91 protein-coding genes and 2 pseudogenes (2 of these 93 only partly in view) are annotated in these 115,343 nt (G+C 71.0%); 44 read left to right on the forward strand and 49 right to left on the reverse strand.

Features of this window, described 5'->3' with window-relative positions:
• The 5 genes from ACFZAX_RS13035 to ACFZAX_RS13055 form a co-directional block, all read right to left on the reverse strand.
• On the reverse strand, positions 1–545 hold the 5' portion of the coding sequence (locus ACFZAX_RS13035; protein ID WP_390961277.1) for a glycosidase. The gene continues 532 nt to the left of window position 1, outside the view; 545 of the gene's 1,077 nt are visible here — the first part of the coding sequence; it begins with the start codon at positions 543–545; the stop codon falls past the left edge of the window.
• Between the two features lie 7 nt (positions 546–552).
• On the reverse strand, positions 553–1,473 hold the full coding sequence (locus ACFZAX_RS13040) for an ABC transporter permease subunit (protein WP_390961279.1): 921 nt from the start codon (positions 1,471–1,473) through the stop codon (positions 553–555).
• A 1-nt stretch (position 1,474) separates the two neighbouring features.
• Positions 1,475–2,473, reverse strand: coding sequence for an ABC transporter permease subunit (locus tag ACFZAX_RS13045; RefSeq protein ID WP_390961280.1), 999 nt, complete (start codon positions 2,471–2,473; stop codon positions 1,475–1,477).
• Complete coding sequence (locus ACFZAX_RS13050; protein WP_390961281.1) at positions 2,470–3,768, reverse strand: extracellular solute-binding protein; 1,299 nt, start codon at positions 3,766–3,768, stop codon at positions 2,470–2,472. The genes ACFZAX_RS13045 and ACFZAX_RS13050 overlap by 4 nt, the downstream gene beginning before the upstream one ends.
• 84 nt (positions 3,769–3,852) lie before the next feature.
• Positions 3,853–4,872: a substrate-binding domain-containing protein gene (locus ACFZAX_RS13055; RefSeq protein WP_390961283.1), complete on the reverse strand. Its 1,020-nt coding sequence runs from the start codon at positions 4,870–4,872 to the stop codon at positions 3,853–3,855.
• A 1,351-nt stretch (positions 4,873–6,223) separates the two neighbouring features.
• Here ACFZAX_RS13055 and ACFZAX_RS13060 point away from each other — a divergent pair.
• Together ACFZAX_RS13060 and ACFZAX_RS13065 are read left to right on the forward strand one after the other, a co-directional pair.
• Positions 6,224–7,249 carry an acetylxylan esterase gene (locus ACFZAX_RS13060; RefSeq protein ID WP_390961284.1) on the forward strand — a complete coding sequence of 342 codons (1,026 nt, stop codon included), beginning with the start codon at positions 6,224–6,226 and terminating at the stop codon, positions 7,247–7,249.
• A gap of 222 nt (positions 7,250–7,471) precedes the next feature.
• Positions 7,472–8,260 (forward strand): IclR family transcriptional regulator C-terminal domain-containing protein, encoded by a 789-nt coding sequence (locus ACFZAX_RS13065; protein ID WP_390961285.1) that lies wholly within the window; start codon positions 7,472–7,474, stop codon positions 8,258–8,260.
• Positions 8,261–8,322: 62 nt separating this feature from the next.
• Here the strand turns inward: ACFZAX_RS13065 and ACFZAX_RS13070 are convergent, their stop codons facing one another.
• Positions 8,323–10,611: an FAD-dependent oxidoreductase gene (locus ACFZAX_RS13070; protein WP_390961286.1), complete on the reverse strand. Its 2,289-nt coding sequence runs from the start codon at positions 10,609–10,611 to the stop codon at positions 8,323–8,325.
• Positions 10,612–10,953: 342 nt separating this feature from the next.
• On the opposite strand from ACFZAX_RS13070, the gene ACFZAX_RS13075 reads away from it, so the two are divergent.
• From ACFZAX_RS13075 to ACFZAX_RS13090, 4 genes are all read left to right on the forward strand, one after another.
• Positions 10,954–11,880 carry an ABC transporter permease subunit gene (locus tag ACFZAX_RS13075; RefSeq protein WP_390961288.1) on the forward strand — a complete coding sequence of 309 codons (927 nt, stop codon included), beginning with the start codon at positions 10,954–10,956 and terminating at the stop codon, positions 11,878–11,880.
• Positions 11,880–12,800 carry an ABC transporter permease subunit gene (locus tag ACFZAX_RS13080; protein WP_390961289.1) on the forward strand — a complete coding sequence of 307 codons (921 nt, stop codon included), beginning with the start codon at positions 11,880–11,882 and terminating at the stop codon, positions 12,798–12,800. Before ACFZAX_RS13075 ends, ACFZAX_RS13080 begins: the two co-directional genes overlap by 1 nt.
• 63 nt (positions 12,801–12,863) lie before the next feature.
• Positions 12,864–14,165: an extracellular solute-binding protein gene (locus ACFZAX_RS13085; RefSeq protein WP_390961290.1), complete on the forward strand. Its 1,302-nt coding sequence runs from the start codon at positions 12,864–12,866 to the stop codon at positions 14,163–14,165.
• A 176-nt stretch (positions 14,166–14,341) separates the two neighbouring features.
• Positions 14,342–15,649: a BNR-4 repeat-containing protein gene (locus tag ACFZAX_RS13090; RefSeq protein ID WP_390961291.1), complete on the forward strand. Its 1,308-nt coding sequence runs from the start codon at positions 14,342–14,344 to the stop codon at positions 15,647–15,649.
• A gap of 70 nt (positions 15,650–15,719) precedes the next feature.
• Here ACFZAX_RS13090 and ACFZAX_RS13095 read toward each other — a convergent pair whose 3' ends face one another.
• Positions 15,720–16,526: a ribonuclease activity regulator RraA gene (locus ACFZAX_RS13095; RefSeq protein ID WP_390961292.1), complete on the reverse strand. Its 807-nt coding sequence runs from the start codon at positions 16,524–16,526 to the stop codon at positions 15,720–15,722.
• A gap of 109 nt (positions 16,527–16,635) precedes the next feature.
• On the opposite strand from ACFZAX_RS13095, the gene ACFZAX_RS13100 reads away from it, so the two are divergent.
• The 5 genes from ACFZAX_RS13100 (at position 16,636) to ACFZAX_RS13120 (ending at position 23,275) form a co-directional block, all read left to right on the forward strand.
• Positions 16,636–17,895 carry an alpha-L-fucosidase gene (locus ACFZAX_RS13100; RefSeq protein WP_390961293.1) on the forward strand — a complete coding sequence of 420 codons (1,260 nt, stop codon included), beginning with the start codon at positions 16,636–16,638 and terminating at the stop codon, positions 17,893–17,895.
• A 243-nt stretch (positions 17,896–18,138) separates the two neighbouring features.
• Positions 18,139–19,386 carry an extracellular solute-binding protein gene (locus ACFZAX_RS13105; RefSeq protein WP_390961294.1) on the forward strand — a complete coding sequence of 416 codons (1,248 nt, stop codon included), beginning with the start codon at positions 18,139–18,141 and terminating at the stop codon, positions 19,384–19,386.
• The gene (locus ACFZAX_RS13110; protein ID WP_390961295.1) at positions 19,365–20,318 is read left to right on the forward strand and encodes an ABC transporter permease subunit; all 954 of its coding nucleotides are present in this window, start codon (positions 19,365–19,367) and stop codon (positions 20,316–20,318) included. The genes ACFZAX_RS13105 and ACFZAX_RS13110 overlap by 22 nt, the downstream gene beginning before the upstream one ends.
• Positions 20,319–20,324: 6 nt before the next feature.
• A complete protein-coding gene (locus ACFZAX_RS13115; RefSeq protein WP_390961297.1) occupies positions 20,325–21,239 on the forward strand; it encodes an ABC transporter permease subunit in 915 nt (304 codons plus the stop codon).
• A gap of 74 nt (positions 21,240–21,313) precedes the next feature.
• On the forward strand, positions 21,314–23,275 hold the full coding sequence (locus ACFZAX_RS13120; protein WP_390961298.1) for a right-handed parallel beta-helix repeat-containing protein: 1,962 nt from the start codon (positions 21,314–21,316) through the stop codon (positions 23,273–23,275).
• 84 nt (positions 23,276–23,359) lie between these two features.
• Here the strand turns inward: ACFZAX_RS13120 and ACFZAX_RS13125 are convergent, their stop codons facing one another.
• The 3 genes from ACFZAX_RS13125 to ACFZAX_RS13135 form a co-directional block, all read right to left on the reverse strand.
• On the reverse strand, positions 23,360–24,091 hold the full coding sequence (locus tag ACFZAX_RS13125) for an FCD domain-containing protein (protein ID WP_390961299.1): 732 nt from the start codon (positions 24,089–24,091) through the stop codon (positions 23,360–23,362).
• Between the two features lie 104 nt (positions 24,092–24,195).
• Positions 24,196–25,182: an acetylxylan esterase gene (locus tag ACFZAX_RS13130; RefSeq protein ID WP_390961300.1), complete on the reverse strand. Its 987-nt coding sequence runs from the start codon at positions 25,180–25,182 to the stop codon at positions 24,196–24,198.
• A 95-nt stretch (positions 25,183–25,277) separates the two neighbouring features.
• A complete protein-coding gene (locus ACFZAX_RS13135) occupies positions 25,278–26,105 on the reverse strand; it encodes an amidohydrolase family protein (RefSeq protein ID WP_390961302.1) in 828 nt (275 codons plus the stop codon).
• Positions 26,106–26,266: 161 nt separating this feature from the next.
• Here ACFZAX_RS13135 and ACFZAX_RS13140 point away from each other — a divergent pair, with 161 nt between their 5' ends.
• The 3 genes from ACFZAX_RS13140 (at position 26,267) to ACFZAX_RS13150 (ending at position 29,778) form a co-directional block, all read left to right on the forward strand.
• The gene (locus ACFZAX_RS13140) at positions 26,267–28,165 is read left to right on the forward strand and encodes a hypothetical protein (RefSeq protein ID WP_390961303.1); all 1,899 of its coding nucleotides are present in this window, start codon (positions 26,267–26,269) and stop codon (positions 28,163–28,165) included.
• Positions 28,162–29,100, forward strand: coding sequence for an aldo/keto reductase (locus ACFZAX_RS13145; RefSeq protein ID WP_390961305.1), 939 nt, complete (start codon positions 28,162–28,164; stop codon positions 29,098–29,100). Before ACFZAX_RS13140 ends, ACFZAX_RS13145 begins: the two co-directional genes overlap by 4 nt.
• A gap of 267 nt (positions 29,101–29,367) precedes the next feature.
• Positions 29,368–29,778, forward strand: coding sequence for an ATP-binding protein (locus ACFZAX_RS13150; RefSeq protein WP_390961307.1), 411 nt, complete (start codon positions 29,368–29,370; stop codon positions 29,776–29,778).
• Between the two features lie 118 nt (positions 29,779–29,896).
• Here ACFZAX_RS13150 and ACFZAX_RS13155 read toward each other — a convergent pair whose 3' ends face one another.
• Entirely contained in the window at positions 29,897–30,175 is a 279-nt protein-coding gene (locus tag ACFZAX_RS13155) for a hypothetical protein (RefSeq protein WP_390961308.1), read from the reverse strand.
• Positions 30,176–30,750: 575 nt separating this feature from the next.
• Here ACFZAX_RS13155 and ACFZAX_RS13160 point away from each other — a divergent pair.
• Positions 30,751–31,704, forward strand: a complete 954-nt coding sequence (locus tag ACFZAX_RS13160) for a helix-turn-helix domain-containing protein (RefSeq protein ID WP_390961310.1) — start codon at positions 30,751–30,753, stop codon at positions 31,702–31,704.
• A 56-nt stretch (positions 31,705–31,760) separates the two neighbouring features.
• Here the strand turns inward: ACFZAX_RS13160 and ACFZAX_RS13165 are convergent, their stop codons facing one another.
• The 5 genes and pseudogenes from ACFZAX_RS13165 to ACFZAX_RS13185 all read right to left on the reverse strand — a co-directional run.
• On the reverse strand, positions 31,761–32,171 hold the full coding sequence (locus tag ACFZAX_RS13165) for a hypothetical protein (RefSeq protein ID WP_390961311.1): 411 nt from the start codon (positions 32,169–32,171) through the stop codon (positions 31,761–31,763).
• 46 nt (positions 32,172–32,217) lie between these two features.
• Complete coding sequence (locus ACFZAX_RS13170; protein ID WP_390961312.1) at positions 32,218–32,610, reverse strand: protease inhibitor I42 family protein; 393 nt, start codon at positions 32,608–32,610, stop codon at positions 32,218–32,220.
• 100 nt (positions 32,611–32,710) lie between these two features.
• Positions 32,711–34,294 (reverse strand): peptidoglycan-binding protein, encoded by a 1,584-nt coding sequence (locus tag ACFZAX_RS13175; protein ID WP_390961313.1) that lies wholly within the window; start codon positions 34,292–34,294, stop codon positions 32,711–32,713.
• Between the two features lie 10 nt (positions 34,295–34,304).
• The gene (locus ACFZAX_RS13180) at positions 34,305–34,676 is read right to left on the reverse strand and encodes a hypothetical protein (protein WP_390961314.1); all 372 of its coding nucleotides are present in this window, start codon (positions 34,674–34,676) and stop codon (positions 34,305–34,307) included.
• A gap of 91 nt (positions 34,677–34,767) precedes the next feature.
• Positions 34,768–35,268, reverse strand: a pseudogene (locus tag ACFZAX_RS13185) (endo alpha-1,4 polygalactosaminidase); the annotation flags it as partial.
• A gap of 859 nt (positions 35,269–36,127) precedes the next feature.
• Here ACFZAX_RS13185 and ACFZAX_RS13190 point away from each other — a divergent pair.
• Entirely contained in the window at positions 36,128–39,409 is a 3,282-nt protein-coding gene (locus ACFZAX_RS13190) for a GH92 family glycosyl hydrolase (protein ID WP_390961534.1), read from the forward strand.
• A 151-nt stretch (positions 39,410–39,560) separates the two neighbouring features.
• Here ACFZAX_RS13190 and ACFZAX_RS13195 read toward each other — a convergent pair whose 3' ends face one another.
• Positions 39,561–40,064: a DUF2690 domain-containing protein gene (locus ACFZAX_RS13195; RefSeq protein ID WP_390961315.1), complete on the reverse strand. Its 504-nt coding sequence runs from the start codon at positions 40,062–40,064 to the stop codon at positions 39,561–39,563.
• An 802-nt stretch (positions 40,065–40,866) separates the two neighbouring features.
• Here ACFZAX_RS13195 and ACFZAX_RS13200 point away from each other — a divergent pair.
• A complete protein-coding gene (locus ACFZAX_RS13200) occupies positions 40,867–42,729 on the forward strand; it encodes an ATP-binding cassette domain-containing protein (RefSeq protein ID WP_390961316.1) in 1,863 nt (620 codons plus the stop codon).
• Positions 42,730–42,903: 174 nt separating this feature from the next.
• Here ACFZAX_RS13200 and ACFZAX_RS13205 read toward each other — a convergent pair whose 3' ends face one another.
• The gene (locus tag ACFZAX_RS13205; protein ID WP_390961317.1) at positions 42,904–44,124 is read right to left on the reverse strand and encodes an MFS transporter; all 1,221 of its coding nucleotides are present in this window, start codon (positions 44,122–44,124) and stop codon (positions 42,904–42,906) included.
• Between the two features lie 196 nt (positions 44,125–44,320).
• Here ACFZAX_RS13205 and ACFZAX_RS13210 point away from each other — a divergent pair, with 196 nt between their 5' ends.
• Positions 44,321–45,565: an ATP-grasp domain-containing protein gene (locus ACFZAX_RS13210; protein ID WP_390961318.1), complete on the forward strand. Its 1,245-nt coding sequence runs from the start codon at positions 44,321–44,323 to the stop codon at positions 45,563–45,565.
• Positions 45,566–45,603: 38 nt separating this feature from the next.
• On the opposite strand, the gene acnA is transcribed toward ACFZAX_RS13210, so the two are convergent.
• The 6 genes from acnA to ACFZAX_RS13240 form a co-directional block, all read right to left on the reverse strand.
• On the reverse strand, positions 45,604–48,309 hold the full coding sequence (gene acnA / locus ACFZAX_RS13215) for an aconitate hydratase AcnA (RefSeq protein ID WP_390961319.1): 2,706 nt from the start codon (positions 48,307–48,309) through the stop codon (positions 45,604–45,606).
• Between the two features lie 61 nt (positions 48,310–48,370).
• The gene (locus tag ACFZAX_RS13220; protein ID WP_390961321.1) at positions 48,371–50,098 is read right to left on the reverse strand and encodes an asparagine synthase-related protein; all 1,728 of its coding nucleotides are present in this window, start codon (positions 50,096–50,098) and stop codon (positions 48,371–48,373) included.
• A 21-nt stretch (positions 50,099–50,119) separates the two neighbouring features.
• The gene (locus tag ACFZAX_RS13225; RefSeq protein ID WP_390961322.1) at positions 50,120–50,914 is read right to left on the reverse strand and encodes a hypothetical protein; all 795 of its coding nucleotides are present in this window, start codon (positions 50,912–50,914) and stop codon (positions 50,120–50,122) included.
• Complete coding sequence (locus tag ACFZAX_RS13230; protein WP_390961324.1) at positions 50,911–52,335, reverse strand: hypothetical protein; 1,425 nt, start codon at positions 52,333–52,335, stop codon at positions 50,911–50,913. The genes ACFZAX_RS13225 and ACFZAX_RS13230 overlap by 4 nt, the downstream gene beginning before the upstream one ends.
• 1 nt (position 52,336) lies before the next feature.
• A complete protein-coding gene (locus ACFZAX_RS13235) occupies positions 52,337–53,068 on the reverse strand; it encodes a phytanoyl-CoA dioxygenase family protein (RefSeq protein ID WP_390961325.1) in 732 nt (243 codons plus the stop codon).
• A gap of 260 nt (positions 53,069–53,328) precedes the next feature.
• Complete coding sequence (locus ACFZAX_RS13240) at positions 53,329–54,363, reverse strand: TauD/TfdA family dioxygenase (protein WP_390961327.1); 1,035 nt, start codon at positions 54,361–54,363, stop codon at positions 53,329–53,331.
• A 622-nt stretch (positions 54,364–54,985) separates the two neighbouring features.
• Between ACFZAX_RS13240 and mtnA the strand changes: the two genes are divergently transcribed.
• From mtnA to ACFZAX_RS13275, 7 genes are read left to right on the forward strand one after another with little or no spacing between them, the layout of a single operon-like run.
• A complete protein-coding gene (gene mtnA / locus ACFZAX_RS13245; protein WP_390961329.1) occupies positions 54,986–56,758 on the forward strand; it encodes an S-methyl-5-thioribose-1-phosphate isomerase in 1,773 nt (590 codons plus the stop codon).
• The gene (locus tag ACFZAX_RS13250) at positions 56,755–57,333 is read left to right on the forward strand and encodes an acireductone dioxygenase (protein WP_390961330.1); all 579 of its coding nucleotides are present in this window, start codon (positions 56,755–56,757) and stop codon (positions 57,331–57,333) included. The genes mtnA and ACFZAX_RS13250 overlap by 4 nt, the downstream gene beginning before the upstream one ends.
• Entirely contained in the window at positions 57,330–58,058 is a 729-nt protein-coding gene (mtnC, locus tag ACFZAX_RS13255; RefSeq protein ID WP_390961332.1) for an acireductone synthase, read from the forward strand. Before ACFZAX_RS13250 ends, mtnC begins: the two co-directional genes overlap by 4 nt.
• On the forward strand, positions 58,055–58,858 hold the full coding sequence (locus ACFZAX_RS13260; RefSeq protein ID WP_390961334.1) for an S-methyl-5'-thioadenosine phosphorylase: 804 nt from the start codon (positions 58,055–58,057) through the stop codon (positions 58,856–58,858). Before mtnC ends, ACFZAX_RS13260 begins: the two co-directional genes overlap by 4 nt.
• A 27-nt stretch (positions 58,859–58,885) precedes the next feature.
• The gene (locus ACFZAX_RS13265) at positions 58,886–60,472 is read left to right on the forward strand and encodes an amino acid adenylation domain-containing protein (RefSeq protein ID WP_390961336.1); all 1,587 of its coding nucleotides are present in this window, start codon (positions 58,886–58,888) and stop codon (positions 60,470–60,472) included.
• Positions 60,465–61,193 carry an alpha/beta fold hydrolase gene (locus tag ACFZAX_RS13270; protein ID WP_390961339.1) on the forward strand — a complete coding sequence of 243 codons (729 nt, stop codon included), beginning with the start codon at positions 60,465–60,467 and terminating at the stop codon, positions 61,191–61,193. Before ACFZAX_RS13265 ends, ACFZAX_RS13270 begins: the two co-directional genes overlap by 8 nt.
• Positions 61,193–62,776 carry a condensation domain-containing protein gene (locus ACFZAX_RS13275; RefSeq protein WP_390961341.1) on the forward strand — a complete coding sequence of 528 codons (1,584 nt, stop codon included), beginning with the start codon at positions 61,193–61,195 and terminating at the stop codon, positions 62,774–62,776. The genes ACFZAX_RS13270 and ACFZAX_RS13275 overlap by 1 nt, the downstream gene beginning before the upstream one ends.
• On the opposite strand, the gene ACFZAX_RS13280 is transcribed toward ACFZAX_RS13275, so the two are convergent.
• Together ACFZAX_RS13280 and ACFZAX_RS13285 are read right to left on the reverse strand one after the other, a co-directional pair.
• Entirely contained in the window at positions 62,766–62,987 is a 222-nt protein-coding gene (locus tag ACFZAX_RS13280) for a hypothetical protein (protein WP_390961343.1), read from the reverse strand. The two genes, ACFZAX_RS13275 and ACFZAX_RS13280, sit on opposite strands and share 11 nt — an antisense overlap.
• Positions 62,988–63,229: 242 nt before the next feature.
• The gene (locus ACFZAX_RS13285) at positions 63,230–63,802 is read right to left on the reverse strand and encodes a hypothetical protein (protein WP_390961345.1); all 573 of its coding nucleotides are present in this window, start codon (positions 63,800–63,802) and stop codon (positions 63,230–63,232) included.
• A gap of 390 nt (positions 63,803–64,192) precedes the next feature.
• Here ACFZAX_RS13285 and ACFZAX_RS13290 point away from each other — a divergent pair, with 390 nt between their 5' ends.
• The 3 genes from ACFZAX_RS13290 to ACFZAX_RS13300 all read left to right on the forward strand — a co-directional run bounded on the left by ACFZAX_RS13290 (position 64,193) and on the right by ACFZAX_RS13300 (position 69,114).
• Positions 64,193–64,987, forward strand: coding sequence for a methyltransferase domain-containing protein (locus tag ACFZAX_RS13290; protein ID WP_390961347.1), 795 nt, complete (start codon positions 64,193–64,195; stop codon positions 64,985–64,987).
• A 1,402-nt stretch (positions 64,988–66,389) separates the two neighbouring features.
• Entirely contained in the window at positions 66,390–68,252 is a 1,863-nt protein-coding gene (locus ACFZAX_RS13295) for an ATP-binding cassette domain-containing protein (protein WP_390961349.1), read from the forward strand.
• 223 nt (positions 68,253–68,475) lie between these two features.
• Complete coding sequence (locus ACFZAX_RS13300; RefSeq protein ID WP_390961351.1) at positions 68,476–69,114, forward strand: DUF998 domain-containing protein; 639 nt, start codon at positions 68,476–68,478, stop codon at positions 69,112–69,114.
• A gap of 59 nt (positions 69,115–69,173) precedes the next feature.
• Here the strand turns inward: ACFZAX_RS13300 and ACFZAX_RS13305 are convergent, their stop codons facing one another.
• The 6 genes from ACFZAX_RS13305 to ACFZAX_RS13330 form a co-directional block, all read right to left on the reverse strand.
• The gene (locus ACFZAX_RS13305; protein WP_390961353.1) at positions 69,174–70,256 is read right to left on the reverse strand and encodes a substrate-binding domain-containing protein; all 1,083 of its coding nucleotides are present in this window, start codon (positions 70,254–70,256) and stop codon (positions 69,174–69,176) included.
• A 71-nt stretch (positions 70,257–70,327) separates the two neighbouring features.
• Positions 70,328–70,648 carry an L-rhamnose mutarotase gene (locus ACFZAX_RS13310; RefSeq protein WP_390961536.1) on the reverse strand — a complete coding sequence of 107 codons (321 nt, stop codon included), beginning with the start codon at positions 70,646–70,648 and terminating at the stop codon, positions 70,328–70,330.
• An 87-nt stretch (positions 70,649–70,735) separates the two neighbouring features.
• Positions 70,736–71,824 carry a rhamnose ABC transporter substrate-binding protein gene (rhaS, locus tag ACFZAX_RS13315; protein WP_390961355.1) on the reverse strand — a complete coding sequence of 363 codons (1,089 nt, stop codon included), beginning with the start codon at positions 71,822–71,824 and terminating at the stop codon, positions 70,736–70,738.
• Between the two features lie 128 nt (positions 71,825–71,952).
• The gene (locus ACFZAX_RS13320; protein WP_390961357.1) at positions 71,953–73,002 is read right to left on the reverse strand and encodes an ABC transporter permease; all 1,050 of its coding nucleotides are present in this window, start codon (positions 73,000–73,002) and stop codon (positions 71,953–71,955) included.
• Positions 72,995–74,044: an ABC transporter permease gene (locus tag ACFZAX_RS13325; protein WP_390961538.1), complete on the reverse strand. Its 1,050-nt coding sequence runs from the start codon at positions 74,042–74,044 to the stop codon at positions 72,995–72,997. Before ACFZAX_RS13325 ends, ACFZAX_RS13320 begins: the two co-directional genes overlap by 8 nt.
• A 2-nt stretch (positions 74,045–74,046) precedes the next feature.
• Entirely contained in the window at positions 74,047–75,576 is a 1,530-nt protein-coding gene (locus ACFZAX_RS13330; RefSeq protein ID WP_390961359.1) for an ATP-binding cassette domain-containing protein, read from the reverse strand.
• Positions 75,577–75,929: 353 nt separating this feature from the next.
• Here ACFZAX_RS13330 and rhaI point away from each other — a divergent pair, with 353 nt between their 5' ends.
• From rhaI to ACFZAX_RS13345, 3 genes are all read left to right on the forward strand, one after another.
• A complete protein-coding gene (gene rhaI / locus ACFZAX_RS13335) occupies positions 75,930–77,096 on the forward strand; it encodes an L-rhamnose isomerase (RefSeq protein ID WP_390961361.1) in 1,167 nt (388 codons plus the stop codon).
• Between the two features lie 73 nt (positions 77,097–77,169).
• Entirely contained in the window at positions 77,170–79,215 is a 2,046-nt protein-coding gene (locus ACFZAX_RS13340) for a bifunctional aldolase/short-chain dehydrogenase (RefSeq protein WP_390961363.1), read from the forward strand.
• Between the two features lie 136 nt (positions 79,216–79,351).
• Positions 79,352–80,848: an FGGY-family carbohydrate kinase gene (locus tag ACFZAX_RS13345; protein WP_390961365.1), complete on the forward strand. Its 1,497-nt coding sequence runs from the start codon at positions 79,352–79,354 to the stop codon at positions 80,846–80,848.
• A 196-nt stretch (positions 80,849–81,044) separates the two neighbouring features.
• On the opposite strand, the gene ACFZAX_RS13350 is transcribed toward ACFZAX_RS13345, so the two are convergent.
• Genes ACFZAX_RS13350 through ACFZAX_RS13375 form a run of 6 tightly spaced genes read right to left on the reverse strand, consistent with a single transcriptional unit; the run spans position 81,045 to position 87,360 of the window.
• Positions 81,045–82,706, reverse strand: a complete 1,662-nt coding sequence (locus ACFZAX_RS13350) for a SpoIIE family protein phosphatase (protein ID WP_390961367.1) — start codon at positions 82,704–82,706, stop codon at positions 81,045–81,047.
• Positions 82,703–84,514, reverse strand: a complete 1,812-nt coding sequence (locus ACFZAX_RS13355) for an ATP-binding protein (protein ID WP_390961369.1) — start codon at positions 84,512–84,514, stop codon at positions 82,703–82,705. Before ACFZAX_RS13355 ends, ACFZAX_RS13350 begins: the two co-directional genes overlap by 4 nt.
• Entirely contained in the window at positions 84,511–85,731 is a 1,221-nt protein-coding gene (locus tag ACFZAX_RS13360; protein WP_390961372.1) for an ATP-binding protein, read from the reverse strand. Before ACFZAX_RS13360 ends, ACFZAX_RS13355 begins: the two co-directional genes overlap by 4 nt.
• Entirely contained in the window at positions 85,719–86,144 is a 426-nt protein-coding gene (locus tag ACFZAX_RS13365) for an anti-sigma regulatory factor (protein ID WP_266714803.1), read from the reverse strand. The genes ACFZAX_RS13360 and ACFZAX_RS13365 overlap by 13 nt, the downstream gene beginning before the upstream one ends.
• The gene (locus ACFZAX_RS13370; protein WP_390961374.1) at positions 86,141–86,518 is read right to left on the reverse strand and encodes an STAS domain-containing protein; all 378 of its coding nucleotides are present in this window, start codon (positions 86,516–86,518) and stop codon (positions 86,141–86,143) included. The genes ACFZAX_RS13365 and ACFZAX_RS13370 overlap by 4 nt, the downstream gene beginning before the upstream one ends.
• On the reverse strand, positions 86,515–87,360 hold the full coding sequence (locus ACFZAX_RS13375) for an RsbRD N-terminal domain-containing protein (RefSeq protein ID WP_390961540.1): 846 nt from the start codon (positions 87,358–87,360) through the stop codon (positions 86,515–86,517). Before ACFZAX_RS13375 ends, ACFZAX_RS13370 begins: the two co-directional genes overlap by 4 nt.
• 473 nt (positions 87,361–87,833) lie before the next feature.
• Between ACFZAX_RS13375 and ACFZAX_RS13380 the strand changes: the two genes are divergently transcribed.
• From ACFZAX_RS13380 to ACFZAX_RS13390, 3 genes are all read left to right on the forward strand, one after another.
• Positions 87,834–88,541, forward strand: a complete 708-nt coding sequence (locus ACFZAX_RS13380) for a DUF2470 domain-containing protein (RefSeq protein WP_390961376.1) — start codon at positions 87,834–87,836, stop codon at positions 88,539–88,541.
• A 146-nt stretch (positions 88,542–88,687) separates the two neighbouring features.
• A complete protein-coding gene (locus ACFZAX_RS13385) occupies positions 88,688–88,885 on the forward strand; it encodes a DUF4236 domain-containing protein (RefSeq protein ID WP_327179324.1) in 198 nt (65 codons plus the stop codon).
• 485 nt (positions 88,886–89,370) lie between these two features.
• Positions 89,371–93,219: a GH92 family glycosyl hydrolase gene (locus tag ACFZAX_RS13390; RefSeq protein WP_390961379.1), complete on the forward strand. Its 3,849-nt coding sequence runs from the start codon at positions 89,371–89,373 to the stop codon at positions 93,217–93,219.
• 125 nt (positions 93,220–93,344) lie between these two features.
• Here ACFZAX_RS13390 and ACFZAX_RS13395 read toward each other — a convergent pair whose 3' ends face one another.
• Complete coding sequence (locus ACFZAX_RS13395) at positions 93,345–94,844, reverse strand: MFS transporter (protein WP_390961381.1); 1,500 nt, start codon at positions 94,842–94,844, stop codon at positions 93,345–93,347.
• A gap of 113 nt (positions 94,845–94,957) precedes the next feature.
• Between ACFZAX_RS13395 and ACFZAX_RS13400 the strand changes: the two genes are divergently transcribed.
• Complete coding sequence (locus ACFZAX_RS13400) at positions 94,958–95,479, forward strand: MarR family transcriptional regulator (RefSeq protein ID WP_390961383.1); 522 nt, start codon at positions 94,958–94,960, stop codon at positions 95,477–95,479.
• A gap of 181 nt (positions 95,480–95,660) precedes the next feature.
• Here the strand turns inward: ACFZAX_RS13400 and ACFZAX_RS13405 are convergent, their stop codons facing one another.
• On the reverse strand, positions 95,661–96,668 hold the full coding sequence (locus ACFZAX_RS13405) for an aminoglycoside phosphotransferase family protein (RefSeq protein WP_390961385.1): 1,008 nt from the start codon (positions 96,666–96,668) through the stop codon (positions 95,661–95,663).
• Between the two features lie 324 nt (positions 96,669–96,992).
• Between ACFZAX_RS13405 and ACFZAX_RS13410 the strand changes: the two genes are divergently transcribed.
• The gene (locus ACFZAX_RS13410) at positions 96,993–99,455 is read left to right on the forward strand and encodes an RICIN domain-containing protein (protein WP_390961387.1); all 2,463 of its coding nucleotides are present in this window, start codon (positions 96,993–96,995) and stop codon (positions 99,453–99,455) included.
• A gap of 95 nt (positions 99,456–99,550) precedes the next feature.
• Positions 99,551–101,902, forward strand: a complete 2,352-nt coding sequence (locus tag ACFZAX_RS13415) for an AbfB domain-containing protein (RefSeq protein WP_390961389.1) — start codon at positions 99,551–99,553, stop codon at positions 101,900–101,902.
• Positions 101,903–102,050: 148 nt separating this feature from the next.
• Here ACFZAX_RS13415 and ACFZAX_RS13420 read toward each other — a convergent pair whose 3' ends face one another.
• Both ACFZAX_RS13420 and ACFZAX_RS13425 read right to left on the reverse strand, forming a co-directional pair.
• Positions 102,051–102,563, reverse strand: a complete 513-nt coding sequence (locus ACFZAX_RS13420) for a recombinase family protein (RefSeq protein ID WP_390961391.1) — start codon at positions 102,561–102,563, stop codon at positions 102,051–102,053.
• Positions 102,487–103,065 carry a TetR family transcriptional regulator gene (locus ACFZAX_RS13425; RefSeq protein WP_390961393.1) on the reverse strand — a complete coding sequence of 193 codons (579 nt, stop codon included), beginning with the start codon at positions 103,063–103,065 and terminating at the stop codon, positions 102,487–102,489. The genes ACFZAX_RS13420 and ACFZAX_RS13425 overlap by 77 nt, the downstream gene beginning before the upstream one ends.
• 88 nt (positions 103,066–103,153) lie before the next feature.
• On the opposite strand from ACFZAX_RS13425, the gene ACFZAX_RS13430 reads away from it, so the two are divergent.
• Entirely contained in the window at positions 103,154–104,035 is an 882-nt protein-coding gene (locus ACFZAX_RS13430) for an NAD-dependent epimerase/dehydratase family protein (protein ID WP_390961395.1), read from the forward strand.
• 38 nt (positions 104,036–104,073) lie between these two features.
• Here ACFZAX_RS13430 and ACFZAX_RS13435 read toward each other — a convergent pair.
• Both ACFZAX_RS13435 and ACFZAX_RS13440 read right to left on the reverse strand, forming a co-directional pair.
• Positions 104,074–106,565 (reverse strand): annotated as a pseudogene (locus tag ACFZAX_RS13435) (Tn3 family transposase); the annotation flags it as partial.
• Positions 106,566–106,773: 208 nt separating this feature from the next.
• Entirely contained in the window at positions 106,774–107,364 is a 591-nt protein-coding gene (locus ACFZAX_RS13440) for a TetR/AcrR family transcriptional regulator C-terminal ligand-binding domain-containing protein (RefSeq protein WP_390961397.1), read from the reverse strand.
• Positions 107,365–107,503: 139 nt separating this feature from the next.
• Between ACFZAX_RS13440 and ACFZAX_RS13445 the strand changes: the two genes are divergently transcribed.
• Together ACFZAX_RS13445 and ACFZAX_RS13450 are read left to right on the forward strand one after the other, a co-directional pair.
• On the forward strand, positions 107,504–108,517 hold the full coding sequence (locus ACFZAX_RS13445) for a zinc-binding dehydrogenase (protein WP_390961399.1): 1,014 nt from the start codon (positions 107,504–107,506) through the stop codon (positions 108,515–108,517).
• A gap of 121 nt (positions 108,518–108,638) precedes the next feature.
• On the forward strand, positions 108,639–108,998 hold the full coding sequence (locus ACFZAX_RS13450) for an STAS domain-containing protein (RefSeq protein WP_390961401.1): 360 nt from the start codon (positions 108,639–108,641) through the stop codon (positions 108,996–108,998).
• A 39-nt stretch (positions 108,999–109,037) separates the two neighbouring features.
• Here the strand turns inward: ACFZAX_RS13450 and ACFZAX_RS13455 are convergent, their stop codons facing one another.
• Genes ACFZAX_RS13455 through ACFZAX_RS13470 form a run of 4 tightly spaced genes read right to left on the reverse strand, consistent with a single transcriptional unit; the run spans position 109,038 to position 112,791 of the window.
• A complete protein-coding gene (locus ACFZAX_RS13455) occupies positions 109,038–109,547 on the reverse strand; it encodes a MarR family transcriptional regulator (RefSeq protein WP_390961403.1) in 510 nt (169 codons plus the stop codon).
• A gap of 54 nt (positions 109,548–109,601) precedes the next feature.
• Positions 109,602–110,066 (reverse strand): anti-sigma factor antagonist, encoded by a 465-nt coding sequence (locus tag ACFZAX_RS13460; protein WP_390961405.1) that lies wholly within the window; start codon positions 110,064–110,066, stop codon positions 109,602–109,604.
• Positions 110,063–111,148: a cobalamin-dependent protein gene (locus tag ACFZAX_RS13465; protein WP_390961541.1), complete on the reverse strand. Its 1,086-nt coding sequence runs from the start codon at positions 111,146–111,148 to the stop codon at positions 110,063–110,065. Before ACFZAX_RS13465 ends, ACFZAX_RS13460 begins: the two co-directional genes overlap by 4 nt.
• Positions 111,149–111,150: 2 nt before the next feature.
• Positions 111,151–112,791, reverse strand: a complete 1,641-nt coding sequence (locus ACFZAX_RS13470) for a SpoIIE family protein phosphatase (protein ID WP_390961406.1) — start codon at positions 112,789–112,791, stop codon at positions 111,151–111,153.
• A 246-nt stretch (positions 112,792–113,037) separates the two neighbouring features.
• Between ACFZAX_RS13470 and ACFZAX_RS13475 the strand changes: the two genes are divergently transcribed.
• The 3 genes from ACFZAX_RS13475 to ACFZAX_RS13485 all read left to right on the forward strand — a co-directional run bounded on the left by ACFZAX_RS13475 (position 113,038) and on the right by ACFZAX_RS13485 (position 114,354).
• Positions 113,038–113,388, forward strand: coding sequence for a PRC-barrel domain containing protein (locus ACFZAX_RS13475; RefSeq protein ID WP_390961408.1), 351 nt, complete (start codon positions 113,038–113,040; stop codon positions 113,386–113,388).
• 107 nt (positions 113,389–113,495) lie between these two features.
• On the forward strand, positions 113,496–113,858 hold the full coding sequence (locus tag ACFZAX_RS13480; RefSeq protein ID WP_390961410.1) for an STAS domain-containing protein: 363 nt from the start codon (positions 113,496–113,498) through the stop codon (positions 113,856–113,858).
• A 64-nt stretch (positions 113,859–113,922) separates the two neighbouring features.
• A complete protein-coding gene (locus tag ACFZAX_RS13485) occupies positions 113,923–114,354 on the forward strand; it encodes an ATP-binding protein (protein ID WP_390961412.1) in 432 nt (143 codons plus the stop codon).
• A 69-nt stretch (positions 114,355–114,423) separates the two neighbouring features.
• Here ACFZAX_RS13485 and ACFZAX_RS13490 read toward each other — a convergent pair whose 3' ends face one another.
• Positions 114,424–115,065, reverse strand: coding sequence for a TetR family transcriptional regulator (locus ACFZAX_RS13490; protein ID WP_390961414.1), 642 nt, complete (start codon positions 115,063–115,065; stop codon positions 114,424–114,426).
• A 126-nt stretch (positions 115,066–115,191) separates the two neighbouring features.
• Here ACFZAX_RS13490 and ACFZAX_RS13495 point away from each other — a divergent pair, with 126 nt between their 5' ends.
• A protein-coding gene (locus ACFZAX_RS13495; RefSeq protein ID WP_390961416.1) for an NAD(P)H-dependent oxidoreductase crosses the window boundary here: on the forward strand, positions 115,192–115,343 show its 5' portion. It continues 415 nt past the right edge of the window; the window shows 152 of its 567 coding nt (coding positions 1–152); its start codon is at positions 115,192–115,194; the stop codon falls past the right edge of the window.

Raw genomic sequence — 115,343 nt, forward strand, 5'->3', positions numbered from 1 at the left:
ATGGCGTACGCCGGCTCGCCGTCGGGGCCGGGTACGGGCTCCGGGAAGTGGACGACGTCCTTGTTCGGGAAGAGGTTGAGGTCGGTGTCGAGGTCCGGCTGGTAGGCGAACTGGATCGGACCGAGGCGGGTCCACTCGGTCAGGTTCTCGGACACGGCGAGGGCCGGCTTGGGGCCGAGGGGGCCGAAGGCGACGTACGACATGACGTGCTTGCCGAGGGAGGGGACCCAGGTGACGCGGGGGTCCTCGACGCCGGCGTTGTTGGTGCCGCGCTCCCAGCCCTCGTCGGGTGCGAGGACGACGCCGCGCCGCTCGACGCCGCTGGGGACGCCGTCGGTGAAGGTGACCTCGGCGAGGCCGACGCGGGAGACGTTGCCCTCGGCGACCAGGCGCGGCAGCAGGTGCAGGCGGCCGTCGGGGGTGCGTCCCGACGCCGGGTTGAGGACTCCCTCCGCTTCGTCGGCCTCGCCGGGCAGCGGGGACATGACCAGGCCCTTGCGGACGAGGCGGTACGGGATGGGCGAGGTGGTGCTGGTGGTGCTCATGCGGGGATCAGCCCTTTACTCCGGAGTCGATGTCGGTCGAGGTGAAGTGGCGCTGGAACAGGAGGAACAGGGCCACTGCGGGGGCGGCCAGCACACAGGCGCCGGCCAGCAGGGCACCGGTCGGGTTGGCGACCGTGCCCTGAAGGTTGGACAGGAAGCTGGCGAGGGAGACCGCCAGCGGTTGCATGTCGGCGTTCTTGGTGACCAGGAACGGCCACAGGAACTCGTTCCAGGGTCCGATGAAGGTCAGCAGCATCGCCGACAGCACGGCGGGCCGCGCCATCGGCAGCGCGATCCTCCACAGGATGCGCAGTTCTCCCGCGCCGTCGAGGCGGGCGGCCTCGAAGAGGGACTGCGGCAGCTGGAGGAAGAACTGGCGGAAGAGGAAGACGGCCGTCGAGTTGATCGCGAACGGGAGGATCATCCCGAGGTAGTTGTCGCCCAGTCCGTAGTCGCGGACGACGAGGACGTAGAGCGGCAGCGTCAGGAGCTGGAAGGGCACCATCTGGACGAGCAGCAGCGAGGCGAAGACCGTGCCCCGGCCGCGGAAGTGCAGCTGGGCCAGTGCGTAGCCGGCGAGCACCCCGAAGACGAGGGTGCAGAGCAGGACACCGATGGTCATGATCCCGGAGTTGAGCAGCGAACGGCCCAGCGAGATCGCGCCGTCGACCGCCGTGTAGCTGCTGCCGGTGAGCCCGGACGGCACGGCGGAGGACAGGTCGCCGGTGGTCGTCTTCCGCAGGGAGCCGACCACCATGTAGTAGAAGGGGAAGAGGAAGGCGACCGCGCCGAGCGAGAGAACGGTGTACTTGGCGGCGGTCCCCCAGGGGCGGCGCCGGCCGGCCTGCCCGGCACGGTCCGGCAGGTCCGAGGAGGGCCGGCCCGTCACCGGGGTGACCGGGGCGGAGGCGGGGTGCGAGGCGCTCATGTCAGTTGCCCCTCTCGGAGAGTTTGCGTGCGACCAGCGAGATGACGAGGACGAAGGCGACCAGGACCACGCCCAGTGCGGCGGCGAAGTCGGGGTGCCCCTGTTCGATGCCCTTCTGGTACATGAGCAGGACGGGCGAGGTGGAGGCGTGGTCGGGGCCGCCGCCACCGGTCAGCAGGTAGGGCTCGCTGAACAGGTTGGCGCCGGTGATGATCGCGTAGATCAGCACGAGGGTCGTGGCGGGCCGTACTCCTGGCACGGTCACCGCGAAGAACTGCCGTACCCGGCCCGCTCCGTCGACGGAGGACGCCTCGTACAGCTCCTTGCCGACGTTCTGGAGGGCGGCGAGGTAGAGCATCACGAAGAAGCCGAGCTGCTTCCAGGTGACGAAGAAGGCGATCATCGGCATCGCGAGATGCGAGTTGACCAGCCATGAGGGATCCGGGGCGTGCGAGCCGAGGATGTGGTTGACGAAGCCGTCCGAGCCGAACAGGAACTGCCACACGGCGACCAGCGCCACGCTCGCGGTGATGTACGGCAGGTAGTAGGCGGCACGGAAGAAGGCGCGGAAGCGGATCTTCGCGTTGAGCGCGGAGGCCAGCACGAGCGACAGGATCACCGTGAGCGGCACGTTGATCACGAGGAAGACGGCGATGTTGAGGAAGGCGCGGCCCACGACCGGGTCGGTGAAGACGTCCCGGTAGTTGGAGAGCCCGACCCACGGTGAGTCGACGTGTGTTCCGGGGGCGGTGAAGTAGAAGCGGTGGACGGAGATCCACAGGGTGTAGACCATCGGGACCGCGAAGACGAACACCAGGAAGAGGACGTACGGGGTCACGAAGAGCGCGCCGGTCCTGGAGCGGGCCCGCCGGTGGCGGACTCCGGCCGCCTTGCCGGAGGCACCCCCACCGATGGAGACGGTGGGGGCCGGGCTGGGCCCGGAGGCCGTGCCGGGGCCGGCGGTAGCGGTCGCGGTCGCGGTGGGACGGAGCTTCGTCATGACGGGTCTCCGTACTCGTCGAGCAGCTTGGATATCTTGTCCGAGGCCTTGCGCAGTCCGGTTCCGGTGGGTTCCTCGCCGAAGACGACGGACTTCGTCCACTCGTCGCGGAACGCCTGCCAGATGTCGACGGAGCCCGGCACGTTGGGGACCTCGACGACGTGCTGGGCCTGCCGTGCGAACGCCGTGTACACGGGCTTCTTCGCGAAGAAGTCCGGATAGCGGGAGGTCAGGTCCTCGCGCATCGGCATCTGCCCGGTCGCGTCGAGGAACTTCCCGTCCTGCTGGGCGGAGGTGGCGAACTTCAGCAGGTCCCAGGCGGTGGCCCGGTTGCGGCAGGCGCTGAACATGGCGGCGGACTTCTCGTCGCTGAAGGAGTACGTGTCGTCCGGCGACGTCCCCGCGGCGGTCGGTACGGGGGCGACGCCGATGTCGACGCTGTCCTTGTACGCGGCCACCGCCCAGGGCCCGACGGTGGCCATGGCGGCCTTCCCGTCGTTCACGGCGTCACCGGGATACGCCTCCTGGGGCGCCAGTTTCTCGGCGTACATCGTGCGCCAGAAGGCCGCGGCCCGGCGGCCGGCCGGTGAGTCGAACTGCGGCTCGCCGTCCTCGATCAGCTGCTTGCCGCCGCTCTGCGCGGCGAAGGCCGGGTAGAAGTCGTTCCAGGACTGGAAGAACTCGCTGCTGGGCGCGGGCCAGATCGCGGCCTTGGCCGCGCCGCTGTGCACGAGGGTGCGGGAGGTCTTCAGGAACTGGCTGTAGGTGGCCAGTTGCGGGTGTTCCGGATCGAGACCGGCCTTTTTGAAGATCTTCTTGTTGTAGAGGATCATGATCGGGTTGCTCTTCCACGGCAGTTGGTAGAACTTGCCGTCCTGCGACGTGTACTGGTCGGTGAGCCCGCCGCCACGCTGCTGGATGTAGGCGTCGCCGTCGGGGAAGTCGCTGAGCGGTACGAGACCGTTCTGCTTCTGGAAGGTCGGCACCGAGGCCGGCGCGGTGTTGAAGACCAGGCAGGCACTGGTGCCCGCGATGATCGAGGCGCTGATCGCCTCCTCGGACGTCTTGCCCGCCGGGATCTGCTGGGCGGTGACGTGCTGGTCCGGATGGCTCTTGTTCCAGGCGGCGACCATGCTCTCGCCCCAGGCCACCTCCTGGGCGTTGTTGGACAGCCAGACCGTGATGGGGCCGCGCGCGTTCGCCGCGGTCACCCCGTCCGGGGCCGACCGGCCGCAGGCGGTCGCGGCACTCGCGAGGGCGAGTACGAGCAGCGAGTACGCCGTTCTCCTCAGCATGCAAACTCTCCGAACTGTTCACGCCCGGCCTCGTCGCCGGACGCACATTCCTTGCCGCGCCCCACCGGGCCGCCGGCCCGGCCGTCAGACGCGGGGCGCCGGGCCCACCGAGGCGCGGGGGACGAACTCGGCGGGCGGCAGCACGACGTGCGCCACCTCCTCGCCGGCCAGCACCCGGTCCAGGGCGCGGGCCGCCGCCTCGCCCCAGCCGCGCGCGTCGGCGCGGGCGGAGGAGAGCGGCGGGTGGGTGTAACGGGTGAGGCTGGTGTCGTCGTAGCCGACGACGGAGAGACGTTCCGGTACCGGAACGCCCAGCTCCTGGGCCACGGACAGCCCGGCCATGGCGGCCAGGTCGTTCCCGTAGACGATCGCGGTGGGCGGTTCGGGGAGCGACAGCAACTCGCGGGTGGCCCGCGCTCCGCCTTCCGCCGTGAAGCCGCCGGGCCGCACGGGCCCTTCGGGCAGGCCGAGGGAGTGCAGCGTCTCCTGCCACGCCGCCCGGCGCCGGTGCGCGTGGCGGAACTCCTGGGGCCCTTCGACGTGGGCGACGCGCCGGTGTCCCAGCTCCGCCAGGCGCCGTACGGCTTCCACGTAGGCGGGCCGGTCGTCGAGGCTCACCGAGCTGAGGCCGTCGCTCCACTCGCTCTGCCCGACCACGACGGCCGGCAGTCCGAGCCGGTGCACAAGGCCGGGGCGGGGGTCGTCGTGGCGCAGGTCGGTGAGGAGTACCCCGTCCACCCGGCGGTCGGCGGCCAGCCGTTCGTACACGGACTGCTCGCGCTCGGGGGTGGTGAGGTGCACCATGAGCCCGTCGCCGCGTTCCCCGAGGACCATCTCGACGCCCGCGATGAACGCGGGGAAGAACAGGTCGGCGCCGATGAGGTCGGGCTCCCGGGCGAGGACGAGGCCGAAGGCCCCGGCCTTGCCGAGCGAGAGGGCCCGCGCCGGGCGGCTCGGTGTCCAGCCGAGTTCGGCCGCGGCGGCGAGGATGCGCGCCTTGGTCTCCTCCGCGATCCCGGGTCGGTCGTTCAGGGCGAACGAGACGGAACTGCGCGAGACACCCGCACGCCGCGCGACGTCGTCGATGGTGGGCCTGCGGGCCATGGCGCGCCTTCCGCTCTCCGCCTTGCCGGCAAGCGGGCAAAGGGGGTTGAAGTGGTTCCGATCGACCATCCGGCCTCTAAACCGGTTTAGGTGATCAACTGGTCATCACTAAACCGGTTTGAATCGACAGCGTCAATGGGTTGAGGAATGTGATCTGGGCCCTACCGGAACGGCAGGGCTTTCCGGTATCGCACGCGCCACGCGCGCGGAAGCGTCGGCCCCGAAAGGGAGTCGTCCTTCGCTGGCCTGCCGGGCGAGGAAAGGGAACACATCACCGCGGTCGGGCGCTCGACAGCGCGAGGACGCGGCCCGGATCGCCACGATGACCAGGGCCGTCCGCCCGGCGCCCGGGGGGGAGAGCGAGGTGTCGGGGCGGATTCACCGGACGTCACCCATGGGACATCAGGCCTCCTGCCCTTCGCCCGTGCCCGCCCTGCCGCCGGTCGACACGAACCGAGGGCGCACCCCGCCCCCTGCCCGGTTCCTCCAACCTGCGGACGCACGGGGGGTGTTGACGTGCCCCTGAAGGGAGTGGTGCCGGGGGGACGGGACAACATCGCTACGGCGTGGCACCTCTTGTCGGCCTGTGCTCCGGGAGCTGCCGGGAGGTGGGAAAGCCGCTCTCAGTAGCCGGGGCTGCGCTCGATCATTGCCGTACCGCGGTTGACCGTCGAACCCGCTGCCTTCATGGTGTCGGCGGTGTGCTGTTCGTTGCTTCAGGAAGGCAACCGCAGCATCCGGTCGGCCTTGCGTCCCGGCCCCGGGGTCAGGGCTCGGCGTGGTCGGCGCGCGTCCGTCTGCTCAAGTCGGTTGCCCCTCGGAGCCCTTGCGTCTCCCCCGCAGGTCCGGCCGTTCTTCTCCTCGCGACCAGCTCCGACCCGTTGCGATGCGCGGGCGGATCGCCGTATGGTCGCGCGGGCGATGATGATCGCTACGGGGATGTGACCGGTGGGCATCGCGAGGTCCTCGGGCCGATGGCCGGCAACGGGCCGGGGCGGAGCCGGTGCGGACCGAGCACCCGACCGGTCTGCGGACCCTCCGCCCGGACGGCATCCCGCTGGTCGTCCGCGACTCGCCCGGGTGCCCGGCGACCTCGGTCGTCGGGCCCGAACCCGGAGACCGGGCGGCGGACCGACGTCGTCCTGGTCTCCTCCGGCACCGCCGTCCCGGGCCGGGCGGCCGTCGTCCTCGTCGGAACGACTGCGGCGGCCCCGCCTCCCGACGGACGTGGCCACCCGGTCGGCGGGCCGGACCGTGCCGACGGCTCGGCTTCCGCCGCCACGTCGCGTCCCGTCGACAGCTGTTCGCGGCCGACGCACCGGTCACCGCACACACCGAACAAGGAGAGATCGTGCCCACCCACCCGCTCACGTCGGACGACAGTGAACTCGGCCCGCTCCACCATGCTTTCCCCTTCGATCCCACCCACGGACACGACCTGCCGCGCCTCCTCGCGGTGGGGGCCCCACAAGGACCGGACGACTTCGCCGACTTCTGGCGGGAGCGCCACGCGCGTGCGCTGAGCGTCGCCCCGGAGCCCCGGATCGAGGGCCCCTGGACCACGGTGGACGGCGTGCGGGTCGCCGACGTCTCGTACACGTCGACCGACGGGGTCCGCATCGGGGGCTGGTTGACCGTCCCGGCCGAGGGCCGCGTGACGCAGGGCTGTGTGTCGACGCACGGTTACGGAGGCCGCGAGGCCCCGGATTCCTGGCAGACCCCGCCGGAGACCGCGACCATCTGGCCCTGCCTGCGCGGGCTCGGCACGCGGAGCCTGCTGCCCGGCGTGCCCTCGCATTCGGCCGGGCACGTGCTGCAGGGCATCGGCGCCCGGGAGTCGTACCTCATCGGCGGCTGCGTGGCGGACGTCTGGTGCGCGGCCACCGCACTGCAGCAACTCGTGCCCGAGGCTGCCGGCCGGCTGACCTACCTGGGCACGAGCTTCGGCGGTGGCATCGGGGCGTTGGCACTTCCCTGGGACGACCGTTTCCATGCCGCCGGCCTGACGGTACCGACCTTCGGGAACCATCCGCTGCGGGTGACACTGCCGTGCACGGGCAGCGGGGAGTCGGTGCGTACGCGGCTCGCGGAGGACCCCTCGGTGCTCGACGTCCTGGCGTACTTCGACGCCGCGACCGCCGCCCGTCACCTTCGCGTCCCGGTCCACGTGGCCGCCGCCCTCTTCGATCCGTCGGTACCTCCACCGGGGCAGTTCGCGATACACAACGCGCTGGCCGGGCCGCGGGAACTCCTCGTCCTGCGGGCGGGCCACTTCGACCACCCGGACGAACCGGCCGAGACGGCGGCCCTGGAAGAGGCCCAGCGACGCTTCCTGTCGGCGGCGGGCCGGGCGGAGGCGTCGCACCCCACCGCCTGACCGCCTGTCACACGACCGGGGCCCGCCAGGCTCTCCGGGTCCGGACGCCCGGACGTCCGCGTCCTGTGACCTGGCGGTTCCGCGGCGCCGTCGCCCGCTCCCCCGCGTGCTGTCGCCGGCCCGTCGCGGAACCGCCCCGGTCGTTGATTCCAGGTACGGGCGGCGATCATGCGCGATATGCTGATGCAGATAGTGCAAGCCGTTTGCAGAAAGAGGAGGGTCATGGCTACGCGGGGGACTGATGCCGGGACGAACCAGAGCGTCGAACGAGCGGTATCGGTGCTGCGCGCACTCGATTCCGGTCGCCCCGAACTCCGTGTCTCGGACGTCGCCGAGCTGACCGGACTGGGCTCGTCGACCACCTCTCGCCTGCTGTCCACGCTGGAACGCCTCGACATGGTCGAACGCGATCCGGTCAGCAACCTCTACCGGCTCAGCCTGGGCCTCCTCCCCCTCGCCGCCACCGCCACCAACCGCCACCCCGTGCACCGGGCGGCCCGTATGGTGCTCCAGGGCCTCGCCACCCGCACCGGGCTCGGCGCCAACGTGGCCGTACGCCGCGGTGGCGAGCTGATGTTCCTGTGCAATTTCGAGGGCCCCCGCGCCCCCAAGTCCTACACGCAGGCAGGGCACACCGCCCCGCTGCACGCCACGAGCATCGGCAAGTGCCTGCTCACCGGCCTCTCTCCCAGGGAGCGTCGCAGGCTGCTGGGCGATCCCCTGGACGCGCACACCGAGTACACGACCACCAGCCACGACCTCCTCGACACCGAGATCGAGACCGTCCGGCGCACCGGGTACGCCATCGAGGCCGAAGAGCGCGCTCTGGGCCGCGCGTCCCTGGCCGCGCCCGTCCGTGACGCTTCGGGGGACGTGGTCGCCGCCATCTCGCTGTGGGGTCCGGCCTCGCTGCTCGGGGAGCACTCCGACACCGAGGGGCAGCGTCTCGCCCTCGTCCGCGAGGTCATCGAGGCCGCCGACGCCATCAGTCAGGCACTCGGCGCGCTCTGACGCGCACGGCGAAGGGGGCCGGTGGAGGCCGATCGGCCTCCACCGGCCCCCTTCGCGTGCCGTTACGCGCCGTACGCCTTGAAGGCGATCACGTGCGTGTGCCGTGCCCCGTGCGTCGCGTCGACCACGAGCCGCAGGGCCCGGGTGCGTACGGGGCCGCCGTCCGCGGCTTTCAGCGCGTGCACGCGGTGGCGGCGCCGGTTGTCCGTCACCGTCAGGAGCGTGTGCCACGTACCGGCGGCGTCCCGGCTCTGGACGCGGTAGTCGCGTACGAGTTCCGGCATCACCTCGTAGGGGGTGCGGTGGCGGTGCAGGTTGTTGAGGTACTCGTCGACGTCGTCGTCGAACACCAGGCGCGTCTCGGTGAGTTCCTGCTCGTCGTGCCAGTCGAGACGGAGCCACTCCTCAGTGCCCTCCGGTGCGGAGGACCACATGTTCGGGCCGCCGTAGGGCCGCTGGTATCCGCCCACGGCCCGTTCGGGGAGGAACGCCGTGGTGCCGGGGGCCGCCCGGAAGGCGAAGGTCTGGCGCCGCAGACCGCGGGCCTGCCATTCCAGGACCAGCTGGCCGTCCTCCTCCGGGATGTCGTGGTCGACGGCCGCGTCTCCCTCGGCCTTCCTGCGCAGGGCGAGGACGCCGTCGGTGCGCCCGGGGAGCAGGACCAGGGCCGTGTCCGGGCAGGCCCGGACGATGAGGATCGCGTTCCGGGGGGTGTCGGGGCGGTGGCCGAGGTGGGCCGTGACCCAGTGGGGACCGCCGGACGGGACGGTGGTCGTGGTCGTGAGGAGACGGTCGGCGGGGACCGCGTTCTCGGGGGCGCCCGTGCCCCACAGTTCCACGGTGAGTTCGCGGGTGTGGCCGTCCGGGGCGCCGTGGACCAGGAGGTCCACGGTGTCGAGGGCGGGGTCCACCGGCAGGAGAAGGGCGAGGTCGCGGGTGAGGGGGTACGGGGTGCCGGGCTCGTCCCCGGTGGGCTCGGCGGCCAGCAGGGCGAGGTGGGAGGAGGCGCTGACGCGGGCCGTGCGTGCCAGGTTGCCGGGGTCGTCGTCGGCGACGCCGATCACGGAGGCGTCCTGGCGCAGCAGGGTGCGGCGCACCAGGTCCGGTCGCTCCGTGGCGAGTTCGCGCGGTGTGAGGCCCTCGGCGACGCACAGGGCCGCGGCGGTGCCCGCGGCCTCGCCGAGTGTCGCGCAGGTGGCCATGACGCGGGTGGCCCCGAAGGCGATGTGGGTGGCGGAGATGTTCCGCCCGGCGAAGTGCAGGTTCGTGACGTTCGCCGAATACAGGGAGCGCAGCGGGATGTGGAAGATGCCGTCCGCGTAGCGTTGGCGGGCCCCTGGTTCGTCGGCGTACATCCCCTGGACGGGATGGAGGTCCACGGACCAGCCGCCGAAGGCGATGCGGTCGGGGAACTGGCGCTGCTGGAGGATGTCCTGCTGGGTGAGGACGTGGTCGCCGAGGAAGCGGCGGTACTCGCGCTTGCCGGGGAGGCTGCCGACCCATTCCAGGGTGAGGTTCGCGGCGTCCGGGAACGCGCCGGAGTTCTTGATGTGGTCCCAGATGCCCATGATCACGGCCTGGAGCTCGTCGCGGATGCGTTCGTTGTCGTGGACGGTGTCGAGTTCGCCGCCCCACTCGACCCACCAGTAGTCGCAGCCGTTGTCCCCGGTGCGCAGGATGCGGTTGCGCAGGATGGGCGTGGTCGACAGGTCCTTGGCGTAGGCGGGCGGCACGAACTTCGCCGGCGCTCCCGTGTCCCTGCTGTGGAAGAGGATCGTCGAACCGAGCAGCGCCCGGTCGGCCTCGGGCGGCGCCCAGGGCTCGCCGAACTCGGCCTGTGCCTCGCGGCCTATGCGGTAGTGGGCGCCGGCCAGGTGGCCGAGCAGGCCGTCTCCGGTGCAGTCGAGGAACTGGCGCGCGTGGAAGGTGATGCGGCGCTCCGAGCCCATCATCCAGCCGGTGCAGGAGTGCACCTCGCGGCTGTCGTCGGGGCCGGTCGCCTCGACCTCACGCACGTCGGTGTTGAGGTAGAGGTCGATGTTGGGTTCCGCGCGGACCGCGTCGAGGACGACCTGGTCCCAGTAGTAGGGATTGCCCTCGGGGTTGCGGTACTGGTTCTCGGTGTAGAGCTCGCCCATGATTCCGGTCTCGCGGGCCCAGCGGTGCACGCCGTGTGCGGAGGCGCCGCAGACCCAGACGCGGATCTCGCTGCTGGCGTTGCCGCCCAGCACGGGCCGGTTGTTGACCAGGGCGACGCGTCGGCCGAGCCGGGCCGCGGCGATGGCCGCGCAGGTCCCCGCCAGTCCGCCGCCGATCACGGCGATGTCGTAATGGACCTCTTCTTCCCGCACGTGCGGCCTCCTCGGTGTGGTGCTCGGACACTCCCCGCAACAGCGGAGCGGGTCTGAACGTACATCACATCCATATTGTGCAACCACTGTTCAGCCAGTGGGATTCGTTGTAAGTTCCGTTGCGGCCACCGGTCCCGTTGCCGCGCATCGACGTGCGCATTCGGAGCAGGGGGCGCGAGTCCGCCGGTCCTCCACAGAACCGGCGATTCACCGACCAAAAGGGTTGACTCCATCGCACGATATGGAGAACGATCCCGCATGCTGCAACTTGTATTCACTGGAGCAGGGTTGGCGTTCACACAGGGCCCCGGCGCTCCCGCCACCGTTTGAGAGGACAGACCCATGAGTACGGCCGCACCTCCCCAGAAGGCGCCCCCGCCCCGTCAGCGGACCGGCGGGCGGCTCTCCAACGGTGCGTTCGCCCTGCTGCTGACCGCGCCGGGACTCGCCCTCTTCGCGGCGATCATCTTCTACCCGCTGCTGTCGGCGCTGTTCACCGGCTTCTTCAAGCAGGACCTGCGGCTGCCGGGCCGGGAGTTCGTCGGCCTGGACAACTTCACCTACTGGCTGGACGGCGACTTCCTCACCATCCTCAAGCAGACGCTGGTCTTCACCGTCGGCGCGACGCTCGTCCCCTTCGTGCTCGGCCTGGCGCTCGCGCTCGCGCTGAACACCGGGCTCAAGGGCAGCGGATTTCTGCGCGGGCTGTTCCTGTTCCCCTGGGTGATCCCGGGCGTGGTGGTCTCCTTCCTCTGGATGTGGATCTTCAACGCGAACTACGGGGTGCTCAACGGCGTCCTCATGAAGGCCGGAATCATCGAGGAGTCGGTGGCCTGGCTCGGGCAGCCCGGTACCGCGATGCTCGCGGTCATCGTCACCAAGACCTGGGCCAGCTTCCCCTGGATGATGGTGATGCTCCTGGCCGGTCTGCAGACCGTGCCCAGGGAGCTGCACGAGGCGGCCTCGATGGACGGGGCGGGCTCGATCCGGCGCTTCTTCGACGTCACCTGGCCGCAGATCCGCGGTGTCGCCTCGATCGTGCTCCTGCTGGAGTTCATCTGGAACTTCCAGCACTTCGACACCATCTACGTGCTCACCGGCGGCGGACCGGCCGGCACCACCGAGACCTTCGCGACCGCCGTCTACCAGACCGCGTTCAAGGGCTTCGACATCGGCCGGGCCACCGCACTGGGCGGACTGTGGATGCTGCTCCTGCTTCTCCTCGTCGTCGTCTACCTCAGGATCACCGAGCGGAAGGGCGACGCCTGATGACCTCCACCACCTCCACCCCGCTGTCCGCCGTGGACCGGTCCCGGTCGTCCGCCACCCGGGCCGGGGGCAGCACCCGTCGCCGCATGCGCAAGGACCTGCTGCGCTCGCGGATCGCCGCCTGGAGTGCGGTCGTCGTCATCGGCGCCTTCGGTCTGCTGCCGGTCTACTGGCTGCTCGCCACCGCGCTGAGTACCCCCGAGTCGACCTTCCAGTTCCCGCCGAAGCTGATACCCACCGACCTCACGCTCGACAACTTCACGGCCCTGGCCGACAACGACCAGTTGATCAAGTACATGGTCAACTCGCTCATCGTGGCCTCGATCACCGCCGTGCTGAGCGTGGTGGTCGCCACGTACATGGGGTACTCGTTCTCCAAGTTCCGCTACACGGGCCGGCGGTCGCTGATGCATCTGGTGCTGGCCTCCCAGATGTTCCCCCAGGCGCTTCTGCTGGTGACCCTGTACACGGTCTTCTCCAGCTTCGGCATGCTCAACACGTACACCGCCCTGGTGCTCTCCTTCACCACGTTCACCATGCCGCTGTGCGTCTGGATGCTGAAGGGCATCTTCGACACCATCCCGGACGCCCTGCTGGAGGCGGCGTCCATCGACGGCGCGTCCCGGTGGCGGACGCTGCACTCGATCGTGGCACCGCTGGCCGCGCCCGGGATGATCGCCGCCGGGCTCTTCGCCTTCGTCCGCGGCTGGAACGACTTCATCTTCGCGCTGACCCTGGCCGACAAGGAGAAGCAGACCCTGCCTCCCGGCCTCGTCTCCACCTACATCGGCGAGTTCCAGACCGCCTGGCCCCAGTTGATGGCTGCTTCCCTCGTGGTGTCCGTCCCGGTGGTCGTCGCCTTCATGTTCCTGCAGCGCTACCTCGTCGGCGGCATGACCGCCGGTTCGGTGAAGAGCTGAACCCGCGGGACCCACCCGCGCCCGCACGTACCTCCCCTCCCGCACACTCCCCATGGAGAGATCATGACCACCTCTGGCATCAGCCGCCGCGGCGCGCTGCGCATGTTCGGCATCGGCGCGCTCGGTGTGGCGGGCGCCGGTGTGCTCAGCGCCTGTGCGCCGTCCGGCGCGGGCTCCACCACCAACGGCGGCGACACCACGTCCAAGGACTTCGACTTCACCTCCTGGTCGCTCAACGAGGAGGCCGCCAAGCCCTCGATCGAGAAGATCATCGCGGCCTGGGAGAAGGCCCGGAACAGCAAGATCCGCGCGGTGTCGTACCCGTACAACGAGTACCTGAGCCAGCTCACCCTCAAGCTCGGCGGTGGCCAGACGACGGGCGCCGTGCACCTCGACATCGCCTGGCTCGCCGCGATGGCGCAGATGGGCAAGCTGGCCGACCTCGGCCCGGTGGCCGGCAAGGGCGGCTACACGGACGTGGCGCTGAGCAGCGGTACGTACGACGGAAAGCAGTACGGGCTGCCGTGGAACACCGGATCGATCGGGCTGATCGCCAACTCCAAGCTCCTGCAGAAGGCCGGGATCAAGAAGCTCCCCACCACCGTCGAGGAGTTCGAAGCCGCGCTGCGGGAGCTGAAGGGGCTCGGCGGCGGTGTGGTGCCGTATGCCGCCGCGACCAAGGTCGCGCAGCTCAAGGACATCTTCCCGTGGATGCAGACCTTCGGCTGCACGCTGCTCGACAACGGGAAGGTGACCATAGGTGACGACGCCTCGATCGACGCCGTCACCTGGTACAAGAAGCTGCACGACGAGAAGCTGATCGCCGCCGACGTGGACCGCTTCGACGCGCGGGCCCTGTTCGGCCAGGGCAAGGCCGCCTTCTACGACGACGCGATCATCGGCAAGGGCGTGACCTCCGCCCAGTCGAAGGACAAGACGCTGGCCGACGCCATGCGGCCGGTGGAACGACCGGTGCTCAAGGCCGGGGACACGCCGCAGGCGCTGCTCTGGGGCGGCGTGATCGCGATCGTCAAGGGCAAGGGGCAGGACGCGGCGACCGAGTTCGCGCTGCACACGACCACCGACCTGGCCACCACCTCCCAGTACTTCGCCGAGCGCGCCCTGCCGCCGTCCACCACCGCGGGCCTGGCCGCTCCCGAGGTCGCCAAGGACAGCTTCTCCACGGAGTGGACGAGCAAGATCACCAAGACGGCGACCGGCAGCCCGTTCTGGCAGTTCGCCCAGAACTCCCAGATCGAGGAGGCCGTCGCCAAGCAGGTGCAGGCCGTCCTCGTCGGCACGTCGAAGCCGAAGGACGCGATGAAGCAGGCCGGCGAGCAGGTCGCCGCGTTCATCAAGCGCTGAGGCCCGGGCGGACACGGCCTCCAGCACCGTATCCCGGGCCCGGCGGACGTGGCACGGCCCTCGCCGGGCCCCTCCCCGCGCTCCACCCCGCACGACGGCCGCGTCGGCCGGCCCCCGGGCCGCCACCGTCCGCGCCCTCTCCACGCCCGCACCCGCGAAGAGCAAAGGAGCTCCTCATGCGACGTCCCACGGTACGCACGTACACCGCCTCGGCCACGGCCCTGGCCGCCCTCCTCCTGCCCGTACCGGCCGCCGGAGCAGCCGACACCCCGCAGGGCACGGCAGCCGCGGCGACGGTGATCGAGAAGGTCCCGTACACGATGGACTCGTCGAACCAGGCGGCCTGGTGGACGCCGGTGGCCACGTACAAGGGCCGCGGCCAGTACACGTACTTCGCCTTCAACGAGCCGGGATCGACGGCCGCGACGCACCGGCCCGCCATCGCGCGGCGCGACCCGGACGGGGTCTGGAGCAAACTGCCGCTGCTGAACAGCGACGGTCAGCAGGCCGAGTTCGCCGACGACAACGGACACAACCAGCCGTCGGTCGCCCGCGACGGCAGCGGCCGGCTGCACGTCTTCACCTCCATGCACGCCAACGCCTGGCGCTACTTCCGCACCGAGGCCCCCGGCGGCGACGTCACCGACCACGCGTCCGAACTGCCCGACCAGGGCGTGGGCATCACCTACCCGGTCATCACGACCGCGCCCAACGGCGACCTGTACCTGGCCGCCCGCGTGGGTGCGGGCTCCGACCAGCGGCCCGGCAAGCTGTACCGCTGGGACAACGCCGCCTCAAGCTGGAGCACCGTCGCGACCTTCGCCGGCGCCTTGAACCGCTCCGTGTACCCCGACGACATCACGGTGGACGCCTCCGGCCGCGTCCACATCCTCTACGAGTGGGCGAAGGCGCCGGCGACCGCGTTCCGCCACCAGCTCTCGTACCTGACCTACGACCCGTCGACCGGCGCCTTCGCGGACAGTGCAGGCGCCACCGTCACCACCCCGGTCACCCCCGCCACCTCGGACGTGATCCAGGACCTCACCGCGGGCGAGGAGTGGAGCATCGACAACGCCTACACCGGTCCGGCGGTGCAGAGCGCCAAGCTCACCCTCGACGGCTCCACCCCGAAGGTCGCCTACCGCTACCGCTCGGCGGACAGCGACGGCGACTTCCGTGTGTACTACGCCTATCCGAGCGGAAGCGACTGGGTGGAGAAGCTCGTGTACGCCGGCGGTCAGACCGCGGCCGCCCTCGGTATCACCTGGGACGCGACGGACCTCAAGCGGATCTACTACGTGACCACCTCGGGCACCGACCGGGTCTACTCCGCGACGCAGTCGGCGGACGGGGCCTGGACCGCGCAGTCCGCCGCTCCCGGTGTGAGCGCGGACCGGCTCGCGGTGCGGCAGGACTCGGACGGTCACGACGTGCTCTACCTTCCGGACACCGCGCACAACTCCCTTTACTACGGTGTCCGTTGAGGCAGGGCCATGCAGTTCGCGCCGTCCGTACGGGGGCGCTCCGGCTCCCCCGTACGGACGGCGCGGGCGGTCAGTTCGCCGTCCTGCTCGCGAGGTACTCGTCCAGCCCCGCACCGGTGAGCGGGTAGTAGTCGGAGAGCAGGCCCCCCTCGTCGAGGCGGCGGCGTGCGAACGCCTCGCGGTCCTGGTGCAGGAGCGAGTCCTCGGCCAGCGGGACGGCCCGGTCCTGCGGTACGACCACGGCTCCGTCCTCGTCGGCCACGATCAGGTCCCCCGGTGTGACCAGTGTGCCGCCGACCCCCACCGGCACATTGAAGGCGGAGGGGAAGAGCTCGGTCTGCGAGGCGTAGTGCGGGGTGACGCCGGTGCACCAGACCGGCACGCCGAGGGCCCGGATCCGGGCCGCGTCCCGCACCCGCCCGTCCACGACGATGCCGGCGCCACCGCGCAGTTTGAAGTAGCGCACCAGCATGTCGCCGAGACAGCCGGTGAAGTGGCTCCCCTGCGCCGCGATCACCAGCACGTCACCGGGCCGGATCGACTCCAGCACCCCCCACAGCGGCGTCTTGCGCTCGATGTCCTCCTGTTCGGCACCGTTGAAGACGTCCTCACGCTGCGGAAGGAACTGCAGGGTCACCGCGCCTCCGGTGACCTTGACGTCCGGCTCCCGGTGCAACGGCACGGGCCCGTCGATGAAGGTCCGGGTGATGCCCATCTGGTGCAGCTTCGCGCAGGCGGTCGCCGCGCTCACGTCCGCGAGCGCGTCCACCATCCGCCGTGTCGGCCTGCGGAAGGACGAGGTGTGGACCGGCGACCGCATCGACTCGTAGATCGGGGTCTCCCCCGCGGCGGGCGTTCCTTGACTGCTCGGGTTCATGTCCGTGCCTCTCCGCGCGCTCTCCGCGCACCACACCAGTGACATCATCGCCTATCGATGGTAGATAACCTCCTATCGATTACTGCTGTCAATCCGTCAGGAGTCTTCCGTGCCCACTGCACCCGGCGGCTGGTTCGAGACCGCCCGCTTCGGACTGTTCGTCCACTACGGCCTGTACAGCCTCGCCGCGCGGCACGAATGGGTACGCAGCCGGGAGGCCATGTCCCAAGCGGAGTACGACCGTTACCTGGAGCGGTTCGACCCGGACCTCTTCGACGCGCGGCAACTCGCGCGTGCCGCGCGGGAAGCGGGGATGCGCTACGCCGTGCTCACCGCCAAGCACCACGACGGGTTCTGCCTCTTCGACTCGTCGCTGACCGACTACACCTCGGTGCGCGCGGCCGGCCGGGACCTGGTGGCCGAGTTCGCCGAGGCGATGCGTGCCGAGGGCCTGCGCGTCGGCCTCTACTACTCGCTCCTCGACTGGCACCACCCCGGCTTCCCGGTCGACGAGCACCATCCGCTGCGCGGCTCGGCGGGCGGACGGGAGACGGCGGACCTGGCGGGCTACCGCACGTACATGCGGGGGCAGATAGCCGAGTTGCTCACCGGCTACGGCGACGTCGACCTGCTCTTCTTCGACTTCACGTACCCGGGCATGGGGCCGGAGCAGTGGGGGGCCACGGAGCTCATGGAAACGGTCCGCGAGCTGCGGCCCGGCATCCTCGTGAACGACCGGCTGGGCATACCGGGCGACTACGTGACGCCCGAGCAGTACCAGCCCGACCGGCCGCTGGAGCGCGACGGCGTGCCGGTGCCGTGGGAGGCGTGCCACACGCTCAACGGGTCCTGGGGCTACGACCGCGACAACCACGACTACAAGGACCCGTCCCAGTTGGTCCGCATGCTGGTCCAGTCCGTCTCCTGCGGGGGCAATCTGATCCTCAACGTCGGCCCCGACGGCAGGGGTTCGCTCGACCATCGGGCGAGGGAGACCCTGCGGGCCATCGCGGGGTGGAGCGCCCGGCACGCCCGCTCCGTGCACGGAGCGGGACCTTCTTCCTTCCAGCCACCGGCGAACGCCCTGTACACACAGGCGGGCCACCGCCTCTATCTGCACCTGCTCGCCTGGCCCCTCAGGCACCTGCACCTCCCGGGTCTGGCCGGGCGGGTGCGCTATGCCCAACTGCTGCACGACGGTTCGGAGATCACCTTCCACGAGACCGACGGCGCCCGTCACGAGCACAACAACCTGGCCCCGCCGAGTCAGCCACCGGGCACCCTGACCCTGACCCTGCCCACCGCCCGGCCCGACGTGCTGCTCCCGGTGATCGAACTCTTCCTGGAGAGCGCGGAGTTGGATTCATGACCGGGGCCGACGTGCGCGACCGGGCAGCGGTACGACCGGAGCAAGCGGTTTCGGCAGCACTCTTGAACATGCGGGGAGCCGCCCCTAGCATCAGCAATCGATAGGCGATTATCACGACGCCTACGACGAGCCGCCCGCACCGTGTCGACGCGGCACCCCCTCCCTTTCCCGCCGAACCCGAACGAACGCCTGCGCTGCACATCGGCTATCGATTATTCATGACTACGCAATGGAGCGTGTCCGATGAGAACCATGTGGCACCGAGCCTCCGCACTCGCCGTTGCTCCGCTGGTGATGGCATCCGCCGTCGCCTGCGGAGGAAGCGGGTCCGACGAGGCCGCGGGGGGCACCACTCTCCGCATCATCGTCAACATCTCGCCGAACCTGACGGAGCAGTACTGGAAGGGGCTCTTCGCCACGTACGAGAAGAGCCATCCCGGCGTGCACGTGAAGCTGGAGCTGACGGGCACCGTCTCGGCCAACGCCAAGCTCACCCAGGACCTCGCGGCCGGTGACCCGCCCGACGTCGCCCAGCAGATCGTCCCGGCCCCCGACACGGCCAAGCTCTTCGCCGACCTGTCCGACCAGGCGTGGGCGAAGGACACTCCCCTGGTCGACCAGTACGCCGTCGACGGCAGGACGTACATGGTCGGCGTGGGCGAGCAGATCCAGTCGCTGGTCTTCTACAACAAGGCCGCCTTCGCGAAGGCGGGCGTGGACGCGACGAAGATCCGGACGCTGGACCAGTTCACCGCCGCCATGGGCCGTCTGAAGTCGGCGGGCTACGAGCCGCTGCAGACCGCCGGCCAGTGGGTGACGGGTGGTCAGTTCTCGATGATGGCCGACGCCGGTGTACTCACCGGGAACCCGCAGTGGATCAAACAGCGCAACGACGGCGAGGTCTCCTTCGCCGACAGCGGCTATGTGCCGTACCTGAAGCGCTACGAGGAGTGGATCGACAAGGGGTACCTCCGGAAGAGCGCGCTGGGGCTGACGTACACCGACGGGCAGACGTCCTTCCTCAACGGCACGTCGGCGATGTACATGATGGGGTCCTTCTTCGTGCCCGCCGCCGACGCGGCGAAGAAGAGCGACGAGATCGGTGTCTTCCCGATGCCGACCGACGGCACCTACCCGTCCGGCCAGTTCGGCAACGTCTCGAACCCCTACACGGTGGTCAACCGGTCGCGCCACAAGGCCGAGGCGGTCGAGTTCGTGAAGTGGCTGGTCACCGACAAGGAGGCGATCCGCAGCCAGCTCGCCGCCGACGGCAATCTGCGCACGGGCTTCGGCTATCCGATGTCCAGCCTCGGCACCGCGGTGCAGAAGATCCTCGACGCGACGCCGTCGGTGCTGGTGAAGTCCGGTGAGAACCAGCCGGTCGCCGGGTTCAGCGACGAGCTCAACACGCAGATCCAGTCCCTGTACACGGGCACCTCCGCGAAGGATGCCGCTCGCGGATTGGACAAGTGGTGGAACTCGCAGAACTGACGCCACGGACACGGCGCACTGTCGCCGCCTCCGCGCGTACGGACTCCGGTCGCGGACGGGCCCGCTTCCGCGAGGCCGCCGTCACGTTCGGCATGGTGGGCCCGGCCGTGCTTCTCTACACGGTGCTGACGATCGTGCCCGTGGGCGTGGCGGTCTACCTCAGCTTCACGGACTGGGACGGCTTCTCCACCGCGAAGCTCATCGGGTGGGAGAACTACAAGCACCTCTTCGACGACCCGAGTTCGACCCAGGCCTGGTACGTGACGGCGCTGATCACCTCGATCGGCACAGCCCTGATGGTGGGCGCGGGCCTGGTGTACGCGCTGATCCTCAAGGGCCGGTCCCGTACCAACTCGTTCTTCCGCGCGGTGGCCTATTTCCCGCACGTGATCAGTGCGTTGATCCTCGGCTATCTGTGGGCGGCGATCCTCGGCACGAACGGGGCGGTCAACAACACGCTCGCCAAGTTCGGCATGGAGCCGATCGGCTTCCTCTTCGACGAGAAGTTCGCGCTGTACACGCTGATCGGTGTCATCGTCTGGGCCGGATTCGGTTTCAACGTCGTCCTGTTCGTGGCCGCCCTGCAGACCGTTCCGGCCGAGCTCCTGGAGGCGGCGGCGATCGACGGCGCCAACAGGCGGCAGACCAATCTGCGCATCGTGATCCCGATGATCGCGCCCGTGGTCACCGTGGCGACCGTGCTGAACCTGGTCGGCCTGCTGAGGGCGTACGACATCGTGGTCAGCCTCACCGGCGGGGGTCCGGCAGGTTCGACGCAGACCTTCACCTACCTCATTCTCGCCCGGTCCTTCGAGGGCACCAAGGTCGGCTACGCGACGGCCCAGGCGGTCTTCCTGATGGTCGTCTCCGCCGCGCTCGCCCTCGTCGTGACCGCGCTGCGCAACCGCCAAGACCAAGCTGCGACCGGTTAGGAGCCGATGGTGGTCGTCACCGAACCGAGGGTCCACGACAAGCCGCGGACCGTACCGGCCCCCGCCCCCGAGGTCTCCGCGGAGGAACGGCGGGAGTCCCGCTCCCCGCTGCGCCGGGTGCTCCTCGGCCTGCTGTTCGTCGTCATGATCGTGCCGGTGTACCTGCTCGTCGTGAACGCCTTCAAGTCGCAGGCGGACATCCTCGACAGCCCGTTCTCGATCCCGCTGAGCGGTCTGACCTTCGAGCACATGTCCGCCGCCATCAGCAATCCGCAGTACAACGTCATCGGCGGCTACGGCTTCACGCTCTTCCTCGTCGTCGCCGTGGACGTGCTGTGCATCGCGCTGGCGGGACCGGCCGCGTACGCGATCGCCCGCAGCCTCAAGAAGCGGACGCAGCTGGTGCTGCTGTACTTCCTGGCCGGCACCTTCATCCCCGGGGCCGCCGTGATCATCCCGGTGATCTACGTTCTGCGCGAGGTCGGCCTCGCCAACACCGTGACCGGCCTGGTCGCGCACGACGTGGCCTCGACGCTGCCCGTCAGCATCTTCCTCTTCGTGGGCTTCATCCGCGCGATCCCGGTGGACATCGACCACGCGGCGACGATCGACGGCGCGGGCCGCTACCGGACGTTCTGGACCATCATCTTCCCGCTGATGCGTCCGGCGGTCGTCACCGTCCTGATCCTCAACTCCATCGGGATCTGGAACGACTTCATCTCACCGCAGATCCTGCTCAGCCCGTCGTCCGGTCACTACACGGTGACGACGGCGATCTACGCGGGCATCAGCCAGTACTCCACCGATCTGACGAAGGTGTTCCCCAACCTTCTGCTCGCCGTCGCACCCGTGATCATCTTCTTCGTCTACATGCAGCGCCACATCATCAGCGGTCTGACGGTGGGCGCGGTGAAGGGATGAGCGGGCGCATCGTTTCCCTCCGGAGAAAGGACCATTCAGTGTCGAGGAGAAGGTGGCCACGTCCCGGTACGGGCATGTGGTCCGCAGCCGCCCTGCTCGCTTCGCTCTCCGTGGTGACGGCCGCGGTTCCGGCCGCCGCGCACCCGCATCCGTACGGGGTCCGGGCGGGCACGGTCTACTACGTCGCTCCCTCGGGCCAGGACTCCCGCACGGGCACCACCACGGGTCAGGCGTTCCAGCACATCCAGCGGTGCGCCGACGTCATGCAGCCCGGGGACACCTGTCTGATCCAGTCCGGTACGTACGCCGAGACCGTCGTGCCGGCCCGGTCGGGTACCGCCGCGCTGCCGATCACCTACCGGGCGGCGCCGGGGGCGACGGTGACGCTGAGCGGAACCGCGCCGGTGCAGGGCTTCTCACCCGTCACCGGCGCGGACGTCGCGGAGATCGCCGAGAGCGATCCGTACGCCCAGAACTCCGCGTTCAGCGCCGCGGTGGCGGCCGGACACGTCTACAGCGCCTCCGCCGACCTGGGCTCCGACGTGACGACCGTGCAGGTCTTCACGGACGGGAAGGCGGGCGTCGAGGCACAGTGGCCCTACCCGGGGCTCGACCTGCTCGATCCCACGCTGCAGTACGCCGACACGGGGAGCGCGGACGCGACGATCACCGACCCGGCCCTGACCCGGCCCGCCGGGTACTGGGACGGTGCGCGCGCCCTGACCGGCTACTGGTACGTCTCGGCGACCGGCACGGTGCAGAGCTCGGCCGTCGGTTCGGTGACGCTCGACGTGGCGCCCCCATGCGTGCACAAGGTCGTGCCGAAGGAGACGCGGTACGCCCTCGCCGGGAAGATCGGTGAGCTCTCGCGCCCGGGCGAGTGGTTCTACGACCCCACCGCCGAGCGTCTGTATCTCTACAGCGAGGACGACCCGGGCGCGCACAGCGTCGAGGCGAAGAGCCGCACCCTGGCCTTCGACCTGACGGCCGCGAGTCACACGACGGTGGCGGGCGTCGGGCTGTTCGCCTCCACCATCAAAACGGGCCCGACCAGCACGGGCGTGACGCTGGACGCCATCAGCGGTACGTATCTGTCGCACTACACCGACATCACGCGCGGCGCGACGGACTGCGGCAGCACGGTGACGCGCGGCGTCGGCGACACGGGCATCGTCCTCGACGGGACGTACAACACGATCGCGAACAGTGATCTGTCGCTGAGTGCGGGCAACGGCATCGCCCTGCGCGGGCAGAACAACACCGCCACGAACAACGTGATCCACGACGTCGACTACATGGGGACGTACGCGGCGGGCATCGCCGTGCAGGGCAACAGCCAGACGGTCACCCACAACACGATCAGCCGGGTCGGCCGGAGCGGCATCAACCTCCAGTGGAACACGGTGGAGGGCCTCACCCCGGGCAAGGACCTGATCGCGTACAACGACATCTCGGGGTACGCCCGCCTCAGCCTGGACGTCGCCGCGGTCTACACGTGCTGCAGCGCCTCCATGATGGGCACGTCCATCGATCACAACGTGCTGCACGATCCGGAGCCGGCCACGACGCTCACCACGTTCGGGATCTCGGGCGTCTACGCCGACAACGGGCAGAGCGACCTGGTGATCGCGAACAACGTGGGCTGGGGCAACCGGGAGGGCACGGTGATGCTCAACGGTCTGGGCACCGGCTCGCACGACAACGGGGTGTACAACAACACCGGTGGGATGACCCTGTTCTACGTCAAGGAGCCGGGGCAGTCGACCGGAACGAAGATCTACAACAACGTCGGCGCCATTCGCGGGCTGACCGGTGCCACCGACGGCGGGCTCGTTCTCTCGAACAACCTCCCCGAGGGGACCGATCCGCTCTTCGTCGACGCGGCCGGGCACGACTTCCGGCTGACCGCCGGCTCCCCTGCCCGGGGCCAGGCGATCGCGCTGCCGGGCATCAACGACGGCTCGACGGATGCGGTGCCGAGCCTCGGTGCCTACCAGTACGGGGCGCCGAAGTGGGAGGCGGGGGCGGTCCGTTGAGTGTGCTTCCGTAGGTCCCACGCTCCCTGACGCAAGAGGGCCCGAGCCGGATGTCCGGCTCGGGCCCTCTTGCGGGGGTTTCGCTCACTTCTCGGCTGCGGCCCCGCGCGGTTTCGTCTTCGTCCCTCGCGCGTCCGGAACCGGTCCGCGGCCGGCCGCGTGGTCGGCGAACGCTTCGGCCGCCGACTCGGCGTCACGCGACCGCAGCAGTCCGACGAGCCGGCCGTGCTCTTCCGCCATCGCGCTCCAGTCACCCTCGAAGAGGGGGTCGGAGATGGCCCGCAGGGTCCGCAGGCTCGGCTCGATGACCTCCCACATCCGCGCCAGGAACGGGTTGCCCGCGATCCGGCTGACCAGGGTGTGGAACTCGATGTCGGCGTCGCGGAAGAGGCTCACGTCGTTCGCGGCGACGGCGTCCCGCATCCGGTCGACCAGCGCGTCGAGTTCGCGGAGGTGGTCGTCGGTGAGGTGTTCGGTGGCGAGCCGCGCGGCGAGCCGCTCCAGCGGTTCGCGCACCTGCCGGGCGTACTCGGCGTCCTGCGCGGAGATCTCGACGACGAAGTGGCCGCGGCGCGGGACGTGCATGAGCAGGCCCTCACGGGCCAGGCGCTTGACGGCCTCGCGCACCGGAGCCTGGCTCACCCCCAGGCGCCGGGCGATCTCCGACTCGACCACGCGCTCGTTCGGTCCGAGGTCGCCGTCGACGACGGCCTGGCGGAGCAGTTCGTAGACCTGATCCGAGATCAGGGTCTTGCGGAACCGGTCCTTGTTCGTGGCCAGCGTGGAGACGAATCCAGCCGACGCGGTCGATGCCATGAATTCCCAATCCTGCGACGGGTGAACCAGTGGTGTCATGGTACGTGCTCATCGTCTATCGATGGAATCTAGATGGAGGGTGCACGAGGAATGGCCCCAGCCCATCAGGCCGGGCCGTCCAGCTGCTTGGCCAGCCAGTCGAGTTTCACGACCTCGTGCGTGGGGCCTCCGCCCTCGTGGTCGTTGAACGGATAGGCGCGTATGTGCTTGTCCGTCTGGTCGACCCCGCCTTCTGCGCCGTAGTGGTTGAACGCCGCGTACCCCGTCGAGGGCGGGCAGATGTGGTCCATCAGCCCGACCGAGAACAGGGCCGGCGCGTTCGCCCTGCGGGCCAGGCTGACGCCGTCGAAGTACGCCAGCGTACGGGCGACCGTGCCCGCGTGCTCCCTGTGCAGCTTCACGAACTGGGTGACTTCGGCGAACGGCGGCTTGTCGGTGATCGTGGTGGCGCGCGGGAAGTGGCAGAGGAACGGCACGTCCGGCATGGCCGCCACGAGGTCCGGGACCAGGCCCGCCGCGGCCAGCGCGATGCCGCCGCCCTGGCTGGTTCCGGTGACCACGACTCGCGTGGGGTCGACCGAGGGGTGCGTGCGTACGGCGGCCACCGCGCGTACGGCGTCGGTGTACACCCGACGGTAGAAGTAGCGCCGCGGGTCGAGCACACCGCGGGTCAGGAAGCCGGGCGCGGCGATGTCGCCGGAGGCCGGATCGGGGTCGGGGGTCTCGGCGCCCTGCCCCCGGGTGTCCATCACGAAGTGCGCGTAACCCGCGCAGGCCCACAGCCGCTTCTCGTGCGGGGCGCCGCGCCCGCTGCCGTACCCCAGGTATTCCACGACGGCGGGCAGCGGTCCGGAGCGGGTGACGGGCAGGTGCAGCCAGCCGCGTACGGGGTGGCCGCCGTATCCGGCGAACGTCACGTCGTACGTGTCGATGGTGGCGAGGCCGTTGTGGACCGGCTCGAAGGTCGCGGTGGGGGCGAAGCCTCTCTGTTCGTCCAGGGTTTCCCGCCAGAACGCGTCGAAGTCGTCGGGCTCGTGCAGAGCCGGGCGGTACCGCTCCAGCTCGTCCAGGGGCAGGTCGAACAAGGCCATGTCGCATCTCCGCTGTGGTCGGGGCCGGTGGGCCCATGCAGTTGTCGTCGTCTGTCGGTCATCGAAGGAATCGGGTCGGGGGGGTTCGAGGGGTGTCAGTCACGAAGTCCGAGGCCGTACACCCGGACGGCGTTGGAGTGCAGGACGCGTCGGCGCTCGTCGCCCGGGAGGCGGCCGAGCCCGAGGCAGGAAAGCTCCAGGGAGTCGGCGCGGCTGCCGCGCGGCAGGCAGACCGGCCAGTCGGAGCCGACCAGGCACCGGCCGGGCCCGACCGCGTCCACCACGTGGCCGACCAGCTCCGCGATCCGCTCGGGCGGTACGCCGTGCTGCTGGGTGAGCAGACCGGAGATCTTGACGACCACGTTCGGCGCCGAGGCGGCCCGCTCCAGGTCCCGGTACCAGTCCCCGGGGTCCGAACGGAGGTTCGGCGGGTTGCCGAGATGGTCGACGACCACGGTGAGTTCCGGGTGCAGGGCGGCCACCCCGGCTGCGGCCCGGAGCGCCCCGGAGCCCAGATTGAGCTCCAGCACCACGCCTGCGGCGGCGAGTTCCGGTACCAGGGCGCGGGCGGACTCCGGGCAGTCCGCCCAGCTCGCCCCGCCCAGGCGCATGCCGTTCGGGCGGGTGTCGCCCAGCTCGGCCAGCAGGGCTCGGAAGCGCCGGGGGCCGTCGTCGCCGTGGACGTGCAGGTTTCCGACGTACCCCGCGACGAGGTCGGGGCGGATGGTCCGCCATGTGCGCAGGTCGAGCGTCTCGCCGGCGTCACCGCGGGACCCCTCGACCAGGATCGCGCCGGTCAGCGCGGCGTCCCGCGTCGAAGCTTCCAGGTCCTCGATGCGAAACGCCCGGTGATGGTCGCTTCCCGGGCGTATCCATGGGAATCCCCGCGCCGGGTCCCACAGGTGCACATGGCAGTCGATCACGGTCGGGATCCTCCTGAGGTGCCGTTCCCGAGTATTGACAGGCCGACTCGCGCCGGTGAGTCTAACCATCGGCTATCGATGGTCGATTGTGAAGGGCGGATGTTCTTGATGTCCAGGGACCGACGGACCAGTGGCTCGAACTCGTGTGAAGGGGTGGGGCGATGACGGCAGCCGCCGCGCCGGGCCCCCGTCTCAGGGCGACCCGCACCCTTGCCGAAGTACCCCGCTGGGCTTCGCTCCAGCGGGAGTTGTTCGCCCGTCAGGACGCGGCGTGGCGGCTCTTCTCCGATCGCTACACCGAGGACGACGGCCGCCTCGTCTTCCGGGACACGCTGGGCGTGGGCCCTGACGGCCGCGACGGCGTGGACGACTTCTACGAGCCGTTCTTCAACTGGCCCACGCTGTACCTGCTCGGCGGCAGCGCGGATCTCCTGACGGCGGCACGGCGGCACTGGAGCGGCGTGTCCGCGCAGCTCACCGAGATGGGCATGCTCCAAGACGGGTTGGAGCGCGGCTACGACTGGTTCCACCAGGGCGAGGGCCTGTTGCTCTTCTACGGCCTCTGCCTGGCCGACCCCGAAGACCACCAACTACGCGAACTGGCATACAGTTTCGCCGATCTCTACCTGCCCGGCGGACCGAACTACGACCCGGAGCACCGGGTCGTGCGCGCACCGCACAACGGATCGGCGGGGCCGCGCGAGGGATTCAGCGACGAGGAACCGTACTTCCCCTGGAGCCTCGCCCTGCGCCCGTACGGGCTGCCGCTCGACGCGATGGACGACGTGACGTCCTTCGACCGGCTCGCGGCCGACCCCGACCGCGCCCGCTCCTACGGACGCGCGATGTGGGACCGGATGGGCCGCGGTGACACGATCGTCAATCTGGCCGCGACGGGGCTGGCCACGAACGCCTTCCTCCTCGGCGGCGAGCAGCGCTACGCGGACTGGGTGGCCGAGTACGTCGGCGCCTGGCGGGAGCGGCTCGACGGACACGACGTCGTTCCCGACAACGCCGGCCTCAGCGGCAAGGTCGGCGAGTACCTGGGCGGCCGGTGGTACGGCGCGCACTACGGCTGGTCCTGGCCGCACGGCCTCTCCCCCGTAGGCAGCGCCACCCTCGTCGGTGCCTCCAACGCGGCCCTGGTGACCGGGGATTCGTCCTGTCTCGACCTGGCCCGCAACCCGCTCGACGCCGTACTGCGGCAGGGCGAGCAGCGCGGCGCCGACGGCCGGGGCACCCTCGGCGAACGCTGGGACCCGCATCTGCGTGGGATGGACGCCGACCGGACGCTGATGGTCCCGCAGCGGCACAACGACTCCGGCTGGTTCGACTTCACCGTCATGCCGGGCCAACTTCCGCTCTCTCTGTGGCATTTCAGCCGAGAGGATCAGGACCAGGAACGGATCGAGCGGCTGCGTGCGGGAGCCGGCTGGGACTGGGCGACGGTGCACACCCAGCGCATCAAGGACGAGGCCGGTCACGAGGAGCCGTGGTACGAGTTCCTCCAGGGCCGCAACCCCGGCTTCCCCGAGCGCATGCTGCGCAGTGCCCTCGACTCCTGCGCCGAGCGCGTCGAGGCCATCGAGAACGACACGGTGGACCCGGCGGTGGGCCCCGGCGTTCTCGACATCCACCACTGGCAGAACCTCAACCCCGTGGTCACGGAGGCGCTGCTGCAGCTGACCACCGGCTCCCCCCAGGTGCTCTACAACGGGGGCCTCACCCACATGCATCTGCGTTACTTCGACGCGGTTGGGCAGCGGCCGGGACTGCCTGCGGATGTCGCGGCGCTCGTCTCCGACATCCGCCCCGGGCACACCGTCGTGGAACTGGTCAACCTCGGTGGCACCGCGCGCTCGCTGGTGGTGCAGGCGGGCGCGTTCGCCGAGCACACCGTGCACACCGCGCAGGTCGACGACGGACCCGTCGAGGACGTGGGCAGCCCCTGCTGCCGCGTGGAACTGCCCGGAGGCACCCAGGTGCGGCTGACCTTGACGATGACCCTGCGCGGCACCCGGCCCACCTGCGGCACCCCGTTCCGGGAGGAGGCGCGATGACCGGCCGGCTGCCCTTCGACCTGCCCCGCCTGGGCATCGGAACCGCCCCGCTGGGAGGCCTGTTCGAGGAGGTGACCGAGGCGGACGCGGCGGCCACGCTGGAGGCCGCGGCCCGCGAGGGGATCACGTACTTCGACACGGCACCGCGCTACGGGCACGGCCAGGCCGAGGACAGGCTCGGCCGCTTGCTGGCTCCGGCGGGCGTCACGGCGCCGCTGATCTCCACGAAGACGGGCTGGCTGCTGCGGCCGAAGCCCGACGGCTCGCCGGGCGAGGTCGTCACGGACTGGACGGAGTCCGGCGTCCGCGCGTCCCTGGAGTCGAGCCTGGACCGCCTGGGCCGGTCGTCGGTCGACATCCTCTATCTGCACGACGCGGACGCCTTCCCGGAGGAGGTCCGGCGCACGGCCTACCCGGCGCTGCGCCGGCTGCGGGACGAAGGGCTGGTGCGGGCGATCGGGTTCGGCATGAACAACAGTGCGCCGCTCGCCGCGTACGTGGGGGAGTTCGACGTGGACGTCGTCCTCGTCGCGGGCCGGTTCTCGCTCCTGGACCACGACGCGCTGGAAACGCTGCTGCCGCTGTGCGCGAGGACCGGCACCTCGGTCGTCGTCGGTGGGGTCTTCAACACCGGTCTCCTCGCCGACCCCTCCCCCGGCGCGATGTTCAACTACCGTCCCGTTCCCGAGCAGGCCCTGGCCCGCGCGCGGCGGTGCCGTGACCTGTGCGCGGAGTACGGGGTGCCGCTCGCCGCGGCGGCGATCCAGTTCCCCTCCCTGCATCCGGCGGTCGCGTCGGTCGTCGTCGGCTGCCGGTCGGCCGCCGAGGTGACGGCGAACGCGGCGGCGTCACGGTTCCCCGTCCCGGACGCGTTGTGGCGGCGGCTGGGCGAGTCGGGTTTCGTACCGCCGGAGCTGGTGCCCGGCCACGCGTGACACCGCCGGGCGAGCGGCGGTGGCGCTGCGGAACCGGTGGCGTGATTCCCGCGAGCGTGGGGGCCGGCCCCGTCCGCCGGGCCCCCACGTACAGTGATGCCGACGGCTTCGGGGCCGGTGGGCGGGCCGCCCCTCGCCGTCCCCGGGGTACCCGACAGGGATCACCGCTCGGGGAATTCCGGTCACGGGATGGCCGACGACCTGCGTACTTCCGGGATCGGTGGGCATATGGGAGCGGCGAGACCTTACCGACAGAGTGGAGGCGGTGTGAGCGGGGAAACCGCAAGCGTCCTTGTCGCCGGCGCCGCCCTCCCGGCGAGCGCGGCCGACGCCCGCGAGCAGGTCGAGGCACTGCTCAGTGAGCAGTTCGTTTCCGGCGACGACCGCCGGGAGGGCGTCGCGTGGGCCGATGCCCTGCTGGTGACGTCCGAGCTGGTCACCAACGCGTACCTGCACGGCGGGGGGCTCACCGCGTTCTCCGCGCGGATCGAGGGCGACGAGTTGTTCCTGTCGGTCGCGGATGGAAGTACCGAGCTTCCCGTCACCCGCTCACGCACCCCCGGCCGGTACACCGTGGGTGGTTACGGCTGGCCCATGGCCGTCCGCCTGACGAAGAGCCTGTCGGTGACCCCGACCGACACCGGAAAGAGTATCGAAGCCGTCCTTCCTCTCTCCTGACGCTTTCCGCCGTGGATCCGGCGGCCCGGACCGGTCGTCGAAGCGCGTGCGTCCGTCGTCCCCCCGCGGGAGGAATCCGACGTCGTCCTTCCGGCGCGGACCCTGGCATGTCAGGCGTTCAGTTCGCCGGTGCGCACGGCGTCCGCGCCGGAGTACTCCATGACACTGAACGAGAATCTTCCGCCGCGAGGAAGCGGCTGGTGGTTTCCGTGGCGTCGAGGAGGCGGCGTACGGCCAGGGACGGCGCGACCACGTCCATGCGCGTGTCCTGAGATCCGCAGCCGGACAGAGCGCGCAGAAAGGCCAGGTCGGCGAAGGTGACGGCGGAACAATCGATCACGATGCGGGGAACCCGCGCCCGGCCCATGGCTTCTTCGAGAACCCCAGTGGTGGCCATGTCGAAAACTCCCCGCGCGTACAGCACGCAACTACCACCGTGTACATCCTGGTACGCCGTGACCTCGGCCCGCCCACTGCTGTGCCGGGCGGTATGAGCTGTGAGCACTGCAAACCTCTCTCGGTGCGTGGATGGCACGGGCGGCCCTGCCGCGGTGGGCCGCCCGCCCCGACGAATGCCCTCGCCCTCCCGCCGCACACCCACGTCTCCGCTCTTGGTGACCGGTGTTTCGCGGCAGAGGCTTCGGCACTTCGTTTTCCGACCCTGAAGGCCCTTCCCCGTACTTTCTGACGGGCCGGTGTGCGGCATCGGATGCGGCGCTTCGCACGGCGGAGGGCCGTGCGCACACGGGATGTACGCGGGCATTCCGGCAGTGCGGCGAGTGCCGTAGCCGGAGTCGCACACCCGTCGTCACCACGGGACGGCCCGTGGAGGAGACCGCCGCTCACGGGCCGGTGTTCCCGAGCGGTCACCGCTGGGCCCCGCGCCAGGTCGGCAGCGCCCACGAGCCGCGTGCGGCGGCGTCGTACGCTGAGGCGGGAATGTCGCGCCGAAGCGCGCAGGGAGAGGCATACATGAACACGGAGCGTTTCGACAGCAGAAGCCTGGAAGCGACGGAGGAGTTCTTGTCGCGCGCCTACACGCCGATGCGGATCGGCGGCCGGCCCAGCGACACGCAGACGAGCATCGTGCGGACCGCTGCCGAAGGCCTGACCGTCGACCGCCTCACCTTCGGTTACACCATGTCCTACACCGCCAACCCTCTGGGCCAGGTCTGTCTGATCACCGTGCACAGCGGCAGCATGGTGGACACCACCGACGGACGCCACGAGGTCTACGGCGCCGGTGAGACCTTCCTCGTCGCCCCTCCCGACCGCCCCTACACCGGCGCCCTCCACTCCGCGCGCTACACCATCTCCATGTTCGACCCGGCGGTGCTCGACCAGGTGGCCGCCGCGGGCGCGCACTCCGCCCCGGGGCCGGTCCGTCTCACCGGTCAGCGCGCGCACGACGTCGGCGCCAACCGTCGGCTGGGCAGCACCGTGGCCTTCCTCCGCGACCAGGTTCTGACAGGGCCCACCCCTCCGGACCCACTCGTCGTCGCCACCGCCACCCAGCATCTGGCCGCTGTCGCCCTGGCCGCGCTCCCCAGCACCGCGTACCGGGAGGAGTGCCATCGCATCGACAGTCATGACGCCCACACCGACACCTTGCGCCGGGCCAGGATCTTCATCGAAGAGAACGCCCATCGCGCCATAGGCCTGGCCGACATCGCCGCCGCCGCGTTCGTGACCCCGCGTGCCGTGCAGTACGCCTTCAGCCGGCACTCCGACACGAGCCCGCTCGGCTACCTGCGCCAGGTGCGCGTCACCCGCGCGCACCACGAACTGAAGAGCGCCGACCCCGGCACGGCCACCGTGACTCAGGTAGCCGCGCGTTGGGGATTCCCGCACGTCGGTCGCTTCGCGGCCGCGTACCGACAGCTCTACGGCACGACCCCCGCGGCGACCCTTCGCACCCGCGGCTGAGAAAGTGCGGGGAGTCGCCCCGCCCGTGCCCCGGCGCCCGTGCTCGGGGCGGGTGCTCAGGTGTTCTGGCCGCGCGCCCGGGTCAGCTGCTTCAGTTCGATGATGGTCGCGACGGCGCGCAGCCAGGTCGCCGCGGTGTCGTCGGCGGCGACCCCGCCCACGAGTTCGGCGCCGGTGCGCAGCCATTCGTGCACGAGGGCCGCCGCCTCCCGGCCGGGCACGGGCTCGGGCAGCTCGGCCGCACGGGCGAGTCCCCCGGCGCGCACGGTGTCGGCGAGGAAGGCGACCGAGCGCGGCTCGGTGCGGAGGCGGTCCAGGACGACGGCCGCGGCCGCGGCACCGTCGCCGATCAGGGCGGTGCGCCGGGGGCCTGGTGCGGCGGTGAGGCCGTAACGGAGCAGGACGGTGATGTCGAGCCGGGCCAGCTCGTCGTCGTCGAGGTTCGGCGGGTGGGGGGCGTCGTTCATGGCGGGGCCTCGGCTATCTCGTCCCAGCTGGCTGGTCCGCTGCGGGTCAGTTGACGGTGACGGTGTAGGTGATGCGCTCGGGAGCCGGGGAGGGGGACGAGGAAGGGGAGGCCGTCCCCGCCGTCGGGGTGGCAAGGGGGCCGGGCGACTCCGGCGGCTGGGTGGAGGTGTTGCCCCGGCACGTGGTGAACGTGCAGTGCAGCAGCGTGAACCGGGTGGTCCCCTTGCCCTTGGCCTCGAAGGTGAAGGTGAGCTTGCCCCCGGCACCGGGCTTCGGCTCGTCGCCGGAGTCCGACGCGTACTCCTTCCCGCGGTCGGCCAGCACCGCGCTGTCGGGCCCGGGGTCGACCAGGTACCAGTATTCGCGGGTGGAGGCGTTCTGGTCGACGGTGAGGGAGAAACGCTCGCCCGGTTCGGCCGTGATACTGGTGTCTCTCACGGAATGGCTCGTGACACCGCCCGGTTCGTCGCCGCCCGAGTCGCATCCCGCGGCGCCGAAGGCGAGGAGCGCGACGGCCGCGACCGCGGCACCGCCCCGGTCACCGCGGAAGATAGACGCTGTACGCATTGGGGAGATCACTGTTGGAAGCCTTGCCCATGTGGCCGTTGATGAAGTCGTCCTCGCTGACCCAAGTGGTCTCGCCCCAAGGGTTGTACACCTGAAGCATGTCACCTTCCTGGGCGATGATGGTCATCGCGTGGGCGCCCTCCTTGCCCGAGACGTCGACCGGCACCGGCCGCCCCTGCGCCACCGACTTCTCGACTTCGGTGAGGACCGCCCTGCGGTCGGTGGCGTTGTCCAGGTCCTGGCGCTGGTAGTCGCTGCCGGTGGCCCGGCCGACGGTCGAGTCGTTGATCCGTTCCTGCCCCTCGGACCCCATGCCGCCCCATTTCTCGCCGCCGTCGCCCTCGGTGTGCAGCCGGTGCTGCTCCTCCACCAGCCGCTGCCGGAAGGCGTCGGGGTCGTCCTGCTGCCCGTCCGGGCCGCCGGTGAGTTCGAGCGCGTACAGCGGGTCGACCATGGCGCGGGAGGTGACGGTGGACGAGGCCACGCAGGTGCCCTCGGAGCCGTCGCCGCCCTGGATCCACAGCTGGCCGTCGAACGCGACGGAGTCCTTGTTGTTGTTCGAACCGTCCGGCGCCAGGCCTTCGTCGTCCATGCTGTCCCCGGCGGTGACCACCGGGGTGAGGTGCCGGCGCATCCAGTCGGGGTCCTTGCCGTGGATCTTGTCCTGGAACCTCTCGATCTCGTCGACGCTGTGGCCCGCGGCCAGCGCCTTCATCAGATAGGCCCGTTCCTGCGGGCTGTCCGAGTCCGCCAGCATCCGTTCCATGGCGGTCTCGTCGTCGAGACTCAGCTGGTCCATGCGCGTCGACGCACGCTCCAGATCGCCGGCCGTGAGGATCTCGTTCAGCTCGGTGTCGGCGCCCGCGACACCGGTGTCGGCGAGCATCAGCTTGTCGACGGCGGTGAGTTCGCTGGTCCCCATCTTCCCGGCCCGTGCCTCGGCGGCCCACTTGTTCAGGTCCCGGGCCGCGACGCGGGTGGCCTCCTGCGCCTCGGAGACGGCGGAGTGCATCAGGTCGACCGCGGAGGAGCCGAAGTGTGCGGCGTTCTTGCGGTCCCACTCCTCGTCGTCGTTCTCGTGCAGGTCGTCGAAGAACCCGTCCTTGCCGCCGAGCGTCTGCTTCTGTTCCAGCAGCTGCCCGCGGCCCTGCTCGTCCTTGCGCTGCGCGGCGCCGATGGCGTCGGCCAGCGTCAGCAGGACCGTCGCGCAGCCGTGGAACGTTTCGCTCATCCGGGTCACGGACCGCCCGGCCGCGTTCACCGCGTCGGAGGCGAGGACGCTCGTGTCACCGACCCACACCTCCGGAATGCCTTTGCGGCCCACCCGGTCGACCCGGTCGTACACACTGCTGAGGGGTCCCACTTGGCCGCGGTAGAGGTTCGCCAGGCTTTCCAGAGTCCCCGGATCGCCGCCCGGTTCGGGCACGGCGAGGGCTTGGCCGATCAGGTCGAGGACCTCGTTCTTGCTCCCGGCGCCCAGCAGCTTCTTGGAGAGGGCGGCCAGCGTCGCGAGGCGGACCGAAGGGGAGTCGAAAGGAGAGGGGAAGAGAGACACCGGCCCGACCTCAGTAGCTCGACAGGGACGAGGTGTGGCCGCCCTGCGTCGACGGCCCTGTCGTGCCGCTCGCGCCGTCGGCGGGAACACTGTCCATGCGCGTCTTCACCAGGCCTTCGGCACCGCTGTAGGACTTCTTGGCCAGCTGCACCTTGCCACCGAGCTCGTGCAGCGCCGACGCCAGGTTCTTGGACTCCGCCTCCCACGCCTTGGCGAACGCGTTGAGCGCCGACGCCGCGTCGCTGCCGCCCGCATCGTCGTACGCGTACGTCGTGCGGGCCTTGACGGCCGAGCTGACGCCGTCCATGTCCGTGCCGGCTTCGTCGAGTTGCTGAGCCTGACCGGTCATCCCCGCTTTGACCTGGTAGCCGTCGAACCCCACCGCGTCTCCCCCGTACGTGTTCGATTATGACCGCAGGCAGGCTAGCACTCGCCGTGCGGGGGAAGGCCGCTTCCATCCCCCGCACACAGCTCCTCGACATCACCCGCTCCGCGGCCTGCGTGAGGTCGAAGCCGCTGTCGTTGCTGTACGCCTCGACGAGGTCCGGTTCGACCGCGTCGAACCCCTTGGCGCGGCACATGTCGAACCGCTTGGCCATGATCGGCCGCAGCACCGCGATCTGCCGGACGTCCAGCCGGCGTTCGCCGTCCCAGTCGTCGCCGGAGCCCAGCACCGACGCGGGGAAGGCGGCCTTGTCCGGCCGGAAGTCCTCCCAGGCACCGACGTTGATGTAGCAGATCACCTTGCGGCCGGCCCGGTGCAGGCGGTCCACGTCGGCGGCGGAGTTCTCGAAGCCGTCGATGTCGTGGACGGCCACGTCCACCGACTGGTCCGCCCGGCCGTCGAGCTGCCACTGCCAGTCAAGCCCCGGCCTCTGACGCCACCGGCCGGTGGGCCGGGCCGGGCCGGTGGAGCCGCCCTTGGCGGACGCCGAAGGGCTGGGCCGGCCCGGCTTCGGCGAGGCCGTGAACACGGCCGTGCGTATGGTCCGCTTCGTGCGGTGGTGTTTCCCCTCCCCGGGCAGGGGTTGGTACGGCTCCGGGCACAGCTGTGGAGCGGACGCACCCCCTGTCGCGACGCCGGCGTCCCCCTCAGAAGCCGGTCGTCACGCATCCGTCGCACTCATAGTGAGGGATCTGTGTGGCTTTCGTGCTCATGCAGGGGCACTTGGCGGAAAAATGCCGATACCCGCCCGCCCCCGATCTCCCGCTTCAGCCTCTTCGACGGCCACCCGAGAGGCCCCACCTGCCGCCCCCGAAAGCGCTGTCAGCCGTGCACCGCAAGGACCAGCCACCATGCGGACGACACCGGTCCGTCCACGTCGCCGCCAGTGGTCCAGACCTGCACGCGACGACGCACCGGCGGCTTTCAGAGATCAGCAAATCCGCTGCCAGGAACGGAAGTTGTCATTCCACCCCTGGTGGGTGTTCTCCCGGAGTACGACATCGCACGCCCGAGGGGCGCACCTCCCGCGCGGAGGAAGCCGCCGGGACGACCGCAACCTTTCGGCCACCCGCGCGATGACGCGCCCCACCCCTCTTCGATGCCGCCTCGGGGCGTGACCCGTATGCACCGGAAACCCACCCCGGAACCACCATGCCGGGCGAAACGATCAGAGGCGCCGCGGGACCTTGACACCCGAGTGCGGCAGGAGGAGCATCCTCCCGTCGTTGACAACGTTGTCGGGACAGGACGGCCCGTGCAGGCAACGGAGCCTCCGATCCCGCCCGTTGACCGTCCGTCACACACGAAGGGCAGGATCGGTGTCAGACACGCACAACCGTCGGACCCACCCCGGGCTCAGAGCCGTCAGCTGCGTCGCGGTGACCGCCATGGCCGCTCTGGGGCTGGCCGCCACAGCCGCCCCCGCCTCGGCGGCCTCCTCGTACGACACCGTCAGGAACCCGGTGTCGTACGTCCACCCGCTGATCGGCACCGCGAACGCGGGCAACACCTACCCGGGCGCCGTGCAGCCGTTCGGCATGCTGGCCTGGAGCCCGCAGAACTCGCGCGGCAAACAGGTCTCGACCCCCGCTCCGGGCGGCTACCAGTACGACGCGACGAAGATCCGCGGCTTCAGCCTGACCCACCTGAACGGCGTCGGGTGCTCCGGGGCGAACGGCGACATCCCGATCATGCCGTACGTGGGTGACGTCGACACCTCACCCACCTCGGACGCCACCGACGCGAAGTACGCGAGCGACTTCTCGCACGCGGACGAGTCGTCCGCCCCCGGCTACTACAAGGTGGGCCTGGCCAGTGGCGCTTCGGCGGCGCTCACCACGACCGCCCGCACCGGCACGGGGCAGTTCGGCTTCCCGGCGGACAAGCCCGCCACCATGCTCTTCCGCACCTCGAACTCGGAGAGCGGCAGCACCGCCGCCACGGTGAAGATCGACAAGGCCGGGCGGACGGTGACGGGCTCCGTCACCGCGGGCAACTTCTGCGGCCCGCAGAGCGCGAACAACCGCAAGGCGCTCTACACGCTCTACTTCACCGCCCACTTCGACAAGGACTTCGCGAAGGTCGGCACCTGGACGGACGACGCCGTCCAGCCGGGCTCCACCTCGGCGTCCGGCGGTACGGGGTACAGCTCCTCCGGCAACCCGGTGGCGGGCAAGGGATCCGGTGGGTACGTCACCTTCGCCGACGGGACCACATCGGCGCAGGCCAAGGTCGCCGTCTCCTACGTCAGTCCGCAGAACGCGGAGGACAACCTCCGTACGGAGAACGGGCGTCACGAGACGTTCGACTCCGTCAGGAAGCAGGCCGCCAAGACCTGGAACAAGGCACTGAAGGCGATCGAGGTGGGCGGCGGCACCGACGCCCAGCGGTCCACCTTCTACACCGCGCTCTACCACTCGATGCTGGAACCCACCCTGACCAGCGACGTGGACGGCCGCTACCTCGGCGCCGACCTCAAGCCGCACAGGCTCGCCAAGGGGCAGAAGGCGCAGTACGGCACCTTCTCGGGCTGGGACCAGTACCGCGCGCAGGTCCAGCTGATGACGCTGATCAACCCGCGGGCGGGCAGCGACTACGCCCAGTCCCTCTACAACTACGCGAGCCAGCGCGGGGGCGAGTGGGACCGCTGGCTGCTGGAGAACGGCAAGACCAGCGTGATGTCGGGTGACCCCTCCGCCGCGGCGGTCGCCGGGATCCACGCCTTCGGCGGCCACGACTTCGATGTCGCGGGAGCGCTGAAGTCGCTGGTGACGGCGGCCACCGTGCCGACGGCGAACGACTCCGACAGCTCGGGCTGCAATGTCGAGTGCGTCGGCCAGCGGCCCGCGCTCGACAAGTACCTCGACCTCGGCTACGTACCGGCGGACGGCTGCCACTGCTGGGGCGGCGCCGCCGAAACGCTGGAGGACGCGGCGGCCGACTACGGTCTGTCCGAGCTGTCCCGGCAGACCGGGAAGACCGCCGACGCGAAGAAGTTCCTGACACGCTCGGGCAGCTGGTCGTACGTCTTCGACGCCAACGCCACCCCCGAGGGCGGCTACATCCGCGACCGCAAGGCCGACGGCACCTGGGCCGGAACCTTCACCCCGGGCACCGGCACCGGCTTCGTCGAGGGTTCCAGCGCGCGGTACACCTGGATGGTCTACTCGGACATCGCGGGGCTCTCCGCCGCGATGGGCGGCGACGACACGACGGTGAAGCGGCTGGACGCCTTCTTCCGTACGCCGGACGGGAAGTTCGACTTCACGGCGAAGGACGCCACCCGGTACGACCCGACCAACGAGCCCGACATCAACGCCCCGTACCTGTACAACTACCTCGGCGCTCCGTACAAGACGCAGGAGACGGTCCGCGCCGAGGTGGACCAGCTGTGGACCGACACCCCGGGCGGCATACCCGGCAACGACGACGCCGGCACCATGTCGTCCTGGTACGTGTTCTCGGCGCTGGGCATGTACCCGCAGAATCCCAGCCGCGCCGACCTGGTCCTCACCGCTCCGCTGTTCCCGCACGCGGTGGTGCACACCGGCCACGGGAAGACCATCACGATCGAGGCACCGGCCGCCTCGTCGGCCAACACCTACATCCACGGCCTGAAGGTCGATGGAAAGAAGACCGGGAAGACCTGGGTCCCCGCCTCCTTCGTCACCCGCGGCGGCACGCTGGACTACACGCTCGGCGCCACGGCGGACACCTCCTGGGGCAGTGCGACGGCCGACGCCCCGCCGTCCTTCCCGGGCGGCGGCGTGAAGTACTTCACCGGCGCGACTCCGGAGCAGGTGAAGACGGAGCCCGGCTCGGGCAGCGCGGAGACCACCGTCAAGGTGCGGACCCTGCAGACCGAGGCCACCTCGGTCCACTGGACGGCGACGGCTCCGGCCGGTGTCACCGTCACACCGGCGGAAGGGGACTTCACCGTCCCGGCGGGCGGTTCGGCGAGCGCGAAGCTCTCCGTGTCGGCCGCGGCGGGTACGACCGAGGGTCACTACACGATCCCGGTGACGCTGGAGTCGTCCGACGGCACCGCACTCCCGAAGACGTCGGTCGCGGTGACCGTCGCCGAGAAGAACGGCATGCTGTGGAACCGCAACAGCACCGGCATCTCCACCGACGACACGAACCCGCAGGCCGACTTCGACGGTGAGGGCTGGAGTTACTCGGCCGTCGCGCTCGCCGCGGCGGGCGCGACGCCGGGCGGCACGGTCTCGTCCAACGGCTTCGACTTCACCTGGCCCGAGGCGGGTGTCGGCGACCCCGACAACATCGAGGTGACCGGCACCACCCCGCAGGTGCTGAACGTCCCTGCCGCCGCCGGTGACACGAGGCTGAGCCTGCTGGGCAGCGCGGCCGAGGGCGCGGCCGGCGGCAGGCTGACGCTGACCTACACCGACGGCAGCACGCAGCAGGCCGACATCGGCTTCAGCGACTGGACGCTGGGCGGCGGCTCCCAGCAGCCGTCGTACGGCAACACGGTCGCGGTCCACACCGCGTACCGCGACGTGCAGGGTGGCGGCAAGGACCCGGTGGGCACGGAGATCTTCTCCTCCGCGCCGATCGCGCTCCAGGCGGGCAAGCAGCTGGCGAGCGTGACGCTGCCCTCCACCACGAACGGCGGCATCATCCACGTCTTCGCGGTGGCCACCGCCTGACCCGTCCGTCCCGAAGGACCGATCACGCCCCCGGGGCCGGTCCCGTCGCCCGTGCGGCGGGACCGGCCCCGGTGTGCGTCGACGGGCGGGCGGACCGGATCGACCGGCCCGGGCCGTGGACGGCGTCGCGGGGCCTCCGAGAGGCGGGGGCTCAGCAGAACACTTCCCAGGCGTTGTTCGCGTCCGTCCCCGTGAAAGCGAGCGGTTGTCCCGCGGCGTCGCGGACGACGGCCATCGCCGTGATGCAGGTGGCTCCCGGAGCAAAGACCTGCATGCCGAACGAGCTTCCGGCGGCCGGGTCGTACGCGTAGTTCTCGTAGAACCCGAGCCAGCCGCCCTGTCCGTCCGGCTGGCTGGAGAAGCGCCGGATCCCCTTGGTGACCGTGTTCGAGCTGGTCGCGGCAGTCATGACGGCCCGCACCCAGTTGGTCCGGCAACTCGGTGAGTAACGCACCTCCATCGTGCCGAACACGGCTGCGGAGCTGCGTATCTGGCGCGTACCGATGGTGATCGCGTCCGCCCCGCAGCCGGTGGTGTAGGGATTCGATCCCGTGTAGGGGTCGTACGGCGCCGCGGTGGCCTGCGTGGCCGTCAGCACGGCGGCGCTCATGACGAGCGCGGACACGAGTAGTGCGCGCTGTCCGGTTCTTCCCATGATCCCTCGGTTCGCTGGGCCCTGCCCGTTTCGGTCCGGGACAGACAACCGCGGACGCGGCATGGAGGTAAAGGGCTTTTCAGGCCGTATGCCGGAGCTGGGGCGTGTGCGGAAAGGCCCGCCTGTCCGGCGACGCCCGGCACGCACTTCCGCCGATTTGCCCGAATCCCCCCGATGCATACCGTATCGTCGCGGCCCTCCGCCGTGCGATCGCGCACACCGGGCACGACACACGCCCTCGGGCGGAACAGGCCTTCCGGGTCGAGGCACCGGATTCCGTGCGCTCGCCGCAGTCGCGTGCGGCCGGGCCCCGGTCCGCACGTGTGGGCGGCCCGGCAGGCCGTCGGCGTTTCGGCCAACTCCACTTCGTGCAGAGCCCCTTGTCGCACACGGATGGATGTAACCGGCATGCTGCACGGCCCCGGCGTCCCGGGCCCCGGGCCCGGCCGAAACACACGCGTTCGAAGCTCCGCCCCTGTCGTTAGGCCTCACGAACCCGGCCGGAACGACCACCAAAGGGGACTCCCATGACCACCGCACGGCATCGCCACCCACTGCCCCCGGATTTCGGGCACGTCCCGCCCTCCGCACCCACCCGCCGGTCCGCCGGCTCCGGAAGGCGTCCCGGCGCGGGCACGTACCGCACCTCCGGCTCCGTACGCCCGGTCACGAGGAGGGCCCCGTGAGAAGGTCCGCCGACGCGTCGAAGAACGGCGTCCCGGGGCCGCGTACCGGCCCCGCGACGCCTTCCGAACCCCCAAAACCGCCGGCCGGCGGCCCCGGAACCGCCGAGGAGCCGCAGATGCGGTACGTCGACCTCACCGGCAGCCGGGAAGCGGCCGGGCGTTCCATCCGGATGCGCGACATGGCCCGGCGCCTGCCCCGGCTGGTGCGACGCTCACTGGCCCTCGCCTGGCGGGTCGACCGGCGGGCGACCACCGGCCTCCTGCTCTGCCAGGCCGCCGCCGGAGTGCTGCAGGCCCTGGGCCTGGTCGCCATCAGCGGCACCCTCACCGCACTGCTCACCGGCGGGGACGTCTACGACCGGCTCGTCGAGGCGTGGCCGTCCGTCGTTCTGCTGGCCGGTACCGCGGGGGCCCGCGCCCTCCTGGGGATCACCGTCGCCTGGCTCTCCTCCCGCCTCGGCCCGCTCATGTCGCGCGAGGCCGAGCAGATGCTGCTCACCGGCTGCGCCGAGGTGGAGCTCCGCGCCTACGACGAACCCGACTTCAACCGCGACCGCGAGGCCGCCGACCGGGGAGCGCAGGTCACCGGCGACCTGATCGACGAGGGCCAGGACCTCATCGCCTCGGCCGCCAGCTTCCTCGCCGGGGCGATCGTCCTGGCCGGGGTGCACTGGGTCCTCCTGCCGCTCCTCGTCGCGGCGAGCCTTCCCCAGGCCCTGGCCCAGGTCAGCGCCGCCCGCGTGCGCTACCTCGCCAACCTCCGCAGCAACGGCGACCAGCGGATGCTGTCGGTGCTGCGGTGGCACATCTACACCAAGGACGCCGCCGACCAGATCCGGGCCGGCACCATGGGCGGCTTCCTGTCCGGCCGCTACCGGCACACGGTCGCCCGGATCAACCGCGAGGACCGGGCGGCGGCCGACCGGGGCGCCCGCATGTCCCTGGTCGGCGCGGTGTGCGGCGGGCTCGGATCGGCGGTCGTGTGGGCCGCGGTCGCCTGGCTGCTGACCACGGGCCACATCACCGTGGGGCACGCCGGGACGGCCGTCTTCGCCCTGCAGACCGTGGGCCAGTCGGTACGCGGCCTGGTGGCCGTCGGCGCGCGTGCCGTACGCACCGGCCTGTACATGGACGACTGGAGCGGCTTCCTGGACAAGGCCGGCGGCTACCGCATGCGGCGGGGCTCCCACCACCCCGAGCCGCCGAAGACGATCGAGATCACGTCGGTCACCCATCGCTACGCCGGGAAGGACCGCGACGCCCTGTCCGACGTCTCCCTCACTCTGCGGCGCGGCGAGGTCACAGCCCTGGTCGGGTTCAACGGATCGGGGAAGTCGACACTGTCGAAGCTGGTCAGCGGGTTGTACCTGCCGACCGGCGGACAGGTGCTGTGGGACGGTACCCCCACCGGCGACGCCGATCCCCAGGCGCTGTGGCAGCAGGTCGCCCTGGTGCCACAGGACTACGCGCACTGGCCGCTGACCGTGCGGGAGAACGTGAACCAGGGTCAGCCCACCGCGCGCGGCGACGCGGCGGTGCGCGAGGCGTGCGAGGCGGCCGGCGCCGACGAGGTCGTCGACAGACTGGGCGCGGGCCTGGACACCCTGCTCGCTCGGGAGTGGCTGAACGGGGAGGAACTGAGCGGCGGCCAGTGGCAGCGCATCGCCCTCGCCCGGGCGTTCTTCCGCGAGGCCGGGCTGCTGGTCCTCGACGAGCCGACCGCGAACCTCGATCCCCGTGCCGAGTACCGGATCTTCCAGCGGCTGCGGGACCTCGCCCGGGACCGGGTGGTACTGCTGGTCACCCACCGCATCACCAACGTGGCCGTGGCCGACCGGATCGTGGTGCTCGACGAGGGCCGGATCGTCCAGGAGGGCACCTACGCCGAACTCGCCGGACAGCCCGGCCTGTTCCAGCAGTTGCTCTCCTACCAGGTCACCTCGGAGGCGGAGGGCGAGAAGAACGGGACGTCCCGTTGAGGCCCGGGTCCGCTGCCGGAATCCCTCGCCGGTTCGGCTGAGCCCCTTGCCGTGAGACACGGCACCGGAGGGCGCCGACTCGACGCCGTCGAGGTCCGCCCGGTGGGCGGGCCGGTCCTCGCCCACCCCGGCCGCCGCTACGGCGGCCGGGGTGGCAGCCCGTCTGACGTGGCGTCAGGACGTAGCCGTGGCAGCCGTCTCCGCCGATCGGGGGCGGCTGCGCTCGGCCCAGCCGGCCACCGCCGGCGCCGCCAGACCGGCGGCCGCCAGCAGCGCGCCCATCACCAGCCACCCGATCCAGCCCTGCCGCACGATGAGCAGCGCGGTGACCGCGGGGGTGATGGCGGTGCCGAGCTGGGTGGTCAGGCCGAACAAGCCCTGGTACTGGCCCTGGGCGTGTTCCGGGGCCAGTTCGTACGAAAGGGCCCAGGAGCCCGCGCTGTAGAGCAGTTCACCCACCGTGTGGAGAACGACACCGGCGACGAGGAACGCCACGGCCACCCAGGGCGTACGGCCTGCGGCCAGGGCGATCACCGCACAGCAGGCGGCCAGCCAGATACCGGACCTGGCCAGCGCGCGGGCGCCACCGCGGACGTCCTCGGCCCCCCTGCTGACGGGCACTTGGAGGAACACCACCATGACGGTGTTGACCAGCAGCAGAGGCGCGAAGACGGAGATCGGGGCGTCGGTGTTCTCGGCGATCCAGAGGGGCAGGGCGACGTTGAGGATGCCGGCGTTCATCATCAGCACGGCGTTGATCGCGCCGACCGCGACGAACGGGCCGTCGCGCAGGACCTGCCAGGGGGAGGCACCCTCGGGCCGGGGCACCGGCGGCGTACGGTCCAGGGCGAGAAAGGCCAGGCCGGCGACGACGAAGAGGGCCCCGGAGGCGACCAGGGCGATGGTGTAGCCGCCGGCCGTGTCGCGGTTGAGCGCCAGGCCGCCGAGGAGGGCTCCGAGGGAGAAGCCCACGTTGGTGACCGAGCGCAGATAGGCCCGCGTGCGCACCCGGTCCCGCTGGGGCACGGCGAGCGCGACGAGCGCTCCCCGCGAGGCGTTCGACGCGGCTTCCGCGACGGCCACCAGCCCGGCAGCGACCAGCAGCCCCCCGAAGCCGCCGACGAGGACGTAGCCGCATATCGCCACGCCGTGCAGGATCACCGACCCGAGCGCGGCCGAGCGCGCTCCGACGACGTCGGCCGCATGACCGGCCGGGACGCTGACGAGCATCCCGACGACACCGGCGACGGTCAGCCCCAGACCCACGTGGGCCGCGTCGATCTCTACGGAGCGGGTGAAGTAGAGGACGACGATCGAGACGACGACACCGTTGCCGGTACTCCGCGCCAGTGTGCTCAGGGCCAGCACCCACACCGGCCTCGACTGCGGCAGCAAGGAGCGGAGGAAATGCCCCTTTTGATTCCGTTCCACTGTGCACCTCTTGCGTTTCCGGTCGACGGGAAATGATTTCACCAGAGCGGATTCGGGTGATCAACCGAACCCCCGACCGACTCCTGTGATCTTCCTCACGTAGATATTTTTCGGCGACGTGAATTAAATTGTCGGGCCTCGCCAATTAATGAGGGGTCGCATGCCGCAGGAAAATACCTCAGTACTGCACATCGGTTGGATGTCCCGTGCGGTCGCCGCTCTGACGCGGGCCGGGGCCGATGTCACCTGTGTGCTCGCCCCGGCCGATCTGAAGGACGCGCGTGCCGCTCATCCGCGACTGCGGACCGTCGTCGTGCCGGATCAGACGAACGTCGAGGGAATCCTCTCCGGGCTGGCACGCGCCTCCTTGGACATCGGCGGGTTCGACGCGGTGTGCAGCGGGCTGGAGTACTGTCTGGCGGCTGCGGCGGTCCTCTCGGATCTGGGCGGGCTCACCACCTCGGCCACCCGCCGAGCCATCGCCATGCGCGACAAGGCGGTGCAGAAGGCGCTGGTCCGCGCCGCGGGAGTGGCGACGGCGGAGTGTGTCACCGTCGACACCCTGAACGAGGTGTCCCGCCGGGCGGACAGGTTCCCCGCCGTCGTCAAGCCGCTGAACGGCAGCGGTGCGCAGAGCACCTACCGCCTCGAACGGCCCGAGAGCCTGGACGCGTACCTGGACGCCTGGACAGGAAAGGGGCCGTGGCTGGTCGAGGAATACATTTCCGGCGATGAATTCCAGGTGGACGGGATCGTCCGCGACGGAGAAATAACCCTGCTTTCCGTCTCCCGTTATCTCGAAAATCTCATAGACATACACGACGGCGGCCTGGTCGCACACATCGCGCTCCCGCCGGAATACGACCCGGATCTGTACGAGAAGATCCGGCTTCTCGCCCATTCCTCCCTGAAGGCCCTCCAGCATCACGACGGTGTTTTCCATCTGGAGGTGTTCCGGCGTGGCGACGAGATCGTGTTCGGTGAATGCGGCGGCCGGGTCGGCGGAGGGCGGACCGACGAAGTGGTCCGACGCTCCTTCGGATTCGATCTGCACGACGAGTGGGTGCGCGCCCTGCTCGGCCGGCCCTCCGCCGTGACCCTGGCCCCCGAGCACACCGCCGGTGTCGTCCACGGCGGGATGAACCTGCACGCCCCCCATGGGCGGGTGCTGCGGGCCCCCGCCCACGACGAGGTGCTCGCCCGCCCCGGAGTCGTGCACGCCGAGCTGCGTTGCGTGCCGGGCTGGACCATGCCCGACGTCACCGCCGCGTCCCATCTGCGCGCCGGCGTCGTCGTGCTCTCCGGCACCGACGACCGGGAGGTCGAGGCGCGCATGCGGGATCTGGCCGATTGGTACGCCGGCCAGGTCGTCGTCGCGCCCGCCGGGGAGTCCGGCGGGCGCTGAGGCACGGGGTTGATCCCGGGAGCACGCGGGCGGTGCGGTCAGGGGGAGTCCGCCGCCGTACGGCCGTGCTCCCGCAGCAGGCGCGCGGCGGTGTACGGCAGGACTCCGCCCGCCGCGAGGTAGGCCACCTCGCGGTCGGACTCCACCGCCGCCGCCGCCGCGAAGACCGAGTCAGAACCACCGGCCCGCCGGACGCGCACGGTGATCTCCCCGCCCGGGGAGAGTGCGGCGATCCCACCCAGATCGATCTCCTCCGTCCCGTCAAGCCGCAGGGAATCGCGGTCCGTGCCGGCAGGGAACAGCAGCGGCAGGACCCCCATGCCCACGAGGTTGCTGCGGTGGATGCGTTCGAAGCTCCCGGCGAGTACCGCTCTCACCCCCAGCAGGGCAGTGCCCTTGGCGGCCCAGTCGCGGGCGCTGCCACAGCCGTACTCGCGTCCGGCGACCACGATCAGCGGCACCCCGTCCGCGCGGTAGCGCTCGGCCGCGTCGTGGATCGACTCCAGCTCGCCCTCCGGCGACCTCCGGGTCCACGGCCCCTCGCGGCCGCCCGCCAGCGCGTTGCGCAGCCGCGGGCTCCCGAACGTGCCCCGGACCATCACATGGTGGTTGCCGCGCCGTGCCCCGAAACTGTTGAACTCCGCCGTGCTCAGGCCGAGTCCGGACAGATGGCGGCCCGGGTCGCTGTCGGGCTGGATCGGGCCGACGGGTGAGATGTGGTCCGTCGAGACGGCGTCTCCCAGCAGCGCGAGGATCCGGGCGCCCACCAGGTCCCCCTCCGCCCCGCCTGGCGCGGACACCACTGCGGGCCGGTTCACCGGCTCGATGTACGGCGGTTCCAGGATGTAGTCGGAGCCGTCCGGCCAGACGTACAGGTCCCCGTCCGCCGCGTCGAGACCGCGCCAGCGTTGGCCGCCGTCGTACAGATCCGCGTAGGCCGCCTCGTACAGTTCGGGTCCCACCGACGCCCGGACCGCCGCCTCGACCTCCTCGGGCGAGGGCCACAGGTCGGCGAGGTACACCTCCTGCCCCTCGGGCGTGACGCCGACCGGCTCCTTCGTCAGGTCCCGGGCGACGGTTCCGGCGAGGGCGTAGGCGACGACCAGCCCCGGCGATGCCAGGTACGCGGCCTTCACCTGGGGATGCACCCGTCCTTCGAAGTTCCGGTTGCCGCTGAGCACGGCGGTCCCCAGCACCCCGTCGGCCGCGACCGCACGGGCCGCCTCCGGCAGCAGCTCTCCGCTCATTCCGTGGCAGGTGGTGCAGCCGAAGGCGACCACGTGGAAGCCGAGCTGCTCCAGGGCGGGCAGCACGCCCGCCCGGTCCAGATAGGCGGGCACGGTACGGCTGCCGGGCGCCAGACTCGTCTTGACCCACGGCGGCACTTCGAGCCCGTACCGTACGGCTCGCTGCGCCACCAGGCCCGCCGTCAGCATCGCGCCGGGGTGCGAGGTGTTCGTGCAACTCGTCAGGGCCGCGATGAACACCGACCCGTCGCCCGGACGCAGGGTGCGCTGCTCGGCCGGCCCACTCGCGCGTACCGCCTCCAGGGTGGCCGCCACCGCGTGCAGCGGCAACCGTTGATCGGGTCTGCCCGGCCCCGCCACGCACGGCTCCACCTCACCGAGATCGAGCGTCACCTCCTCGGCGTAGCGCACCTTCGCGTCCGAGCCCTCCGCGCGGAACAGCCCTTGCGCCCTCAGAAAGCGCTCCACCAGCTCTACGTGTTCCGCGGTCCGGCCGGTGGCGCGCAGGTACCGCAGCGTCTCCTCGTCCACCGGGAAGAGCGCGGTGGTCGCCCCGTAGTCGGGCGCCATGTTGGCGACGGTCGCCCGGTCCGGCACCGTGAGCCGCGCGCAGCCGTCCCCGAAGAACTCCACGAAGGCGCCGACCACGCCGTGGCGGCGCAGCCGTTCGGTGAGCGTCAGCACCAGATCGGTCGCGGTGCTCCCGGCCGGCAGCCGGCCGGTCAGCCGGACGCCCACCACGCGCGGTGCGGTGAGCAGTACCGGTTCCCCGAGCAGTACCGTGGTCGCCTCGATGCCGCCGACGCCCCATCCGAGCACCCCGAGAGCGCCGACCATCGGTGTGTGCGAGTCCGTGCCGAGCACGGTGTCCGGGCGGGCAAGTCGGGGGCCCGGTCCCTCGGTCAGAGTCACCACCTTCGCCAGCCGCTCCAGGTTGACCTGGTGCACGATGCCGGCGCCCGGCGGGACCACGCGGAACCCGTCGAAGGCCTGCTCCGCCCAGCGCAGCAGTGCGTATCGCTCGTGGTTGCGAGCGAATTCGAGGTCCATGTTGATCCGCAGCGCGTCCGCTGTGCCCGACCGGTCGACCCGTACGGAGTGGTCTACGACAAGGTCGGCGGGGATCACGGGACCCACCGCGCGGGCGTCGAGGCCGCCGCGTACGGCAGAGGCCCGCAGTGCGGCGAGGTCGAGGACCACGGGAACGCCCGAGAAGTCCTGCAGCACCACCCGGGCGGGCTGGAAAGCCGCGCCGCCCGCCGGCACGGACCCGGGACGGGCGAGCGCGCGCAGTCCCTCGGGGCCCGCCTTCCCCGTCGCCACCAGGTGGGCGTGGTTCTCCAGGAGCAGCCGCACGGTGTACGGCAGGGTGTCCAGGTCGGCGCCCGCATCCGCCGCGACGGCGCGCAGCGGGTAGTGCAGTACGCCGGGTCCCAGTGCCTCCAGCGGCGCTGGCCCGGCGGCTGCCGGGTGAGCGGGGTTGTCTCGCTCGTTCACGAAGGAACCGTCTCCTCACGTTCTCGGTGTGTCGATGTCCTGCGTAGCCACTCCCGGGTGGTCACCGCCCGCCGCGCAGGGCCTCGGGGCCGGCCTGCTCCAGCCACGCACCCAGGCTCAGCAGGGGAAAGACGAGACCGGTGCCGGCGGCGTCCGTTTCCCGGAGCATCCGCCCGATGCCCTCGGGGCGCAGCCCCGCTGCGGCGAACAGGTCTCTTTTCAGGTCCAGTTCGTCCATCGCGGCCGTGCGCCGGGGTCCGGTGAGCCAGGTGTCGACCGGTGCGCGGAAGGGTTTCTTGACCTCCGCCTGCCACCGTGGCAGTTCACCGGCGTACGCCTGGCGCAGGGGCAGTTTCGTCTGGCCGTCGCGGACCAGTTCGGCCATGGGGTAGGCGCGCCCGAGCGTCGGGAGTCCGCCGTGCAGGAAGGGGGTGCGGCCCTCGACGCCCTGGGCCATCAGCAGATGGTCGGCGCGGCGCAGCAGGGGCTCCAGGCTGTGTTCGTACTCGAAGTCCCGCACCGCCTCGGCCGCCGGCCGCTCGCGCCCCGGGGGCAGTGCGGCCCGCAGTGCGGCGAGCGCCTCGGCGCAGGCTTCCGGCCCCAGCAGGGCCCGGGCCAGCTCGATGCGGCGCGGCGCGACGTAGAACTCCTCCGCGCTGCCCAGTCCTTCGAGGGCCAGGTAGCTCCGGTAGCCGCCGAAGACTTCGTCCGCGCCCTCGCCCAGCAGGAGGACGACGATGCCGGCCTCGCGGGCGAGCCGGGCGAGGGCCGCGTACATCGGAACGCTGGTCATGGCCGTCGGTTCGCCGAGGACGGCGGCCGCGTCGGCCACTCCCGCGAGCAGGTCCCCGGGGCCGAATCCGGTCCAGTGGTGCCGCCAGCCGTGCCACGCGGTGCCGGGCAGGGCCAGGTCCGCGACCTCGCGCACCCCGTCGCCGTTGCCCTGCGGTACGACGCTGACGGTGGCGAGGTCCTCGATGCCCCGGCGGGCCAGTTCCAGCGCCACCACCGTCGAGTCCAGGCCCCCGCTCAGGGCGAGCCCGAGCGGCCGGTCCGAAACGAGCACCCGGTCCACCGCGCGGGACACCGCCGCCCGGATGCCCTCGGAGGTGGTCGGCCACCCTCTCGGGGCGGAGCGGGCGGACGGGGCGGGGAGGACCGACGCGGTCTCGGCGCGTCCCTCCTTCAGCAGGAGCCGGGCGCACGGTGGTACCGGCTCGATGTCCTCGTAGCAGGTACCGCCGTCCACCACGCGGCCCAGCAGCAGGAACTGGGCGATCGCGGCCGGTCTGATCCGGGCCGGGCCGAACAGACCGAGCAGGGCGGGGATTTCGGAGGCCACCGCGACGCCCTGACGATGGCGCCGCAGATACAGGGGCTTGATGCCGAGCGGGTCGCGCGTGATCTCCACGGTGCCGTCGGCGGCCCGGCGTGCCAGCGCGTACATCCCGTCGAGGGCCTCCGTGCCGTGCTCCTCGACGGCCAGCGCCTCGTCGAGGCCCCCTCGGGGCACGGCCGCCGTGGCGACGCCGTACAGCGCCCCGGAACCGGCCGCGTAGACCTCACCGTTGTACGCGTGGTGGGTGCTGCCGGAGGCGGCCGGGAAGGGGACCCGGTCGGCCGGCAGGCTGCGTACCCGCAACCTGCACATGGCCACCGCCGACCGGGCGTCCCCCACCACCCCGAACCCGTCGGGCCCGCGGTGGGCGAGCCGGACGACGGCGCGCCGGGCCAGACCCGCCGCATCGGGCACCGGCCCGGCCCCGGCGCCTGCCGGGACCAGGCTCACCGCGACGACTCCGCACATGGGTCAGGCGTCCCGGCCGGAGCGGACGGCGGTCGCGGTGTACATCTTGGTCTTCGGTGCCTGGCCGAACTCGGTGGCCGTGGCCAGACGCAGGCCGCGCCCGTCGACGTCCGCACTGGTCAGCAGCGCCACGATATCCTCGTGGTCGAAGCGCTGCTCCCGGCCGCGCCCCTGGTACCACTGGAGCAGCAGCTCGGGGTCGATGCCGCCGTGGGGCAGCAGCGAGTCGCTGAGGACGTCGCCGGCCGCGGCGAAGTCGATGACCTTCGTCCCGGCGTCGTAGAAGCTCGACAGGGTGCCGCGCTCGGTGCCGTTGGCGATCATCCGCTCGTCCATCGGGTAGAGGCCGAGCTTGATGGAGGCCCGCACCTGCCCGCCGTCGGCGAGCAGATCGAGCATGCCCTCCAGGCCTCTGCGGGCCTCGACCTCGCTGAACCGGTTGACCAGACGGTCGTTGAGGACGAACTGCTCGGTGCCGCGCAGCTCTTCGGGCGCCCGCTGGGTGATGTCGTGGCGCAGGATGCGGCACGAACCGTCGGGCAGCGCCGCCCGCAGGTCCGCGCACATCCGCTCCGAGAAGTCGACGACCGTGACCTCGGCTCCGAGGGCAAGCAGGGCCTCGACGAGGTCCTTGGTGGAGGCGCCCACGACGGTACAGCGGTCGCCGGCGGCGATACCGCCGAGGAAGAGGCCGATCTCCTCGTCGCTGGGCTTGGCGGTGGTGCGCCCGGACTCCCAGAAGAGGGAGCCGATCAGGTCCCAGGCAGCGGCTTTGGCGTTCTCGGTCTGGATCGTCATCGATTGCTCCCGATCGGGTCGAGCAGGCTGGAGTTGTACTCGCCCGCCAGGACGTGGTTGAGGTAGGTACCGGCACCGTCGACGACCCGGTATCCGTGCGCGACGCCCGCGGGGATGAAGACGGAAGCGGGGCTCTGCACCGGGAACACCCGGTCTCCCAACGTCACTTCGACGGTCAGTCCGGCATAGCCGGCCTCCTCGCCGAGGAACATGAACAGGCTGTCGCAATGGTGCACGTGTGTATCGACGTGGCCCGCGCCGTAGTCCTCCATCCGCGGAACGCGCCGGGCGATGCAGTACTGGCCCGCCCCGGGGACGAACCGGTCGTCGACCAGCACGAAACGCTCGCCGGGACCGGCCCGGTGGTAGCGCAGTTCGGTCGCGGAGATGACCTGCGGGCTGACGATCCAGTCCGAGGGGTCGGCGGGGAGGGCGGGACGGGTCACGCTGCCGCTCTGGCCGACCGTGGCCGGGTCCAGCCACTCGTACGATCCCGGCTCGCGCTCGACCGCCTTCACATGGAGCTTGGCGACGTGGTGGAAGACGTCACGGCCGACCACGGGCCGGCGGTGGTCCGGCATGGAGCGGGAGTAGGCGCCCACGCGCAGGCTGAGTTCGCCGAGCAGCGCCCCGTCGGCCAGGGGACGGGTCCCCCGGTGGTGCAGGTTCACCAGCAGGGCCGCGTAGTCGGTGATGCCGGCGCGCTCGCCGAGGCCGTTGACCGAAGTGGAGATCCAGTCGGCGCCGGAGTCGATGGCGGCCAGGGCGTTGGCCAGGGCGAGACCGCGGTCGTCGTGGAAGTGCACTTCGATGTCGGTGCCGGGACATCGTTTGCGCAGCCTCCTGATCCGGGCGGCCGTCTCCTGGGGTTCGAGGATGCCGAGGGTGTCCGCGAAGCAGATCCGTTCGGCTCCCGCCTCGGTCGCGACGAGGTACGCCTCGACGAGTTCGTCGGGCTCGGTGCGGCTGCTGTCCTCCACCGTGAACCGGACCCGCAGACCCAGCTCCCGGGCATGCGTCACACACTCCGAGATGGTCTCGTACAGGTGCGCCAGCGTGCGTCCCGGCAGCCGGGAGCGCCGGGAGACGTCGTTGACGCCGAGGAAGATACCGACCCAGGACGCGCCGGTCTTGGCGACGGCCTCGATGTCCTCGAAGTGGGCGCGGGCGTGGGCGAGTACGGGAGTGCCGCGCACCGCCTCGACGACGGCCGCCACCCGCAGGAGTTCCTCCTCGTCGACGGCCGGGTGGCCGCACTCGATCATGTCCACCCCGGAGCGGACCAGCAAAGTGGCTATTTCCACGCTCTGTTCGCGGGTGAAGCGGCCGTGCGCCGACTGCATGCCCTCGCGGAGCGTCGAGTCGATGACGCGGGTCGTCCGTCCCCCGCCGGTCGAGGGACTCATGCGTGTTGTGGTCATGTCACTCCTTCCCGAGGGCGAGCAGATCGGCCAGGGGGAAGCTGTCCCTCGCGCGGAAGCCGGGTGCGGAGGAGTCCGCGAAGACGACGACCATGCCGCGCCGGTCCTGCGAGGAGGTGTTGGCGGCACTGCCGTGGGCGAAGTACCGGTCCCACACGACGCCGTCGCCGGGGGCGAGCTCGAACTGGACGGGCTCGCGCAGACCGTCCTCGGCGGCGTCCAGGCTGGCGTGCCAGCGGTAGGCGGGCCGGTCCCGGTGCGGGACGAGGCCACCGCTGTGTGAACCTGGGCTGCCGAAGAGGCCGCCGTTCACCGGCGACACCTTGGTCAGCGCGCACCAGACGCTGAACGCTTTCGGGTATTCGTAGGTCCACAACGCCTGGTCCTGGTGCAGAGCCACGTCGGTGCCCACCAGGGCGGGCTTGAGAAACGCCGCGTGGAAGACGACCGCGGCCCCGTCTCCGACGACCTCGCGGGCCAGCTCCGGGACACCCGCACGGTTCAGCATCGGCCCCCACACCCGCGGGTCGTTCCACAGCAGCCGGCGGAGCTTGCGCAGCCGACGGACGCCGTCGGCCTCGTCGTACTCGGGCTCGTAGGACGAGGCGACCTCCGCGGCCCCGTCGAGGTGGTCGAAGAAGCCCACGGCACGGCCGATGTCCTCCTCGGCGAGGAGGCCCGGCAGCAGTTGGTAGCCATCCCGCCGATAAATATCGAGATCCATTTCAGGCATGCGAAACCTGCTTTCTTTTCAAAAGTCGATACCTGTTTCTCGTCCGCGCGAGAACGGAATACGGACGGGCGCGACGGCCGACCGACAGGTCGTGGCCCCATCGAACCGCCAAAGGCTTTCGGATCTCGGGCAAAAAATGCGACGAAATCGAGGGGAACCACACACGATCAAGACCGAACGGTCGAGCAGGGCGAAAACGGGCAATTTCACGGCCCACGGGAGCGAACCCGACTTTCCACCGGGCTGCTGATCCGGATAATTCAGCCGAGTTCCGCGACGGGACGGCCGAATGTGCCGGGTGCCGCACCGACGGGCCACACGCCTCCTCGGTAGCTGCCCGCGGCCACCGCTCCGTACAGGGAGGAGAAGTGCCCGGGCAGCTCCGGGCTGCCCTCGAAGGCGAGCCACAGCCGCAGGAGCAGCCGGCCCCGGCCGCCGCCGTCCTCGAACGCGGACCGCGCGTGCAGGATGTGGAAATTGTTGATGAGCTGGAGGTCGCCCCGGCGCAGCTCCATGTCGAGCGAGATCCCCGGCCGTTCGAGAATTCCGTCGAGCGCGTCCATCGCGGCGGTCTGGCGTTCGGTCAGCCGCGGTGCGCGCTCGTGCCGCTGCGAACCGGCGATGAACCGCCGGACGTAGCGGGCCGCGAACGAGTCGCCGGTGCGGCTGAAGACCGGGATCCCCGACCAGGGGCTCTCCCCAGGCTGTTCCTCGCCCCGCCTGTCGTTCGGGTACGGCCGATACAGCTCGGCCAGCGCGTCCGGGGACTCCTCCAGCAGCAGGTCGTGCACGGTCTTGGAGGACACGATCCGGCTCAGCCCGCCGGACGCCGCCGGGCGGATGCACAACAGGCCGATGACGTCGGTGCGGTCCACGTGGAACGGGAGCGCGGCAGAGCTCTCGTAGCCCCGCTGGACGGGACTGGCGATGTCCGCGCCCCGGTCCTCGACGCGGCCGAGCAGATCACCCTTGCGGCTCTGCGAGACCGGACGCCCCACGAGCAGCCCGAAGAGCCAGTAGGCCATCTCGGTCTCCCTCGGATCGTCGGCGCCCACGGGAAACCGCGTGACGACCGCGAAGCCCGGTTCGCCGGCGAGGCGGCGCCGCAGTCCGGCGGCGAACTCCTCGGTGAGGGCGAGCCCCGCGGGTCTGTTCGAGGCGAGATCGGGCCGGTGGCCCGCCGCCACGGCGGCCCGTGCGGCGGCCGTCAGCTCGGCCGCGACGTCCGGTGCCATCGGGATGCGCCACTGCTTTTCCTCGTCGGCCAGCGATGCCCCCAGCCAACCCTTTCCCACGTGAGAAATCCGCGGTTCTTCCGGAGGGGCCTCTGCCCGGACAGGAGAAGGCATAATTTTCTCCCCACTCAATTGCCTGTTTCAGGCGGGCCGGTTAATCGGCACTCAATTGATGACAGCCGAAAAGCATGATCCAGACCCTAGGCGAGGTCGCCAGAATATGTCGAGAGTGATGTAGATCACATCCACCCCGCAGGTAAATTGCCATACCCATACTTGACTATTCACCGCCCGGCAGCATGGCCATGCACATTGCGGCCGAGATGATTTCTACAGGTATATTTCACACTCATTTCAGGATGCGCGGGGAGATTTTCTACCAATCAGCGGCCCCGGCCCGCAAACGTGACGTGCGTCATATCGGCAGCATATTTGATCAAAGGTATGGTGCAGCGGCGTCGGGGTGGCGTTTGCGGACGACGACCACCCCGGGAGGAAGTCCGTGGTCCCACCGGCCGAGCCGACCGGGCGTACGAGGCTGCCCGTCGCCCCTCTCGCGCCCGCACCCTCCCGCCCGGACATCTCGGCAATCACATGAACCCGGCCGTCTGACCTCTGTCACACCCTGGAGAGCCATGTACCGTCGATCGTTCTCTTCCACCCGGCCGTTCGCGAGCCCCCGATGAAGACGTCCCTCGGCTGGGATGCCGGCAGCGTCCTCGTCACCGACCAGCGCGCCCTCCCCCACGAACACCTGATGCTCCGGTTGCACACGGTGGACGAGGTCATCGACGCGATCCGGACACTCGCCGTCCGGGGTGCACCCGCCATCGGACTCACCGGCGCCCTCGGGGTCGCGCTCTCGGCCCGCGCCCATCTCCACGACGGCGCGGCGGACTTCGCGTCCGTGCGAGCCGACGCCGAGCGCCTCGTGGAGGCCCGGCCGACAGCGGTCAACCTCGCCTGGGCCGTGCGCCGGGTTCTCGAACGCCTGCCGGACGGTCCCCGGGCCGTTCTGGACGAAGCCCTGGCCATGATCGCCGAGGACGAGGTGGTCAACACGGCTGCGGCCCGGCGGGCCGCCGACCTCGTCGAAGAACTGGCGCCGGACCGGCCGCTGCGGCTGCTCACCCACTGCAACACCGGCCGCCTCGCCACCGGGGCCGTCGGCACCGCCCTCGGCGCCGTCCTCGGCCTCGCGGCCCGGGGCCGGGTCGTCGAGGTACTCGCCGGCGAGACCCGGCCGCTCCTGCAGGGCTCCCGGCTCACCGCCTGGGAGCTGGCCGAGGCCGGCGTTCCGTACCGGCTCTGCGTGGACGCGGCGGGCCCGGCCGCGATGGCTCAGGGACTGGTCGACTGCGTGCTCGTGGGCGCCGACCGGATCGCCCGCAACGGCGACACCGCCAACAAGATCGGCACGTACGCCCTGGCGGTGGCCGCGGCCCGGCACCGGATTCCCTTCGTCGTCGTGGCTCCCGAATCCACCTGGGACCCCGAACTGCCCGACGGCACCGGCATCGTGATCGAGGAACGCGCGGGCTCCGAGGTCACCTCGCTCGCGGGCCACTCGACCGCCCCGGCGGGCGCCGGGGCGTACAACCCGGCCTTCGACGTGACCCCCGCCGAGCTGATCACCGCCATCGTCACCGAACGCAGGGTCTTCCGGCCTGCCGCCTCCGCCGGCACGACCGGCACGCCCTCCCCGGAGGCAGGCACGCCCACCTCGGGGGTCGGCGGCACGCCCACTCAGGAGGCACGCGCGACCACCCCGGGGGCCGGGGCTCCGCATGCCCGGGTGGCGGGTGAACTCGCCTCCCTCTCCCGGACCCTGTACGAACGCGGCTGGATGCCCGGCACCTCGGGCAATCTCTCCGCACGCGGCTCCTGGGGCTCCGGCGGCACCGCCCTGATCACCGCGAGCGGCCGCGACAAGGGCGCCATGACCGGCGCCGACATGGTCCCGGTGGACGCGGCGACCGGCCGGATACTGGATCCGGCCGGCCCGCGCGCCTCCGCGGAGACCGCCATCCACGCCGCCGTCTACCGCACCACCGACGCCCGCGCCGTCATCCACGTCCACTCCCCCTACGCCACGGCGGCCGCCGTCCGCGCGGCCGGCCCCCGAAGCGGCCCCGCGTCTCTGCTCCTGCGGGACTTCGAGCTGCTCAAAGGGCTCGGCCTGGCCGACTCCACGCGTACCTCGGTTCCCGTCTTCGCCAACTGGCCCGACGTGACGCGGATCGCCGACGAGGTGGCCGCCCATCTGGAGGCGCACCCCGGCGCCCCGCCCGGTCTGCTCATCGCCCACCACGGCATCACCGTCTGGGGCGCGGACCTGGCACAGGCCCGCAACCGGCTCGAGTGCTTCGAGTCGGTCTTCCACCTCATGCTGCTCGACGGGGCCCGCCCGTCGATGCCACCCGCCGCGCCCTCACCCTTCGGAGGCACCTCATGACGCAACTCCGGGTCATGCCCGACCACAACCCGGACGAGGTGCTGCTGCGCACCCGGGACGCACGGCGCATCGCCCAAGAACTCGGGTCCCTGGGAGTGGAGTTCGGACACTGGGAGATCCGGACCACGGTCACGTCCGGGACCACCTCCCAGGAACTCCTCGACCACTACCGGGACGAGGTGGCCGAGCTCTCCGTCCGCGCCGGGATGACCGTGGTCGACGTGGCCCAGTTCATCCCCGAACCCGGACCCGCGTGGCGGGAGCGCGCCGCGAAGGCGCGCACCACCTTCCTGGAGGAACACCGGCACGCGGAGGACGAGGTGCGCTTCTTCGCCCACGGCAGGGGGTGCTTCTACCTGCACCTCGAAGAGCGGGTGTACGCGGTGGTCTGCGAGGCGGGCGACCTGATCTCGGTACCGGCCGGCACCCGCCACTGGTTCGACATGGGCCCGGTCCCCGAGTTCAGCGCCATCCGCTTCTTCAGGGAGGCCGACGGCTGGGTGGGCGACTTCACCGGCGACGGGATCGCGCGTACCTTCCCGCGCCTCGACGCACTGCTGGAGCCGGGCCCGTGAACGCGGTCGCGGCGGTCGTCCTCGACATCGAGGGGACCGTGGGGTCCGCGTCGCACGTGCGCGAGGTGCTCTTCCCGTTCGCCGGCGAGCGGTTCGCCCGCTGGTTCGCCGAGCGCAGGGGCACTCCCGAAGCGGCGGCGGCCCTCGCGGCGGTGGGGCGCCGGACCGGGATCGCGGAACCCGGCGAGGAGGAGGCGGTGACCGCCCTGCTCGCCTGGACGGACGCCGATGTGAAAGTGCCCGTCCTCAAGTCCCTCCAGGGAGACATCTGGGCGACGGGCTACGCCGACGGCTCGCTCCACGGCCACGTGTACGACGACGTGCCCGGAGCCCTCGAACGCTGGCGAGCGGCCGGGGTCCCCGTGCACATCTACTCCTCCGGTTCGGTGCCCGCCCAGCGCGACTGGTTCGCGCACACCGCGCACGGAGACCTCACGGGCCTGCTCACGGGCCATTTCGACCTCGACAGCGCCGGGAGCAAGAGGGAGCCGGACTCGTACCGGACCATCGCGCGCGCCCTCGGCGCACCACCGCGGTCGCTGCTGTTCCTGAGCGACACCGAAGAGGAGCTGACGGCGGCGGCGGCGGCCGGCTGGCGCACCGTCGCCGTACGGCGCGGCGGCGATCCCCGGGGGGACAGGCTCCCCGGGCACACGACCATCGGCTCGCTGGACCACGAGGTCCTCGGCGAGACCTGGCAGACACGGACAGGGGGGACGTCATGACCGGCCCACAGTCACCGACGGCGGAAATCGGGATCATCGGAGGCAGCGGCTTCTACGAACTGCTGAGCGGCGCGGAACGGCTCACCGTCGACACACCGTACGGCGCGCCGTCCGACGCGCTCTCCCTGGGGACGGTCGGCGGCCGCCGGGTGGCGTTCCTGCCCCGGCACGGGGCCGACCACCGGTTCCCGCCGCACCGGATCAACTACCGGGCGAACCTGTGGGCGCTGCGCTCGCTCGGCGTCGGGCAGGTGCTCGCGCCCTGCGCCGTCGGCTCGCTGCGGCGCGAGCTCGGTCCCGGCTCCGTCGTCGTGCCGGACCAGCTCGTGGACCGCACCGCGGGACGTGAGGCGACCTTCTTCGACGAGGGAGCCGTGCACGTCTCCTTCTCCGACCCGTACTGCGCGCCCGGCAGGCGCGCCGTGCTCGGTGCCGCCGCCGCCACCGGCGCCGACGTCCACGACGGCGGAACGATGGTCGTCGTCGAAGGGCCCCGCTTCTCCACCCGGGCGGAATCCCGGTGGTTCGCGTCGGCGGGCTGGTCGCTGGTCAACATGACCGGCCTGCCCGAGGCCGCTCTCGCCCGCGAACTGGCCCTCTGCTACACGTCCGTGGCTCTGGTCACCGATCTCGACGCCGGTATCGACGCCGAGGAGAGCGTCGAACAGGCCGAGGTCATGCGGGTGTTCGCGGAGAACGCCGAACGTCTGCGCGGCCTGGTGCTCGAAACCGTACGCCGGCTGCCGCAGGACCGCGACTGCGCGTGCCCCCGAGCCCTCGACGGCATCGCCCCACACTGAACACGCCCTCCGGGAGCAGAGGTTGTCATGACATCCACATCACCGGCGGTCGCACCGGAGCAGGGCGCCCGACGCACTCTCGTCGACGTCTTCGCCGACAGCGTGGCCCTGCATCCGGACGGCACAGCCGTCCGCGACGGGGCCACGGAGCTCACCTACCGCCAACTGGACGCGTGGAGCGGGCGCGTGGCCCGGCGGCTGCGGGAGCGTGGCGTGGCCCCGGGCGATCGGGTCGCGTTGCGCATGGAGGCGGGCTGCGAAGCGGTCGCCGCGATCCTCGGCATCCTGCGCTCGGGAGCCGCCTACGTCCCGCTCGACCCGCGCAACCCCGCCGAGCGCAACGAGTTCGTCGTCGCCGACAGCGGGGCCTGCCATCTCGTCGGTGACCCGGCTCCCTCCTCGGACACCCGGCTCACCCTCACCACCACCGAGGAGGTGGCCGCCCTGCGTTCCGGCCCCGGGGCCGGGCCGCCGGAGCCGGGAACCGTACCGCCGCAGGCGGCGCCCACCGCGGACAGTCGCGCGTACGTCATCTACACCTCGGGAACCACCGGCGTGCCCAAGGGTGTTCCGGTCCGCCACGGCAGTGCCGTCACCTTGCTCGACGCCACGCGCGGGCTGTTCGACTTCGGGCCGTCGGACCGGTGGCTGCTGTTCCACTCCCTTGCCTTCGACTTCTCCGTGTGGGAGGTGTGGGGGGCGCTCTCCACTGCGGCGACCCTGGTGGTGCCGCCGCAGTGGGTCACCCGCGCGCCCGAGCAGCTCGTGGGGCTGCTCGCCGACGAACGGATCACCGTCCTCAACCAGACGCCGACCGCGTTCGCCATGCTGCGCGCCCCCGGCACCGAGGATCGCGACCTGCCCGACCTGCGGTACGTCGTTTTCGGCGGCGAAAAGCTCACCCCCGCGGTCCTGCGCGGCTGGGCGGACGCCCACGGCCTCGACCGGCCGGTGCTGGTCAACATGTACGGCATCACCGAGGTCACCGTCCACGCCACCTTCCACCGCGTCACCCGTGCCGACGCCGACGGCGACGCGTCCGTCATCGGCGCGCCCCTGCCCGGTTTCACGGTACGCGTCGTCGACCGGAACGGATCCGAGGTGAAGGAGCCCGGCACGCCCGGCGAACTCTGGTTGGCCGGACCTCAGGTGACGGAGGGTTACCTGAATCGGCCGGAGCTGGACGCGGAACGCTTCGCCGTGTTCCCCCCGGGCCGGGAAGGAATCCGCCACTACCGGTCGGGCGACCTGGTCAGCCTTACCGGGAACGGCGAACTCGCCTACCACGGACGCGCCGACCTGCAGGTCAAACTCCGCGGCCACCGCGTGGAGTTGGGCGACATCGAGGCGGCCGTGCGCTCACACCCCCGGGTCGTCGAGGCGATCGCCTGGCCCCGTGCGTCGGCCGGCGGGGCGCAGCGCCTGTTCTGCGTCCTCCTCGCCCGCGACGGGGAGCTGCCGGACGTCCGCGAGCTGCGCCGGCACGTGGCGGCGAAGCTTCCCCCGTACATGCGTCCGGCCCAGTACCAGGTGGTCACCGAACTGCCCCGCACGGTCAACGGGAAGACGGACCGGGAAGCCCTGGTGAAGGAGTGGGAGGGCAGCCGTGACTGAGCCGGAGTTCCTTCCGCCCACGCCCCGCCTCGCCGCGGTCGACGGGGTGGAACTGCTCGCCCGCGACGTCGTGCCCGGGCGCCCCGGGGTCCGGGGGACGGGCTCCCCGCTCCTGCTGCTCCACGGCTTGGGGGACGACAGGGACCAGCTGCGCTTCCTGAGCGACGCCCTGTGCTCCGAAGGCGAGATCGCGCTGCTGCCCACCCTGCGCGACCACCCGTCGAGTCCGGCCCCCGCCTGGGGCTACTCGCCTCTGGACTACGCGGCCGACGTGCACCGGGTCAGCGATGTGCTGTCCGCCCCCGCCCACGTGATCGGGTATTCGTACGGCGCCCTGGTCGGCCTGGTCCACGCGGTGGCCATGGGACCGGCCCGGGTCCGCAGCCTCGTCCTGCTCGACCAGTCCCTGGAGCGGCGCCCGCAGCGGATCGAGGGCGGCGAATGGGCGGAGTCGAGCTTCCTCAAATGGGAGTGGGACTGGACCCACCTGCTCGGCATGCTGACGGCTGCCGGGATCCCCGTACTGATGGTCGTCCCGCGGGACAGTCATGTGATCCCCGAGCACGAGCGGGCCGCGCTCCTTGCACGTCGCGACCCCCTCTTCTCCTGCGTCCTGGTGGACGGCGTGCACGCCGACGTCGTGCGCCCGGACGGTCCCGTCCTCCCGGTCATCGAGGACTTCTACGCACAGCACTGCCCCGCCCCCCTCAAGGAGAGCTGATGTCCCTCGCAGCCGAACCCGGCCACGCGGCGCTCCACGACGCCGTGCTCGGCATCCACCGCGCCGCCCTGGAGGACGATTCGGTCCTGGCCGAGGACAACTTCTACGACATGGGCGGCGACAGCATCCTCGCCCTCCAGGTCCTGGGGCGCATCGAGCGCGAACTCGGCGTGAAGGTGCCCGCCCAGGCGTTCTTCACCGCGGAGAGCATCAGCGAGGTGGCCGTGCGGGTCGCGACGGAACGGTCCCCGGGCACCGGGGCGGCGGCGAGCGGGGACACCACTCATCGCGGCCGGGCCTCCATGGCCCAGGAGTGGGCGTTCCTGTCCGCGTCGCGCGACCCGCGGGCGCCGGTCCTCCAGTTCCACGTCGTGTTCCGGGTCAGGGGGCCGCTCGACACCGACCGGCTGGGCGCGGCCCTGCGCGCGGTGGCGCGGCGGAACGAGTCGTTGCGCACCTCGTTCCGGGCGGAGGGGGAGTCCGTGGCGCTGACGGTGGAGCCCTGTCCCGAGATCGGGCTGGAGACGATGGAGTACGCGGGGGTGGGAGACGCGGATCTCGACGCATTCCTGCGCGGTTACGTACGTCGGCCCTTCGACCGCTCGCGGGCTCCGCTCTGGCGCGCCCTCGCCGTCCGCCGCGGAGCCGACGACCACGTGCTGGTCCTCGTCTTCGACCACATGATCGCGGACGGCTGGTCGCTCGACACCTTCGTCAGTGACCTGTCGGCCGTCTGCACGACGGGCGAACTCCCCCCGCCCGCAGCCGGATCCGGCGCCTACGCGGAGTGGGCCGCCGGGCAGTGGCGGCGCTGGGAGAGCGGTCGGCAGCAGGAGCTGACCTCCTACTGGCGAAGCCAACTTCCCACGGAAGCAGCCGACTTCGGTCTGCGGCTGCCCGGATACCAAGGTACGGGAGAGCTGGCGAAGCCCTCCTCGCTGGTCCTGGACGTGGCGCCGGAAACCGCCCGGGCGCTGCGAGAGGCGTCCCAGGCGCTGCGGGCCACGCCCTACTGCGTCTCGATGGCTGTGGTGAAGGCCCTGGTCGCCCAGGTCACCGGACGGCCGCGCGTCACCCTGCTGACCACCAACGCGAACCGGCTGGACGGTGCGTACCAGAACACCGTCGGCTGGTTCGCCAACGGCGTCTTCCCCACGACCGACGTGGACCTCTCCGGCTCCTTCCGGGATCTGGTCGGCGCCGTGCGGCAGAGCGTCCTGGGCGCCACGGCACACGGCGACATGCCCGCCATGTACGTCCGACGCGGGATCTGGCCCCAACTGCCCGCCGGCTTCCGCAAGGACCCCGGGGTGTACTTCATGTACAACGACGTGTGGGGCTCCGGTCTCGACTTCGGCGACGGAATCGAGGTGACCCCTCATCACCTTGTCGAGGACGCGGACTCCCCCGGCCTGCACATGTGGCTGCTGCGGGAGGGCGAGACGCTGCGCCTCCAGGTCCTGCACTACGCGTCCGAGTACCCGGCCGACTACGTGACCGACTTCGCCGGTCGCCTGCTGGCGGCGCTGGGACTCCTCACCGGAGAGCCGGACCGGCCGATGTCGGAGCTGCTCACTCCGTGACGGGAGGCGCGACCTCGACGTTCGCGGCGAACCAGTCGACGAGGTCGCGCATCCGGGCCGTCACCGCGCGGTCGTCCGCGCCCCGGAGGACCGCGAGACCTGCCCGGAGGTGGGAGGCGGCGGTGGTGTCCGGCATCGTCCGGCCGGACGCGACGTCGATCCGGGCCCGCACGACTCCTGGCCGCTCCAGCACCTCGTCCAGGGCGGGCATGGGCCCGCCGGCGCGGTCAGGTTCATGCCCCCGTACACGCCCGGGGTGGTGTGCGAGGCGGGCGCGGGCGAGGCCGGGGGCGGCCGAGCAGCATCCGCGCCCACTCGGAGCGGAGGTCGACCCCGAAGGCCAGTTCCACCACGTCGTCGGGGCGGCCCCCGCCCACCCGGGCCGCGCACTCGCCGAAGACGATCCGCCCGACGGCCGTCTCCTGGAAGACCTCCAGGGGGAAGGGACAGCCCTTACTCCAGCGCTTGGAGGGAGGTTTCCGCGACGGCCCGAATTTCCTCGTACAAACCCGGGTATTCGACGGGCGGCAGCACCACGTGGGCCACGATTTCTCCTTCGTGCACCTCGATGAGATTCTGGAGGCAGCGACTGGCGGAAAGGACCGCCCTTGTTTCACCGTGCCGGACGAATCCGTCCACCTGGAACTCGATTCCGTGAATATATTCTTCGAGCAGCCACGGCCCCGGTCCGCCGGCCCTGGCGAGCTCCACGCATTCGTGTGCGCATTTCTCGTCGGTGAGCAGGTAGGTGTGCCGGGCGCCGCCGTCGAGCGGCTTGAGCACCTTCGGGAACGCGGTCGCGCCAGGATCCAGCGCCGTCTGCGCCTCCAGCACCTCGCACGCGGCGGTGGGCACCCCGGCACCGCGCACCAACCGCCTCTGGAGGTGCTTGTCACGCATGGCCAGCACGCGCGTGACCGAGCCACGCGACGACCGTCCGGCCAGCTCCCGCAAGACCGCGGCCGGGACCAGGCCGAGCTCCAGGACACTGCGGATCGCGTCGTAGCGCGAGTTCCCGCCCGCCACGCGCGAGCCCGCAGAGCACACCCTCCACCTGTGAGGGCTGCGGCACCACGACCGTCGCGACTCCGGCCGCCCGGGCGGACGCGGCGTCGGCGGGGGCGACGACGCAGGTCACGTCCGCACCGGCCGCGACGAGCGCGGCAACGGCCCTGGGCCTCCATCCGACGTGAAGAACGGCAGCGGGCTTCTGCATGGATTACTCCTGCGAAGAATTGTCGGAGAATGTTTTTTCATCCCCGCTCGCGAACCTGTCGACCGACCCGCGCAGCGTCCATGTGACGTGATTCACTTTCAACTCGTTGCCTCGATGGAGGACTGCGGGTAGTTTCACCTCCGTAGATCAATTCCATTGCACGTACGTCCGTTCCGTACGTACAGAAAGCGGAGGACTGCGTGTCCACTAAATTCAACCCGGACTTCGGACTGACGGCCGAGGACTACACCCGCCACCGCGCCGGTTTCCCCGCGGAGATCATCGAGCGGCTCGGTCGCCTCGGAGCGAAGGTGACGGACCGTGACGTGCTGGACCTCGGCACCGGAACCGGCAGTCTCGCCCGGCTCTTCGCCCGGGCCGGGGCGCGGGTCACCGGCATCGACCCCGCCGCCGCACTGCTCGAACAGGCAAGGGGGCTCGACCGGGAGGCGGGTGTCGAGATCGCGTACGAGGTCGCCACGGCCGAGGAAACCGGGCTTCCGGGCTCCTCGTTCGACGTGGTCTCGGCCGGCCAGTGCTGGCACTGGTTCGACGCCCCCAGGGCCGCGGCCGAGGTGGGACGCCTGCTCCGCCCGGGCGGGCACGCGGTCATCGCGCACTTCGACTGGCTGCCGCTCCCGGGCAACGTCGTCGAGGCGACCGAGGAGTTGATCACCGCCTACAACCCCGCCTGGAGCATGGGGAAGGGCACCGGACTGTACCCGCGCTGGCTGACCGATCTGGCCACCGCCGGATTCGGTTCCATCGAGACGTTCTCGTTCGACCTCGACGTGCCGTACACCCCGCAGGCGTGGACCGGGCGGATCCGGGCCAGCGCGGGGGTGGGCGCCAGCCTCGCCCCCGACCGCGTCGAGGCGTTCTCGGCCGACCTCGATGGCGTCCTGCGCGACCGCTTCCCCGGTGACGTCCTGCGCGTCCCTCACCGAACCTGGGCCGTGGTAGCGGTCAAATCGCCTCTGGGGGAGCAACGTTGACGGATGAGCACCCGCCGGCGCGGCCCCCCGCGCGGGGCGGCCGGGGGCCGCGCCGGCGGGTCCCACGCTCGGTGAGGCGATAGCCGCCTTCCGCCCCGCCGGGCCGCCCGACCCGGTGACGCGCGGACGCCGCCAGCGCCTGGCCGACTCCGTGCGCGAGAACGAGCGGCGGGTCCACCGGGCGCCCACGGCAGAGCGGGACGACGTGCGGCTGCCCGGCTGGGACGACGCCTCCTTGCGCCGCTTCGTCGACTCACCGTTGATGGTGCACAGTTCGACCCACGTGAGCATGAACGCCTTCGCGCCCATGATTGCCTTCCCGTGGTTCTGCCTGCGGCTGCTGACCGCCACCGCGGGAAAGCGCCGACGGCGGCGAGGGGACCCACCTGCGGACCCAGCCGACCCACAACAATCTCAGCGACAACCGCTGGAAGCCGCCCGTCTGGTGGCGGCTGGACACGGCGGGACGGCTCGTACGCACCCAGCTCTTCAGCAAGCAGCCCCGCTTCAAGCACCGGGTCCTGCTGACCCAGCCGGTACCCGCTTTCGCGACGGACACGACCCCGCCGGAGGGCGGCGGACTCTCGCCCCGCGACGCACGGGCCGCGCGCCTGGCCCGGCACGCCACCACCTTCGCCTACTTCGCGACGATGTACCGGATGGCCCTGGAGCGGGAAGTGGGCCTGCGCCTCCCGCACGGAACGGTCGAGATCCCCGCCGGCCTCATGGTTCATGACGGCGGACCAGGTGCGGTCGACGTGCGGCTGGTCCGCGTACGAGGGTTCCGCCTTCACCGGTCGCCCGGACGACACGATCAGGCGGGGCGAGATCATCCGCGATCGGGAAGCAGGAGTGTTCGGGGATCCCTCGGGGGTGTGGCCGGCCCATAAGTGACGCGGATACGCGGAGGGTGACGGCGCCGCCGGAGCTGTCCGCCGGGGCCTCGTCCCGCACCCGCCGCCCCGATCCGCCGGAGCGCGGCGGAACGGCTCCTCCCCCGCCCCGTCACTCGTCCGGGCGCAGGGGCGGCGTCGCGCGCCGGGAGCACGAGCCGCAGGGGCCGGCGGCCCGGAGCGGCGCCGCCACCGACGGCATTCGGCCACAAACGGCCCGGACCTAAACGGAATCGGATCCCCCGGCCGGTGATCCCGTCCCGGTCGCGACACCCGGCGCCCCTGGGTGGCCGAGGAGCGTACACCCTGGGCCGCACCGCGCACGGGCGCCGTCGTCGACCCGGCGGGCGGGCGACGAGCCGGGTGCGGAAAACCGCCCCCGCGGCCTCCGCAGGTCGCTCCGCGGACCCACGCCAGGCGACAGAACCGGACAAAAACCCTTGGACCCGGCGACGGCGGCTGCGGGAGACTCCGCTCTGCTCATTCACCACAGGACGAAACGGGTCGCGATGGGATCAAACACATCGGGCGAAGGCCTACCGAGCAAAGGCTCGGTACTCCTCGCCCTCCGCTACTACACCCGGGAACTCTCCCGGCTGCGACGGCTGGCCGCGCCGGCCCTGCTGCTGCCGGCCCTGGGCAACATCGGTCTCTACTACATCGCCCCGCTGATCGTCGCCAAGCTCGTGGGCCGCGTGGCGGGGAAGGACGGGAGCGACGTCGGTGTCGGCCCGATGCTGCCGTACGTCCTCGGGTTCGCCGGGGTCCTGCTGCTCTCGGAGACGCTGTGGCGGATCGGACTCCACTGCCTGAACCGCGTCGAAGGCCGGGGCATCGCGCGCCTCTACGTCACCGGTATGGATGAGATCTTCGTCAAGGACTCCGCGTTCTTCCACGACAACTTCGCCGGATCGCTGACCAAGCGGGTCCTGAGCTTCGCCTCCCGTTTCGAGGAATTCGTCGACACGCTGACGTTCTCCATCATGGGAAACCTCGTGCCGCTGGCATTCGCCTCGGTGGTGCTGTGGACTTACGACCCGCTCCTGGTGGTCGGGCTCCTGACGCTCATCGCGCTCACCGCGCTGATCGTGACGCCCCTGATCCGGCGCCGTCAGGCGATCGTCGCCGAACGCGAGCAGGCGATCGCACGGGTGTCGGGCCACGTCGCCGACAGCCTGACGAACATGGAGACGGTCCAGTCCTTCGCCGCCGAGGACCGCGAGGCCGCCGAACACCGCTCCCGGGTAGGCGAGTTGCGCCGCCTCATGGTGCGTTCCTGGGACTACGGCAACCTGCGCATCGACACCCTGGTGGCTCCGCTCTCCGTACTGACCAATGTGGTGGGCCTGATGCTCGCCATCACTCTGGCGGGCGGGGACCTCGGGGTGGAGGCGATCATCGTCGCCTTCACCTACTACGCCAACGCCACCCGGATCATGTTCGAGTTCAACCAGATCTACCGCCGTCTGGAGAGCTCGATGACGGAGGCCGCGCAGTTCACCGAACTGCTGTTGGAACCACCGACCGTCCTCGACCCTCCGTCCCCCGAACCGCTGCGGAACGACGGATCGGGCGTCCGCTTCGAGAACGTGACCTTCGCCCACGGGGGCGGGAAGCCGCTCTTCGACGGCCTCGACCTGGACGTCGCCGGGGGGACGAAGATCGGGCTCGTCGGCCGGTCGGGTGGCGGCAAGACCACGCTCACCCGGCTCCTGCTGCGGATGGCGGACATCGAAGGGGGCCGCATCATGATCGGCGGTCAGGACATCAGCACGCTGCGCCGGTCCGACCTGCGCAGCCGGATCGCGTACGTCCCCCAGGACCCGGCGATGTTCCACCGCACGCTGCGGGAGAACATCGCCTTCGCCCGGCCCGGCGCCACCGAGGCCGAGATCCGCAGGGCGGCCGAGGCGGCGCACGTGACGGAGTTCGCGGACGCGCTTCCGGACGGTTTCGACACCATGGTGGGCGAGCGCGGGGTGAAGCTCTCGGGTGGTCAGCGCCAGCGGGTCGCCCTTGCCCGGGCGATCCTCCGTGACGCGCCGATCCTGCTGCTCGACGAGGCGACCAGCGCCCTGGACTCGGAGAGCGAGATCCTGGTGCAGGACGCCCTGTGGCGGCTCATGGAGGGACGGACGGCTCTCGTGGTGGCGCACCGCCTGAGCACCGTCGCCACCATGGACCGGCTGGTGGTCCTCGACCGCGGCCGGATCGTCGAACAGGGCACGCACCAGCAACTGCTGACCGCGGAAGGCGCCTACGCCAAACTGTGGCAGCACCAGTCCGGCGGGTTCCTCGACGAGTCCGCCACGACGGACCCGGGCGCGGAAACAGCCGGGGAGTCCCTCGCCGGCGCCACCGTCGAAGCCTGAGTCCCGGGCGGGACGGCCGTCGGGTACCGGCGGCGCCCCGTCCCGTACCGGCGCCACCCCGGTCCCGTACACGCCACCCCGGTCCCGTACCGGCGCCACCCCGGGCAGGTACGGGACCGTACCGGCAACCGGTACGGGCCGCCGGACGCCCGCCCGGCTGATCGCCACCGCCGCCTGCGTGTACAGCGGGAATCGGGGACCGTGCGCGTTCTACCGTTCACCGATGCGACATGTCCCCTGGTGGATCCTCTTCTCCTCGGTGTGTGCCCCGATCCTGCTCGTCGGTGGCTGGTCGGTCTCGGCGGAGCTCGAGGGACCCCGTTACGACCCTGCCTCGACCACCATCAGCATCCTCGCCGCCGACGGGACGCGCGGGTACTGGGTGATGACGACGGCCCTGGTCGCACTGGGTGTCTGCCATGTCGTCACCGCCTGCGGGCTGCGTCCCGCAGCGCCCTTCGGCCGGCTGGCCCTGGCGGGCGGCGGGCTCTCCGCGATGCTGCTGGCGCTCTTCCCGGCACCCGTCAGCGGCGGATCGTTCGCGCACGGGGTCGTGGTGACGGTGGGGTTCTCGCTGCTGGCGCTGTGGCCGGTACTCGCGGCGCGACGGGAGGAGCAGCGCCCGCCGGGCCGGCTGGTCCCTGTCTCCGGAGGAACCGTGCCGTGGGGCCTGCGGCCCGGTCCGTCCGTCGGCGCGACCGCCTTGATGTGGCTGGGCGGGGCGTGGTTCCTGCTCGCCCTCTTCGTGCTCGACATCGCGGGAGCGGCCGAGCGTGTCATCACGTTCGTCCAGTCGTTCTGGCCCCTCGTCGTGGTCCTCTCCTGCGCCCGGCGGATCGGCGGCCAGGAGTCCGGCCGCTGAGCGGGTCGCGTGGAGGACGGAGCGGAGACACCGGCGAGCAGGTGCGGTGAATCGTTTCATCACCCCGTCGGCCAGGCCGCGGCGGAGGGGTCGGCACGGACCCGCCGAAAGGGTCGGCGCGGGACGAGCGTGGACTGACGCACGACCAGCTCCGGCTGGAGGACGACGTGTTCGTGCCGGTGGGCGAACGCGTCCTCGGACGACTCCCGGAGCAGCAGCTCGGTGGCCCGCGCGCCGATGGTCAGCGCGGGCTGGCGCACCGAGGTGAGGGGGACCGTGGCCGCCGCGGCGAACTCGATGTCGTCGTACCCGACGATCGCCAGGTCGTCGGGGACCCGGACCCCGGCCGTGTACAGGGACTGCAGCACCCCCAGTGCGAGCAGGTCGTTGGCGCAGAAGACACCGGTGGGGCGCTGGGCCAGGCCCAGCAGGCGGGCCCCGGCGTCGCGTCCCGCCGCGACGTCGAGACGCGCGGCGGGGACCTCCCGCATCGCCCCGGGAGGGAGGCCGGCCCGGGCGAGCGCGGCGAGGGCTCCGGTACGCCGGTCCCGCACCTGGTTCAGGTGGTCCGGCCCGCTGACGTAGGCGAGGGACCGGTGTCCCGCCGTCGTCAGGTGACGGACGGCCAGGGCGCCGCCTGCGACGTCGTCGACGGAGACGGAGCAGCCGTCGTCGTCCCCGGCCACGCGGTCCACGAGGACGAAGGGGATGCCGTGGCGCCGGAACTCCCGGAGGTTGCGTCCGTCGGAGTCGGCCGGGGTCACCAGTACTCCGCGGACACGCTGTTCGGCGAAGAGGCCGAGGTACTCCGCCTCGTCCTCGAGGTTCTGGTCGCTGTTGCACACCATGACCCCCAGGCCGGCGGCCCGGGCCGCCCGTTCGGCTCCCCGGGCGATGTCCACGAAGAAGGGGTTGCCCATGTCGAGGACGAGCAGCGCCATGATGCGGCTCCGTCCGGCCCGGAGTTGACGGGCGTGTTCGCTGCGTACGTATCCCAGGTCCGCGATGACTCGTCGCACGTGCCGCCGGGTCTCCGCGGACACGTGTTCCGGTCTGTTGATCACGTTGGAGACGGTGCCCACCGAGACGCCCGCCTCGCGTGCCACGTCCTTGATGCTCACCGCTCTTGCGACTGTCGCCACCGGTCCCACCCGAACCTTCGTTACGTGTTCCCCCCTCCCGGCGGTATCCCGCCGGGAGGGCCACCCGGTCGTCAGACGAGGTGGAAGACCTCCGTGAGCGGTCGCATGGCCGCGTCGGGTGCCTGTCCGTCGAGGGCCTCGAAGAAGTCCGCCATCTCCGCCTGCCAGCGGGCGTTCACGTCGGTGGCGTCCATGGCGGCGCGGGCCTTCTCGAAGTCGGGTGTCTCCAGGTAGCCGACCAGCAGCCCGTCCTCGCGCAGGAAGAGCGAGTAGTTGTGCCAGCCCGCTTCGGTGAGAGCGGCCCGCATCTCGGCCCAGACGGGCCGGTGCCGTCGGCGGTACTCCTCGATCCGCTCGGCCCGGACCTTCAGCAGGAAGCAGACGCGCTGCACGGTGACGCCTTTCTCGGACGGGGGTGGGGCCGCCCCGGCGGCCGGTCGCGGCCCCACGATTACTCCTGCTCGGAGTGGAAGCGGGGATCAGAACTGGAACTGGTCGATGTTGTCCTTGGTGAAGACGGTCGGCGCGCCGAGCGAGACGACGCCGTCCTTGCCGATGGTGAACGACCCGAGGTCGCCGGCCTTGAAGGTCTCGCCCTCCGCACCGGTGATCTGCCCCGACTGCAGGGCGACGGCCGTGTGGGCGGCGAGCGCGCCGAGCTTGGCCGGGTCCCACAGCTCGAAGCCCTCGACGGTGCCGTTCTTGACGTACGCGCGCATGTCGTTGGGCGTGCCCAGGCCGGTCAGCTTGACCTTGCCCTTGTACTTGGAGCCGGACAGGTACTGGGCGGCGGCCTTGATGCCGACGGTGGTGGGCGAGACGATGCCCTTCAGGTTCGGGTGCTCCTGGAGGAGGCCCTGGGTCTGCTGGAAGGACTTCTGGGCGTCGTCGTCGCCGTAGGCGGTCTTGACGAGCTTGATGTCCTTGTACTCCGGCTTCTTCAGCTCGTCCTTCATGAAGTCGATCCAGGTGTTCTGGTTGGTGGCCGTCTGGGCCGCCGAGAGGATCGCGATCTCGCCCTTGCCGCCGATCTGCTTCGCCAGCAGCTGGATCTGGGTGCGGCCGAGGTCCTCGGCGCCGGCCTGGGAGACGAAGACCTGGCGGCAGTCGGTCTGCGTGTCGGAGTCGTAGGTGACGACGCTGACGCCGTTCTTCATGGCCTGCTTGAGGGAGGTGCACAGGGCGCCCGGGTCCTGGGCGGACACGGCGATGGCGTCGACCTGCTGCTGGGTGAGGGTGTTGACGTAGCTCACCTGGCCGGAGGTGTCGGTGCCGCTGCTCGTGCCGACCTCCTTGTACGTGGAGCCGAGCTCGTCCAGGGCCTTCTTGCCGCCGTTGTCCGAGGTGGTGAAGTAGGGGTTGTTGACCTGCTTGGGCAGGAAGGCGACCGTGAGGCCCTTCTTGGTGGCGCTGTTCGGGTCGGCCTTGCCGGTGGCCGCGGCCGGGCCGGCCTCCTTGCTCGCCGAGTCCTTCGTGGTGCCCGAGCAGGCGGTGGCGCCGAGGGCGAGGGCGGCGGTGACGGCAAGGGCGGCGGTCAGCCGGACGCTTCTGGCGGGGATGCCGAACATGGCGGTTTCCTTTCGCTGCCGCGAGCGGCAGGGGGCTGCCGGGCGGTTGCCCGAACGGTGACGGGGTGCGCAGGGCCGAGTGCGCCCGGGAGGGTGCGGGCGTGTGGGCGCGAGGAGGTGCGGGAGGGTCAGGAGATCCCGGGCGCGGGCTCGACGGCCGTCGCCGAGGCGGTTTTCCTGCGGGCCCGTGCCTGGGCGACCTGGCGGCCGGCCCGGGGAGCGAGGACGGAGATCACCAGCAGGATGCCGGTGACCACGATCTGGGACTGGGCGGAGACGTTGACCAGGCTCATGACGTTCTGCAGGGTGCCGAGCAGCAGTACTCCGGCGATGGCGCCGCCGAGCGTCCCCTTGCCGCCGTCGAAGTCGATGCCTCCGAGCAGCACGGCCGCGATGACGGAGAGTTCGAGCCCGGTGGCGTTGTCGTAGCGCGCGCTGGCGTAGTGCAGGGCCCAGAACACTCCGGTGAGCGAGGAGATCACGCCGGTGGTGACGAACATCGAGAGCTTGAGGCGCTTGACGCGGATGCCGGCGAACCGGGCCGCGTCCTCGCTGGAGCCGGTGGCGAACAGCGAGCGGCCGACCGGTGTGGCGTGCAGGACGAGTACGGCCACGGCGAGGAGGACCACGAAGGGGATCGCGGCGTACGGGACGAAGGTGTCGCCGATCCGGCCGGCGCCGAAGTCGAGGTACTGGGTGGGGAAGTCGGTGACCGAGTCGGAGCCGAGGATGATCTGCGCGATGCCCCGGTAGGCCGCCATGGTGCCGATGGTCACGGCGAGCGAGGGCAGTCCGAGCCGGGTGACGAGCAGTCCGTTGACCAGGCCGCAGACCACGCCGAGCACCAGGCAGAGCGGGATGATCGTCTCGATCGCCATGCCGTTGTTCCAGAGCGCCCCCATCACGGCCCCCGAGAGGCCGGCGGTGGAGCCGACGGAGAGATCGACCTCGCCGGAGACGACCAGCATGGTCATGGGCAGGGCGATGAGCGCGATCGGCAGGGTGTTGCCGATGAGGAACGACAGGTTCAGCGCGTTGCCGAAGTTGTCGACGAACGAGAAGGAACAGATCAGCAGGGTCAGCAGCAGCGCACCGACCGCGGTGTCCCAGCGGACCGCCTGGCCGAGGCGGGCGAGGGCCGGGGGCCGGGCGGAGGCGTTCTTGGTGGTGTCAGACATGGCGGGCGCTCCTCATCTGTGCGGCCTTCGTGCGCAGCCCGGCGGCTACCCGCAGGGCCAGGACGCGGTCTGCGGCGATCGCGAGCAGCAGCAGGATGCCGTTGATCGCGGTGACCCAGACGGAGCTGACGCCGATGGCCGGGAGCACGCTGTTGATGGAGGTGAGCAGGAGGGCGCCGAGGGCGGCTCCGTAGACCGTGCCGGAGCCTCCGGTGAACGCGACGCCACCGACGACGACGGCGCTGACGACGGTGAGTTCGTACCCGTTGCCGGTGGCGGAGTCGACGTTGCCGAAGCGGGCGAGGTAGAGCGCGCCGGCGAGCCCGGCGAGCGCGCCGCAGAGCACGTACGCCGTCATGATCCGGGCCCGGACCGGGATGCCGGCGAGCCGGGCGGCCTCGGGGCTGGAGCCGAGCGCGTAGAGGTCGCGTCCGCTGTGGTAGCTGCGCAGGTAGTAGGCGACCGCGACCAGCACGGCGACGGCGAGCAGGGCGAGGTAGGGCAGCACCCAGATCCCGTCGTGCCCGAAGTCGACGAAGCCGTCGGGCAGGGCGTCGGCGGTGATCTGGCGTGAGCCGACCCAGATGGAGTCGATGCCGCGGACGATGTAGAGGGTGCCGAGGGTGACGACGAGTGCGGGCACCTTGCCGAGGCTGACCAGGGCACCGTTGAGAACGCCGAAGAGGACGCCGAGGCCGATCGCGATGAGGACCGCGACCAGGGGACTTCCGCCGCCCTGGAGGTGGACGCCGGCGCCGAAGGCGGAGATGCCGAGGACCGAACCGACGGAGAGGTCCACGTTGCGGGTGATGACCACCACCGCCTGGCCGACCGCGACCAGGACCAGGATGGTGGCGTTCAGCATCAGGTCCTTGATGCCCTGTTCGGACAGGAACTCGGTGTTGGAGAGCTGGGTGACGCCCAGCATCACGACGAGGACGAGGACGACGGCCAGTTCGCGGGCCTTGAACACTTTGTCGACAAGTCGCCGCGAGGCGACGGACTGGGGTGCGGGCTCGTGCCGCACCGGCTCTGCAGCCATGGTCATGCCGCGTCCCTTCCTCGGGCGGCACGGCCGGTCGCCGCCGCCATCACGGTCTCCTCGGTCGCCTCGGACCGGGGGATCTCGGCGGTCAGCCGTCCTTCGTGCATCACCAGCACCCGGTCGGCCATGCCGAGGATCTCCGGGAGGTCGGAGGAGATCATCAGCACCGCCACGCCCTCGGACGCCAGCGAGGAGAGCAGCCGGTGCACCTCGGCCTTGGTGCCGACGTCGATGCCCCGGGTGGGTTCGTCCACGATCAGCACCTGTGGGCGGGTCGCCAGCCACTTGGCGAGGACGACCTTCTGCTGGTTGCCGCCGGAGAGGGTCCCGACGACGTCGGCGAGGCGGGCGTACTTGACCTGGAGCCTGACCGCCCAGTCGACCGCCCGGTCGCGTTCGGCGCCACGGTTCATCAGTCCGGCGCGACTGGTCTCGGCGAAGCCGGTGAGGCCGATGTTGCGTTCGATCGACATGTCCATCACCAAGCCCTGGGCCCGGCGGTCCTCGGGTACGAGGGCGAGGCCGGCGGCCATCGCCAGGCTCGGGGCTCCGGGGTTCAGCTTCTTGCCGAGGACCTCGACCTCGCCGCCGTCGAAGCGGTCGACGCCGAACACGGCGCGGGCCACCTCGCTGCGTCCGGCGCCGACCAGTCCCGCGAGGCCGACGATCTCGCCGCGGCGCACGTCGAAGGAGACGTCGGTGAAGACACCTTCGCGGGTCAGCCGGCGCACGCTGAGGGCGACTTCGCCGCTCTCGGTGGCCTGCTTCGGGTAGAGCTCGTCCAGGTCGCGGCCGACCATGCGGCGGACCAGGTCGTCCTCGCTCAGACCGTCGAGCGGTTCGCTGGAGATCCAGGCGCCGTCGCGAAGGGTCGTGACACGCTGGCAGAGCGCGAAGATCTCTTCGAGGCGGTGCGAGATGAACAGCACCGCGGCGCCCTGCGCGCGGAGCGCCCCCACGACGCCGAACAGGCGGGCGACCTCGCTGCCGGTGAGCGCGGCGGTCGGTTCGTCCATGATCAGGACGCGGGCGTCGAAGGACAACGCCTTGGCGATCTCGACCAGTTGCTGGTCGGCGATGGAGAGGCCGCGGGCCGGCTGGTCGGGGTCGAGGTCGACGCCGAGGCGGGCGAAGAGGTCGGCCGCCGCCTGCTTGACCGCACGGTGGTCGACCCGGCCGAGGGAGCGGCGGGGCTGGCGGCCCACGAAGATGTTCTCCGCGACGGACAGGTCCGGGAAGAGGGTCGGCTCCTGGTAGATCACCGCGACACCCGCGTCGCGGGCGTCCGCCGGGCCGTGGAACTCGACGGGTTTGCCGTCCAGCAGGACGGTGCCCGCGTCGGGACGGTGCACGCCGGCGAGTGCCTTGATCAGGGTCGACTTTCCGGCGCCGTTCTCGCCGGCGAGGGCGTGCGCCTCTCCGGCGTACAGCCGCAGCGACACGCCACGCAGGGCCCGGACGGCACCGAAGGACTTGCTCACCCCCTCCAGCGCGAGCACCGGAGTCGTCTCCGGTTCGGGGTGCGTCATGGATCTCTCCCGTGCTTGTGTCGGATGGAAGGCCCGACATGAAATGTTTCAGTGGAGTTGCCGGGAAGCTAGCCCCGCCCCGTCGAACCCGTCAAGGGGTGTTCCGCACCGAACACCACGAAACATCCGGCACACCGGATGGATCCATCAACCCTCTGCCCTGAACTGCACATGCGGGAGCGGCGAGGCAATGGGGGCCGCAGCGACGACACGATCCGGTAACGCGTCGGCCACCTCGCCGGAACCCTTGACGGCCCTCACGCGGGCGACTAACTTCTCCCCCACAATGAATCGATTCATTGCATTCTTCCCGGCGGCTGCTGCTCGGGCCGCCCGCACATCTTGAGGTGGACATGCCCGACATCGCCGCAGTGAAGGCCGCACTCACCAGCCAGCGGATCGAGACACCGTCCTGGGGCTACGGCAACTCAGGCACACGCTTCAAGGTGTTCGCGCAGGCCGGCGTGCCCCGGAACCCGTACGAGAAGCTCGACGACGCGGCGAAGGTCCACGAGTTCACCGGGATCGCGCCCGTGGTGTCCCTGCACATCCCGTGGGACCGGGTCGACGACTTCGGCGCCCTCGCCGCGTACGCCGGGGACCGCGGCCTGGAACTGGGTGCGATCAACACCAACACCTTCCAGGACGACGACTACAGGCTCGGCAGCGTCTGCCACCCGGACGCGAAGGTCCGCGCCAAGGCACTGGGCCATCTGCTGGAGTGCGTCGACATCATGGACGCGACCGGCTCGAAGGATCTGAAGCTCTGGTTCGCGGACGGCACCAACTACCCGGGCCAGGACGACATCGCCGGGCGACAGGACCGGCTGGCCGAAGCGCTGGCCGCGGTGTACGAACGTCTCGGCGACGACCAGCGGCTGCTGCTGGAGTACAAGCTCTTCGAGCCCGCCTTCTACACGACGGACGTTCCGGACTGGGGCACCGCGTACGCGCACTGCCTCAAGCTGGGGCCGAAGGCGCAGGTCGTCGTGGACACCGGGCACCACGCCCCGGGCACCAACATCGAGTTCATCGTCGCGACGCTGCTGCGCGAGAGGAAGCTCGGCGCCTTCGACTTCAACTCCCGCTTCTACGCCGACGACGACCTGATGGTCGGCTCGGCGGACCCCTTCCAGCTCTTCCGGATCATGCACGAGGTGGTCAAGAACGGCGGCCTGGCCTCCGAGACGAACGTCAACTTCATGCTCGACCAGTGTCACAACATCGAGGCGAAGATCCCGGCCGTCATCCGCTCGGTCACGAACGTCCAGGAGGCGACGGCCAAGGCCCTGCTCGTCGACACGGACGCATTGACCGCCGCCCAGCGCGCCGGGGACGTACTCGGCTCCAACGAGGTACTGATGGACGCCTACAACACCGATGTGCGCCCCCTGCTGCGCGAACTCCGCGAGGAGCGGGGCCTCGCCCCCGACCCGGTCGCCGCCTACCGCGCGTCCGGCTGGCAGGAGAAGATCGCGGCCGACCGTGTCGGCGGCGACCAGGCCGGCTGGGGAGCCTGACACACGCCGCCGGGCCGTGTCCGACCACCCCTCCCGCTGTCCCGCACTTCCCAGATCCCGAAGGATTCCTGCCATGGCCTCCGCCATCCACACCACGGCCGCCGCGCTGATCGCACGTTCCCACCGTCTCGGCTCCGACCCGCGCAACACCAACTACGCGGGCGGCAACACCTCCGCGAAGGGGACCGGGACCGACCCGGCGACCGGCGGCGACGTCGAACTCCTCTGGGTCAAGGGGTCCGGCGGCGACCTCGGCACCCTCACCGGATCCGGCCTGGCCGCGCTCCGGCTGGACCGGCTGCTCGCCCTCAAGGACGTCTACCCGGGGGTGGAGCGCGAGGACGAAATGGTCGCCGCCTTCGACTACTGCCTGCACGGAAGAGGCGGTGCCGCCCCCTCCATCGACACCGCCATGCACGGCCTGGTCGACGCCGCGCACGTGGACCACCTCCACCCGGACTCGGGCATCGCCCTGGCCTGCGCCTCGGACGGCGAGAAGCTGACCGCCGACTGCTTCGGCGACAAGGTCGTCTGGGTGCCCTGGCGCCGCCCCGGTTTCCAGCTCGGCCTGGACATCGCCGCGATCAAGGAGGCGAACCCGCAGGCCGTCGGCTGCGTCCTCGGCGGCCACGGCATCACCGCCTGGGGCGACACCTCCGAGGAGTGCGAGGCCAACTCGCTCTTCATCATCCGCACCGCCGAGGAGTACCTCGTGCGGAAGGGCAAGGCCGAGCCCTTCGGCCCGGTACTCCCCGGGTACGAGCCGCTGCCCGAGGCCGAGCGCCGGGAGCGTGCCGCCGCCCTGGCCCCCGTGATCCGCGGCCTGGCCTCCCAGGACCGCCCGCAGGTCGGCCACTTCGACGACACCGGGGCCGTACTGGACTTCGTGTCCCGGGCCGAACACCCCCGGCTCGCCGCACTCGGCACGTCCTGCCCCGACCACTTCCTCCGTACCAAGGTGCGCCCGCTGGTCCTGGACCTGCCGGCCGGCGCGCCGCTGGACGAGGCGGTCGCGCGGCTGAAGGAGCTGCACCAGGAGTACCGGGCGGAGTACCGCGCGTACTACGACCGGCACGCCACCGCCGACTCCCCCGCACTGCGCGGGGCCGACCCGGCGATCGTGCTGGTGCCGGGCGTCGGCATGTTCTCCTTCGGAAAGGACAAGCAGACCGCCCGGGTGGCCGGGGAGTTCTACCTCAACGCCGTCAACGTGATGCGCGGCGCCGAGGCGGTCTCCAGCTACGCGCCCATCGAGGAGTCGGAGAAGTTCCGCATCGAGTACTGGGCGCTGGAGGAGGCCAAGCTCCAGCGGATGCCGAAGCCCAAGCCCCTCGCCACCCGGGTCGCGCTCGTCACGGGTGCCGGCAGCGGTATCGGCAGGGCCATCGCGCACCGTCTCGTCGCCGAGGGCGCCTGCGTCGTCGTCGCCGACCTGAACGCGGAGACCGCCGCGGCCGTCGCCGAGGAGCTGGGCGGCCCGGACAAGGCGGTCGCCGTCACGGTGAACGTCACCTCCGAGGAGCAGATCACCGAGGCGTTCAGGGCCGCCGCGCTCGCCTTCGGCGGTGTGGACCTGGTCGTCAACAACGCCGGGATCTCCATCTCCAAGCCGCTCCTGGAGACCACGGCCGAGGACTGGGACCTCCAGCACGACATCATGGCCCGCGGCTCGTTCCTCGTCTCGCGCGAGGCCGCCCGGGTGATGACCGCGCAGGGGCTCGGCGGCGACATCGTGTACATCGCTTCCAAGAACGCCGTCTTCGCCGGACCGAACAACATCGCCTACTCCGCCACCAAGGCGGACCAGGCCCACCAGGTCAGGCTGCTCGCCGCCGAACTCGGCGGGCACGGCATCCGCGTCAACGGCGTCAACCCCGACGGGGTGGTCCGGGGCTCGGGCATCTTCGCCGCGGGCTGGGGTGCCCAGCGTGCCGCGACCTACGGCATCGAGGAGGAGAAGCTCGGCGAGTTCTACGCCCAGCGCACCCTCCTCAAGCGCGAGGTGCTCCCGGAGCACGTCGCAAGCGCGGTCTTCGCGCTCACCGGCGGCGACCTCACCCACACCACCGGGCTCCACGTCCCGGTCGACGCGGGAGTGGCAGCGGCTTTCCTGCGCTGACGAGCGGCCGGGGGTGTCCGGTGTCCGCCGGGCTCCGGACACCCCCGTCGGCCGTCCCCCGCTCCCCACGTGCTTCCTGCTCGTTTCCCTCGCTCACCTGATCCACGATCAGCCGTTCGCCGCGGAGGCTATCCCCGTGACCACCACACCGCCCTCCTCGGCCTTCCGTTCGGCGTTCGCCGCGGTCGACCTCGGCGCAACCAGCGGACGGGTGATCCTGGGCCGGGTCGGCCCGGACAACCTCGACCTCACCGAGGTGCACCGTTTCCCCAACACCCCCGTCCGTCTGCCCGACGGACTGCGCTGGGACGTCCTCGCCCTCTTCCAGGGCGTGCTCGACGGGCTGCGCGAGGCGGCCCGGGCGGGCGGTGTGAGCTCCGTCGGCGTGGACACCTGGGCCGTGGACTACGGGCTCCTCGACGCGGACGGTTCACTCCTCGGCTCGCCGCACCACTACCGGGACACCCGCACCGACGGGGTGGCCGAGCGGGTGTGGGCCACGGTCGGGCCCGAGGAGCTGTACCGGATCACGGGCCTCCAACACCTGCCGTTCAACACCGTGTTCCAGCTCGCCTCCGCCGCCGGGAGCGCCCAGCTGGGCGCCGCGCGCACGCTGCTCCTCGTGCCCGACCTGCTCGTCCACTGGCTGACCGGTTCCGTCGGCGCCGAGGAGACCAACGCCTCCACCACGGGCCTCCTCGACGCCCGCACCGGCGGCTGGTCCAAGAGCGTCCTCGAACCGCTCGGGATCGACCCCGCGCTGCTGCCCGCGCTGCGGGCGCCGGGCGACCCGGCCGGCACGCTGTTGCCGCATGTCGCCGCGTACACCGGTCTGGACGCCCGTACCCCGGTGACCACCGTCGCCTCGCACGACACCGCGTCCGCCGTCGTCGCCGTCCCGGCCACCGGGCCCGGCTTCGCGTACATCTCCTGCGGCACCTGGTCGCTGGCGGGCCTCGAACTGGACGCGCCGGTGCTGACGGAGGCGTCCAGGGCCGCCAACTTCACCAACGAGCGCGGCGTCGACGGCACCATCCGCTATCTGCGGAACATCATGGGCATGTGGCTGTTCGAGGAGTGCCGGCGCGCCTGGGAGCAGCAGGGGCTGCCCACGCACATCCCGGACCTGCTCGCCGAGGCCGCCCGCGCCACTCCGTTCGCCTCGCTCATCGACCCGGACGCCCCCGAGTTCATGGCCCCCGGCGACATGCCCGGCCGTATCCGGGAGTACTGCCGCCGCACGGGCCAGCCGCTCCCGGACGGCCAGGGACCGCTGGTCCGCTGCATCCTGGAGAGCCTCGCACTGGCCCACCGGCGTACGCTGCGTCAGGCCGCCGGGCTGGCCGGCCGTGAGCTCACCCGCGTCCACCTCGTCGGTGGGGGCTCGCGCAACGACCTGCTCTGCCGGCTCACCGCCGATGCCACCGGACTGCCCGTCGTCGCCGGCCCCACCGAGGCCACCGCGCTCGGCAACATTCTCGTCCAGGCCAGGTCCGCCGGACTCGTCGGAGACCTCGCGTCGATGCGCCGGCTCGTCGCCGCCACCCAGCACCTGCGGCACTACCGCCCCCGGGGCGACGCGGCTGCCTGGGACGCGGCGGCCGCCCGGCTGGACGGCTACGGCGGCGTGTGACCCCTCGCCCCAAGCCGTGCACGGCCGCGCGCTGTGAGCCCGCGTCCGCGGCGGGCAGTTCACTGCCTTGTCCCTGGCCCGGACGGAGGGAACCAGGTGAGACCGGGCCCGGGGCGGAGGACGGAAGGCCGGCAGAGGACGGCCGCACGGAGAGGGCCGGCACCGTTCCGGCGCGGGCGGGCGGCGCCGGGACCGCTCAGCCGATCCGGGCGGCCAGGATCGCGATGTCGTCCGTCTTGCCCTTGCCGAAGGTGTCCAGCAGGGTGTCGCAGAGCTCCTCCAGCTCCGGCGAGGAGGCCGCGAGGGTACGGTCCAGCGCGGCCATGCTGTCGTCGAGGTCCTCGCCCGGGACTTCGATCAGCCCGTCCGTCAGCAACAGCAGCGTCGAACCCGCGGGCACCTCATGAGGTACGGCAGGCGCGTGCGGAAGGCTGAGTCCGAGCAGCGGGCCGTGTTCGGTGAGGTAGCGGGTGGAGCCGTCGGGGTGTCGCAGCAGCGGCGGGATGTGGCCCGCGTTGGCGATGTGCACCCGGCGTCCGCCCGGCTCCACCAGCACCAGGCAGACGGTGACGGTGATGGACGGCCGCAGGCGGACGAGCAGGGCGTCCAGCCGGGTGAGCAGTGTCCGCGGATCGTGCCCCTCGATGGCGTACGCGCGCAGGGCGTGGCGTACCTCGCCCATGATCATGGCGGCCTTGAGGGAGTGTCCGGCCACGTCTCCGATGGCCAGGAGCAGGCCGGCCGGGGTCTCGATGGCCTCGTAGAAGTCGCCGCCGATCTCCGCGAGGTCGGCCGCCGGTTCGTAGCGGACGGCCATGTCCACACCCGGTACGTCGGGCAGCCGGTCCGGCAGGAAGGTGCGCTGCAGCGCCAGCACGAGGGCGTGCTCCTCGCTGTGGCTGCGCAGCGCCTCCAGGGCCAGGGCACACGCCTGGGCGAGTTGGGAGAGCAGCTCGCGGTCGTCGGCGCCGACGAGTGTCGCGGCGTCGACGGCGAGCGCGACCGGCGGGCGGCCCCGCTTGGTACGCGCCAGGACCAGTGCGACCCGGTCGGGGAAGACGTCGGTGTGGCTGTTTCCGTCCCGGCAGACGGCCTCCCTCCACTCGGCGCCCGACAGGACGGCGATCTCCGTGCCGGTGCCGTCGCCGAGGGCTTTCTCCGACAGGAGGTCCAGCAGGCGGGGGTCGCCGTGCGCCAGGGCGACCGGCGGCTCTCCGGCGCCTCGGGGGCGGCCCGCCTGCCGCGGCACGAGGTAGACGGTCTGGCCCTCGGGGCTGAGGGCTACGGCCACGGCGGGCGAGTACATCAGCGCGGCGGCTCCGGCCGCCGCCGCGTGGGTGAAGGACTCGCCGTCCCTCGCCGCGTACACGGCGAGGGTGCTGCTGTTCAGCGCGGCGACCCGGGTCGCGAGCCGCTCGGCGCGGCGGCGGGCGCGGGCGTATCTGAGGGCGGCGGTGACGGTCGCCAGGAGTTCGTCCGGGGCGATCGGTTCGGTGAGGTAGGCGTCGGCGCCCCGGTGCAGCCCCTGGGTGCGGTCGCTCACCTCGATCGCCGTGGCGGAGACGTGGATGACGGGCAGATGAGCGGTCCGGGGGTCGGCCTTGATCTGCTCGCACACCTCGAAACCGCTCATGTCCGGCAGTTTCACGTCGACGATCGCGAGTTCGGGCAGCAGTGCGTCGGGGGACTTCGCGAGCAGCGCGAGGCCTTCGGCACCGTCGGCGGCCTCCACGACCGTGTGTCCGGCGCGGCGCAGCCAGCTTCCCACGATGTAACGGTTGGTGTCGTTGTCGTCGAGAACCATGACCGTGGCGACCGCACTGTCCGCGTGCGGGTGGGGGTGGGGGTGGGGACTCATCTCGTGCCGCTTTCTCCGGCCCCGTGGGGGGCCTCGTCCGGGACCGGTTCCTGCTCCGGAGAGGTCCCGAACGCGTCGGCCAGCCGGGCGAGGTCCAGCGTCGACTTGTCGAGCACGGCCCGTGCGTGGCTCAGACGTTCGTGGTCCAGCGTCTCGTCGGCGGCCGAGGTGATGACGATCACCGGGATGCCTGACAGATCGCTGTCGCCCGCGAGTTCCGCCAGTACGTCGTAGCCGTCCATGTCGGGCATGTGCAGGTCGAGCAGGACCGCGTCGGGGTGTTCCCGGCGGATCGTGTCGGCCGCCCGGCCGCCCTCGCCCACCTCGACGACGCGGTCGGCGAGTCGCGCGAGTACGGGGCGCAGGGTGCTGCGGAAGACCTCGTCGTCGTCGACGGTGACGAGGAGTGCCAGCTGTGCGGGGGCGGGGTGCCCGGCGTGCGCGGGACGGGCTCCGGGCGGAGCGGCGGGAAGCCGTACGGTGACCTCGGTGCCCTGTCCCGGGGTGCTGACGAGGACGAGGCTGCCGCCGAGGAGCTCGGTGAGGCGCCGCGCGTAGGGCAGCCCGAGTCCGGTCCCGGAGCGCCCGCGCTGGTGCGCTCCGCGCACCTGGTAGAACTCCTCGAACACCTGGTGCTGTTCCTCCGGCGGGATGCCGACGCCGGTGTCGGTCACGGTGAAGACGACCTCCGCGCCGCGCTCGCCGTTCCCGGCCGCCACGTCGAGCCGGACGGTTCCCTCCTCGGTGAACTTGAGCGCGTTGGTCAGCAGGTTGCGCAGGATGCGGGTGAGCATGACCTCGTCGCTGACGAGGGTGGCGCCCGGGTGCGGGCCGGCCACGGAGAGCGTGACGCCTTCCCCGGTCGCGTACCCCCGCAGTGTGCCGTGCAGCTGGCCGAGGGTGGCACGCAGGTCGACAGGCTCCCAGTGGGGTTCCAGGCGTCCGGATTCGGCCTTGGCGACGTCGAGCAGCTCGTCGACGAGGGCGAGGAGGGTGGCGCCGGAGGCCGAGATCATCGAGATCCGCCTGCGCTGCTCCTCGTCGAGGCTCTCCCCGTCGATGTCGAGGAGCAATCGGGCCAGGCCCACCACGGAGTTGACCGGGGCGCGCAGTTCGTGGCTGACGTTGGCCCAGAACCGGGTCTTCGCCTCGCTCGCGTCGCGCAGCTGACTCGACTTCTCCTCGAGTTCGGCGTAGAGGGCCACCACTCCGCGGTTTGTCTCCTCGAGTTCCTCCGACAGTTCGGAGTAGAGGGCCACCACCCCCCGGTTGGTCTCCTCCAGCTCGTCGTTGAGGCGGCGGAGTTCCTCGCGCTGGGCCCGCGACTCCTCCAGAGCGGCGATCAGGTCGATGGTCTGCGCGCGGGCGTCCTCCAGCTCCGTCGATCCCCGGTGCGCGCTGAGGACGTCCTGGGCCCGGCGGAGGCTGTCGGGGGTGGTGGCGTCGGCCGAGAGCTGCTGTTCGATCGTCACGGCCCGTCCCTCCGGGTCGTGCAGGGTCGGTACGAGCCGCGAGGCGGCCTCGATCGACTCGCGCCCGGGGCCCGGTCCGTCCCGCCAGAGAACGGCGACCCGTAGGACCGGGGACCCGCCCGGCACCGTGCCGAACGTGACCCTGAGCCCGGACGAGCCGAGGACGTCCCGGCCCAGTTCGCTGAGGGCGGTGGCGAGGCGTATCTGGTCCTGCCGTTCGACCCCCAGGGCTTCGGCGACCGCCTTGCCGCTGCGCCGGAGCAGGAAGATGTCCTGCTCGGTGGCGAGCGTGATGGTGGCCAGAGGAGCGGATCCTCCTGCGGTGGAAAGTGTCACCACGCCCCCTTCGCGACCGCTACTCCGGCGTCGTCGCGGCGTACTCCGGCCTCGCGCAGCAGTTGGGCCGCGGCGACCAGCGGGGAGTGTGCCAGCAGGCCGGGCAGGGACGCCGGCTGCCAGCGCTCGGTCAGCCCGTCGGAGTGCATGATCACGCCGCTGCCACGGGGCAGTTCCTGGCTGACCGTGCGCAGGGTCGGGAGCTGGTGGCCGACGATGCCGGGCGCGGACAGCAGGGAGCGGCGGGTGTTCGTGGCCGGGTCGACGACGAAGGTACTGACGTTCCCCACCCCGCAGAAGGAGAGGGTGCGTACACCGGGTTCGATGCGCACGACGGCGACCGCTCCCCCGCGTCCGCCGCGCAGCGCCGTGTGGATCTCCCGGATCACGCCGTCGGGGGACTGCGCGCGGCCGTCCCTGAAAGCGGTGACGGCGGCGTCGGCCGCACGGCCGGCCAGCGGCCCGTGGCCGAGGCCGTCGCAGAACATGAGCAGCAGCGCGGGGCCGTCCGGCGAAGGATCATCCCCCTGCTCTCCGCTCTTCGGCTCGCGTGGCATCGCGGACGCCGTCGGGGCGTCGGTGCGGGACCTGCCGAATCCGGTCAGCGCGGACCAGTCCAGGGCGTTGGGCACCTCCCGTCCGACGGTTCGCCGTGCCTGCTGCGGCTCGGGAGCCCGGGCGCCGACGGGCCGGGCCGCCCAGGCGTCCCCGCACGCCTCTTCGCCGGTGATGGGCCGGGTGAGCCCCGCGACGACGGGCTCCCCCGCGGTCGCGGCCCGCCCGGCCGCCTGCTTCGTCCAGAAGCGGGCGGCCAGCACGGTCCCGTGGTCCGGCACGGAGTGGATGTCGAGGGAATCGGCGAGGCGTGTGATCGCGCCGAGTCCGATGCCGAGCGTCCCGGCCGAGGACACGCCGTCGGTCAGCGAATGGCTCACGTCGGCCATGCCCGGGCCCGCGTCGATGGTGACGATTTCGACACCCGCGTCGTCCGCCGTGCGTACCGCGCGCAGCAGCAGGGTGCCGTCCACGGCATGTTTCTCCAGGTTGGTCGCCGCCTCGCTCACCGCGAGGGCGACCTCGGCGCAGCGCTGCTCGTCGAAGCCGAGGCGCCGCGCCAGGGTGGACGCGGCCCCCCTCGCGGCGGCCGGCAGGGAGTGCGTGTCGCGGAACCAGGCGATGTCCTGCGAGTCCAGCATCGGCAGGGTCAGCGGGCCCATTTGGTCACCGCGATCTGGGTGCCGCGGCCGACCTCGGTGTCCAGGGTGAAGTCGTCCACCAGCCGGCGTGCTCCGCTGAGGCCCAGGCCGAGACCGCCGCCGGAGGTCCATCCGTCGGTGAGCGCGAGGTCCAGGTCGGGAATCCCCGGCCCGGAGTCCTCGAAGACGGCGGTCACGCCGAGGCGGCCGTTGCGGCGGACCAGGCCGGTGCGCATGACGCCGCCACCGCCGTACACCAGGGTGTTGCGGGCGAGTTCACTGGCCGCGGTGACCAGTTTCGTCTGGTCGACCAGCGACAGCTTGCACCGCTGGGCGAGGGTGCGGACGAGTTGGCGGGCCCGGACCACGTCGTCGTTCGACGCGACCGGGACCGTCTCGTGCTCGCCCTCCGGAACGGACGGGAGCCCGCTCACGGCCGTGCCGGACGGCGGTTGTCCGACCGGGCCAGGATGTCCAGCCCCTTCTCCAGGGTCAGGGCGGTGCGCACACCGCCGAGTGACAGGCCCAGCTCGACCAGGGTGATGGCGACGGCGGGCCGCATGCCCACGACGACGGTCTCCGCGTCGAGCATCCGCGAGATGGCCGCCGTGGAGGCCAGCATCCTGCCCACGAAGGAGTCGACGATCTCCACCGCGGTGATGTCGATGACCACGCCGCTCGCGCCCGTGGCGACGATGCGGGCGGCGAGGTCGTCCTGGAGATCGAGGACGGTCTGGTCTTCCAGATCCACCTGGATGGACACCAGGAGGACCTCGCCGATCTTCAGTACGGGTACGCGCTCGCTCACGCCCGGCCGCCCGAGGTGGCGAGGCCGCTGTCGGCCCGGCGCAGCGCGTGCTTCAGCGCGTCCGCGAGCGTCGCCTTGGTGACGATGTCGCCGAACTGGATGCCCAGCGCCACGATGGTCTGGGCGATCTGCGGGCGGATGCCGGAGATGGTGCACTCCGCGCCCATGAGCCGGGCGGCGACGACCGTCTTGAGCAGGTGCTGGGCGACCTCGGTGTCCACCGCGGGGACACCGGTGATGTCGATGATGGCCTGGTCGGAGCCGGTGTCGACGAGCGTCTGCAGCAGCTTCTCCATCACCACCTGGGTGCGCGCCGAGTCGAGGGTGCCCACGAGCGGAACGGCGACGACGCCGTCCCACAGCTTCACGACCGGGGTGGAGAGCTCCATCAGCTGTTCGGACTGGGCGCTGATGATCTCCTCGCGCGCCCTGGAGTAGACCTCGATCGTGTACAGGCCGAGGGCGTCCAGGAGCGTGCCGAACCGCAGGTATGCGTGGATGTCGGCGGCCGACGTGTCCCCGGTCGGCGCGAGGAGCTCCTTGCAGGCGAAGACGCTGGTCGCCGTCTCCGTCGGGGTGAACCCCTGGCGGGCGCGGTTGCGCGACAGCTCGCCCAGGAGCGCCCGGACCTCGGCGTACTCCTCGGCGTGCGCGTCCAGGCCGCCCACGCGCAGTGCCTCCACCAGTGCGGTGTACAGCTCACGCAGTTCACGGTCCAGCTCGGCCAGGGAGACGCGCCCGCGCAACGTGCGCGAGACCGACTCAACCCAGGCGGCCTCCAGCGATTCACGCTGCTCGGTGAGAAGCGTGACGATCCTCGCCGATATGTCTTGTTCCGCCACCACGGCGATCCCCTCCAGTTGCGTCCCGTCGATACGGGTCGTTCTTCGCAGCGTAAGCCATTGTTTCGCCCCTCCGGGCGCTGCCCGGCTTGCGACGAATGCCACATGCGCCAGGCCCGGGCGAGCACCTCTCGACAGAGGGATCGAGCCACCCTCCACCCGGTCGGAGCCCGACGGCAAACATGCCGGAGGCATGTACCTGGACACACGGGAGGTCGCACCCCCGCAGGCCGTTCTGTCGCGGGTCCGGCCCAGCCTCCACGCGGCGCGGGCTGCCGCCCCACCACGCAGACCCCGCCTGCCCCGACATCAACGCCCCTAATCCTCCACAACCGGCCCCGGTCCTTCACACGGGAATTCCACGTGCCCGGCGACGGAAAGGGTGGTGCCACCACCACGGGGACCCCTCATATGGTTAGGTTAGGCATACCTAAGTTCACGTCAGCCCGAATCCACCGTTCTGGAGCACCGGTATGCGTACACACAGCAGCCACCCCGCCCGGCCGACCCCTGCCGAGCGCGTGCGGTCCGTCCTCGGAGTCGCCCGGTCGATGACGGTGGTGAGCGACGGCAGGCGCCACGAGGTCCACCGGCTCGACGAGGACGGCGGCGCCATGGGGGCCGTCCATCTGCACGCTCCGGACGACGGCGCCCTCTCCCCCACGTCTCCGCGCGTCCCCGTACGCCTGGAGCTCACCGACATCGCCCCCACGTCCGTACGCGACCGGCTGCGGGCCCGGGTCACCCTCACCGGCCTCATGGAGGCCCCCTACGACGACGGGTCCCCCGCGTCGACGTGCGTGGAGTTCGGGCAGGCCGTCCTGGAGTGCGACGGGGACCGGCACTTCGTGACGATGGAGGAGCTCGAAGCGGCGCCGCTCGACCCGACGGCCACCAGCGAGGCGGGCATGCTGATGCATCTCGTGGACAGCCACCAGGAGTTGGTCCCGCTCCTGGTGCGCCTGGTACGCCCGCGCCCCACGCGCGGGATGCTCCGCGCGGTCCCGCTGGCGTTGGACCGCTACGGCATGACGCTGCGACTGGAGTTCCCCGGCAGCCATCAGGACGAGCGACTGCCGTTCGCCACCCCGATCACCGGCCTCGAACAGGCCGGCCCCCGGATCCACGCACTGCTGTCCGCCGCCCGCCGCGCGTCCCACCTCGGCCCGCTGCTCACCTGACAGGACTGCCACCCCTGCGCCAACCCATCGGTAGCGCACCAAGACTGACCGCACGTCATATGAGGTGGAGGTGTACATCTCCCGGATCGGGTTATCCGGATGTCACACAGAGGAGTGCCCCGGACTCCTGACAGAAGGAGACAGCGATGCCGCTCACCTTTCGGAAGAGTTTCCAGATCCTGCCCGGCGTGCGTCTCAACATCAACCGCCACTCGTGGTCCGTCACCACGGGCGGTAAGCACGGCCCGAAGCGCACCAGGAGCAGTTCCGGACGCCGCACCACGTCCATGAACCTGCCCGGCCCCTTCGGCTGGCGCAAGACCCGGCAGGCGCACCGAGGCTGACCACCGCCGCACGGAAACGGGGACCCGGCTCATCACCGGGTCCCCGTTTCCGTGCGCGCGCACGAGCCCTGGCGAGGTGCCCGCCGCAGGAGTGGGCGGGGTCCACTGTTCGCGCGAGCAACGCGTCGAAGCCGCTCGCGCCCCGATCGGCGCCCCACCCCGGCGCCGGTCCGGCTCCCACCCCTCGACGCCGCCGGGCCGACGGTACGTCAGCAGGCGGCGCGCCAACCGCGGCGCGCGTCACACGGGGCGGCCGGGGATGCCGGACGGGGCCGGCCCTGGGCGGGCCGCCGGGCCGAAACACCGCGCGGCGATGCGGGGTCCAGGGCTCCGGATCGCACGCCGAGTTGTCCCGAACTCCGCCGTTTCGCCACGCGACTCTCCTGTAACACCCTTGACACACAGCACCATTTGCCTCCCTACTGGTCTCCGCATCCCACTTTGACAACGTTGTCCAACCATCGTCCGGGGAGGAATGGCTCGGTATGCAGCCACCACTTGATCTTCGTTTCCACGCGGGTTCGCGTCGGAGACACAGCGTCGCGGCCCTCGCAGCGGCCCTCGTACTGGCCGGAGCGAGCCCCTCACTCGCCGCCGTGCCGCAGAACGGCTCCCACGGCGCCTCGGGCAACCAGACGTTCAGCTCGTCCTTCGAGGCCGACCAGAGCCAGCCCGACTGGCGCAGCACCGTGGAGACCGGCCCGGACGGCAAGGGTCTCTCGCAGGGCGTCGACGGCGGCTTCTCCGGCGGCATCGCGGGCAACGTCACCGACCGGGTGACGGACGTTCGCGCCAGCGACGAGAACGCGGGCGGCGGCGAGGTCAAGGAGAACCTGGTCGACGTCTCTCCCGCCACCAAGTGGCTGGGCTTCAAGCCCACCGGCTGGGTCGAGTTCGACCTCAGCGAGGCGACCAAGGTGACGACGTACGCGCTGACGTCCGCCAACGACCACGACGAGCGCGACCCGCAGGACTGGGTCCTCAAGGGGTCGGCCGACGGCGAGACGTGGACGACGCTCGACACGCGTACCGGTGAGACCTTCGGCGAGCGTCTCCAGACCCGCTCGTTCGACATCGCCGAGCCGGCCGCGTACCAGCACTTCCGCCTGGAGTTCACCAAGAACCACGGCGCCTCGGACGCGATCCAGCTCGCCGACGTCCAGTTCTCGGACGGCGACACCTCCGCCCCGGTGCCGGACGAGATGCGCACCGTCGTGGACAAGGGCCCCTCCGACTCGCCGACGGCGAAGTCGGGTGCGGGCTTCACCGGCACCAAGGCGCTGCGTTACGCGGGTACCCACAAGGACAAGGGCCGCGCGTACTCGTACAACAAGGTCTTCGACGTCAACACGCCGGTGACCCGTACGACCCAGCTGTCGTACCTGGTCTACCCGCAGATGACGAAGACGGACCTGGCCTACCCGGCCACGCACGTCGCGGTGGACCTGGCCTTCACCGACGGCACGTACCTGAGCAAGCTGGGTGCGACCGACACCAACGGCGGCGCGCTGACCCCGCAGGGCCAGGCGGACGCCAAGCGGCTGTACGTCAACCAGTGGAACAAGGTCGCCTCGGACATCGGCACGGTCGCGGCGGGCAAGACCATCGACCGGATCCTGGTGGCGTACGACTCGAACAGCGGCCCCTCGCAGTTCCAGGGCTGGCTGGACGACATATCGATCGCCCCGAAGGCCCCCGCGAAGCCCAAGGCGCACCTGTCGGACTACGCGCTGACGACCCGCGGCACGAACTCCAGCGGCAGCTTCTCGCGCGGCAACAACATTCCGGCGACCGCCGTGCCGGAGGGCTTCAACTTCTGGACCCCGGTGACCAATGCCGGTTCCACGGACTGGATCTACGACTACGCGCGCGGCAACAACGCGGACAACCTCCCCACCCTGCAGGCGTTCAGCGCCAGCCACGAGCCGAGCCCGTGGATGGGTGACCGGCAGACGTTCCAGCTGATGCCGTCCGTCGCCTCCGGCACGCCGGACGCGTCGCGGGCCGCCCGCGCGCTGCCGTTCCGTCACGAGAACGAGACGGCGACGCCGCAGTACTACGGCGTGAAGTTCGAGAACGGCCTCAAGGCCGAGATGACGCCGACCGACCACGCGGCCCGCATGCGGTTCACCTACCCCGGTGACGACGCGAGCATCGTCTTCGACAACGTCAACAACCTGGGCGGGCTGACGCTGGACCCGGCCACCAGCTCCTTCACCGGCTACTCCGACGTGAAGAGCGGCGGCTCCACGGGCGCCACCCGGCTGTTCGTGTACGGCGTCTTCGACTCCGAGGTCACCGCGAGCGGCAAGCTCACCGGTGGTGGCGGCGACAACGTGACCGGGTACTTCCGGTTCGACGCGGGCAAGGACAAGCAGGTCGGGCTCCGTCTGGCCACCTCGCTGATCAGCGTCGACCAGGCGAAGGACAACCTCGCCCAGGAGATCCCGGCGTCGACCTCCTTCGAGCAGGTCCGGAAGAAGGCCCAGCGCGCCTGGGACGACATCCTGGGCAAGGTCGAGGTCGAGGGTGCCACCGAGGACCAGCTGACCACGCTGTACTCCAGCATGTACCGGCTGTACCTGTACCCGAACTCCGGTTTCGAGCAGGTCAAGGGCGTGAGCACCTACGCCAGCCCGTTCGTCTCCAAGACCGGCACGGACACCCCGACGAACACCGGCGCGAAGCTCGTCAAGGGCAAGGTGTACGTCAACAACGGCTTCTGGGACACCTACCGCACCACGTGGCCCGCCTACTCCTTCCTGACGCCGAAGAAGGCCGGCGAGATGGTGGACGGGTTCGTGCAGCAGTACAAGGACGGCGGCTGGATCTCCCGCTGGTCGTCCCCGGGTTACTCGGACCTGATGACCGGCACCAGCTCGGACGTGGCGTTCGCGGACGCGTACGTCAAGGGCGTGGACTTCGACGCGGAAGCGGCGTACGACGCGGCCGTGAAGAACGCCACCGTCGCCCCGCCGTCCTCGGGCGTCGGGCGCAAGGGGATGGAGACCTCGGTCTTCACCGGTTACGCCAACACGTCGACGCACGAGGGCCTGTCCTGGTCGCTGGAGGGTTACCTCAACGACTACGGAATCGGCCAGATGGGCAAGGCGCTCTACGCGAAGACGAAGAACAAGCGCTACGAGGAGGAGTCCGAGTACTTCCTCAACCGCGCGCAGAACTACGTGAAGCTCTTCGACAAGGACGCCGGCTTCTTCCAGGGCAAGAACGCCGACGGCAGCTGGCGCGTCCCTTCCGCGGACTACGACCCGCGCATCTGGGGCAACGACTACACGGAGACCGACGGCTGGGGCTACGCCTTCACCGCGGTCCAGGACACCCGCGGCCTCGCCAACCTGTACGGCGGCCAGGACGGTCTCGCCCAGAAGCTCGACTCGTACTTCTCCACCCCTGAGACCGCGGCCCAGGAGTTCACCGGCTCGTACGGTGGCGTCATCCACGAGATGACCGAGGCGCGCGACGTGCGCATGGGCCAGTACGGCCACAGCAACCAGGTCGCGCACCACGTGACCTACATGTACGACGCCGCGGGTCAGCCGTCCAAGACGCAGGAGAAGGTCCGCGAGGTGCTGGGCCGCCTGTACGGGGGCAGCGAGATCGGCCAGGGCTACCACGGCGACGAGGACAACGGCGAGCAGTCCGGCTGGTTCCTCTTCTCCTCCCTCGGCTTCTACCCGCTGGTCATGGGCAGTGGCGAGTACGCGGTCGGTTCGCCGCTCTTCACCAAGGCCACCGTGCACCTGGAGAACGGCCGCACCCTCACGGTGAAGGCCCCGAAGAACAGCACGAAGAACATCTACGTCCAGGGCCTGAAGGTCAACGGCAAGAAGTGGACCTCCACGAGCCTGCCGAGCGACCTCCTCGCCAAGGGCGGCGTGCTCGACTTCGACATGGGATCCAAGCCCTCCTCGTGGGGCACCGGCAAGAAGGCCGGCCCCGTCTCCCTCACCAAGGACGACAAGGTGCCCGCGCCGAAGCAGGACGTGCTGAAGGGTGACGGCGCACTGTTCGACGACACCTCCGCCACGTCGGCCGAGGCCACCGGGACGGTCGGGCTGCCGGTCGCGAAGGCGACGAAGGCCGTCCAGTACACCCTGACGTCGGCGAAGGCCGGCACGGCCCCGAAGGGCTGGGTGCTCCAGGGCTCCTCGGACGGCAAGAAGTGGAAGGACCTCGACAAGCGGTCCGGCCAGACCTTCGCCTACGGGCAGCAGACCCGGGTGTTCTCGGTGACCCGGCCGGGCGACTACCAGCACTACCGCCTGGTGCTGGACGGCACGTCGACCCTCTCCGAGATCGAACTGATCTCCTGAACCGGGCGGGTCCGTGGGCGGCGGCCCACGGACCCGCTCGCTCTCGCACGCGCCGGCGGCCGGCACCCTCTGCCCGGGGTGCCGGCCGCCGGTTTTTCGCGTCCTCGCCGGGTGAGCGGGCGGTTTCACACACCGAGGCGAGGGACGTCGGTGCTCCCGGCGTCCGCCTCGGGGGCGATGCCGTGCTGCTCGTCCTCGGGGCGCCCCTGCGCGGGCAGCAGGAAGGTGATCGCGAGGAAGGCCGCCAGCAGGCCCGCCTGGACGATCAACGCGTGGTGGATGCCGGCGGTGAAGTCACCGGCCTCGGCGCGGTCGAAGAACACCGACCCGAAGACCGCGACCCCGAGGGAACCGCCGACCGCCTGGACCGCCGACAGGACGCCGGAGGCGGATCCGATCTCGTCGTCGTCGACCGCGGCGAGGACGAAGCTGAACAGGGCGGCGATCACCATTCCGGCACCGACGCCCGCCACCGCCACGCCCGGGGCGATGTCCCGGATGGAGAACGAGGCCGCGTCGAGGCCGTCGAGTTCGCTCCACAGCAGCGCCGCGCCGGCGAGCTGGACGACCGGTCCGATCTGCAGCACCCTGCGGCCGATCCTGTCGGCGAGGAACGCGCCGCTGACGGCGCCGCCGATCGCGGTGCCCACCGCGAGCGGCAGGTTGCCCAGTCCCGCCTCCCCCGCGGTGAAGTGCCGGCCGATCTGGAGGTAGAGGGTCAGCACGAGCTGGGTGCCGACCAGCCCGCCGAAGAACAGGGCGATGCCGCCGAGTCCGACGGCGAAGGCGGGCTTGCGCAGCAGCCCCGGGGCCACCAGCGGTTCGCGGCCCCCGGCTGCGGCCCGGCGCTGCTCCACGGCGAACAGGACGAACCCGACCGCCGCGGCGGCCATGGACAGCCAGGTCCACAGCGGCCATCCGTTCTCCTGGCCCTGGTTCAGCGGCAGGACGAGCAGGGCGCAGGACGCCGCCACGAGGGCCGCGCCGGCGGTGTTGACGCGCACGGCGCGATCGCCCGCCTTCTTCGGTACGAACGTCGCGGCGACGATCAGTGCGGCGAGGCCGATGGGCAGGTTGACCAGAAAAACCGCCCGCCAGCCCAGGCCGAAGAAGTCGCCCTCGATGAGGAAGCCACCGAGAACGGGGCCGATGATGCCGCCCAGCCCCAGCACGGGGCCGAAGATCCCGAAGACCTTGGTGAGCTCGGAGCCGGAGAAGTTCTCCCGCAGCAGGCCCAGACCCTGGGGAAGGAGCATGGCCCCGGCGGCGCCCTGCAGCAGACGGAAGGTGATCAGCGACTCGATGTTCGGTGCGACGGCGCACAGCAGCGAGCTCGCGGTGAAGGCGGCCAGGCCGATCAGGAACATCCGGCGCCGGCCGTAACGGTCACCGAGCCGGCCACCGAGGATCAGCCCGGCGCCCAGAGTGAGGGCGTAGCCGCCGATCACCCATTGCAGGCCGACGGAGCCGGCGCCGAGAGACCTCTCCAGGTCCGGTCCGGCGACGTTGACGATCGAGGCGTCGAGGAGGTCCATGATCTCCGCGACGAGCATCGCCACCAGGATCAGCCATCGCCACCGGTAGGGCGCGGTCGTCCCGTCGGGGGTGGTGGGGGGATTGCCCATGCCAGATACCTCCATGGTGAAGTAATTCCACCATGAAGGTAAAGTGGGGGCGGTAGGTTGTCAAAAGCGGCCGGGCGGACCGCACGGGCACGAGGGAAAGGCGGAGGGCCGACATGGAGGAAGCCGAAAACGACGGCGTCGCGGAGCGGCGCGAGCGGCTGATGGAATCGCTGAGGGTCTACGGCGGCCACTACACCGAACTCGGCCGCCGCTTCGCCGCCCGGCTGGGCCTGCACTCCACCGACGCGACCGCGGTCCTGGAGATCGCCGCCGCCGAGGAGCGCGGCACTCCCCTGTCGCCCGCCCGCCTGAGCGAGCGGATCTCCCTCTCCACGGGCGCCACCACCGCGCTGCTGAACCGTCTCGAAGCGGCGGGGCACATCACCCGCGCCCGCGAGCACTCCGACCGCCGCGTCGTCACCCTGCGCAGCGGCGGACACATCCAGGAACGCGCGGACGAGTTCTTCGGCCCGCTCGCCGACCGCCTCGACACCACGATGGCGCAGTACCCGCCCCGGTTCCTGGAGCGGTTCGAGGGATTCATGGCCGACCTGAACGCCACCATGGACACCCACCTCGGGCACCAGGACGCGGAGACACCCGGCGCCCCCTCCCCCGGGCGCCGGACCTCCTGAGTGGTCAGGCTCACAGGCGGGCCGGCCGACATGACGACGGCTACTCAGCCCGTCTCGTTTCCGGCGGTACGTGTGGTGAGGGCCTCGTCCGTGATGTGGCGGACCACCCGGCAAGGTGTTCCGAGTTGGCTCAGGAAGGAGTCATGGCAACCATCCGATGACCCGGCCGCCCGATTTCCCGTCAAAGAGGCGGATCGGTGAGCAATTCCCGCAGCCAACGGGCGCCGTCCACGGACCCCAGGTCGCCCGCACCACGCGCCGCGCCCGGGAAGAGCCGGCCCCAGGAGCGGGCTCGGCCGATCGCTCCGAGCCGCCACGCCAGGCTGACCGCTCGTCGCAGTTCGACGGCGGTGTGGCCGGTCCCCGTCCATGGTTCCAGGTAGGCGTCACGCAGGCGCGGCAGCGCCTCGGGGCCGTATCGCTCGCGGACCACGCGCCCGGGAATCAGGAGGACGCCGAAGGGGTGCGCGAGCGCCGCGTCTCCCCAGTCGAAGAAGAGGAAGCGGCCCGGTTCCGGCACGAACGTCTGGCCGTCGTGCAGGTCGGAATGGTCGAGCGTTTCGGCGATTCCGAAGCCCGCGAGTTCTGCGCACCATTGCGCGAGACGGGGACGGATGTCCCGTAACGCCGCGCGGTCGGCCGGAGCGAGCACGGCGTTGTCCTCGACCATCCGGTCGAAGATCTCCGGAAGGGCCGCCACGCGCCCGTCCGGAACACCGAGTGCTTCCATTCTTCCGACGTACGGAGCCAGTTCCCGCTGTGCTCGCGCGTACTGCCGCAGCATCTCCTCCCACTCCGCCGGGCCCGCGGCTCCACGGTTCAGCTCGTCCCGGAAGAGGGGACCACCGTCCGGCAGGAGCGACCACCCCTGCTCGGCGTCGACGGCGATGGGCTCCAGCACGCGCCCGGGAATCCACCGCGACAGGGCTTGCGCCAGCCCCGCTTCGAAGGCGCTCGCGGGCGGGGAGGCCTTGAAGAACACGGCTCCCTGCCCCTCGACGGGAATCCGCACCAGGACGGACCACGGTCGCAGCCGCACCGATCGCCGACCCGCTTCGCGCAGCCCGCGCGCCGCGAGCTCGCCCTCCACCCACCCCAGGGCGGCCTCCCGCCACGTACGGGTCTCCCAGGGCGTCACCGCGTCCTGGAACTGTCCCCGGTCCACTGCCGCCGACTCGTCGCGCCTCATCGCCCCATCCCACCACCGTGCCTGCCGCCGCCTCCATCCGTTTTCCGCCGGAGCGGGCGGCACAGCGCCCGGGACACCGCACTCCGGCACCGCACTCCGGCACCGCACCCCGGCACCACACGCCCGGCACCGCACCAACCGCTGCGCGATCTCTGGACACCGGCTCGTGGCCGTGCTGTCATACCGCCGACATCACTTTTCCAACGTTGCATAGAAGGTGTCGCACCACCGCACCGGAACGCGACAGCCTCCCTCGCCATGCGCCGGAGCCGTAGCAGCAGAGCGCGGAACGAGGCTGCCGCAGAGCAGAAGTGGAGCTTCCACATGCCCCTGAACCGTCGGCACTTCATGACCAGCGCCCTGGTCACCGCCGCCTCGACCGCCGCCATGGGCCGCTGGGCCACCACCGCGACCGCGGCGGGTCACGTGGCGCCGGTGGCGCGCGGCGGCCATTACGCCCCGAACGCCGCCCCGCTGCACCCGACCGCGTTCCTGAAGCTGCCGCCCGGCCAGGTCAAGGCACGGGGCTGGCTCGCCGGCCAGCTCCAACTCCAGTTGGACGGCCTCTGCGGGCGTTACGAGGAGTTCTCCCACTTCCTCGACTTCGACACGTCCGGCTGGGTGCACACCGATCAGGGCGGCTGGGAGGAAGTCCCGTACTGGCTGCGGGGATACACCGACCTGGCGATCGTCACCGGCGACGCGAAGGCGCTCGCCGCGACCCGGCGCTGGGTCGACGCGATCCTCACCACGCAGCAGCCGGACGGGTTCTTCGGCCCCAAGGCGCTGCGTACCTCGCTCAACGGCGGACCGGACTTCTGGCCCTTCCTCCCGCTGGTCCAGGCACTGCGCTCCTGGCAGGAGTACAGCGGCGACACCCGGGTCATCCCCTTCCTCAGCCGGTTCTTCCGGTACATGAACGCCCAGGGCCCGGGTGCCTTCAACACCAGCTGGATCGCGCTGCGTTGGGGCGACGGCCTGGACAGCGTCTTCTGGCTGTTCAACCGGACCGGCGACACCTTCCTGCTCGACCTCGCCGACAAGATCCACCAGAACGGCGCCGACTGGGGCGACAACCTGGTCAACCCGCACAACGTCAACATCGCGCAGGGCTTCCGCGAACCGGCCCAGTACGCGCTGCGCAGCGGCTCGGCGCAGGACACCAAGGACACGTACGGTACGTACGCCAAGGCGATGGGCCAGTACGGGCAGTTCCCCGGCGGCGGGATCGCCGGCGACGAGAACGCCCGCGCCGGGCACGGCGATCCCCGGCAGGGGTTCGAGACCTGCGGCATCGTGGAGTTCATGGCGAGCCACCAGCTGCTCACCCGGATCACGGGCGACCCGCTGTGGGCGGACCGCTGTGAGGACCTGGCGTTCAACTCGCTGCCCGCCTCGCTCGACCCCTCGGGCAGGGCGATCCACTACATCACCAGCGCCAACAGCGTCGACCTGGACAACGAGCCCAAGCGGGACCGGCAGTTCCAGAACGGCTTCGCGATGCAGGCGTACCTCCCGGGCGTGGACCAGTACCGTTGCTGCCCGCACAACTACGGCATGGGCTGGCCGTACTTCCTAGAGGAGCTCTGGCTCGCCACCCCCGACGGCGGCCTGGCTGCGGCGATGTACGCGGCCAGCGAGGTGACGGCGACGGTCGCGGACGGTACCCGGGTCACGATCACCGAGGAGACCGACTACCCCTTCACGGACACGGTCACCCTGACCCTCAAGTCCCCGAAGCAGCTGAAGTTCCCGCTGGTGCTGCGCGTCCCGGCCTGGTGCACCGCGCCGGATATCCGGGTCAACGGGCAGCGCGTCACCGCCCCCGCCGGTCCGGCCTTCACCCGCGTCGACCGCACCTGGAAGAACGGCGACCAGGTCACGCTGCGCTTCCCGCAGCAGACCACCGTACGCACCTGGGCGGAGAACCACGGTTCGGTGAGCATCGACCGCGGGCCGCTCACGTACTCGCTCCGGATCGGCGAGAGCTACGAGCGTATCGGCGGCACCGACCAGTTCCCGGAGTACGCGGTGCACGCGACCACCCCGTGGAACTACGGGCTGGTGCTGGACGGCGCGCTGCCCCGGGCCACCGCGGCCCCGCGTGCCCGCGCGCGTGAGCGGTCCGCCCGGCCGGCGGCCGGCTCGAACCCCTTCACCCTGGAGGGCACCCCGCTCACGCTGACCGCGCGCGCCCGCCGCATCCCCGAGTGGAGCGCCGACGACGAGCACGTGGTGGCGCCGCTCCAGCAGAGCCCGGCGCGCAGCACCGAGCCCATCGAGCAGGTCACCCTCGTCCCGATGGGGGCGGCGCGGCTGCGGATCACGTCGTTCCCGACGACGGCACCGGACGCGGCGCCCTGGCTGGCGGACCGCTGGTACCGGATCGCCAACAAGAACTCGGGCAAGGTGCTCGGCGTCGACGGGATGTCGACCACGAACAGCGCCCACGTGGTGCAGTTCGGCGACACCGGCACCGACGACCACCTCTGGCGGCTGGTCGCCAACGGCGACGGCTGGTACCGCATCCGCAACCGGCACTCCGGCAAGGTGCTCGGCGTCGACCTGATGTCCACGGCCAACAGCGCGCACGTCGTCCAGTTCGACGACAGCGACACCGACGACCACCTCTGGCAGCTCGTGCCGAACGGCGACGGCTGGTACCGCATCCGCAACCGGCACTCGGACAAGGTGCTCGGCGTGGATCTGATGTCCCTCGCCGACAGCGCCCATGTCGTGCAGTACGACGACAACGGCACCGCAGACCACCTCTGGCAGCTGCTCTGACCAGCAGCACCGCCGGATCTCCCCTGCACCACTGCGCGCACCACTCCGCGCGCCGGTCCCGGCGCGCGGAGCACCCACGTGAAGGAGGTCTCAGGATGAAGTCCGCACCCGCACCGCGCCGCAGAACCTGGTGGCGACGGCTGACCGCAGGCACCGGCCTGCTGGCTCTGGTGGCCGGCGCCCTGGTCGGGGCCGGTACGGCTCCGGCCGCCGCGGCGGCCACCGCCTGGTCGCCGAAGACGGCACCCATGACGACGCCGTGGACCAACCAGGTCCCGGTCGACCAGCCGCTGCCCGAGTACCCGCGCCCGCAGCTCACCCGCCCGGACTGGGCCAACCTCAACGGCATCTGGGATTTCGCGGTCACCGGTAGGGACGCCGGCCGGCCCGCGTCGTTCACCGAGCAGATCCGGGTGCCGTTCGTGGCGGAGTCCGCGCTCTCGGGCATCCAGCGCAAGATCACCGAGAACGACAAGCTCTGGTACAAGCGGACGTTCAGCATTCCGTCGAACTGGAGCGGCCGTCGGGTGCAGCTCAACTTCGGGGCCTCCGACTGGCAGACCACGGTCTGGGTCAACGGCACCCAGGTGGGCGCGCACAAGGGCGGGTACGACGGGTTCTCGTACGACATCACCCCGCAACTGAACGGCGGGACGAACACCGTGGTGGTGTCGGTCTACGACCCGACGCAGACCGGCGGCCAGGCCGTCGGCAAGCAGCGGATCAACGACGTGGCCCCGCACTCGGGCGGCGGGATCTTCTACACCGCCGCTTCGGGCATCTGGCAGACCGTCTGGCTGGAGCCGGTGGCCACCGCCCACGTCACCCGGCTGGACATGACCCCGAACCTGGGTGACAGCACCCTGCGGGTCAAGGTGCAGGCGGCGGGGGCCTCGGGCCGCAGTGCCCGGGTGACCGTCTCGACGGGCGGTACGACGGTGGGCACGGCGACGGGCACGGTGGGCGCGGAGATCTCCGTGCCGGTGCCGAACGCGCACCTGTGGACCCCCGAGGACCCGTTCCTGTACGACGTGAAGACGGAGCTGCTCGACGGGACCGCGGTCACCGACACGGTGGGCGGCTACACCGGGATGCGGTCCGTCGCCATCGCCAAGGTGGGCAATGTCCTGCGCCCGGTCCTCAACGGTAAGTTCGTCTTCCAGACCGGCACGCTGGACCAGGGCTACTGGCCGGACGGCATCTACACCGCGCCGACCGACGCCGCCCTCAGGTCCGACCTCCAGGCGCACAAGGACCTCGGGTTCAACATGGTCCGCAAGCACATCAAGGTCGAGCCGCAGCGCTGGTTCTACTGGGCGGACAGGCTCGGGCTCCTCGTCTGGCAGGACATGCCCGCGATGGACACCGGCAAGTCGCCGGACAGCGCGGCCCGGACCCAGTGGGAGGCGGAGTACCACGCGATCATCGACCAGCACCGCAGTTCGCCGTCGCTGGTGATGTGGGTGAACGAGAACGAGGGCTGGGGCCAGTACGACCAGGCCAGGATCGCCAACGACGTCAAGGCGTACGACCCGTCCCGGCTGGTCGACAACATGAGCGGGGTCAACTGCTGCGGCGCGGTGGACGGCGGCAACGGTGACGTCGTGGACAACCACAACTACGTCGGACCGGGCAACACCGCGGCCTCCTCGACACGGGCCGCCGTGCTCGGCGAGTTCGGCGGGCTGGGCTGGAAGGTCGCGGGCCACGAGTGGTACCCGGGCGGCGGCTTCAGCTACGAGGACCAGGCGAGCCTGTCGGCCCTCAACAACCGGTTCGTGGGCCTGATCGACAGCATCCGGGTCGGTCAGATGCCGGCGGGTCTGTCGGCCTCGGTCTACACGGAGATCACCGACGTGGAGAACGAGGCGAACGGGCTTCTCACCTACGACCGTCAGGTGGTGAAGGTGGACGCGGCGCGGGTGAAGGCCGCCAACCAGGCCCTCGTCGCGGCCTCGAAAGCGGCGACGACCGCGGTGACGCTGCCGACGGGGCAGTACAAGTCGCTGCGGGTCACCACCCCCGGCTACACCACGAAGTACCTGCGCCACTCGGAGGGGCTCGCGTACACGGAGGTCGTCGACGCCAACAGCAGCGCACTGCTGAAGAGCGACGCCACGTGGAAGGTCGTCACCGGTCTGGCGAACGGCAACTGCTACTCCTTCGAGTCCCGCAACTACCCCGGCGAGTACCTCCGGCACGCGAACTTCCGGGTCCGCCGGGACGCGAACGACGGTTCGGCGCTCTTCAAGGCGGACGCCACCTGGTGCGCGGTCGCGGGGTCCGGCGGAGTGCGGCTGACCAGCGCCAACCTGCCCGGCAGCTTCATGCGCCACACCAACTCCGAGGTGTGGCTGGCCACTCCGGGCGGCACCAACGCCTGGGACAACGCGGCCTCCTTCACCGAGGACACCACGTGGTCGGTGGACGCGCCCTGGACGCCGTGACCTGATCGTCCGGGTCCGCCTTTCGGTGGCCGGTCCGTCGGAGCGCTTCCGGCGGGCCGGCCACCGGCATGCCCGGCGTGCCCGTACTCCGGGTGTGAGTAGTTGAGGTACAGAAAGTGCCGCTGAGATTGATCTTGCTCGAGTCTACTTACCGCGCGGGCGCTTCGAGCTGGCGGGGCAGGGTGCCGGCGCGGAGCTCGCGCAGGTCCGGGATGTGGTTGTAGAGCGTGCCCGGGGAGACCCCGAGGAGCTTGGCGATTGAAGTGATCGAGCGGCCGGGGTCGGGCAGCAGGTCGCGGGCGGCGCGGATGATCTCTTCGGTGGCGACGCTGGGGCGTCCGCCGGCCCGGCCGCGGGCGCGGGCGGCGGCCAGGCACTTCTTGGTGCCGATGACGATGAGCTCGCGAATGAACTCGGCGAGCGCAGCGAAGACGTGGAAGACGAGTCGGCCACCGGGGGTGGTGGTGTCCAGGTTCTCGTGCAGCGAGGTGAAGCCGATTCCGCGCACGCGTAGCTCGGCGACCATGTTGATGAGGCCCTGGAGGCTGCGGCGGCCCGGTGGGCGAACAGTCGGGTGGCATTGATCAGCCCAGCGACGCAGTTGCCGCGCGCAGGTCCTCCAGGGCTGCCAGTGCATGAGGCGCGATCCCTTCTGTGTCATCGCGATCGCTTTCGGACCACTGGGCGTAGCCCCGCTTGAACGCGAGGACTCCCAGCTCGCCCGCGAGGTGCGCAGTCGACTCGGGGACACCTCGTGCGATGAGCGCGGCTGTCATGGCGGCCGCGAGACCGACGCTCTTGAGGGCGTCACGCTCCTGAAGTTCGGTGCTGGCTGCCACAGCCGCTTTGAGGCGGGGGCCGAGTTCGCGGTTGGTCGGCCCCATGGCGCTCGATGCGCGCTCGAGACCGGCTGCCACCGCCTGGAGCGGGCTGGCGCTCGCAGGCGCCTCGGTGATGCCGTCGGCGAGCAGCCTGCTGAGCGTCTCCTGGCCGGCGACCAGTAGCTCTCGCTTGTCGGAAAAGTGCCGGAAGAAGGTGCTCTTGGTGACGCCGGCGCGCTCGGCGATCTGCGTCACTGTGGTTGCGTCGTACCCCTGCTCGGTGAACAGGTCGACGGCCGCAACGACGAGTCGCTGGGCCGCCCCTGGTTGCCATCTAGTCATGAGACCAGAATAGGTGATGGGACACCTGTCCCGTCACCGTGTAAGGTCAGTGATGGGACAACGGTCCCATCACTTTCAGGGAGAGCTCATGCGCGTCTTCATCACCGGCGGTACCGGCACCATCGGCTCCGCCGTCGTCGCCGAACTGCTCAGCAACGGCCACACCGTTCTCGCACTGGCTCGCTCGGACGGCTCCGCGCAGACCCTTGAGAGCGCCGGTGCCAAGGTGCTGCGAGGAGATCTGGCGGACGTCGACGTCCTGCGGTCCGGCGCTGCGCAGTCCGACGGCGTGATCAGTCTGGCGTTCGGACGCGACTACAGCAGTCCGGATGCACTCGCGCAGGCCATCACCGAGGAGAGCGCTGCTCTCGCCGCGCTTGGGCAGGAACTCATCGGAAGCGACCGCCCGATCGTCGCGGTCTCCGGTACGCCCTGGGTGCCGGATCGCGCCTCCACCGAGGCCGATCCGCTGCCGTCCGACGGACCGGTTGGCGGTCGGGGCCGTTCGGTCAATACGCTGCTGGATCTGGCCGCGAGTGGTGTGCGCAGCACGGCTGTCCGCATGCCGCGCACGGTCCACAACGAGGGCAAGGGCGGATTCGCCGGCCTGTTGACCGATCAAGCGCGCCGCACCGGAGTGGCCGGCTACCCGGGCGACGGCACCCAGCGCTGGCCTGCCGTGCACGCGCTCGACGCAGCGGTCCTGTTCCGTCTGGCCCTCGAATCGGCACCGGCCGGGACAGCCTGGCACGCCGTGGCCGACGAGGGCGACGCGGTGCGGGACATCGCTACGGTCGTCGGCCGACGGCTGGGCCTGCCGGTCGAGGCGGTGTCGGAGGAGACCTTCGGCCCGTTCGGCCCGATCTTCGCCATGGACCAGCCTGCATCCAGCACCCACACCCGCAACGCCCTCGGGTGGCAGCCGACGCACCCCAGCCTCCTCAAGGACCTGGAGAACATTCAGCCCTGACGGGTTTCGACAGAACACAGACTGAGCAACACCGGCCGTCAGTCCCCGTCGTCTGCGTCGGCGTCGGGGTCGGGGTCGGGGTCGGGGTCACGAAAGGGGCGCAGTCCCTGACCGGGTCCGCTGGCCTTGATGTTGAACAGGTAGCGGCCCAGGAAGTTGATGTGCCGGTCCTTGAGCGGGGAGAGGCGGGCGACGTCCTCGTCCTAGAGTCGTAGCCCTCGGCGCGGAGCTGGGCGACGGCGGCGTCGAGGTAGCGGGTGTTCCACAGGACGACGGCGTTGAGGACCAGGCCGAGGGCGGCGAGCTGGTCCTCCTGGCCCTCGCGGTATGCCTGGCGGATCTGGCCCCGGCCGCCGTGGCAGATCGCGCGGGCCAGACGGTGGCGGGACTCCTGCACGGTCAGCTGCCGGTTCATCAGTCGGCGGTAGGTGTCGTCGACCGGGTCGACCAGCGCGAGCAGGTGCATGGTCTTGTCGATCCGCCCGTACTCGGCGAACGCGGCGCCGAGCGGGGTCGGGTGGCCCTCGCGGCCGCATCCGCAGCAGGGCATGGGCACGGACCTGGTTCGTGATGAGCGACCCGGCGACCCGGAGCATGTCCGGCCAGTGCGTGGCGATCCGTTTGAGGTTCACCGTGTTGCAGGCGATGGCCTCCAGCGGCCCGTACCCGGCGGCCGGTGCCTCACCGTCGGGCAGGTCGGCCCGCCATAACCTCCGGTCCGAGAGATCGCGGAAGCGCGGGGCGAAGCGGAAGCCGAACATCTTGTACAGGCCGAAGGCCATGTCGGAGTACGAGGCGTTGTCGGTCGCGACCATCTCCGGCTTCACCCCGCCGTCGAGGTTCAGCAGCGTGTAGGGGCTGTCGCGCGGGGTGCCGCGTACGACCATCGCGCCAATCCCCGCGACCTGGTCATTGACTGCATTGAGCCAGGTCAGGCCCCTCTTGTACCCGTAATACTTGGGTGAGGGGCCGGTGTGGATGCTCTTGACGGGGACGACGAAGCGCAGCCCGTCGACGGACGCGAGCAGGCCGCCGCCCCACATCCGGGCCAGCTCGATGCGGGACTGGGCGGTGATGAGCGCGGCATTCGCCGCGGCGATGGTGTCGGCACGTACGTAGTTCTGGTCAACAGGGGACAGGCGCGAGCGGGTGAGCGCCTTGTTCTCCGGGTCGGTGACCGGTGTCAAGCCGATGTTGCAGCTCTGCGAGACCAGCAGTGCGACCAGGGAGACGAGCAGCCCCTCCATGCGGGTACGCCGCTCGGAGGCGTGGCCGAAGGCGTCGAGGAATCCGGTCCAGGAGTGGACTTCGAACAGCAGGTCCGGCAGGTCGATCCTGGGGAGCATCGCCTCCGTGGTGTTCTTCAGCCAGGTCGGCGACTCCGGCTCGCCCACCGCGCCGAGCTTGTCCACCGACAGCTTGGCGCGGCCGCCGCCCTCGGGAACGACGATCTCCACCTTCGCGTCGTCCCCGGCTTCCTCCAATCGGTCGGCCATCTGCCGCCATGCCGCGTCCCAGCCCGCGTACGAGCCGGGCAAGGTGTTCGTCGGCATCCTCGGTCAGGGACAGGCCCGCCAGGACGTTCCCGCGCATCGCCTCCCACCGCGGGCCGTCCAGCAGCCTCGCGCGAGGGTCGGACCAGCGGTTCGACGGGGCGGCGAACACGTCGCGCCGGTTCAGCGCGCGGTGCAGCTGCTCCAGCACGCACACCACGTACGCGTCCCGGTCGACGGCGCCCTGGAGCAGTTTGGCGTTGGAGAACACCGCCCGCTTCCGCACCGCGGGCACCAGCTCGGCGTCAACCTCGCGGGCCAGCAGCGGCCGGTCCTTGACCCTGCGGTGCGCGAGCGCGGCAGGTGGCGTACCGCCTTCACCAGGCGCCGCCCGGCCGGGGCCGCGCCCAGCGCGTCCGACTCACCCAGCAGCGACAGGAAGGGGCGCACGGTGTTGTAGCGCAGGGCGAGTTTCTCGCGCATCGCCGCTTCGGCCGACCCGTCGTCATCCGGCACCAGTGCCTCCGCGGTCGCCACCGCCGAGGAGACCGCCGTCCGCGGCACCGCCTCCTCCACGGCCGCCCACAGCGCGGCTACGTCCAGGTCCGCGTCGTGCTCGGCGACCAGGTCCAGCTCCTCGGTGTGAATCTTCGACACCTTCGCCAGAATCCGGGCCGCCTTCTCCAGCTGCGGCAGCATCGCGAGGCGTTCGCGGTCCGAGACGCGCCGCGCGGGGCTGATCAGCCGGTTCGCCATCAGCAGCGCGAACAGGTCGAGCGCGTCGTCGACCGCCTGCGCCTCCAGCTGACGCACCACCGCGGTCAGCAGTGCGGTACGCCGCGGCTCCGGGGACCGCTCGATCGTCTGCGCCTTGCTCAGCTGCCCGTACCGGGCCGGCGCGGACAGCCTGTTCACCGGCACCCGCGACAGGTTCACCCGGCCCAGCGCGAACGCGGAGATCTCCTCCACCCGCTCCATGGCCGCACCATCGCGGTGCCCGTCGTCTTCACCGGCGGCGTGCGCAGCCGCTCCAGCTCCGGGCGCGTGGGCACTGCGGTGAATGCCCCGTACGCCTCGGCCTGCTCATCAGTCAGAAACTCCACCGGCACGGCCTGGACCGTAGCCACCTGGGAAGACCCGCCCAGCGGGTATCGCCGAAGCCCAGCAGCACTACGGGCCGGTGTGCTGGCCGAGCAAGATCAATCTCACCGGCACTTTCTGTACCTCAACTACTCACACCCGCACTCAGGCCGGGCGGGGTCGCGCGCCGTCGAGCACCAGGGCGACCAGCCGCTCCGCCAGCTCCTCGTCGAGCGGCGCGTCGCTCACCAGGACCCGGGCGAAGAGAGGGCCGCTGACCGCCTCCATGAACAGGCGGGCATCGGTGTCCCCGGCGAGTTCGCCGCGCTCGACGCCACGCCGGACCATGACGGCCCCGCGTTCCAGCCGGTCCTTCCAGTACGGGCCACGGCGGTCCTCCAGGGTGTCGTCCCGCTCGACGCTCAGCCGCAGCAGCGCCTGGCCGTGGGCGGTGCGCAGCAGCCGGACGAGGGAGACGAAGAACGTCGTGAGGTCCTCCGTCACGTCTCCCGTGTCGGGAACGGGGACGGCGGCGTCGAGTTCGGCGACGAGCGCCTCGGCGATCAGGTTCTCGCGGGTCTTCCACCGCCGGTAGATCGACGTCTCGTGCACTCCGGCGGACCGGGCGACGGCGGAAACGGTCGCGCCCGCCAGTCCGTCGGCCGCCAGGATCTCCATGACGGCGGCCAGAACGGCTCTGCGCATGTTCTCGCCGCGTCGGCGCAGCGGCGGGGCGGCGGGGCGGGGCGTGGTCATGTGGCCTGCCTGAAGGTCATGCGGCCAGCCTAAAGCAACCCCACTTGCGCAGGGCTCCCGAACCGTCGTACCGTCCAATGCAAGGCGACCTGCGTTATACGGCGGCCGTCGAGGGAACACCGCTTTTGGAGGTCACGTCATGGAGCAGATGCTCGCCGCACGCCTGCACGTCCCGAGCCGCACCCTGCGCGTCGAGGAGGTGCCCCGGCCGCAGCCCGGCCCCGGTCAGGTGCTCGTGAAGGTCGAGGCGGCCGGGGTGTGCCTCTCCGACGTGCACCTCATCGGCGGCAGCCTCACCCCGCAGCTGCTGGACGGCGACACCGTCACCCTCGGTCACGAGGTGTCCGGCACGATCGCCGCGACGGGCGAGGGCGTCACGTCCTGGACGCCCGGTCAGCGCGTGGTGCTGTACGCGGGCGAGACCCGTGACGGCGTCACGTACACCCGGGGCGTCGACTACGACGGCGGCTGGGCCGAGTACGCCCTGTCCGCCGAGGACGCGCTGACGCTGCTGCCCGACGCCATCCCGTTCGACCAGGGCGCGATCATCCCGGACGCGGTGTCGACCCCGTGGGGCGCGATCACCGCGACCGCCGGCGTCCGGCCCGCCGAGGCGGTGGGTGTGTGGGGCGTGGGCGGGCTCGGGGTGCACGCGGTGCAGCTGTTGCGCGCCGTGGGCGCGTACCCGATCGTCGCCGTCGACCCGAACCCGACCGCCCGGCAGCGCGCTCTCGCCGCCGGAGCCGATCTGGCGCTCGACCCGGCCGCTCCGGACCTCGCGGAGCGGGTGCACGCGGTCACCGCCGGCGCGGGACTGGCCGCCGCCTTCGACTTCGCCGGGGTGCCCGCCGTGCGCGAGCAGGCGCTGACCGCCCTCGCGAAGGGGGGACGGCTCGTGCTGGTCGGCCTCACCGACAAGCCGCTGACGGTCACGCAGGGCACCCGGTTCAGCTACCTCCAGCAGCGGATCCTCGGCCACTACGGCTCCGACATGCCCGTCGCCCTCCCTCAGCTCCTCGGGCTGGTCGAAGGCGGGCGGCTGGACTTCTCCGGCTCGATCAGCGGGACCCTGCCGCTGGCGGAAGCGGCCGAGGCCGTGGCCCGGCTGGAGCGCAAGCAGGGTGACCCCATCCGTCTGATCCTGCGTCCCTGACGGACCCTCGGGCAGGGGTGGCGCATGCGGCGCACCCCTGGACGTGCGGGCGGTACCGCTCCGCCCGCACATCCGGGGGGTGTCGTCCGGGCGTCGCGCCGGTGCTGTGAAAATGGGGGCCATGAGCTGGGACGAGAGTGCCACCGTTCGGGTGGCGAGAGCGCCGGACGTGTTCGTGATCGGTGTCACCGGCGCGGTCGACCAGGCGGAGCGCGATCTCCTCTCCGCCGCCTGGGAGGAGGCCGCGGAGGCGAACCTGCCCGCCACGGTGGTCGACCTGTCCGGTGTCACCTTCGGGGACAGCGGGCTGCTCAACGAACTGCTGGCGGCGGAGCGCGGACACCGGCTCCGGGGACGGGCTTTCATCATCGCCGGGCCCCTCCGCCCGCAGGTGCGGCGGTTGTTCACCGTCACCGGGACGCTGGACCACTTCGTCGTGGTGGGGACCGCCGGGGACGCGCCCGAGCATCGTGCGAGCTGACGCCATGTCAGCCCGCAACCCGGCGAGCGAGGTTGCGGCTCAGTCCGCCGGGCCGCGCACAGCTGGTCCGGCGAACATCCGATGAGCCACCGGGCGGCCGCCCAGCGCGTCCCGTAGCCCGGTGAGTCCGTGGGCCAGCTCGGCGCGCTGCCCGGCGGGCATGCTGTCGATCGCGGTGGTCAGCACCTCGCCCCGCTTCCTGCGCACCTCGGCGAGGTGCGCGTGCCCCCGCGTCGTCAGACTCAGCGTCACCTCTCGTCCGCTGTGGGGGCTGGGCCGCCTCTCCACGAAGCCCACGGACTGGAGCCGGTCGCACAGTCGGCTGAGCGAGGGCGCGGACACGTTCAGCACGGCGCCGAGCGCCCTCATCCTGATGCCGTCCTCGCGGTCGACGGCGTACATCAGACGGAGCTGGGCCAGGGACGCGGGGGCCGCCCAGCCCCGGTCGCGAGTCCGTTCCCACAGCAGGTCGAGCAATTCCACGATGTCGCCCGCCGCCGACGCCACGTCGTCGTGGCCCAAAGGCGCGACCTCGGCGTCGGACGTCATGACGTTCCCCCTCTGTTCCCGGTATCCCGGGGCGGGCCGGGCGCACGGCGTGCGTCAGGCTGTGCCGTCCGGGCCGGTGGGACGGGCCGAGCGGTGTCGTACGCCCTCGGTGACGGAGGGGGCCTCGTGCGCGGACGTGGAGGTGGTCCGCATGCTCTGCCCCGAGGTCCGCTCCGCGTCCATGGGGGTCGTGGTGAGGTACTCCAGCGTACCCGTGACCTCCAGCAGCCGGTCGAGCGCGGCTCGGCGCCCGTCCAGCACCAGACGGACGCCCGCCTGGTCGGCCCGTCTGCGGATCATGATCAGCGCGGCCAGCCCGGAGGAGTCGATCGTTTCCAGCGAGGCGCATTCGAGCCGGAGTTCGCGCGTGTCCGGGTTCCCGGCCAGCTGCTCCCTCACGGTGTCGAGCAGCGTGTCGGTCTGGGTGTGGTCGAGGTCTCCGCACAACTCCACCAGGACCGCGCCCTGTGCGTCGTACCGCGTGCTGAGCCGGAAGGCGTCGGAGGGCGTGGTCGTCATGCGTGCTTCCCGTGGGGGGTGTTCGGACGGAGGCGGGCGGTCGCGAGGCGGAGGTGGTGGGTGGCCCGGGGGAAGTCCCTGAGCTCCTCGCCCAGCACCTCCAGTGCCGGGACCAGGGAGAGCGCGGGTACCCCGCGGGCCGTCAGGATGTCCCCGGTCCAGTCGAGGAATCCGGTGAAGAGCTCCGGGTCGTCGGTGTAGAGGGCGGCGGCGAGGAAGTCGGCGATGTGCGCCACGTCCTCGGCCGTCCGCTCGCGCTGCTCCTCGGAGTAGGCGCGCGCTCCGGGAAAGCGCTCGTCCAGCCCGACGAGGACCGCCTTCACCAGCTGCGCCTTGCTGCGCACCACCAGGGTGTACTCCTGGTCGCCGAGGTGGGGCAGATCGTCGATGGGCTGGTGGACCCGCGGCGTACGGGGGGTGATCCCCGCCGCCAGGAGACCGGCGGCGGTCCGGGCGTCGGGGGCCCAGGCGTCCGCCCCGAGCAGGCGGGCGTACCTGCCGTCCGCTGCGAACGCCGCCCCTCCGGCGAGGACCGGAGTGCCGGTCGCCTGGCAGGCGGTGATCGCGCCGTGGGCGACGGGAAGCCGGGTGGCGAGGGAGGCGGACAGGGCCACCGCGTCGGCGCCGGTGCGGTGCAGATGGGCGATCAGGTGCGCGGTGGGGACCTGGGCGCCGAGGAAGTCGACCCGCACGCCGCGCAGGGTCAGCACCTCGGCGAGGATGCGGGCCGGCAGGGCGTGCCACTCGCCGTCGACGCAGGCGACGGTCACCCGCCCGGACGCACCGGTGGTGCGGGCCCCGCCCGTCGCGGGGCTCCGGGAGAGGGCGCCGACGACCCGGTCGTTGATCGCGGTGGCCGCGTGTTCCTGGGCGACGGTGATGCGGTTGGCGGCCCACTCGACGCCGACCAGGCCCTGCACGGGAGCGACGACGTCCAGCAGGAGGCTCTCGGCGTCCGCGCCGTCGTGGTGGGCGTCGAGCACGAGACCGGTGGCCGTGTACTCGTCCCCTTCCAGGACGGCGTCCCACAGTGCGTCCCGGAGCGACGACAGCGAGTGGTCCGGTGCCAGGGTGTGCGTCATGCTCATGCGGTGAACCTGCCCCGGGTGTGGCCGTCCACCGCGCTGAGGTGGTGGGTACGCGGGGCGGCGATGACCACGACGGCCATGTCGTCGTGACGTCCCGCACCGACCCACTGGGCCGCGAGCATCTGGATGTGCTCGACGACGGCCTCGGCGGGCATCCCTCCGCACCGCGACAGCGCACTCCGCAGCCGCTCCTCGCCGAAGAGGGAGTCCCCGAGGGGCCCGCCCCTGGCCTCGGTGATCCCGTCGGTGAACATCACGCAGCTCTCCCCCGGTGCGAGGACGACCTCCACCGTCTCGGCCCTGGCCTCGGGGAGCGCGCCCACCAGGGTGCCCCGGGTGGCCGCCTCCTCCACCGTCCCGTCCGCGCGGACGATCATCGGAGCGGCGTGCCCGGCGCTGGTCAGCCGCAGCCGCACCGAGGCGGACTCGCGCACCGCGGAGGCGAGGACGAGGGTGGCGAACCGGGCGTGGTGGGAGTTGAGGAGCGCGCCGTTGAGGAGGTCGATCATCCGCTGGTGGTCGTCGGCCATCGGCAGCAGCGCGTGCAGGGTGTTGCGGATCTTCCCGGTGAGCACGGCGGCGTTCAGGCCCTTGCCGCACACGTCCCCGAGCACGGCGAGGGAGGGCTCTCCCTCGACCGCCGCGGGGTGCACGTCGTAGAAGTCGCCGCCCACCCGCTCGGTGTCGCGCGAGGCGCGGTAGCCGCCGGCGAACTCCACTCCGGAGACCTGGTGGAGGGCCGGGGGCAGGAGCTCGCGCATCAGCGTCTCGGTGATCGACGCCTGCTCGGCGTACATGCGGGCGGCGGACATCGCCGCGCCGGCCCGGGCGGCGAACAGCCGGGCGAAGGTCTCCTCGCTCCGGCTGAACGCGTGGTGCTCGCCCCGGCGGAGCAGGATGAGGGCTCCGGCCGGGACACCGTGGCCGGGCAGTGGGGTGACGACGATGGAGCCCACGTCGGCCATGTCCGGCGGCACCACCCACGACGGGGCGAGGGCCGGGTCCATCCACCGCGACGGCACGGGCGGAAACCCCTGGAGCGCCTCGGCGAGGCCGGGCACCGCGTCGGGGTCGACGCGTTCCCGGGTGAGCGTGGGGATGCCGTCGCCGGAGCAGCGGGCGATCAGCGTGCCGCCGACGGACGGGGCGACCACCAGGGCCGCGTCCGCGAGGTGCGCGGCGGCCAGCTGAGCGGTCGACTCGGCGCACTTGTCGAGGTTGAGCGAGGCCAGCAGCCGGTCGGACGCCTCGGTCAGGAAGGCGGTGCGCTCGCGTTCGCCACGCAGCGCCTCGGCGGCGCGCAGCCGGTCGGTGTCGTCCACCAGCCACCACACCACGCCGCCGTCCTCCTGACCGGCCGGGTGCGCCTCGAAGCTGCGGTCGCCGACAGGGCCGGCGGCCGTGGCCGGGCTCTTCCCGGTCCGGCGGACCAGGTGCGCGTCCGCCAGCCAGGACGGGACGGCGTCCGTCAGGGGCGTTCCGGGGCGGGCCTCGGGGAAGAGGGCAGCCGCGGCGTCATTGGCCCGTTCGACCGCTCCCCTCGGCCCCACGACCAGGGCGGGGCAGGGAGCGGTGTCCCAGACCGGTTCGGTCCGAGTGCTCGCACGGGCGGCAGGCGCCCGGTTCGCGGAAGTCACCAAAAGTCGAAGGCCCGCTGCGCGAACCCCTCACCTCATCCACTCGACGACAGAATCATTGCCCCCCGGCAACACTCCTCCACCGGAGGCACTCCTGGCAACCCGTCATGGCTCCGGGCACCCCGGCGCGGGGGTGCGGCGGGGCGCCCCTCGCGCGCGCGATGTCTTCCTGTGTGAGTTCCGGCACTCGGGGAAAGCGGTGGTGGAGACCCACGCGAAGCCGCGTGCGGGAGGAAAGGCGAGAAGATGAGAAATGTCTGGTGCGGCCCCGTCGCGATCGATGTCCTGGCCGGGACGGATCCGACGGAGTTCTCGGTCGAGGCTTCCGACGACACTCTGGGAACAGTGGACCGGCGTTCTCTCGTCCCTGAATTCGACCACCTGGTCGTCGACACCGGTCTGTGGAAATTCGGTCGCAGTACCGCCATTCCCATGGGTATGGTCGCGCGGGTGGATGCCGAACACCGGGTGATCACCCTGCTCTGCACGAAGGAGCAGGTGAAGGGCGCCCCTCGCTTCGCCCGCGACCAGGACACCAATGACCCGGCCTATTTGACGCGCCTCGGCTCCTACTACGCAGGAATTCTGACGCCGTGATGCCGGTCCCTTCCGTCCGGGCCGCGTACGGGCGACCGTCGCGGGCCCGGTACGGCATTCCTCGTCCGCCCTTTCGTACGACTCCGGGGTGAAGCGCCATCAGTGAAATGACCGGACGTAAGAGACCGGCCAGGGGGACGGCGTTCCTGGTCCGGGCGGACGGGTTCGCACTTGTCCGGGTACAGGGCGACGCCGACGAGAATTCCGGGGCGCCCGAGTTGGCCGAGGCCCTCGGGGCGGCGTTGCGGATGGGGACAGAACGTACTGTGGTGGACCTGTCGGAGACGGAATTCGCGGACTCCGCGGTACTGCACGCCCTGCTCGACGCACGCGCACGTCACGAACGCGCCGGCGTGGGACTGGTGCTCGCGGGCCCTTTCCGCACCGCCGTACGTCGTTTGTTCGAGGTCACCGGCACGGCGGGCGCCTTCACCATGGCCACGAGCGTGGAAGAGGCGGCCGCATGCTGAAGCCGGCACGACACGCACGGCCCGTCACCGCGACGGGGCCGTGGCACAGGGGGCGGAGGAGCACGTGAGCAGGGAACATCCGGTGGGCCGCGACGAAGGCGGACCCGTCGGCACGGGGCTCACCCTGCCCGGCGACGCCGCCGCCGCGCGCGCCATCGTGCGCGAGTTGCTGGACGAGCAGTTCTGCACGCTGGGGGGCATGGACCCGGACGACGTGGTCATCTCGGACGCGCTGCTGGTGACGTCGGAACTGGTCACGAACGCCATCCGCCACGGGGGCGGGCTCACCGGGTTCAGCGCCCGGCTCAGCGGTGAGGGGCTGCTGCTGGACGTGGCGGACGCCAGTCCCGCGGAGCCGCGGACCGCGGTTCCGCTTCCCGACACCGTACGGGTCGGGGGGTACGGCTGGCCGCTGGTGCGGCGGCTCTCGAAGCGGGTCACCATCACCCAGCAGGAGCGCGGCAAGCGGATCAGCGTGCTCATCACCCTGTTCTGAGGCGTCGTCCCGGGGCCGCGCGCCCTCACCGGCCCCGCCGCCCCGCGCGCCCCCGGGTCTGTCGGCGGTTCAGCAGCGGTGGGTGACCCGGGCCACCAGGTCCTTCCAGCCGTCCTCGATACGCTCGGCCGAGAAACATCGTCCGTTGCGGTGGTGGTTGAGGAATGAGGGGTCCAGGTAGGCGAGCAGCACCTGGGTCAGCAACTCCAGGTCACCGGTCGCGCCGGCCCGCCGGAGCAGGTCGGTGACGTGAAAGGCACGCACCGTGCGGGCGGGGGCGCTGTAGCGGCGGGTCGGGCAGTTGTCCGCCTCCACGTACAGATCGACGTACTTCATCATGTGGCGGATGGTGTGGACGCCGAAGGCTTCCAGCCGCTCCAGCGGCGGCGCACCGGGGCCCAGCGGCGGCGGTCCGCAGATGACCGCGTTCTGGAATTCCTTCTCGGCGTGGTCGATGAGCGCGGTCATCAGACCGACCCGGTCGCCGAAGCGCCGGAAGACGGTGCCCTTGCCGACGCAGGCCGCGGTGGCGACGGCTTCCATCGTGACGTGCTCGGCCCCCACCTCCCGGACCAGCCGGGATGCGGCTTCCAGCAGGCGGATACGGTTGCGGGCGGCGTCGGCGCGCTCCTGGGGCTCATGACCGGCCAGGGGCAGCAGCGTGACGGGGCGGGCGGAGGAAGCCTCTTCGGATCCGGTCTGCGCGGTCATCGCACCAGCGTAACGCGCTCCACAGGAAGTGGACCCCGGTCCGCTTGGCGTGCTATACCCATGACCGGACCACGGTCCGGTTAATTTTTCCGCCGCCGAGCCCGGCGCTTTTCACAGGAGTCCCCCATGTCCACTCGCATCGTCGCTCTCGTCGGAAGCCTCCGCTCCGGTTCCCACAACCGCCAGCTGGCCGAGGCCGCTGTGAAGCTCGCTCCCGAGGGCGTGGAGGTCGTGATCCAGGACGAGATCGCCGACCTGCCCTTCTACAACGAGGACAT

Origin of the sequence: Streptomyces sp. NPDC008125 (genome assembly GCF_042957125.1) — a bacterium.
GTDB lineage: Bacteria > Actinomycetota > Actinomycetes > Streptomycetales > Streptomycetaceae > Streptomyces.

Excerpts from the sequence above, each read along its gene's own strand:
- ACFZAX_RS13080 (WP_390961289.1), top strand. The coding sequence starts at position 11,880 with ATGACCTCCACCACCTCCACCCCGCTGTCCGCCGTGGACCGGTCCCGG.
- ACFZAX_RS13420 (WP_390961391.1), bottom strand. The coding sequence starts at position 102,563 with ATGACACAGAAGGGATCGCGCCTCATGCACTGGCAGCCCTGGAGGACC.
- ACFZAX_RS13400 (WP_390961383.1), top strand. The coding sequence starts at position 94,958 with ATGGAGGAAGCCGAAAACGACGGCGTCGCGGAGCGGCGCGAGCGGCTG.
- ACFZAX_RS13460 (WP_390961405.1), bottom strand. The coding sequence starts at position 110,066 with ATGACGACCACGCCCTCCGACGCCTTCCGGCTCAGCACGCGGTACGAC.
- ACFZAX_RS13130 (WP_390961300.1), bottom strand. The coding sequence starts at position 25,182 with ATGGCCTTGTTCGACCTGCCCCTGGACGAGCTGGAGCGGTACCGCCCG.
- ACFZAX_RS13200 (WP_390961316.1), top strand. The coding sequence starts at position 40,867 with ATGCGGTACGTCGACCTCACCGGCAGCCGGGAAGCGGCCGGGCGTTCC.
- ACFZAX_RS13480 (WP_390961410.1), top strand. The coding sequence starts at position 113,496 with ATGACCGGACGTAAGAGACCGGCCAGGGGGACGGCGTTCCTGGTCCGG.
- rhaS (WP_390961355.1), bottom strand. The coding sequence starts at position 71,824 with ATGTTCGGCATCCCCGCCAGAAGCGTCCGGCTGACCGCCGCCCTTGCC.
- ACFZAX_RS13325 (WP_390961538.1), bottom strand. The coding sequence starts at position 74,044 with ATGGCTGCAGAGCCGGTGCGGCACGAGCCCGCACCCCAGTCCGTCGCC.
- ACFZAX_RS13115 (WP_390961297.1), top strand. The coding sequence starts at position 20,325 with ATGGTGGTCGTCACCGAACCGAGGGTCCACGACAAGCCGCGGACCGTA.
- ACFZAX_RS13475 (WP_390961408.1), top strand. The coding sequence starts at position 113,038 with ATGAGAAATGTCTGGTGCGGCCCCGTCGCGATCGATGTCCTGGCCGGG.
- ACFZAX_RS13450 (WP_390961401.1), top strand. The coding sequence starts at position 108,639 with ATGAGCTGGGACGAGAGTGCCACCGTTCGGGTGGCGAGAGCGCCGGAC.
- ACFZAX_RS13465 (WP_390961541.1), bottom strand. The coding sequence starts at position 111,148 with ATGACGCACACCCTGGCACCGGACCACTCGCTGTCGTCGCTCCGGGAC.
- ACFZAX_RS13045 (WP_390961280.1), bottom strand. The coding sequence starts at position 2,473 with ATGACGAAGCTCCGTCCCACCGCGACCGCGACCGCTACCGCCGGCCCC.
- ACFZAX_RS13340 (WP_390961363.1), top strand. The coding sequence starts at position 77,170 with ATGGCCTCCGCCATCCACACCACGGCCGCCGCGCTGATCGCACGTTCC.
- ACFZAX_RS13195 (WP_390961315.1), bottom strand. The coding sequence starts at position 40,064 with ATGGGAAGAACCGGACAGCGCGCACTACTCGTGTCCGCGCTCGTCATG.
- ACFZAX_RS13085 (WP_390961290.1), top strand. The coding sequence starts at position 12,864 with ATGACCACCTCTGGCATCAGCCGCCGCGGCGCGCTGCGCATGTTCGGC.
- ACFZAX_RS13330 (WP_390961359.1), bottom strand. The coding sequence starts at position 75,576 with ATGACGCACCCCGAACCGGAGACGACTCCGGTGCTCGCGCTGGAGGGG.
- ACFZAX_RS13095 (WP_390961292.1), bottom strand. The coding sequence starts at position 16,526 with ATGAACCCGAGCAGTCAAGGAACGCCCGCCGCGGGGGAGACCCCGATC.
- ACFZAX_RS13260 (WP_390961334.1), top strand. The coding sequence starts at position 58,055 with ATGACCGGCCCACAGTCACCGACGGCGGAAATCGGGATCATCGGAGGC.
- ACFZAX_RS13280 (WP_390961343.1), bottom strand. The coding sequence starts at position 62,987 with ATGCCCGCCCTGGACGAGGTGCTGGAGCGGCCAGGAGTCGTGCGGGCC.
- ACFZAX_RS13225 (WP_390961322.1), bottom strand. The coding sequence starts at position 50,914 with ATGACGATCCAGACCGAGAACGCCAAAGCCGCTGCCTGGGACCTGATC.
- ACFZAX_RS13390 (WP_390961379.1), top strand. The coding sequence starts at position 89,371 with ATGCAGCCACCACTTGATCTTCGTTTCCACGCGGGTTCGCGTCGGAGA.
- ACFZAX_RS13230 (WP_390961324.1), bottom strand. The coding sequence starts at position 52,335 with ATGACCACAACACGCATGAGTCCCTCGACCGGCGGGGGACGGACGACC.
- ACFZAX_RS13295 (WP_390961349.1), top strand. The coding sequence starts at position 66,390 with ATGGGATCAAACACATCGGGCGAAGGCCTACCGAGCAAAGGCTCGGTA.
- ACFZAX_RS13055 (WP_390961283.1), bottom strand. The coding sequence starts at position 4,872 with ATGGCCCGCAGGCCCACCATCGACGACGTCGCGCGGCGTGCGGGTGTC.
- ACFZAX_RS13300 (WP_390961351.1), top strand. The coding sequence starts at position 68,476 with ATGCGACATGTCCCCTGGTGGATCCTCTTCTCCTCGGTGTGTGCCCCG.
- ACFZAX_RS13455 (WP_390961403.1), bottom strand. The coding sequence starts at position 109,547 with ATGACGTCCGACGCCGAGGTCGCGCCTTTGGGCCACGACGACGTGGCG.
- ACFZAX_RS13155 (WP_390961308.1), bottom strand. The coding sequence starts at position 30,175 with ATGGCCACCACTGGGGTTCTCGAAGAAGCCATGGGCCGGGCGCGGGTT.
- ACFZAX_RS13490 (WP_390961414.1), bottom strand. The coding sequence starts at position 115,065 with ATGACCGCGCAGACCGGATCCGAAGAGGCTTCCTCCGCCCGCCCCGTC.
- ACFZAX_RS13445 (WP_390961399.1), top strand. The coding sequence starts at position 107,504 with ATGGAGCAGATGCTCGCCGCACGCCTGCACGTCCCGAGCCGCACCCTG.
- ACFZAX_RS13165 (WP_390961311.1), bottom strand. The coding sequence starts at position 32,171 with ATGAACGACGCCCCCCACCCGCCGAACCTCGACGACGACGAGCTGGCC.
- ACFZAX_RS13190 (WP_390961534.1), top strand. The coding sequence starts at position 36,128 with ATGGCCGCTCTGGGGCTGGCCGCCACAGCCGCCCCCGCCTCGGCGGCC.
- ACFZAX_RS13075 (WP_390961288.1), top strand. The coding sequence starts at position 10,954 with ATGAGTACGGCCGCACCTCCCCAGAAGGCGCCCCCGCCCCGTCAGCGG.
- ACFZAX_RS13275 (WP_390961341.1), top strand. The coding sequence starts at position 61,193 with ATGTCCCTCGCAGCCGAACCCGGCCACGCGGCGCTCCACGACGCCGTG.
- ACFZAX_RS13145 (WP_390961305.1), top strand. The coding sequence starts at position 28,162 with ATGACCGGCCGGCTGCCCTTCGACCTGCCCCGCCTGGGCATCGGAACC.
- ACFZAX_RS13440 (WP_390961397.1), bottom strand. The coding sequence starts at position 107,364 with ATGACCACGCCCCGCCCCGCCGCCCCGCCGCTGCGCCGACGCGGCGAG.
- ACFZAX_RS13350 (WP_390961367.1), bottom strand. The coding sequence starts at position 82,706 with ATGAGTCCCCACCCCCACCCCCACCCGCACGCGGACAGTGCGGTCGCC.
- ACFZAX_RS13040 (WP_390961279.1), bottom strand. The coding sequence starts at position 1,473 with ATGAGCGCCTCGCACCCCGCCTCCGCCCCGGTCACCCCGGTGACGGGC.
- ACFZAX_RS13415 (WP_390961389.1), top strand. The coding sequence starts at position 99,551 with ATGAAGTCCGCACCCGCACCGCGCCGCAGAACCTGGTGGCGACGGCTG.
- ACFZAX_RS13105 (WP_390961294.1), top strand. The coding sequence starts at position 18,139 with ATGAGAACCATGTGGCACCGAGCCTCCGCACTCGCCGTTGCTCCGCTG.
- ACFZAX_RS13405 (WP_390961385.1), bottom strand. The coding sequence starts at position 96,668 with ATGAGGCGCGACGAGTCGGCGGCAGTGGACCGGGGACAGTTCCAGGAC.
- ACFZAX_RS13380 (WP_390961376.1), top strand. The coding sequence starts at position 87,834 with ATGCGTACACACAGCAGCCACCCCGCCCGGCCGACCCCTGCCGAGCGC.
- ACFZAX_RS13090 (WP_390961291.1), top strand. The coding sequence starts at position 14,342 with ATGCGACGTCCCACGGTACGCACGTACACCGCCTCGGCCACGGCCCTG.
- ACFZAX_RS13410 (WP_390961387.1), top strand. The coding sequence starts at position 96,993 with ATGCCCCTGAACCGTCGGCACTTCATGACCAGCGCCCTGGTCACCGCC.
- rhaI (WP_390961361.1), top strand. The coding sequence starts at position 75,930 with ATGCCCGACATCGCCGCAGTGAAGGCCGCACTCACCAGCCAGCGGATC.
- ACFZAX_RS13065 (WP_390961285.1), top strand. The coding sequence starts at position 7,472 with ATGGCTACGCGGGGGACTGATGCCGGGACGAACCAGAGCGTCGAACGA.
- ACFZAX_RS13360 (WP_390961372.1), bottom strand. The coding sequence starts at position 85,731 with ATGGGCCCGCTGACCCTGCCGATGCTGGACTCGCAGGACATCGCCTGG.
- ACFZAX_RS13250 (WP_390961330.1), top strand. The coding sequence starts at position 56,755 with ATGACGCAACTCCGGGTCATGCCCGACCACAACCCGGACGAGGTGCTG.
- ACFZAX_RS13430 (WP_390961395.1), top strand. The coding sequence starts at position 103,154 with ATGCGCGTCTTCATCACCGGCGGTACCGGCACCATCGGCTCCGCCGTC.
- ACFZAX_RS13120 (WP_390961298.1), top strand. The coding sequence starts at position 21,314 with ATGTGGTCCGCAGCCGCCCTGCTCGCTTCGCTCTCCGTGGTGACGGCC.
- mtnA (WP_390961329.1), top strand. The coding sequence starts at position 54,986 with ATGAAGACGTCCCTCGGCTGGGATGCCGGCAGCGTCCTCGTCACCGAC.
- ACFZAX_RS13265 (WP_390961336.1), top strand. The coding sequence starts at position 58,886 with ATGACATCCACATCACCGGCGGTCGCACCGGAGCAGGGCGCCCGACGC.
- ACFZAX_RS13125 (WP_390961299.1), bottom strand. The coding sequence starts at position 24,091 with ATGGCATCGACCGCGTCGGCTGGATTCGTCTCCACGCTGGCCACGAAC.
- ACFZAX_RS13320 (WP_390961357.1), bottom strand. The coding sequence starts at position 73,002 with ATGTCTGACACCACCAAGAACGCCTCCGCCCGGCCCCCGGCCCTCGCC.
- ACFZAX_RS13425 (WP_390961393.1), bottom strand. The coding sequence starts at position 103,065 with ATGACTAGATGGCAACCAGGGGCGGCCCAGCGACTCGTCGTTGCGGCC.
- ACFZAX_RS13050 (WP_390961281.1), bottom strand. The coding sequence starts at position 3,768 with ATGCTGAGGAGAACGGCGTACTCGCTGCTCGTACTCGCCCTCGCGAGT.
- ACFZAX_RS13140 (WP_390961303.1), top strand. The coding sequence starts at position 26,267 with ATGACGGCAGCCGCCGCGCCGGGCCCCCGTCTCAGGGCGACCCGCACC.
- ACFZAX_RS13385 (WP_327179324.1), top strand. The coding sequence starts at position 88,688 with ATGCCGCTCACCTTTCGGAAGAGTTTCCAGATCCTGCCCGGCGTGCGT.
- ACFZAX_RS13210 (WP_390961318.1), top strand. The coding sequence starts at position 44,321 with ATGCCGCAGGAAAATACCTCAGTACTGCACATCGGTTGGATGTCCCGT.
- ACFZAX_RS13160 (WP_390961310.1), top strand. The coding sequence starts at position 30,751 with ATGAACACGGAGCGTTTCGACAGCAGAAGCCTGGAAGCGACGGAGGAG.
- ACFZAX_RS13395 (WP_390961381.1), bottom strand. The coding sequence starts at position 94,844 with ATGGGCAATCCCCCCACCACCCCCGACGGGACGACCGCGCCCTACCGG.
- ACFZAX_RS13235 (WP_390961325.1), bottom strand. The coding sequence starts at position 53,068 with ATGCCTGAAATGGATCTCGATATTTATCGGCGGGATGGCTACCAACTG.